The organism is Streptomyces sp. BK340 (assembly GCF_007827595.1).
GTDB lineage: Bacteria > Actinomycetota > Actinomycetes > Streptomycetales > Streptomycetaceae > Streptomyces.
Genome location: NZ_VISR01000037.1, coordinates 1 through 93,857, shown reverse-complemented (window position 1 = coordinate 93,857; position 93,857 = coordinate 1). Strand labels below are relative to the sequence as shown.

The following is a 93,857-nucleotide window of genomic DNA, read 5'->3' as shown; positions in this document are numbered from 1 at the left end:
GTACGCCCGAACGCATCCGCCTTCTCCGAACCACCCTTGCCGTCCAGCGAGACACTCTGGATGTTGCCGTTCAGATGCTGGTAGAACCACCAGCCCGCGCCGGCTGTCACCACGACGAGGACGGACAGGCATATCGCGAGGATCTTCAGCACGCGTTTGCCGCGCCCCGCCGGGCGGGCCCGGCGCGCCGAACGCCTGCTGCCGTGCGACCGTGAGCCGCCCTGCGCGCGGGATGCGGCCCGGGCCGCGGCCCGGCCTCCCGGGCGCGGTCCGTCGGGCTCGCCCGTGCGCTGTCCGGGCACCCGGGCGCTGCGGCTGCGCGTGGCCTGGCCACCCCGGCCGTCCCACGGCTCGCTCATCTACCCACTCCCACGACGGTCGGGCCCATCACCTTGGTTGCGTGATTGCGCAATCTAACAAACCCATGGCCCGAGCAGCACAGATCCACACACAATTCACAGCTGAGGCACCCCGCGGTCCGGCTGGAGCCTGCGCGCGGCGCGGGAGCCGGCCGCCAGGAGACCGGCGGCGTACACGGCCAGGACGGCGACGAGCAGGACGTAGTACAGGACCGGGAGGCCGGTCAGGCCGAGCACCGGGCCGAGCGGTGACGGCGGGAGCGCCAGGCCGATGGCGGCGAGGGCGAGCGCGGCCCAGGTGACCGGGCCCGGCCTGCGGCGGCCGGCGGTGTGCCGGCCGGCCCGGAGCAGCACCATGACCAGGGCCTGGGTGAGGAGGTTCTCGGTGAACCATCCGGAGTGGAAGACCGCCTCGTCGTCCCCGGTGCCCGGCCCGTGCAGGGCCAGCGCGAGGACGGCGAAGGTGACGAGGTCGGCGACCGCGTTGAGCACTCCGAAGCCGGTGATGAAGCGCAGCAGGTCGCGCGGGCGCAGTTCCGTCGGCCGGCGCGGCACCGAGGGGTGCGGGCGGTCGTGGGCGAAGGCGAGCTGGGCGGCGTCGAAGCAGAGGTTCTGGGTGAGGACCTGCGCCGGGAGCATCGGCAGGAAGGGCAGGAGCAGGCCCGCGGAGAGCATCGCGATCACGTTGCCGAGGTTGGAGGAGAGCGTGATGCGCAGGTAGGTGGCGATGTTGCCGCCCGCGTGCCGGCCCGCCGCCACGGCCTGGTCGAGCGCGGTCAGGTCCTTCTCGGCGAGTACGACGTCGGCGACCTCGCGCGTCACGTCGGCGGCCGCGCGCGGGGCGATGCCGACGTCGGCGGTGCGCAGCGCGGGGAGGTCGTTGACGCCGTCGCCGAGGAAGCCGACGGTGTGTCCGGCGGCGCGCAGGGCCCGGATGATCCGGGCCTTGTGGTCGGGGGTGCAGCGGGCGAAGACCGTCGTACGGCGGGCGAGCGCGGAGAGTCCGGCGTCGGTGAGGGTGTCGACGCGGCCGGCGTCGGCGATCGCTTCTCCGGTGACGGGGATGCCGAGGTCGCGGCAGGCGCGGGCGGCGGTGCCGGGGTGGTCGCCGGTGAGGATCTTCACGGTGACACCGCGGTCGGTGAGGTTCTTCAGCGCGTCGGCGGCGGTGGGCGCGAGCGCGTCGCGCAGGGTGACCAGGCCGCGGAAGGTGAGGCCGCGTTCGTCGGCCGGGGTGTAGGCGCGGGTGCGCGCCGGGCGTTCGGCGGTGGCGACCGCCAGGACGCGCAGGCCGTCGTCGGCCTGCGCGGCGGCGCGGCCGGTCAGGCTCCGGCGCTCCTCGTCCGTCAGCGCGCAGCGCTCCAGGACGGCCCGGACGTCTCCTTTCACGACCAGGGTGTGCCGGCCGAGGCGGCCCGGGGTGCGGACGACGGCGGTGGCGAGCCGGCGCGCCGGGTCGAACCCGACGGCCGCCACACCGTCGTACGCCATGAGGTCGTCCGGGTCGGCGCTCTCCAGGAGCGCCTCGTCAAGGGCGTCGGGTTCCGGCAGGTCGGCGAGGTGCAGGGTCCACCAGGCGTTGACGGCGGCCCAGTGCAGCACCTCGGGATCGTCCCGGCCGTCGGGGCCGAGGGCGCGGTGCGCCACCGGCCGGTCCTGGGTGAGGGTGCCGGTCTTGTCCAGGCACAGCACGTCGACGGCGCCGAGGTCGTGCAGGGCGGGCAGCCGTCTGACGATCACCCCGTGCGTCCGGGCGAGCAGCGAGGCGCCGCGGGCCAGGCAGGTGGTGACGAGGACCGGCAGCATCTCGGGGGTGAGCCCGACGGCCACCGCGACGGCGAACGGCAGTGTCTCCAGGCCGCGTCCGCGCAGCGCCGCGTTGGCCATCAGAACCAGCGGCGGGGTCAGCAGCATGAACCGGATCAGGATCCAGGAGATGCCGTGGACGGAGCGGTCGAAGGCGCTCGCCTCCCGCCGCCCGGCCGAACGGCCCTGGGCGGCGGCGAACCGGGTCCGCGCGCCGGTCGCGGTGACGACCGCGGTGGCGCTTCCGGAGACGACGCTGCTGCCCTGGAAGCAGCACTGCCGCTGCTCGAACACCCCGCCGGCGCGGTGCGGGGCGTCCGACGCGGACTTGGCGAGGGGCGCCGACTCCCCCGTCAGCGCGGACTGGTGCACCGTCAGGCCGTGTGCCCGCAGCAGTCGTACGTCCGCCGGCACCAGGTCGCCCGGTCCCAGCCGGACCACGTCCCCCGGGACCAGCTCGTCCGGCGGGAGTTCCCGGCTCGTGGGCGGCGCGTCCTCGGCGGCGCGGCGCACCACCGTGGCGGTGGTGGCGACCAGGTCCCGCAGGGCGGCCGTGGACCGGTCGGCCCGGTGCTCCCCGGTCGCCCGCAGCACGCAGCTCACCACGACCAGGAGGAGGATCACCGAGGCGGTCCCCCAGGCGAGGACGGCCGCCGACACCAGCCCGAGACAGAGCAGGACCGCGGTGAAGGGGTCCCGCAGGCTGCGGACGAACAGCTGCGGCCAGGTGGCTTCCCGCAGCGCCGGGAGCACGTTGTCGCCGAACCGGGCCAGCCGCTCCTGCGCCTGCGCCTCCGTCAGGCCCCGGGGACTCGCGTCCAGCTTCCGCAGCACTTCGAGCACGGTCGGCGCGGAGCGCCCGGGACGGGACCGTGCGCCGGCCGCCCGGTCGCCGCCGAACGCCGTCGGGGCACCGGTGTCCGGCGCCCTCGCGTCCGGACCCGGCGGCGCGGTGCTCTCAGCCACCGGTCCCGCGCAGCCGGCAGGCCGGCGCGGAGGCCTGCTGCGACCGTGCGGTCAGCTGCCCGACCAGCACCCGCACGACGGTCACGATGTCGGGGTCGTCGATGTAGTAGACCTGCCGGCGGCCCTCACGGCGGGAGCTGACGAGCCCGGCGAGCTTCAGCTTGGCCAGGTGCTGGCTGACCGCGGGCAGCGCACCGCCCACCCGGTCGGCGAGGTGCGTCACATCGCTCTCGCCCTGCGCCAGCGCCCACATCAGGTGCAGCCGGGCCGACGAGGCGAGCAGCCCGAAGGCGGCGGCCGCCGCCGCCAGCACCTCGGCGGGCGGGTCCTCGAAGCCACCGGCGCTCTCCGTCACAGCCCTCTCCCGTCCCGTCCCGTGCACAGCCGACGCACATACGCCCGCTCATGGTACGGACGCGTCCGGGGCCGGCTTCTGACGTGCGGCCCGGTCTCCCCGTTCCCTCATCAGCAGTTCCTCCAGGCGGCCGAGCAGAAAGGGGACGACCGCCCGCTCCAGGAGCGCCAGTTCCCACGTCTCCCGCGCTCGCTTCACGTCCGGGACGTCGCCGGCCGGGGTATCGCCCGCACCCGCGGCGCGGTCACGCCTGGCCACCGCCACCCACCGCCAGGCCGCCTTCACGGCGGACAGGGCCGTCACGAGCACGGCCGACGGGGACAGGGGTCCGCCCGCACGGCGTGCCGCCGCCTCATCGCTCACACCCTCCGCCGCGGACCGGGCGCGGAGGTATTCCTGGTACTCGACGGTCACCGCCGCGGTGATGGCGGTACGCGCCCGTACCGCCCGGGTGCGCAGCTGCTCCCGGTCGGCCACTCCCTCCGCGCGGTCGAGGGCGTCCAGCACCTGTGGGGAGTTCAGAGCCTGATCGAGCAGACGCTCGAAGACGACGGCGGTCTCCGGCACCGACGGTCCAGCACGCGTCATGTGTCCCCCGGTGAAGCTGAACTACGGGCGAGGACTGGCGAGTCTAATAGTTCCCGGATTGCGCAACCATTAAAGACTCACCCCCGCGGGCGATTCCAACGATCTTGAAAGCGGTCAAGTCGCGTGGTACGGCGGCCTTCTCGGGTCTTCTTGTGTCATGTTCCGGATACGCCCGCTCGACCATTCGTTTACCTCTGCTTTGCGAATGCCTGGTGATCTGACGGGCGTTGGACAACGCATCCGCCGACGCCACAAGGAGTCATCCACATGCCACGGAAGGGGAGGCCGGCGTCCGGCCTCCCCTTCCGCTGTGTGTCAGAGGCCGGCCGACCGGTCCCGGGCCGGCCGGACCGGCGTGCGGGGCGAGCCGGCCACGGAGGCGGCCCTCGTGATCCGGGCGCGCCGCTGGGTCAGGCCTGCGGTCAGGGCGGAGAGCGCGAGTGCGGAGGCCGCCGAGACGACGCCGCCCAGGACCAGCGTGGAACGGGCACCGAAGGCGTCCGCCAGCAGGCCCACCAGCGGGGCGCCCACGGGGGTGCCGCCGAGGAGGACCAGGAAGTAGACGGACATGACGCGGCCCCGCACGTCCGGGCCCGCGTGGAGCTGGGTGAGCGCGTTGGCTGTGGTGGTCACGGTCACCGCGGCGAAACCGGTGGGGATCAGCAGGGCCATGAACGCGCCGTAGCCGGGTGTCAGGCCCAGCGTCGCTTCCAGTGCCCCGAAGACGACCGTGGTGGTGATCAGGCGTCGGATGCCGGGAGGCTTCCCGCGGCTCGCCCCGCGGACCGCGCCGGTGAGGCTGCCCAGGGCGTAGGCGGCGGACAGGCAGCCGAAGCCGGCGGCTCCCGTGTGGAAGACCGTGACGGCCACGAGCGAGATGGTGACCTGGAAGTTGAGGCCGAAGGTGCCGACGAAGGCGATGACGCTCATCGGCAGCAGCAGTTCCGGGGTGGACGTGATGCCGCGGAACGCGTCGCGCAGCCGGGTGGGGCCGGGCCGGGTACGGCCGTGACCGCCCGGCCCGTCCGTGCGGATGGTGATCAGGCCGTACAGGACGGCCAGGTACGAGGCGGCGTTCACCAGGAACACCGGGCCGGTGCCGAAGGCGGCGACGGCCAGGCCCGCCAGGGCGGGACCGAGGATGCGGGCCACGTTGAACTGGGCGGAGTTCAGGCTGACCGCCGTGACCAGGCGCTCCTTGGGGACCAGTTCGGAGATGTACGCGTTTCGGGCGGGACTGTCCACTGCGGTGGCGGTGCCCAGGGCGAAGGCCAGCGCGTAGACGGACGGCAGGTTCACCGCCCCGGTGACGGTCAGCAGCCCGAGCAGGAGCGACTGCACGCCCATGGCCGTCTGGGTGAGGAGCAGAAGCCGCCGCTTGGGGTACCGGTCGGCCAGGACGCCACCGGTCAGGCCGAACAGGGTCTGGGGAAGGAACTGCAGTGCGGTCACGATGCCGACCGCACGGCCGCTGTTGCCCGTGAGGTGCAGGACGAGCAGGTCCTGGGCGGCCCGCTGCATCCACGTGCCGATGTTGGAGGCCAGCTGTCCGAGCAGGTAGCGACGGAAGTTCCGGAGGGTGAGCACGGCCGTCATGGGCATGGGGAGGCCCGCGCTCATGACCGCTGACGGGCATGGGTGCCGGTGACCGGCACCTCCGCGTCGTCGACGTGATGGAAGGTCGGGTGGGGGTGCATGAGGAACGCGTGGTGGGAGATGTTCCAGGCGTAGGCGCCGGCCATCGCGAAGGCGACCCGGTCGCCGACGCGCAGCCGTTCGACCCTGACCCGGCGGGCCAGGACGTCCTTGGGCGTGCACAGCTGTCCGACCAGCGTCACCGGCTCGTCACGGGCCTCCGGTCGCTCCCAGTGCCGTGGCCAGGCGTCGTCGGGGATCACCTCGAAGGGCTGGTCGTGCTGTTTCGCGGCCGGGGTGCGCAGATGGTGGGTGCCTCCGCGCAGCACGGCGAACGCCTGCCCACGGCTGAACTTGACGTCCAGGACCTGGGTGACGTACCAGCCGCAGTAGGCGGTGACCGAGCGGCCGGGCTCGATCCGCAGGGTGAGACGAGGGTGGCGGGACAGGAGCCGGCGCAGTCCGGCACCGAAGGCCGGCCAGTCGAACCTCCGTGCCGGATGGTCGTAGTCGACACCCATCCCGCCTCCGACGTTGACCTCGGCCAGGTCGGTTCCGCGCCGGCGCGCCCAGCCCTCGGCCCAGGCCAGTACCTCGTCGATCAGGGCCAGTTGGGCCGTGGCCCGCAGACCGCTGGCCAGGTGGAGGTGGAGGCCGCGCAGTCGGACGCGCGGGTCGCAGTCGATGACCTCCAGACAGCGGTCCAGCTGTGCGGGATCCATGCCGAAGGGGCTGGGGTGCCCGCCCATCGCGAGTGCGGCCCGCCCGACGTCGACGGGCAGGTTGACGCGCAGCAGGGCGTCCACGGTCCGCTCGCCCAGCAGGGTGGTGACGAGGCGCAGTTCGTGTTCGCTCTCGATGTGCAGGCGCTCCACTGCGCAGTCCAGTGCCCGGGCCAGCTCCGCCTGTGTCTTGCCGGGGCCTCCGAAGGCGATCGGCGCGTCGGGGACGAGCCCGCGGACGTGGCTCAGTTCACCGCCGGAGGCCACCTCGAACCCGTCGACGTACCCGGCCAGTGTCCGCAGGATCAGGGGATCGGAGTTGGCCTTGGCCGCGTACAGCAGCTCGACGCGCTCCGGCAGTACGGCCCGGATCGCGTGGACGTGCCGGCGCAGGTCGGCCAGGTCGTGGACGTACGCGGGCAGGTCGTCGTCACGGATCCGGGCGACCCGGTCGAGCACTGCGGACCTCACCGGACCACCTCCCGGGGGAAGTCCGCGCCGAGCGGGCTGGTCACAGGGACGTAGGTGGCGTGCCGGTCTGCCTTGCGGGCCCAGCGCAGCAGGAGGTTGGCCTTCGCGGGCAGCGGTACTCCGGACAGCAGGGCGCGCAGACGCGGCGGTTCGGCGGCCGTGCGGGCGTAGGCGTCGAGGTGGTCGGTGACCAGGCCCCAGAGGGCCGGTTCCAGCCGCGGGTCGAGGTCGGCCAGGGCGCCGAGCAGTTCGGCGGCGTGGTTGACCAGGAGGCAGTACGCGACCCGGTTCCACCCGTGTTCGGCGTCGTAGGTGAGGGGGCCCCGGACGTCTTCGGGCAGGTCGCGGAGGGTGCTCTGGTGATGCCCCGGCAGCAGCTTGGTGCCTTCCAGGTCGCGGAAGAGCATCTGTGCCGGGGTGCCGTCCGCGTGCACACCGACGACGACGTTCTGCAGATGGGGCTCCAGTACGACGCCGTGCTCGAAGTAGGCGGCCAGCACCGGTGGCAGCAGCAGCCGCAGGTACGCGTCCCACCAGGCCAGGACGTCCCCGTCGCCGCGGGCGAGGAGGTGGGAGACATGGGCTGTGCTCGTGGGGTACTCGTCCGCCACCGCGGCGGCGAGCAGGGGTGTCACCCCGGGACGCAGGTGGTGGCGCAGCCCGGAGCGGACGACGACGCCGAGACCCTCCAGGAGGGCGGTGTCGCCCCGCGCGTCGAGTGTGCGGTAGCCGGGCTCGGCCAGCAGCGCGCATCCCGGGAAGCGGGCGGTCAGCCCGGCGAAGAGGGGCTGGAGCAGCCGGTTGAGGGCGACGCCGCCGGTCAGTTCGTAACCGGCGTGTCTGCGGACGCAGTTGGTGAGGCGGACGTTCAGGCTGAACTTCAGGAAGGTGTCGGTGTCGGGGTGGTAGAGCGTGCGCACCGACGCGGTCGGCACCAGCTCCGGTCCGCTCACCCCGGTGTCGACGACATCGCCGCGGGCCACAGCCTCGCGCAGCCGGTCGTGTCCTTCCAGCAGCCGGTACTGCCAGGGGTGCACCGGCAGCACCGCGAAGCCCGGCTCGGGCGCCGGACACAGCGCGTCCATGTCGTGCAGCTCGCCCTCCTCACGCACGAGGCGGTGCCGGACGGCCAGGTGGCGCAGCCGGAAGCGCGCGCCGGTCTCGGGGCCGTACGCCAGCCAGTCCACCGGGTCGCCGGTGCGGGCCTTCGGAGTGGGGTGGAAGCGATGGCCGAACACCAGGGACTGCTCGGACGCAACGTACGGGTCCGCGTGCGGTGCGACGTCGGCCCGCTCCTCCAGCGCGGTGCGGATCGTCTCGCGGCTGTCGGCCACCTGGGCCAGGAACTCCTCGTTGACGACACCCGTACGCAGCTCCAGTTCGTCCCGGATGTGACCGGCCAGCTCCCGCCAGCCGACGGTCACCCAGGCGTCCCCGTCGAGCCGCTGCACCGTGCCCTGGAAGCGATGGGCTCCGATCAGGGAGACGCGGCGCAGCCGGGCGCGCAGCAGGAGGCCCCGACGGGGCAGCCGCAGCAGGAGGTGGCCGTCGTCGACGGTCACCTGATGCTCGGGGGCGGACACCTCGCGGATCAGGCAGTTGAGCAGCGTGTGGGCGGTGACGGCATCGGCCGTCCGCATCGGTTCGGCGGCCGGTTCCGTGACGACGGTGGCGGCGGTCCTGTGGTCGGGGGCAGTGCCGGTGGTCATACGGTCGCTCCAGGGGGACGGCGGTCGGTGGCGGATCTCATCGGCACAGCGCCAGGGGGTTGGGCACGGACGTCCACTGCGCCCTGCCCGGGTCCTCGGCCAGACGCATGGCGACGGTCGCCTTCAGCGGCATCGTGTCGCCGAAGAACGCCGCCGCGTCCTCGTGGTCCGGCAGGCCGGCGTACACCCGGCGGCCGACCTCGGCCACCGCGCCCCACGACGCCCGGGGGTCGGCCGCCCGGGTCCGCGTGAGAACGTCGACCAGCTCGCTGAAGACCCCGCTGATCAGAGCGCCGAACAGCTTGGTGCGCAGCGCGTCCGCGTCGTCGCCCGCACGGGTGCCGAGCAGCGGCGGCAGCGCGAAGCCGCACCGGGCCAGGCGGCGGGGGCTGACTCGCACGCCGTCCAGATCCCGGTAGAGCACCCGCACCGGCCGCCCTTCGCGCAGCACGACCAGGGTGTTCTGGCCGTGCGCTTCCAGGGCCACCCCCATGGACAGCAGGGTGAGCGCGGGCGGCAGGACGAGCTCGGCGAGGTCCGTCAGCCAGCGCACCGGGTCTCCCGACAGCACGGTGGCTCCTGTCGCGTGGACGGCGGTGAGCGGAACCGCGATCTCCCCGGCGTCGAGGTGGCACTCGGTCGACTCCCGGATCATCGCCGCGAGGCTCGCCGAGGGCTGTCCGTCCACGCACACCGCGCCGCCGCCCAGTTCACGCAGGACACGAAGGCTGCTGCCGTACCCCGCCTTGTCGATGACGGCCGAGACCAGGTCGGACAGCGGGGGCCCGTCGGCGACCTCGGGCGGGGAGATGGTGCGCCGGTAATTCGTGACCTGCACGTCGAGCGCCGTCTTGATGTGGCAGCCCGGCAGGACGCCCAGCGGTGCCAGGGTGCGCAACGACAGCAACGGTCGGGCCGGGATCGTCTCCTCCATGACGACCAGGTCGGAGCGGTGCGACAGCACGTGCTCCCGCTGCCAGGGATGCAGCGGGAGCAGGATCGTGTCGCCGTCGCGCAGGTGCCGTGGCCAGACACCGGCCCCCTGCCAGCGATCGGCCGGGACACGGAGCAGCGCCAGCTGGACGATGGGGTGGTGCTCGGGAGCGTAGGCGAGCACCTCGGCGATCGACATGCCGGTACGCGTCCGGCAGCAGGGATGCTGGGGATGCCCGTCGACCACCGCCTGCTCGGCGTCCGCCGAGTCGTTCAGGGGGGCGGCCCGGACCGTGTTCGCGGCCCTGGCCAGAGCAAGGTTGACCACGCTGTTGTCGAGTTCGGTCGCGAGGCGCACCGCCGCGGGGGTACGCAGGCCGAGCTGGGCGAGGAGCTGGGCCGGCCCGGTGACCGGCCCCTGCGGCCCGGACACGGTGAAGTCGTCGGGCACCTCGGCGAACGGGCGGGCACAGGACTCGGCGGCCGAGAGTGAGCCGCCTCCTCGCAGTCCGACCACCAGGGTGCCGGATTCACGGCGGTGTCCGGTCACACCGGGCACGGGTTCTCGTGCGAGGGCTCCCCACAGCCGGGCGAGCACGGTGGCGCGTGCTCCCGGGAGGGCGGTCGTGAAGGGCTCCACCAGATCCGGTCGTGTGCGGCTCAGTTCGTCCATGGGCATGGGCTGTTCCCGGGTGCGTGGGGGGACGGTGTCAGCCCGGAAAACGCTACGGGAGCACGATCAAGCGGATTTCCAGAGCAGAGACAGGGGGCGTCTCGAATTTCGTCGGACAATCGCGTCACTCCGGATTTCCCGAGCCGATTCCACTGCGGTCGCCCCGACCGTTCGGACTGACCCTGGATCAGTTTTCGACTGTGTTCCGGGGTTGCGTCGGCCCCGGAGAACCGGTGAATTCACCCTGTGTTCGAGGTCTTAACCATTTCCTGACTCTTTGCTGGACAAGTGCTGGATGCCGTCATCACGCCGCGTCCGGCAATTACGTCGTACGAGTGGCGAAAGGATCACCGGCTCGGGGGAGGTTCCGGCGTTTGCGCCGCGCACTCCGACCGGAGTCTGTGAGCCTTTCGGCATGCGTGTCTTGCTGATCGAGGACGACGACCGGGTGGCCGGGCCGCTGGTGGAGGGACTGCGCCGTTTCGGGTTCACCGTGGAACACGCCAGAAAGGGTGCCGACGGCCTCGCGGCGCCGGAGGCGGCGATGGTGCTGCTGGACCTGGGGCTGCCCGACATGGACGGCATCGACGTCTGCCGTGCGCTCCGGTCCCGCTCGTCGGTGCCGATCATCATGATCACGGCCAGGGACGACGAGGTGGACCGGGTGCTCGGTCTGGAGCTGGGCGCGGACGACTACGTCTCCAAGCCGTTCGGGGTGCGGGAGCTCGTCGCCCGGATCCGCGCCGTCACCCGCCGCACCCGCCCCGCGGTGCTGGACACGCGCCGTGCGGAGCCGGACCTTTCCCACGCCCCGCGGCAGCCCGGGACGCCCGAGGTCCAGCGGATCGGCCCGCTGACCATCGACCGCCGCACCCGGCAGGTACATCTGCACGGCTCGCTGATCGCCCTCGCGCCCAAAGAGTTCGACCTGCTCGTCTGCCTCGCCGAAGACCCCGGAGCCGTCTGCTCCCGCAGACAGATCCTGGACACGGCATGGGAACCGCACTACTTCGGCCCCACCAAGACCCTGGACGTCCACATCGCCGCTCTGCGCCGCAAGCTCGGTGACTCCTCCTGGATCGAGAACATCCGCGGAATCGGCTTCCGTCTGGTCCCGCCGGCGCACGCCGACGCCGCGTCCGCCGCGAGGCCGGTGCACGGCGGAGGGCCCACGTGACGCGTCGCCTCCTGTTCAGCCATCTGAGCCTCATACTTCTCGTCCTGCTCGCGCTCGAAGTGCCGTTCGGCGTCTTCTACGCCCGCAGCGAGCTGTCCCGCTTCTCCCACGCGGCCCAGCAGGGGGCGATGACGCTGGCCGAGGTCTGCGAGGACAAGATGGAGCACGGACTGACGGCCGACCTGCCCGAACTGGCTCGCGCGTACGGGCGGCGCACCGGCAGCCGCGTGCTCGTCGCCGGCCGGAAGGGCGTTGTCCTCACCGACACCGCCGCCCTCGCTCCGGTCGGCACGGACCTGTCCGCCGAGCCGGACATCGCCGCCGCACTGCGCGACCGGCCCGCCGTCGGCATCCGGAGCGACCCGTCCGCCGGTGGCGAAGTCCTCTTCGTCGCCGTACCGGGTGGCTCCGGCGCCACGGTCCCCTGTGTGGTGCGGACCGTGTATGTCCTGGCACCGCTCAGGGCGAGGGTCCATGCCACCTGGCTGGCTCTCGCCGTCGTCGGTCTGGGCGTGCTGGCCGCCGTCGCCCTGATCGGCTTCGTGCTCGCCCGCTCCATCACCCGCCCCGTCCGGGCCCTGGAACGCGCCACCGCACAACTCGCCGAAGGCCGGATCACCGATCCGCCGGCCACCGATCACGGGCCGCCGGAACTGCGCCGGCTGGCCGCGTCGTTCACGAGGACCGCGACCCGGCTTCAGCATCTGCTCCAAGCACAGGAGGCGTTCGCCTCCGAGGTGTCGCACCAGCTGAAGACCCCCCTGACCTCACTACGCCTGCGCCTGGAGAATTTCGAGCCGCACCTCGCCCCCTGCGCCCAGGACAGCCTCGACAAAGCGCTGGGTGAGATGGAACGGCTCAGTCGGATGGTGCAGGGGCTGCTCGCGCTCGCCAGGCTGGAGAACTCCGCCATCAGGCCGGAGGCGGTCGATCTCGACGCCGTCGTCGCCGACCGGGCGGCCATCTGGGCAGCCTTCGCCGACGAACAGCACGTCGACATCGTCGTCCCCGGAGCCACGGGCGTTCGCGTGTGGGCGGTCCCGGGAGCACTGGAGCAGATCATCGACAACCTGCTCTCCAACGCACTGCGCGTGTCCCCACCGGGAACCGCGATCACGCTGGCCGCTGTGACCGCCCCGAGGGAAGGCGGCCGTACGCCGCCCGTGGCCGAACTGCATGTGCGCGACCAGGGGCCCGGCATGACCGAGACCGAACGGCAAAGAGCCTTCGACCGGTTCTGGCGGGCCGCTGACGCCGACCACGACGGCACGGGCCTCGGCCTGCCGCTGGTCCAGCGACTCACCCGTGCCGGCGGTGGTGAGGTCACCCTCGAGGCGGCCTCCGGTGGTGGGCTCGACGCCGTCGTCCGCCTCCTGTGCGCCGGAAGCCACCATCTCCGCGGACGCCCGGGTACCCCGGCCGACGGGCACTTCACCGGCCGGCCCGTGGGTCCGTGGTCGACGGCCCGTGCGGGGCGGGGCGGTTGAGCGCGGTGTGACGGGGCCGGACGGGCGGTTCTGTGCGCACGTGCCACGTGCGGGTTCTGTTGTTCGATGGTGCGAAAGGCTGATTCGTCATAACCCGGACGGGTAAACCACCGTTTCTTCGTTTGCGGGCGAGTGCCCGCGACCTTGTATGGAAGGCAGGGAACCTTAATGAAGCGGGTTACCCGAAACAGCGTGATCGCCGTCGTGGCCGCCACGGGCGCGATGGCCGTGGCGACTTCGGCGCACGCCGACTCGGTGGCGAACGGCTCCACGTCCGGTTCGCCCGGTGTGGTCTCCGGCAACACCATCCAGCTCCCCGTGCACATCCCGGTGAACGCCTGCGGGAACACCGTGAACGTGGTGGGGCTCCTGAACCCGGCCGCGGGCAACGCCTGCGCCAACACCGGCGGCGCGGGCGGCGCGGGCGGCAACTCCGCCCAGGCGGCGGCCGAGGGCAAGACCGCGGACTCCCCCGGCGTCATCAGCGGCAACACCATCCAGCTCCCCGTGCACGTCCCGGTGAACGCCTGCGGGAACACCGTGAACGTCGTGGGGCTGCTGAACCCGGCCGCGGGCAACTCCTGCGCCAACGCCGGCGGCGCGGGCGGCAACTCCGCCCAGACGACGGCCCGGGGCACGGCCACGGACTCCCCGGGCGTCATCAGCGGCAACAACGTCCAGCTGCCCGTGCACCTGCCGGTGAACGTCAGCGGCAACACGGTGAACGCGCCCGGGGTTCTCAACCCGGTGCTCGGCAACACGTCCGTGAACGGCGGCTCCAGCGTCACCACCACGCCGCCGGTCAAGACCCCGCCGGTCCAGACCCCGCCGGTCCAGACCCCGCCGGTCCAGACCCCTCCGGTCCAGACCCCTCCGGTTCAGACCCCTCCGGTCCAGACTCCGCCGGTTCAGACTCCGCCGGTTCAGACTCCGCCGGTCCAGACCCCTCCGGTCCAGACCCCTCCGGTCCAGACCCCTCCGGTCCAGACCCCTCCGGTCCAGACCCCGCCGGTCCAGACCCCTCCGGTGAAGAAGCCGCCCGTCCCCGTTAACCACCCGCAGCCGGGTCACACCATCACCGTGCACCCCGGCACGACCCCGCTCGCGCACACCGGTGCGGACGGCATGCTGCCCGTCGCCGGCGCGAGCGTGGCCCTGCTCCTCGGCGGAACCGTTCTCCGCCGGCGATTCCGCGCCACGTCAGCACGCTGACCCGACCCACGGCGTCCGCGCCCCGGCAATGACGCTCGCCTGCGCATTGCCGGGCAAGCAGAAGCCGGAAATCTTGATCCACTCGAGACTGCCGGTTCCGGGCAATGTAGATCCTGGCCGGATACCGTCATCCTCCAGCCGGCGCCGGGAACGGTGCCGTCGCCCAGGGGATCAGGAGTCGTAGTGGCAGTGAAGATACGCAGACCGGGAGCCGCCGCCGTCGCACTCGCGGCAGCAGCGGCGACCGCGGTCGTATGGGGCCCCGCCCTGCCCGCCGCCGCATCCGGGTACACGGCGTCGGCCGGTCCGTGGAGCACCGCGGCCGGCGTGACCGGCTCGGACGGCCGGCAGAGTCTGATCGACGTCCAGGTGGCCGGTGACGGCACCGCGTTCGCGCTGTGGCGCGACCAGCAGGCCGGGGCCGCCGACTGGGAGATCCGGGCCGCCGTCCGGCCCGCCGGCAGCGGCACGTGGGGGACGCCCAGGACGCTGCTCACGAACCAGGGCGCGAACGCCCGGGCCGTGCTGGCGGTGACCGCCGACGGCGGTGCCGTGGTGACCTGGCTGACCGGCAACGGCGCCGACGGATCGCTGGCCGCCCGTTTCACCACCTGGGACGCGGCGGCGGGCGCCTGGTCGGACCCGGGCACGCTCGCGACCCACGACGGCCTGGACATGTCCACTCCGCGTCTCGCCGCCGCGGCCGACGGCACCGTCACCGCCGTGTGGGACCAGGGTGACGGCTCCCTGCACTACCAGGTGATGACCGCCACCCTCGCCCCCGGCGCGTCCGCCTGGTCCGCGGCCGAGCAGCTGGGCTCCTTCTCCAGCGGCTCGTTCTGGAGCCTCGACCTCGCGGTGGCCCCCGACGGAGCGGCCACCACGGTGTGGGAGACCCGCGACAAGCTCGACGACGACAAGCACGTCGTCTCCACCGTCACCCGCTCCTCCGCCGGCGGCGACTGGAGCAGCCCCGCGGTCCTGCCCGGCACCACCGCCGCCTCCGGCGACGCGCAGGTGTCGATGGACGCGCACGGCCGCACCACCGTGCTGTGGCACGACGCCGGTGCCGCCACGAACAAGACCGACCTGAAGTCCGCGACCCGGACCTCGCCCACGGGGGACTGGGGTTCCGCGCAGACCGCGGTCGCCTCGATCGACGACGGCGACGACAGCGGCCCGCTGGCCGCCCCCGACGGGGACGTCACCTACGTGTGGGAGGGCTGGAGCAGCAGCGCCGGCACCCCGGTCGTGCAGACCGCCACCCGCAGCGCCGCCACCGGCACCTGGTCCGCGCCGAAGACGCTGTCCACCGGGTACGTCGACTGGCAGGTGTCCGCCGCCATCGGCGCCGACGGCACCGTCCAGGTGGTGTGGCCGCAGACGCCCTCCATCGACAACGGCGACGACCACTACCTGGAGTGGGCGGTCCGGGCCGACGGCACGTGGAGCAAGGCGACCGCCCTCAACAGCACGCCCGTCGCCGACGTCCCCGACACGGACGCGCTCTCCGGTGAGATCGCCGCCGGACCCGACGGCCGGGCCACGCTGGTGTGGCGCAAGGCGGTGGACATCTCCCCCGGCAGCTACACCTCGCAGCTCTGGGCCCAGTCCCAGACGCTGCTGACCAAGCCGGAGATCACCTCCAAGGCCGTCGTCGGCGGGACCGCCCGCACCGGCTCCAAGCTCACCTGCAACGCCGCCTGGACCGGCTACAACGCCACGGCCGCCTGGTCCTGGCTGCGCGACGGCAAGGCGGTCCCGGGCGCCACCGCCAAGACCCGCACCCTGACCTCCGACGACTACACCCACAAGGTGTCCTGCAAGGTCACGGTCAGCAACGGCGCCGGGGCGACCGGTTCCACCTCGCCGGCCGTCGCGGTCGCCGTCGGCCCCGCCCTGAAGGCCACCAAGGCCCCGGCGGTCAGCGGCACCGCGAAGGTCGGCGCCAAGCTGACCGCCGCCCACGGGACCTGGTCGCCGGCCGCCACTTCCTACAGCTACTCCTGGAAGCGCAACGGCCACACCATCACCGGCGCCACCAGGTCCACCTATGTGCTGGTGCGGGCCGACCGGGGTCAGAAGATCACGGTCAAGGTCACCGCCCACCGCTACGGCTGGACCAACGGATCGGCCACGACCGGGTCCGTGACCGTGCGCTGAGCCGGCCGAACCGTCGTCAGGCCCCGGCCGGCTCCAGCGCGCGGATGATGCGCGTCAGGTCGTCCGGGGCCGCGGCCAGCCGGATCGGGGTTCCGGCGTCGTCGAGTTCGGCGATGTGCCAGCTCCTGGGGACGGTGTCGCCGTCGCTGTCCCGGGCCCGTCGTACGTTCCTGACGGTCAGCCGCTCGACCGGGATGCGCTTCGCCGCGTAGCGGCCCGGGCCGGGGGTCACCGCGGGTGCGCCGTCCCCGAGGGCGATGTGGGTGCCGAAGCCGTGCGGGTTGAAGTCCGTGGGCTCCAGGAACCAGGCGGACACGAACACCTCGTCCTGACCCGGCTGCCGGGCCGCTCCGTCGGCCTCACCCTCCGCCGGCCGGCCGGCCGCCGCAACGCCCTCGGGCGTACGGATGCGGGTCGCGCGCCAGGCCGCGGCGAGCAGGGCCAGGCTGAGCAGCCAGCCCGCGGCCGCCCAGACGATCCGCGTGGGCGAGGCGAGCAGGTCGGTGGGGTGCAGGAAGCACAGGGGCAGCAGCCACAGGGCGGTGCCCGCGAGGGCGCCCGCGAACGGCAGGGCCGAGGGGAGCACTTCGCCGTCGGGCAGCCGGCGTCCCCGCAGACGCACCAGCACCATCGCCGCCGGGTAGCCCGCGGCCAGGGCCAGCAGCGCCGTCACGACGGCCAGGGAGCGGGCGGTGATGATGTGCTCGTGCCAGCTGTTCCCCGCGCCGGCCACCTCCATCACCTGCCCGCGCCAGACGGTCAGTCGCACGTGGTCGCCGGCCTCGAAGTCCTGGGCCGCATCGGCCGAGACCTGAAGCCGGTGCAGCGGCCGGCTGTCCTTGAAGTACAGCCAGCTGGGCTGCTTGGGCATGTTGACGTCGGTGCGCGCGATGACCGCCGGGACGCTGGTCAGGCAGTTGTCCCGCCCGGCGGCGGGCGTCCCGGCCGCGCAGGGCGTGGCACGGTGCCAGGCCTGCTCGTCCGAGGCGGCGTTCGGGATGAACCACGCGGCCACGCCGGCTGCCACGAGCAGCAGCGCACAGAGGGCCAGCGACCCCACCGTGCCCCTGCCCGCGGTGCGGCGCGGATGCGGTTGAACATTGGTCATGCGCACAGCTTCCGCTCCGGTACGCCACCGGTTCTTGTGCGTATCCCGGCAGTGTCCGGGCGCCCGACCTTGCCGGTTTCCACCGTCCCCGACCTGCGGAGCAGGTGTTCAGGTGATCGCCGTCTCCCGTGGTCCCCGCGCCTGCCGTGCCCGGACCGCCCCGGACCTCGGCAGGCCGAGGACCATCGTGAGCCCGCCGCCGGGCGTGTCCTCGGCGTTCAGCGTGCCGCCGATCGCCTCCGCGAAGCCGCGGGCGACCGCGAGGCCGAGGCCCACTCCGGCGCCGCGGGGTGAGTCGCCGTAGCGCTGGAAGGGTTCGAAGATACGGGACTTGGCCTCGTCGGGCACGCCCGGGCCGCGGTCGACGACGCGGACCTCCACCCGGTCGGCGAGGGCGCTGGCCGCGACCAGGACCGGCTCGCCCGGCGGGCTGTACTTGACCGCGTTCTCCACGACGTTGGCGACCGACCGCTCCAGCAGGCCCCGGTCCACGTCGACCATGGGCAGGCTCTCCGGGATGTCCAGCTCGACGCTGTCCTCGGGTACGCCGCCCAGCGCCATCGGGATCACCTCGTCGAGGTCGGTCTCGCGCAGGAGCGGGGTGACGGTGCCGGTCTGGAGACGGGACATGTCGAGGAGGTTGCCGACCAGGTGGTCCAGGCGGTCGGCGCCCTCCTCGATGGCCGCGAGGAGTTCGGCCTGGTCGGCCTCGGACCATTCGACGTCCTCCGTGCGCAGGGATGTGACCGCCGCCTTGATGCCGGCGAGCGGGGTGCGCAGGTCGTGGCTGACGGCGGCCAGCAGGGCGGTGCGGATGCGGTTGCCCTCGGCCAGTTCCTTGGCCCGGTCGGCCTCCTCCTGGAGGCGCCGGCGGTCCAGCACCACGACGGCCTGCGCGGCGAAGGCGGCCAGCACCCGGCGGTCCTCGGCGGGCAGGACGCGGCCGGTCAGGGCGAGGGACATGTGGTCGCCGGCCGGGACCTCGACGTCCGCGCCCTCGGGCGCGGCGCAGGGGCGCGGGCCCACGCTGCCCGCGCAGGTCCAGGGCGCCACGTCGCTCTCGCGTTCCAGCAGGGCGGCCGACTCCATGCCGAAGGTCTCGCGGACCCGCTCCAGCAGCTCCTCCAGGCCCGTCTCACCGCGCAGCACACTGCCCGCGAGGAAGGAGAGGATCTCCGACTCCGCGCGCAGCCGCGCCGCCTGGTGGGTGCGCCGGGCCGCCAGCCCCACCACCGAGGCGACCGACACGGCCACCCCGACGAAGATGGCGATGGCGACGATGTTCTCCGGGTCGGCGATCGTCAGGGTGTGGACGGGCGGGGTGAAGTACCAGTTCAGCAGGAGGGATCCGACCAGCGCCGAGGCCAGGGCCGGGAAGAGGCCGCCCAGCAGGGCCGCCGCCACCGTCGCCGTCAGGAACAGCAGCATGTCGTTGGCGAGCCCGACGTCCGGGAACACACCGCTCAGCAGCCAGGTCAGCAGGGCGGGCCCGGCGATGCCGACCAGCCAGCCCGAGATGATCCTGGCCCGGCCGAGCCGCGCGCCCCGGGCGACGGGCAGTCCGCGGCCCTTGCCCGCCTCGTCGTGCGTGATGAGGTGGACGTCGAGGTCGGGGCCGGACTCCACGGCCACCGTGGCGCCGACGCCGGGCCCGAAGACGTACTGCCAGGCCTTGCGGCGGGAGACGCCGAGCACGATCTGGGTGGCGTTGACACCGCGCGCGAAGTCCAGCAGCGCGGCCGGTATGTCGTCGCCCACCACGTGGTGGAAGGTGCCGCCCAGATCCTCCACCAGGGTGCGCTGGACGGCCAGCTCCTTCGGGGAGGCCGAGGTCAGGCCGTCGCTGTGGGCTATGTAGACGACCATCACCTCGCCGCCTGCGCCCTTCTCCGCCAGCCTGGCCGCGCGCCGGATCAGGGTGCGCCCCTCGGGGCCGCCGGTGAGGCCGACCACGATCCGCTCGCGCGAGCCCCAGATGGCCGAGACCCGGTGCTCGGTGCGGTACTCCTGGAGATAGGCGTCGACCCGGTCGGCGACCCACAGCAGCGCCAGCTCGCGCAGGGCGGTGAGATTGCCGGGCCGGAAGTAGTTCGACAGGGCCGCGTCGACCTTGTCCGGCTTGTAGATGTTCCCGTGCGCCATACGGCGGCGCAGCGCCTGCGGCGACATGTCGACCAGCTCGATCTGGCCGGCCCGCCGTACGACCTCGTCGGGCACCGTCTCCCGCTGCCGCACCCCCGTGATCGACTCCACCACGTCGCCGAGCGACTCCAGGTGCTGGATGTTCACGGTCGAGACCACGTCGATCCCCGCCGCGAGCAGCTCCTCGACGTCCTGCCAGCGCTTGGCGTTGCGGGAGCCGGGAACGTTGGTGTGCGCCAGCTCGTCCACGAGGGCGACCTGGGGACGGCGGGCGAGGACCGCGTCGACGTCCATCTCGGTGAAGGCGCTGTCCCGGTACTCGATCTCCTTGCGCGGTATCTGCTCCAGGCCGTGCAGCATCACCTCGGTGCGCGGCCGGTGGTGGTGCTCGACGTAGGCGACCACGCAGTCGGTGCCCCGCTCCACCCGGCGGTGCGCCTCGGACAGCATGGCGTAGGTCTTGCCGACGCCCGGTGCCGCGCCGAGGTAGATACGGAGTCTGCCGCGTGCCATGGTCACCCTTCGAAGCGGTAGCCCATACCGGGCTCGGTGATGAGATAGCGGGGACTCGAGGGGTCGGACTCGAGTTTGCGTCGCAACTGGGCCATGTAGACCCGCAGATAGTTGGTCTTGTTGCTCTGGGAGACGCCCCAGACCTCGTGCAGCAGCTGCTTCTGGGTGATCAGGCGGCCGGGGTGGGTGACCAGGATCTCCAGCAGGTGCCATTCGGTCGGGGTGAGACGTACGTCGCGGCCGTCCCGTACGACCTTCTTCGCGAGCAGGTCGACGGTGAACCCGTCCGTCCGCACCAGCGTGGTCTCCGGGACCGTCGGCAGGTCCTCGGCGCGGCGGACGGCGGCCCGCAGCCGGGCCAGGAGTTCGTCCATGCTGAACGGCTTGGTGATGTAGTCGTCGGCGCCGGCGTCGAGGGCGGAGACCTTCTCGTCGGAGGACTGCCGGGCCGACAGGACCAGGATCGGCACCCGGGTCCAGCCGCGTACCGCCTTGATGACGTCGACACCGTCCATGTCGGGCAGGCCGAGGTCGAGCAGCACCACGTCCGGCTGGCGGGCCGCCGCCAGCCGCAGCGCGGTGGCACCGTCGGGGGCCGCGTCGACGCCGTACTTGCGGGCCTGCAGATTGATCACGAGGGCCCGTACGAGCTGCGGGTCGTCCTCCACCACGAGCACCCGGGTCATGGGTGTACGCCTCTCCTGTCATGGCTGCGGGAGCCGGCGGTGCCGGGATGTCTCCCGGGCCGCCGGCTCCCGTGCGGGTCGCGTAAGGCCGTCACTGCTTGGCCGCGAGATCCTTGAGCGCGCTGTTCAGTTCGAGGACGTTCACCCGGGGCTCGCCGATGAAGCCCAGGGTGCGGCCCTCGGTGTGGTCCTTGACCAGCTTCTCCACCTGCGCGACCGGGAGATTGTTCTTCGCGGCGACGCGGTGCACCTGGAGTTCGGCGTACTCCGGGGAGATGGCCGGGTCGAGGCCGGAGCCGGAGGAGGTCACCGCGTCGGCGGGGACGTCCGAGGGCCTGACCGTGTAGCCGGGCACCGAGTTGTCCTTGACGACCGCTGCCCTGGCGTCCTCGACCTGCTTGACCAGGACCTTGCTGTCGGCAGCCAGGTTGGTGGCACCCGAAAGGACCAGCTTGTAGCGGGTGTTGACGCTGTTGGTGCCGAGCCCGTTGGCCGGGCGGCCCTGGAACCACTTGAGGTCGGGCTCCGGGGTCTCCTGACCCTTCTTCAGCGGCAGGTTGTACGACTGCCCGATCAGGGACGAGCCGACGACCTTGCCGTCCGCCTTGATCTCGGAGCCGTTCGCCTTGTCGCCGAACAGCCCCTGGGCGATGCCGGTGACGACCAGCGGATAGATGACGCCCGTCACCAGGGTCAGCACGAGGAGGGCCCGCAGGCCCGCCCCGAGCAACCGGACGGTGTTCGTTACGGAGTTGTTCATGGCGATCAGCCGATTCCGGGGATGAGGGAGATGAGCAGGTCGATGATCTTGATGCCGATGAAGGGGGCGACCAGACCGCCGAGGCCGTAGATCCCGAGGTTGCGGCGGAGCATCTTGTCCGCGCTCATCGGCCGGTACCGCACGCCCTTCAGGGACAGCGGCACCAGCGCGATGATGATCAGCGCGTTGAAGACGACCGCGGACAGGATCGCGGAGTTCGGCGAGGACAGGCCCATGATGTTCAGCTTGTCCAGGCCCGGGTAGACCACGGCGAACATGGCCGGGATGATCGCGAAGTACTTCGCGACGTCGTTGGCGATGGAGAACGTGGTCAGCGCACCGCGGGTGATCAGCAGCTGCTTGCCGATCTCGACGATCTCGATGAGCTTGGTCGGGTTGGAGTCGAGGTCGACCATGTTGCCGGCCTCCTTGGCGGCCGACGTACCGGTGTTCATCGCCACACCGACGTCCGCCTGGGCCAGCGCGGGCGCGTCATTGGTGCCGTCACCGGTCATCGCGACCAGCTTGCCGCCGGCCTGCTCCCGCTTGATGAGGGCCATCTTGTCCTCGGGAGTGGCCTCCGCGAGGAAGTCGTCGACGCCCGCCTCCTCGGCGATCGCCTTGGCGGTCAGCGGGTTGTCGCCCGTGATCATGACCGTCTTGATGCCCATGCGGCGCAGTTCCTCGAACCGCTCCCGCATGCCCTCCTTGACGACGTCCTTGAGGTGGATGACGCCCAGGACGCGGGCGCCCTGCTCGTCCTCGACCGCGACCAGCAGCGGGGTGCCGCCGGCCTCGGAGATCCGGTTCGCGACGGCGTCGGCGTCCTTGGCGACCGTGCCGCCCCGCTCCTGGACCCAGGCGATGACCGAGGCGGTGGCGCCCTTGCGGACCCTGCGGCCGTCGACGTCCACACCCGACATGCGGGTCTGGGCGGTGAAGGCGATCCACTCGGCGTGCGCCAGCTCGCCCTGGTGCCGCTCACGCAGCCCGTACTTCTCCTTCGCCAGGACGACGATGGAGCGGCCCTCGGGCGTCTCGTCGGCCAGTGAGGACAGCTGGGCCGCGTCCGCGACCTCGGCCTCCGTGGTGCCCTTCACCGGCACGAACTCGGAGGCCTGGCGGTTGCCGAGGGTGATGGTGCCGGTCTTGTCGAGCAGCAGCGTGGAGACGTCACCGGCGGCCTCGACCGCACGGCCCGACATCGCCAGCACGTTGCGCTGCACCAGCCGGTCCATGCCCGCGATGCCGATCGCGGAGAGCAGGGCGCCGATGGTGGTCGGGATCAGGCAGACCAGCAGGGCGACCAGCACGACCATCGTCAGGTGTGTGCCCGCGTAGTCGGCGAACGGCGGCAGGGTGGCCACCGCGAGCAGGAAGACGATCGTCAGCGAGGCGAGCAGGATGTTCAGCGCGATCTCGTTGGGCGTCTTCTGCCGCGCGGCGCCCTCGACCAGGTTGATCATCCGGTCGATGAAGGTCTCACCGGGCTTCGTCGTGATCTTGATGACGATCCGGTCGGACAGCACCTTCGTACCACCCGTGACCGCACTGCGGTCGCCGCCGGACTCACGGATGACCGGAGCGGACTCACCGGTGATCGCGGACTCGTCGACGGACGCGACGCCCTCGATGACGTCACCGTCACCGGGGATGATGTCGCCGGCCTCGCAGACCACCAGGTCACCGATCTTCAACTCGGTACCGGGCACCCGCTCTTCGGAGTCGCCCACCAGCCGGCGCGCCACCGTGTCGGTCTTGGCCTTGCGCAGGGTGTCGGCCTGCGCCTTGCCGCGGCCCTCGGCGACGGCCTCGGCGAGGTTGGCGAAGATCACGGTCAGCCACAGCCAGGCGCTGATCGTCCAGCCGAACCAGTCGCCCGGGTCCTTGAAGGAGAACACCGTGGTCAGTACCGAGCCGATCCACACCACGAACATCACGGGGGACTTGACCATCACCCGCGGGTCCAGCTTGCGGAACGCCTCCGGCAGCGACTTGATCAGTTGCTTGGGGTCGAACAGGCCCGCGCCGACACGGCTTTCGGTGGGCTTGTGCCCGGTCGGGGCGTCCTGATGGGGCGCGAGAGTGGGAGTGGACATCGAGTCCTCGTGCTTCTGTACGTCGGTGCTCATCACGCCAGTCCTTCCGCGAGCGGACCCAGGGCGAGGGCCGGGAAGTACGTGAGACCGGTGATGATCAGGATCGCGCCCACCAGCAGGCCGGTGAACAGCGGCTTCTCGGTGCGCAGGGTGCCCGCGGTCACCGGGACGGGCTTCTGCTCGGCGAGCGAGCCGGCCAGCGCCAGAACGAAGATCATGGGCAGGAAGCGGCCGAACAGCATCGCGAGGCCGGTCATGGTGTTGAACCAGTCGGTGTTCGCGTTCAGGCCGGCGAAGGCCGAACCGTTGTTGTTCGCCGCCGAGGTGAAGGCGTACAGGACCTCGGAGAAGCCGTGCGCGCCCGAGTTGAGCATCGAGTGCGGCGGGGTCGGCAACGCCATCGAGGCCGCGCTGAAGACGAGTACCAGGGCGGGGGTGACGAGGATGTAGGCAGCCGCCAGCTTCATCTCGCGGGCGCCGATCTTCTTGCCCAGGTACTCGGGCGTACGGCCGACCATCAGACCGGCGATGAACACCGCGATGACCGCCATGATCAGCATGCCGTAGAGGCCGGAGCCGGTACCACCGGGCGCGATCTCGCCCAGCATCATGCCCAGCATCGCGACACCGCCGCCGAGCCCGGTGAAGGAGGAGTGGAAGGAGTCCACCGCACCGGTCGAGGTGAGGGTCGTGGATGTCGCGAAGATCGACGAGGAGCCGACGCCGAAGCGGACCTCCTTGCCCTCCATCGCGGCGCCCGCGGCCTGCAGCGCCGGGCCGTGGTGGGCGAACTCCGTCGCCATCATCAGGGCGACGAAACCGACCCAGATGACACCCATGGTCGCGAGGATCGCGTAGCCCTGCTTCACCGAGCCGACCATCACGCCGAAGGTACGGGTCAGCGAGAACGGGATCACCAGGATCAGGAAGATCTCGAACAGGTTCGTGAACGGGGTGGGGTTCTCGAAGGGGTGGGCGGAGTTGGCGTTGAAGTAGCCGCCGCCGTTGGTGCCCAGCTCCTTGATGGCCTCCTGGGAGGCGACCGCGCCGCCGTTCCACTGCTGCGAGCCGCCCATGAACTGGCCGACCTCGTGGATGCCGGAGAAGTTCTGGATCGCACCGCACGCCACGAGGATGATCGCGGCGATCGCGGCACCGGGCAGCAGGATGCGCAGGGTGCCGCGCACCAGGTCGGACCAGAAGTTGCCCAGCTCACCGGTGCGCGAGCGGGCGAAGCCGCGCACCAGCGCCACGGCGACGGCGATACCGACGGCCGCCGAGACGAAGTTCTGCACGGCCAGACCGGCGGTCTGCACGACGTGACCCATGGTCTGCTCGCCGTAGTACGACTGCCAGTTCGTGTTGGTCACGAACGAGACGGCCGTGTTGAACGACTGCGCCGGGTTGACCGACGAGAAGTGCATCGAGCCGGGCAGGACGCCCTGGAGCCGCTGCAGCAGGTAGAGGAACAGGACGCTCACGGCCGAGAAGGCCAGCACACCGCGCAGGTACGCGGGCCAGGTCATCTCGGCGTCGGGGTTGGCACCGATGGCCTTGTAGATCCACTTCTCGACACGCAGGTGCTTGGTCGAGGAGTAGACCCGGGCCATGTAGTTACCGACCGGGATGTAGGCGAGCGCCAGGGCGCCTATGAGGGCGAGCAACTGGAGCACGCCGGCGAGGACGGGACCCATGTCGTGTCTCAGAACCTCTCCGGGAAGATCAGGGCGAGGACGAGATAGCCCAGCAGGGCGACGGCCACGACCAGGCCGACGATGTTCTCGGCGGTCACAGCTTGGTCACCCCCTTGGCGACAAGAGCCACCAGCGCGAAACCCGCGATCACGGTGACGACGAAGGCCAGATCGGCCATCGCGAACTCCTGGAGTGAGGTTCGGTTGAAACGGACGATTCGAGGAAAGCGCCTCTGTGGCCGAATCCGGCCACCCGTTGACGGCCCTCTTACGGCGTCCCTCACGGCTTTGACGGGTCTCTTACGGACCCTGATCCGTACCGGTCGGTAAGCGGCCGTGACAGTCGGTGACCTGGCTCACATCAGCCGGAAGCGCAGCCGGCAGATCACCGCGTCCGTCTCGCGCCGTACGGCGTGCGCGACGACGGCGCCCCGCTGGTTCTGCAGCAGCCGCTGCCAGAGCCGCTCCGGCTCCGCCTCCGGGATCAGCACGGTGACCCGCGTGGCCGGCTCGGCGGCGGCCACCTCGCGGACGTACGCGGCGATGGGGCGGCCCAGGCTGCGCCGCTCGCAACGCAGCCGCACCAGCTCCACCCCCGGGTCCCATTCCGCCCAGGCACGCTCCAGGGCGTGCAGCTGGGTGCGGTCCTCGGGGTCCGGGTAGCAGACGGTCACCGCCCGGACCTCGTCACCCAGCGAGGCGGCCGCCGTCAGCGCCTCGGAGGTCAGCCGGGACAGGGACGAGACGGGGACGATCACGAGCGAGCGGTCGCGGTGCGGGGCCTCGGGTATGCGGCCGAGGCCGAGTCGCTCGCCGATCCGGCCGTAGGCGCGGTGCACGGCGCCGAAGGCGGCGACCAGCAGCGGCAGGGCCACCACGATGAGCCAGGCGCCCTCCGTGAACTTGCCCGCGGTGACGACGACGGTCGCGACGCCGGTGAGCAGCGCGCCGAAGCCGTTCAGCAGGGCCTTGCCCTGCCAGCCCCTGCCGCGCTCCAGGCGCCAGTGCCGGACCATGCCGACCTGGGCGACGGTGAAGCCGACGAACACCCCGATGGCGAACAGGGGCACGAGGGTGTTGGTGTCGCCGCCGGAGAAGACCAGCAGGGCCGCGGAGACCAGGGCGAGGGCGAGCACGCCGTGCCGGTGGACCTGGCGGTCGGCCTTCAGGGCGAAGACGTGCGGCAGGTAGTTGTCGCGGGCGAGCAGCTTCAGCAGGACCGGCAGACCGCCGAAGGAGGTGTTCGCCGACAGCGCCAGCAGGATCATCGTCGCGAACTGGATGACGTAGAAGGCCCAGTTGTGGCCGAGTGAGGCGTCCGCGAGCTGGGCGAGGACGGTGACACCCTCGACCGGCTGGAGGTGGAAGCGGGAGATCAGCGCGGACAGACCGATCAGCATCAGGCCGAGCACGGCGCCGAGCGCGACCTCGGCCCGCTGGGCCCGCCGGGCCCGCGGGACGCGGAAGGAGGGGACGGCGTTGGCGATGGCCTCGACACCGGTCAGGGCGCTGCACCCGGAGGCGAACGCCTTCAGCAGGAGCAGGGTGCCCACGGTGGTGGCGTTGTCCGCGACGACCGAGGCGTGCCCGGCCGCGGTGACCGTGCTCACGGGGTGGGAGCGGAACAGGCCGGCCACGATGAGGACGAAGATCGAGCCGACGAAGACGACGGTCGGCACGATGAACGCCTTCGCCGACTCCACGATGCCCCGCAGGTTGACGCCCGTGATCAGCACCAGCACCGCCAGGCACAGCCACAGCCGGTCGTCGTACAGTCCCGGGAAGGCGGAGGTCAGGGCGGCCACGCCCGCGGTGACCGCGACGGCGACGTTGAGGACGTAGTCCAGGATCAGCGAGGCCGCCGCCACCAGGCTGGTCCGCGCACCGAGGTGCGTCCTGGCCACCGCGTAGGAGCCGCCGCCGTCCGGGAAGGCCGCGACGACCTGCCGGTACGACGCCACCAGCACCGCGAGCAGTCCGGCGATGGCCAGGGTGACCGGCAGGGTGAAGCCGAGGCCGTGGGCGCCCGCGGCGGCCAGGACCAGGACGATCGCCTCCGGTCCGTAGGCCACCGACGCCATGGCGTCCAGCGACAGCGCGGCGAGGCCGGTGACGGCGGTGAGGCGGTGCCGTTCCCCGGTATCAGGCGGTTCTTCGTCGGCGGGCGCCGCGCCCGGCTGGAGGGTCGGGACGGACATGGGTGCGTGCTCCTTCTTCGTTCCACCGCGCACGAGACCTGAACAGTGCGCGAGTGCACCCAGGTTGTGTCCGCTTGCAGCCGGGCCCGACCGGTCCTTGCGGCTTCTTCGCGCCCAACCGACCGACTTTGACGGAATCCTGACGGGTCATCTCGGAATTCATCCGATACCCATCAGGGTCGCATCAAAGTGGCTCTATCCGGCCGCTCGGTTCCTTACCGTCACCGCCATGGAACAGGCAGCACACGACCACCGACGGCGCAAGGACGTGCGGGATTCGGTCCGCCCCGCCGGGGTCCTGCTCGCCCTGCTCGTACTCGTCGACTGGGGCTCGGGCCGGCTGGCGCCCTGGCGTTGCGCGCTGTGGTTCGCCCTCGCCCTGTTGCTGTTCCTGGTGCTGTACCCCGCCCGGGTCTCGGCCGGCGAGGACTGGCTCGCCTCGCGGCGGCTGCTGCGCGAACGCCGGGTCCGCACGGACCTGCTGGTGTCCGTCCGCTTCCTGGACGGCGTCGCCCAGCGGCTCGTGCTGAAGGACGCACTCGGCGGCCGGGTGGAGATCGATCCCGAAGTCCTCCTGCGCGAACCGGAGTTGTGGCGCCGCCTGGACGAGGGCGCGCGCAGGGCGGCCGACGACGGCCTGCTGCTGTGCGGGGCGACCGCCCTGCGGCGCCTGGCCCGGCGCGTCGACTCCGAGACGGCCCAGGCCGTGTTCAAGGCCTCCGGGCTCGACTGATTCGGGTGACCGGGTGGGCGAGGGCGGCCGTGCGGTGGATCCGGTCGAGGTGGGCCGCGTCGGTCACGGCGACGAGGACCAGCGCGGAGTTCGTCCGCGGCAGATCCGTGCGCAGCGGCATGCGGTGCGGCCGGAATGTGCTGGTCTCGGTGCTCATCAGGCACCTCCTGCGCTCTGCGCGCCCTGAGGGTGCGCGCGCTGTTCGGCGAAGGGCAGCGACACGACCATGGTCAGGCCGCCGCCCGGGGTGTCCTCGGGGGTGAGGGTGCCGCTCATGGCCTCGGTCAGGCCGCGGGCGAGGGCGAGGCCGAGGCCGAGGCCGGTGGTGTTGTCGGTGTCGCCGAGCCGCTGGAACGGCTCGAAGAGGCGCCCCCGGCCGGCCTGCGGAAGCCCGGGCCCCCGGTCCACGACCCGCAGCTCCACCCGGCCCGCCAGTGCGCTGGCGGTGACCAGCACCTTTTGGCCGGGCGGGGTGTGCCGGGCGGCGTTGCCGGCGAGGTTGGCGATCACCCGCTCCAGCAGCGGCGGGTCGGCCAGCACCGCCGGGATCGCCTCGGTGTCCGCCACCTCGACACCGGGGACGTCCGCCAGTGCCGTGGGCAGCACCTCCTCCAGGGAGGTCGCGCGCAGGTTCAGCGTGAGCGCGCCCGCCTCCAGGCGGCTGAGGTCGAGGAGGTTCTCCACCAGGCGGTTGAGCTTGGCCATGGACTCGTCGGCGGTGGCGAGGAGTTCCTCGCGGTCGGCGGCGGAGAAGTCGACCTCGCTGCCGCGCAGGGAGGTGACCGCGGCCCAGCCCGCGGCCAGCGGGGTGCGCAGGTCGTGGCCGACGGCCCGCAGCAGCGCCGTACGCATCCGGTCGGCGGCCTTGACGGGCTCGACCTCGGCCGCCGCCTCGGCCAGCCGGGCCCGCTCCACCGCGGAGCCGACATGCGCGGCGAACGCGGCCAGCACCCGCCGCTCGGAGGACGACAGGGTGCGGCCGCGCAGCACCAGGTGCGCCCCGGGACCGGCCGGTACGGCGGTCACGTCCGAGGCTTCGGGCGGCTCGTCCACCAGCTCCGCCGACTGCATCCCGAAGGTCTCCCTGGTGCGCTTTAGGTCCTGCCGTCAAATTCCCGTCGTCGCCCGAAGGGCGGCCTCGCGGCGTCTGGTGCGTGCTCTCGGCGTGCCGGGCGGAAGTCCTCGTACTGGACGTACTTGGGCTTTCGCCCGGTGCGGCGAGAGTGCGTGCCAGGCGTCGTGGGGCAGACGGGAATTTGACGACAGGGCCTAGCAGCGCCGGGATGGTCGCGCCGCCGCGCACGATGGTGCCGGCCAGGGACGACATGGTCTCGGCCTCGGCGGTGGCCCGCGCCGAGCACCGGGACAGCCTGAGGGAACGGTCGACGACCGCGGCCACCAGGTCTTGCCGACTCCCGGGGCAGCTCCGAGGTAGACCTTCAGTCGTCCGGGCCGTACGTCACTCATCGCCGCCGACGCGCTCCGCTCACTGGCTCAACTCCCTCGGGAGGGCGGGTCACTGCTCTCAAGGAAGCGCTTCAGGGCGCCGGCGGGTGCCCGTGTTAGCGATTCCTTGGCACCGGTCCCGGGGACCTTGACACTGTTTTGACGTGCCGTGGCCGGATAGGGTGAAAGCGGTGTGCCGGGAAGTCTGGTCGGCTGGGAGCCAGGGTGGCTCCTGTGTAGCCCCAGGGGGACGGCATGCGCAGCGTCGGTACGGTTCTCGCACTGGTCGTACTGGCCACCGTCGTGGCGACCTTCGCGCGCCGGTGGCGCATCCCGGCGCCCTCCCTGCTCGTCGTCGCCGGCCTCGCCGTGGCCCTGCTGCCGGGCACCCCGCAGATCGAGATCAGCCCCGAGGTCATCGGGCTCGTCGTGCTGCCGCCGCTGCTGTACGTGAGCGCCGAGGAGATGCCCTGGCGGGAGCTGCGCGCGGTGTGGAAGCCGGTCGGGATCCTCGCCATCGGCCTGGTCCTCGCCTCGGCCGCGGCCGTGGGCGCGGTGGCCGCCACGGTGACGCCGCTGTCCTGGCAGATGGCGCTGGTGCTGGGCGCGGTGCTGGCCAGCACCGACCCGGTGGCGGTGACCGCGCTCGGCCGCAGGCTCGCCCTGCCGCCGAGGGTGCAGGTCCTCGTCCAGGCGGAGAGCCTGTTCAACGACGCGACCTCCCTGGTGCTGGTCCGGGTGGCCGCGGGCATCGCGGTCGCGTCGGCGGCGGCGAACTGGGGCTCGGCGGGCGGCGAGTTCCTGCTGCTGGCCGGCGGCGGCACGGTGATCGGCGCCGCGGTGGCCGGGGTGGTGGCCCTGATCCGGCGGCGCACCGAGGAGCCGGTCCTGGAGACGGTGATCGCCCTGGTCACCCCCTACGCCGCGTATCTCCTGGCGGAGGCCGCGCACACCTCCGGGGTGACCTCGTGCGTGGTGGCCGGGGTGGTCCTGGGCGGCCGCGGCGACCGCCTCACCAACGCGCGCATAAGGCTCCAGCTGCACGCCGTGTACGGCACGGTCGTTTTCCTGCTGGAGAGCGTGGTCTTCTCGCTGATAGGGCTGGCGCTGCCCGCGCAGGTGCGGGCGCTGGCCGACGGCGACCGGGCCTGGCCGCTGTACGCCCTCGCCGTCGCGGCCACGCTCATCGCCGTACGCCTGCTGTGGCTCGCACCGCTGTCGGCCGTCGTCCAGCGCAAGGGCGGGGTCGGCCGCCTGAACTGGCGGGTGCCGATGGTCCTGACCTGGGCCGGCACCCGGGGTGTGATGCCGCTGGCCGCCGCCCTGTCCATCCCGGAGTCCGCGAAGGACGGCTCCGCGCTGGCGGACCGTCCCCTGGTCCTCGTCCTCACCACCTCGGTCGTGGTGGTCACCCTCGTCGTCCAGGGCTTCACCCTGGCCCCGGTCGTCCGGCGCTCCGGGATCGCCCTGGAGCCCGCGCACACCGAACGCGAGGAGGTCGAGGCCCGCTCCCGCCTCGCCCACGCCGGACTCGCCCGGCTGGAGGAACTGGCCGAGCTGGAGGCCGTACCGGACGTCGTCCTCGACCGGCTGCGCCGCGGCCTCAACGCCCGCCTGGAGGACGCCCGCGACCGCCTCGCCGAGGGCGACGGCACGGGGACGGCCACCGAATCCGCCGACCTCGTCTACCGCCAGCTGCGCCGTGACCTGATCACCGTGGAGACGGAGGAACTCCGGCGCCTCTACGACGGCCACCGCATCAGCGACACCACACGCCGCCGGCTCCAGCGCTCGCTGGACCTGGAGGAGGCGCGGCTGTCGGACGCGTGACGCTCCGCCGGGGGGCCGGTTCCATGGCTGCGGGCGGGTGGGGGCTGGTCGCGCCCCGCGGCGGCGCCGCCCATCGAAACAGCCCCGCGCCCCTCAGCAGCCTGCCGTGCCGCGCGCTCAACGGCTCCGTACGTCAGCGGAACTCCGCCGGCCGTGGCCGCAGCCCCGGCGCCGTCCGCCTCACATCCGCAGCCGGTACGGCAGCATGCACACCGCCACGTCGGTGCGGGCCCGCAGCACGGTCGCCAGCAGCAGGCCCCGCTGGTTCTGCAGGATCTCGTAGCGGCGGTGCCGGGGTTCGACCTCGGGGATCAGCACCGCGATCTGCCGGCCGTCCCGGGCCGCGTCCCGCACGTACTCGACCATCGGCTGGACCAGGGAGCGGTGCGGGCTGTCGATGATGTCGAGGCGTACCCCGGGGTTCCAGCGCGCCCACGCCTCCTGCAGGGCGCGGGTCTTGTCCGGGTCGTTGTGGACGGCGACGGCGACCACCTCGTCGCCCAGCGCGAGGGCGGCGCCGATGGCGTGCCGGGCGAGCTTGCTGACGTCGCCGAGCGGGACGATCACCAGGCTGCCGGGGCGCGGCGCGGGCGGGTCGGGGATGCGGCCGAGGCCCAGTTCCTCGCCGACTTCCGTGTAGTAGCGCTGGATACGGGAGAACAGCAGCATCAGCAGCGGCACGGCGATCACGACCACCCAGGCGCCCTCCAGGAACTTGGTGAACAGGAGGATCAGCCCGGCCAGGGTGGTGAGCACCGCCCCGGTGCCGTTGATGATCGCGCGGTGCTTCCAGCCCGGGGGTCGCTCGGTGGCCCAGTGCCGGACGAGACCGAGCTGGCTGAGGGTGAAGCCGATGAACACCCCGATCGCGAACAGCGGGATCAGCCGGTGGGTGTCGGCGTCGGACGCGACGAGCAGCAGCGCGGCCAGCAGGCCCAGCGCCACCACGCCGTAGCGGTAGACGGGCCGTTCGGCGCGCAGCCCGAACAGGTGGGGCAGCCGGTGGTCGCGGGCCAGCAGGCTCATCAGCACCGGCAGCCCGCCGAAGCTGGTGTTCGCCGCGAGCAGCAGGACCAGGGTGACGATCAGGTTGGTGGCGTAGTACGCCCAGCCGTCGCCGTAGGCGCCCGCGGTGAGCTGGGCCAGGACGGTGACGCCTCCGCGCGGGGCGACGTGGTCGCGGCGGATCAGCACGGCGAGACCGATCAGCATCAGGCCCAGCAGCCCGCCCAGCATGAACTCGGTGCGCTGGGCCCGCCTGACCCGCGGGGTGCGGAAGGTCGGCACGGCGTTGGCGATGGCCTCCACGCCCGTGAGCGCCGAGCAGCCGGACGAGAACGCCTTGAGGAGCAGCAGGAGCCCCAGGGTCTCGTGTGCCCGGACGGGCTGCGCGGTGCCCACCAACGCCGCCGGATGGGAGCGGAGGAGGCCGCCCACGACGACACCGAGGACGGCGACGACGAACAGCACGGTCGGCAGCATCAGCACCCGGGCACTGTCGGTCACACCGCGCAGGTTCACGGCCGTCAGCACCGCGAGGCCCACCAGGCACACCAGCAGCTTGTCCCGGGCCAGGCCGGGGAACGCGGAAGCCAGGGCGTCCGCGCCCGCGGTGAGGCTGACGCAGACCGTGAGGACGTAGTCGACGACCAGACTGGCCGCGGCGAGCAGGCTGGGCATCGCGCCCAGGTCCTTCTTGGCCACCGCGTAGGCGCCTCCGCCGTCCGGGTGCACGGCGATGACCTGGGCGTACGACACGACGAGCGCCGCGAGCAGGAAGGTGATCGCCAGCGTGACCGGCAGGGTGGCGGCCAGCGCGGCGGTCCCGGCGCCGACCAGGACCAGCACGATCGCCTCGGGGCCGTACGCGACCGAGCTGAGCGCGTCCAGCGACAGCGCGGCCAGCCCTTCCAGACTGGTGAGGTGGTGCTTCTCCCCCTCGCCCGGGCGCAGCGGGACCCGCGGTTCCAGCTCACGACGTGCCAGGCCATACGCCATCGGGACCTCACCACGGACGGCAGGACGGTCCGGACCAGTCTCCGCGCCCGGCGGTCCTACGGCTCCCCGGGATCGGCCGTCCGCGTGCGTCTCCCGTTTCACGAGGGACACGAGTCACCCCATGAATCCCCTGTGAATGTGTGCAGGAGTGCCACAAGGGCAGCACACCCTCTTCCGAAACTCTCGTTAGCGTTGCCGCTCGCTCCCACGTGCGAACGCGTCGAATCGGAAAGACCTCACATGGACTACTGCTCCTCGTGCCGTCGGCATCTGAACGGCGCCCTGGTGTGTCCCGGCTGCGGCGCCTACGCCCCGGACATAGCCCCGCACACGCCGATGGCCGTCCCCGCGGCGCGGGCGGCCGCCCCCTCCACCGCCTGGTACGACGACGATCTCCCTGCCGGGCCCACGCCGTCCGCGGCGGACGAGGCCGCGTCCGGCGACGTGGCGGACGCGCCCGCCGCCGCGCAGGGGCGGGCCGCCCGGCGCCGCCAGCTGACCCGGTGGAAGAAGAACAAGCGCCGGGCCGCGGTCGCGTCGGCCGTCGCCCTGGTCGGCGGCGGGCTCACCCTGGCCTCGATGGACCGCCAGTCCCCCGACCAGGCCCAGGCGGCCTCGGCCCCGGACAACCGGCCCATGGGCGCCACCGGCGGGGAGACCGGCACCGGCACTCCTCCGGTGTCGGCGCCGCCCGTCCACCACCGGTCCCCGCGCACCGCGGCCCCGGCCCGCGCCCAGCAGCCCGCGGGCGCCGCCCCGCACCGGCAGACCGTCGCCGCCGTACCGCGCACCCCGGCGGACACCCACCCGGACGCCGCGGCCGCTCCGGTGCCGGCCCGGACCCCGGCCGCACACCGGCAGACCACCGTCCCTGCCGCCGGCAGCGGCGACTCCGGCACGGGCACGGTCGCCCCGCAGCAGCCGGCCACCTCCGCTCCCGCGCCCTCGGCCGGCAACGGCACGGACTCGGGAACGTCACCCGCGAGCCCCTCGCCGGCCGCGACCTCCCCGGCCCAGCTCTGCCTGCTCGTGGTGTGCCTGGGCTGACCGCCCGGCCCGTCAGTTGTTCCAGGTCTCGTCGTACGGATCCTGCGGTGTCGGCACCGGCTTCGCCGAAGTGACCAACAGGTACGGGATCGGGCCGTTGTTGACGGGGTCGTGGGTCAGCCTGGCGGTGTAGGTGCCGTTGACCTCCAGCCAGGCGTCCGGTTGCAGGACCGGGGGCAGCTTGCCGGTGAGGGCGATCTTCACCGGCTGGGCGTCCGCCGCACAGCAGTTGAGGGCCATCCGGACGAGGTAGGGCGCGCCGGAGTGGTCCAGGGCCAGGAAACCGGTGACCCGGACCGGGCGGCCGTTCAGGGAGCGCCCGTGGTCGTAGGCCGCGCGGGACGCGTAGTCGACCACGCTGAGCGGGACCGGGTCACCGGCGGGCAACTTGCCGTAACCGTACGGCTGTTGCAGTGCGGTGCCGGTGCGCAGGGCGCTGTAGGAGCCCAGGGCCGGCGGCGCGACGAGGATGAGGGCGAGCAGGGGGAGCACGAGGAGCCAGGAGATGCGGGGCTCCGGGTGCGCGTGGTCGGTGTGGTCGGCGTGGTCGGTGGCCTTCGCCGTCTTGTTCCGCCTCCGCTCGTACCACGCCGTCGCCAGCGCCGCCGCGATCAGGACCGCGCCCGAGGCCAGCAGCATCGGCTGCAGGCCCGCCTTGACGTAGCGCAGGTAGAGATCGGTGGCGCCCGCGTGCAGGAGGGCGGCGCCCAGCAGGAACAACACTGCCGCTTGGGCCTGGCGGTTCACAGCAGCACCGTCCCGGTCACCACGGCGCCCGCGACCGCCAGCGCGAACGTGGCGGGGGCGAAGCGCAGCGCGAAGGCGCGGCCGAAGGTGCCCGCCTGCATCGCGAAGAGCTTGAGGTCGATCATCGGGCCCACCACCAGGAACACCAGCTTGGCCGTCATGGAGAACTGGGTGAGGGAGGCGGCGACGAACGCGTCCGCCTCCGAGCAGATGGACAGGAGTACGGCCAGTACGGCGAGGGCGAGAACGGAGACCAGGGGGTTGTCGGCCGCCGTGCGCAGCCAGGTCGCCGGGGTCGCCGCCTTCAGCGTGGCCGCGGCCATCGCGCCCAGGACCAGGAAGCCGCCCGCGTGCACGATGTCGTGCCGGACCGAGTTCCAGAAGGTCTCGCCCTTGGTCGCGCCCTCGTGCGCGCCGTGGGCCGGCGGGCGCAGCCAGTCCGTCCGGCCCAGGCGCTGCCACAGCCAGCCCATCGCGCAGGCCACCAGGAGGCTGGCGAGGAACCGGGCCAGGACCATCTCCGGGCTGCGCGGGAAGGCGACGGCCGTGGCGGTCAGGACGATCGGGTTGATCGCGGGGGCCGAGAGGAGGAAGGCCAGCGCGGCCGCGGGGGTCACGCCCCGGCGGACCAGCGCACCCGCCACCGGGACCGAGGCGCACTCGCAGCCAGGCAGCACCGCGCCCGCCAGCCCGGCGACCGGCACGGCCAGCGCGGGCCGGCTCGGCAGGGCGCGGGCGAAGAAGGACGGGGGTACGAAGACCGCGATCGCCGCCGAGAGCAGGACTCCGAGGACGAGGAAGGGCAGCGCCTGGACCGTCACGGCCACGAACACCGTCATCCAGCTCTGCATCAGCGGGGTGCCGAGCACACCGCGGATCGAGGACTGGGCGAGCACCGCCAGCAGCAGGGTCATGGTGAGGATCAGCGGAGAGCTGAGACGCCGGCCCTCCTGGCTCCGGCCCTCCCGGTCCGGCCGTTCGCCCTGCCGATCGCCGGACGGGCGCGCCGGGTCGCGTTCGGTGGCGCCGGGCGGGGCGTCTTCGGTGATGGCCACGGGCGAGTACCTCCGGCTGTGCGCTGCCTCTCCCTCCCCATCAATACGCGATGGCGAGTACGGGTGTTCACCTCGTTGCTGGAACCACCTGTCTCCTTGGGGCAGTCTTTTCCCTCGTGGCGAGCGTTCCGTATCAAGGTGGGTCCGGCGCCCCGGCGGCGCACATGGTGGTCTGCGGTGACGACGGGCTCGCGCACCGGCTGGCGGCCGAGTTGCGCGGGGTCCACGGCGAGCAGGTCACCCTCGTGGTGCCGCCGAACGAGCGCATGGCACGGCCCCCGGTGGTGGGGCGGGCCCGGGCCGCCTCGGCAGCGCTGCTCGACCGCGTGGTCAGCGCCGCCGTCGGACTGGGCGGTGGCAACGGCGGCAACGGGACGACGGGAAGCGGTGGCAACGGCGGCAACGCCCACCGGGCAGACGGCGAGCGGGTGTTGGAGGCCTTCGAGCTGACCGAGGCCGTGCTTGCCGAGGCCGGTGTGGAGCGGGCCGCCGCGCTGGCGCTCGTCCATGACGACGACGAGACCAACATCCGGGCCGCGCTGACCGCCCGTCGGCTCAACCCGCGCCTGCGGCTCGTGCTGCGGCTGTACAACCGCCGGCTGGGCCAGCACATCGAGGAACTCCTGGACCAGGCGGCCGCGTTGGCGTCCGGCACGGCGGCGGCCGACGGCGCGGAGGCGTCCACGACCGTGCTGTCCGACGCCGACACCGCCGCACCCGCGCTGGCCGCGGCCGCCGTCGCCGGCACGACCAAGGTCGTACAGACCGAGAGTCTGCTGCTGCGGGCCGTGGAGCGGGTGCCGTCCGGGGACGGGCGGACCGCCGCTGGGGGGCTGTGCACCCTGGCCCTGCTCTCGGCGCCCGGCACGGATCCCGCCGGGGCGGACGGCCCCGACGGCGGCAGGGAGCAGGAGCCCGTGCTGCTGCCGGACGACGAGGAGGTGCGGCAGGCCGGCGGGCGGCCCGCCGTGGTGCTGGAGCAGGTGTCCTCCTTCGGCGGCCCCGAGGCCGCCGCGGCGAGGCGCGGAATGGGGGTCGTACCGCCGCTCGCCTCCCTCTTCTCACGGCGGCTGCGGTGGTCGCTGGCCGGGCTAGTGGGGTGTGTGGTCGCGCTCGCGGTCGCGCTGTGGGTGGTCACCGGGATCCATCCGCTGCGGGCCTTCTACCTGACGCTGCTGGACCTGTTCGCGATCGACGATCCGGCGCTCGGCGCGCCCCTCGGGCGGCAGATCCTCCAACTCCTGTCCGGGCTGGTCGGGTTGCTGCTGCTGCCCGTGCTGCTGGCGGCGGTGCTCGAGGCGCTGGGCACCTTCCGGACCGCGTCCGCGCTGCGCAAGCCGCCGCGCGGGCTCGGCGGGCACGTGGTGCTGCTGGGCCTCGGGAAGATCGGTACACGGGTGCTGACCCGGCTGCGGGAGCTGCACATTCCCGTGGTGTGCGTGGAGTCCGACCCGGAGGCGCGGGGGCTCGCGACCGCGCGGCGGCTGCGGGTGCCGGTGGTGCTGGGGGATGTCACCCAGGAGGGGGTGCTGGAGGCCGCGAAGATCCACCGGGCGCATGCGCTGCTCTCGGTGACCAGCGCGGACACGACGAATCTGGAGGCCGTGCTGTACGCGCGGTCCGTACGGCCGGATCTGCGGGTGGTGCTGCGGCTGTACGACGACGACTTCGCGACCGCGGTGTACCGGACGCTGCGGGCCGCTCATCCGCAGGCGTCCACGCGCAGCCGGAGCGTGTCGCATCTGGCCGCCCCCGCGTTCGCCGGGGCGATGCTCGGCCGGCAGGTGCTGGGGTCGATTCCGGTGGAGCGGCGGGTGCTGCTGATCGCCGCGGTCGAGGTGGCCGGGCACCCGGAGCTGGAGGGGCGGAGCATGGCGGAGGCGTTCCGGGCGGGGGCGTTCCGGGCGCTGGCGTTGGAGGGCCGCGCCGACGTTCCCGGCGACTACGTGCTGCGCAAGGGGGACCGGGTGGTGGTCGCCGCCACCCGGCGGGGCCTGGCCGAGCTGGGCTGAGCAGAGGTCCCGCGGGTCGCCGCGGGTGCTCTCGAAGCGGCCGGACGGGTGGATTCGGGGCCTGGTCGGACCAGTCCGCTTGGCGCGTCACCTTGACTGCGCCGTTGGCTGGTAGCGCCGCTTCGAGGGCCCCGTGACCGTCGTCCTCGCCGTCCTCGGGCGGACTCGTCCGCACGCGAACCGGAAGCGCGGCGCGCAGACATCGCGAGCGGCCCACCCGAACCGAGGAGAGGTCCTCCATGACGAGGAAGAGCATGTACCGTCCGACGACCCTGGGTGCCGCGGCGGCTCTCGGCCTGAGCCTTGCCGTGCTGCCGCTCGCCCCTGCGCACGCGGTGACCTTCGTGCCCTGCGGGAACGTCACCGCTCTCCGGAACGCGATCACCCAGTCCAACACGACCAACGAGAACATCACGCTGGCGCCGTTCTGTACGTACACCGTCGCCACCAGCGTGGGGGCGAGCAACGGCCTGCCCGCCGTCACCGGCTCCTTCACCGTCAGCGGGTACAGCACGACCATCGCCCGCTCCACCGCGGCGGGCACGCCCGACTTCCGGCTCTTCACGGTCGAGTCCGGCGGCGACCTGACCCTGAACGGCGTCCACGTTCGCTTCGGGAACGTGCCCGGCGACGAGGGCGGCGGCGTGCTGGTCACGGGTGCCGGCAGCACCCTCGCGGTGAACAGCGGCAGTGTCCGGGACAGCAACGCCGGATCCGGCGGTGGCATCCACCTCCGGAGCGGTGCCTCCGCCACCCTGAGCAACGCCGTGGTCAGCGGGAACCGGGCGAGCGGCAGCGGCGGCGGCATCAGCCACGCCGGCGCCTCGCTGAGCGTCAACTACTCCCGGATCACGGGCAACACGGCCGGCGCCGACGGCGGCGGCCTCGTCACCACGGCGCCGGCCGTCGCGACGCTGGCGGCCAGCCAGGTGACCGGCAACACCGCCGCATCCGGCGGCGGCATCTTCGAAGGCTCCGGCAGCCAGGTCACCGTCCTCGCCACCGGCGTCACCGGCAACACACCCGACAACTGCAGCCCGACGGGAGCCGTACCCGGCTGCACGGGCTGACCGAGCGCACCGGCCGGCCGCACCGGCCGGCGGGCGTCCCGCACTCGCGCGACGCCCGCCGGCTCGGCTCACTCGCCTGCCAGGTGCCTGCCCGCGAACTCCATCTCCAGTCTCAGCTGCTTGATCCGCTCGTCCACCACCAGTGAGCCGTGGCCGGCGTCGTAGCGGTACACCTCGTGGACCGCGCCGCGGGCCTCCAGGCGCTTGACGTAGTTGTCGATCTGGCGGATCGGGCAGCGGGGGTCGTTGACACCCGCGGAGATGTAGACCGGCGCCTTGACCTGGTCGACGTAGGTGAGCGGGGAGGACGCCTCGAAGCGCTCCGGGACCTCCTCCGGGGTGCCGCCCAGCAGCGTGCGGTCCATGGCCTTCAGGGACTCCATCTCGTCGTGGTACGCGGTGACGTAGTCCGCGACCGGCACGACCGCGATGCCCACCGCCCACGCCTCCGGCTGGGTGCCGACGCCGAGGAGGGTGAGGTAGCCGCCCCAGGAGCCGCCGGTGAGGACCATCCGCCGGGGGTCGGCGAGGCCGGAGCCGACCGCCCACTCGCGGACGGCGGCCACGTCCTCCAGCTCGATCAGGCCGACCCGGTGCTTCAGGGCGTCCGTCCAGGCGCGGCCGTAACCGGTGGAGCCTCGGTAGTTGACGCGGATCACCGCGTAGCCCCGGTCCACCCAGGCGGCCGGGCCGGCGGCGAAGGAGTCGCTGTCGTGCCAGGTCGGGCCGCCGTGCAGGTCGACGACCGTGGGGAGGGGGCCGGTGGCACCGGCGGGCTTCTGGATCAGGGCGTGGATGCGGCCGCCGGGGCCCTCCACCCACACGTCCTCGACGGGCACGGACGGCGGGCACTTCATGCCCGGCGGGTCCAGGACGACCTCGCCCGTGGTGGAGCGGACCGCGGGCGGCCGGGCGGCCGACGACCACAGGTACTCCACGCTGCCGTCGGGGCGGGCGGTCGCCCCGGAGACCGTGCCGGGCGGGGTGGGGATGCGGGTCAGCTCGCGCGCCGCCAGGTCGTAGCGGAACAGCTCGCTGCGGGCTTCGAAGCTGTGGGCGATGAGCAGGGCGCTGCCGTCCGGGTACCACTCGGCGGCGACGTCGCCGGGCAGGTCGAGGGCGAGGTCGCTCTCCTCGCCCGTCGCCACGTCCCACACCAGCGGTTCCCAGCGGCCCCGGCGCTGGTGCCCGATGAGGAGACGGGTGTCGCCGTCCACGGGTGCGAAGCCGAGGATCTCCAGGCCCAGCTCCTCGGTGCCGCCCTTGGTGTCGTCCAGCTCGGCGGCCGTCGTGCCGTCCGGGCGCAGCACGCGCAGGGCCGCGTGCATGGCGTCGCCGTGCTCGGTGTGCTCGATCGCGATCAGGGAGCCGTCGTAGGAGAGGTCTCCGACGCCCGCCGACTCACGGTGCCGGTAGATCTCGACCGGGTCCTCGCCCTCGCGCGCGAGATGGACGGTCGTGCCGTCCTCGTCCGTCGAGCGGCCCACCACCGCCGTGCGGCCGTCACGGGCGAGGCCCAGGCCGGCCGGGTAGGACGGCTCCAGACCGGGCACGGCGGCCTCGTCCGCCCCGCCCGCGAAGGGCTGGCGGCGCCAGACGCCGAACTCGTCGCCGTCCTTGTCGTCGAACCACCAGATCCACGCGCCGTCCGGGGAGAGCACTCCGTCCGTCGTGCCGTTCGGCCGGTCCGTCGCCCGGCGCTGCTCGCCCGTCGCCCGGTCCCAGGCGTACAGCTCGTACGTGCCCGTCGCGTTCGACACGAACAGGGAGCGGTCCGGCGCGTCCTCCGCCCAGTCGGGCAGCGAGACCCGCGGCGCCCGGAAGCGCTTCTCCCAGTCCGGCATGTCCGGTGTGTCCGGCGTCCTGCTGTCACTCATGGCCCCAGTCATGCGCCCATATTGCCTGGCCCCACCCACAAACCGCTGGCGCGTGCACCCAGCCTGTGGACAACTTCCCGACCGCCCCCACCGGCTCCGCACCCCACGCCCACGGACTGCGCACACACGGCCGAGCCGAACCCCCCGCCCGAACCCCCGGAACCGGCGCCGTACCGTGGAGGGCGTGTACCGGTTTCTGCTGACACCCCGCTGGTGGGGCATCAACGTCTTCGTGCTGCTCGCCATCCCGTTCTGCGTGTTCATGGGGTCGTGGCAGCTGAGCCGGTTCGAGGGGCGGGTGCAGGACCATCGCGCCGCGACCGAGCAGGCCGCCTCCGGCGGACACGAGGCGGCGCGCCCGCTGGCCGAGCTGCTGCCCGTCGACCAGAGCACCTCGGGACGCCGGGCCACCGCGAGCGGCCGGTACGGCAAGCAGCTGCTGGTACCGGGCCGGGAGCTGGACGGCAAGCAGGGCTTCTACGTGCTGACGCTGCTGCGCACCGACTCCGGCCGGACGCTGCCCGTGGTGCGGGGCTGGCTGCCCGGCAAGGCGGATCCGGCGAAGGCCCCGGCCGCGCCGGCCGGCGACGTCACCGTCACCGGCGCGCTGCAGGCCTCCGAGACCCCGGGGGACAACGGGGTCAGTGCCCAGGGCGGGCTGCCCGCCGGGCAGACGGCGGCCATCAGCGCGGCCTCACTGGTGAACCTGGTGCCGGACAAGCTCTACGACGCCTGGGTCACCCTCGACAAGGCCGACCCGGGGATGAAGGCCGTGCCCGCGACCGCGCCGGCCGGCACCGGTCTCGACCTGAAGGCGTTCCAGAACCTCGGCTACACCGGCGAGTGGTTCGTCTTCGCGGGCTTCGTGGTCTTCATGTGGTTCCGGCTGCTGCGCCGCGAGGTGGAGTTCCAGCGGGACGCGGCGCTCGGCCTGGTGCCGGAGGAGCCGGAGGAGTCCGAGGACACCTCCGCCCCGGCCGCCACCGTCTGACCGCGGCCCGCGGTCACGGATCCGGACCACGGCTCCTGGCTACGAGCCCGCGAGCACCTCGGTGTAGTACACCGTCCCGGCGCACGCGTTCGGCACGGTCGCCGCGACGGTGGGCGAGCCCCCCTGCGCGGTGTGGGTGACGAGGACGCTGCCGTCGGCCGTGGTGCCGTCCTCGGTGACGAGCTGGGTGGTGGTGCCGGAGGACGTGGTGCCGGTGTCCGTGCTGCCGGTGGCGCCGGCGTCCTGGCTGGGCGTCGGGTCGGGCGAGGGACCGCCGGTGTCCGAGCCGCCGGTGGTGGTGGAGCCTCCGGTGGTGGGGCAGGTCTCGGAGGGCACGAAGGCGAACTTCTCCTCGTAGGCCGCACCAGGCTGCAGGACCAGCGCCGCGACCTCCAGGGAGGGGTCGGGCAGGGCGGCCGCCGCGTCCCCGGCCACGTGCCGGGCGCTGAGGATCTTGGCGGGATCGGCGGCCCCCTGCGCCGAGACGCCGATCGAGCCCGGGCCGCCGACGGTGCAGCCGGCGGTGGAGATGTTGGTGACCCGGAAGGTGCCGTAGACGACGCCCGCGGAGTCGGGGGCGTCCACGGTCTGGGTGGCGGAGCCGAGCTGGGCCGCCGTGCACACCGGGGTGCCCGTGGCGAGGGTGGCGGACGGGTTGGCGCCGGTGGTCGACCCGGTGCCGTTGCCGCCGGTCCTGCCCGGTTCACCGCCCTTGCTGCTGTCCTTGCCGTGCCCGGGGGGTCTGCCGTGGGAGCCGTCGGCGCTGCTGGAGCCGCCGTCCGGGTCCTTGCCCTGGGTGGCGCCGCCCTGGGCCTGGGAGGTCTGCCCGGCCATGGCGGTGTTGGGGTCGGTGCCGGCGGAGTTCGAGACGTGGATCAGCGCGGGGATCGCCGTGCCCACGAACAGTGCGGCGGCCGCCATGCCGACGGCGGCCTGGCGCTTGCGGGCGCGCCGGGCGGGCACCGCCTTGCGCAGGTGGTCCAGCGTGCCGGTGCGCGGCTCCAGGTCGTCGACCGCGGAGTGCAGCAGCCGGCGCAGGTCCAGCTCGTCCGGGCCGGGCCCGTCCGGGCCCGGGCCGAGCCCCTCGGGGCCCTTTTCGTCGGGGCCGTGGTTCACAGTTCCGTTCCCAGCGTGCGATTGCGTGTGCTCTTGCTCGTGGTGCTTCGTGGGTTCGTGCCCGCAGGGCTCATGGCGTCCCTCGGGGCGGCCTTCACGGGAAGGACCTTCATGGGAATCGCCCCCTTCGGCGTGCTCGCTCATGCCGGTGTCTCCATGGCCACCCGCAGCGCGGCGATGCCCCGCGAGCCGTACGCCTTCACCGAGCCCAGCGAGATGCCGAGCGTCTCGGCGACCTGGGCCTCCGTCATGTCCGCGAAGTAGCGCAGGACGAGGACCTCGCGCTGGCGGCGCTGCAGGCCCTTCATCGCCTTGATGAGGTCGCGCCGCTCCAGCGAGTCGTAGGCACCCTCCTCCGCGCTCGCCATGTCCGGCATCGGCTTGGAGAGGAGCTTCAGGCCGAGGATGCGCCGGCGCAGGGCGGAGCGGGACAGGTTGACGACCGTCTGCCGCAGGTAGGCCAGGGTCTTCTCGGGGTCGCGGACGCGCTTGCGGGCCGAGTGGACACGGATGAAGGCCTCCTGCACGACGTCCTCGCAGGAGGCGGTGTCGTCGAGGAGGAGCGCGGCGAGGCCCAGCAGGGAGCGGTAGTGCGCCCGGTAGGTCTCGGTGAGGTGGTCGACGGTCGTGCCGGCGACCGCGGCGTCCGCGGTCGCGGTGCCGGCCGCCGTGTCGTCGGAGCCGTCACGCTGACTGGGTATGCGGGCGGGCCGCGCTGCGGGCATGGGCGCGATCACCGGCATGCCGCCGGGAATGCGCGGCCGGAGCGCCGCGCGGGGCGGCCGGAGCGCAGCGGTGCCGCGGGCCGCACTGAGTTCGAGTACCTCTGCCACGCCTGTTGGACACGTCTCCCCCCGCCAGGGTTGTACGTGCCGGGCGTCACATGTCCGACAACCGACGGTGTCCCAAGTGCCGTCATGCGCCCCGCTCTTCCCCTATATCCCATTTGAACGGGCGTCCCCACGCCCCGATCACGGCGTCCCCACGCCAGGATCCTCACGTCCCACGCCCCGCAAAGGTGACCGCAAAGACGCTCCCCGCCCTTCGCGTGGTTGCGAGGAGCGGGGAGGAAAATCCTCTGTTGCCGGGGAGCGCGGTTCAAGCGTTCTGGACCATGCTTCCCGCCACATTCTTACGTGGATACTACAAACGTCTTATCCGCGAGCGGGTGCCTCTCCCCTGAATTCCGCGGCGACCAGCTCGGCGATCTGCGCGGTGTTGAGCGCGGCGCCCTTGCGCAGGTTGTCACCGCAGACGAAGAGTTCGAGCGCGGTCGGGTCGTCGAGGGCCCGGCGGACCCGCCCGACCCAGGTCGGGTCGGTGCCCACCACGTCGGCGGGGGTGGGGAACTCACCGGCGGCGGGGTCGTCGTAGAGCACGACGCCGGGCGCGGTGGCGAGGATCTCGCGGGCGCCGTCGACGGTCACCTCGCCCTGGAAGCGGGCGTGGACGGTGAGCGAGTGCGTGGTGACCACCGGCACCCGGACACAGGTCACGGCGACCGGCAGCTGCGGCAGTCCGAGGATCTTGCGGGACTCGTCCCGCACCTTCATCTCCTCCGACGACCAGCCGTCCTCCCTCAGCGACCCGGCCCACGGGACGACGTTCAGCGCGACCGGCTCCGGGAAGGGCCCGGTGTCCTCCCCGACGGCCCGCCGTACGTCACCGGGCTTGGTCCCCAGCTCGGTCCCGGCGACCAGGGACAGCTGGGCCCGCAGCGCCTCCACCCCGGCCCGGCCCGCCCCGCTCACCGCCTGGTACGACGACACCACCAGCTCGCGCAGCCCGAACTCGGCGTGCAGCGCGCCCAGGGCGACGATCATCGACAGGGTCGTGCAGTTGGGGTTGGCGACGATCCCGCGCGGCCGGCTGCGCACCGCGTGCGGATTGACCTCGGGGACGACGAGGGGCACGTCCGGGTCCATCCGGAAGGCGCCGGAGTTGTCGACGACGACCGCACCGCGCGCGGCGGCGATCGGCGCCCACTCGGCGGAGATCTCGTCGGGCACGTCGAACATGGCGATGTCGACCCCGTCGAAGGCGTCCTCCGTCAGGGCCGCCACCTCGACCTCCTCCCCGCGCACGGCCAGCTTGCGGCCGGCCGAGCGCGGGGAGGCGATCAGACGGATCTCGCCCCAGACGTCCGCGCGCTGGGACAGGATCTGGAGCATGACCGCGCCGACGGCTCCGGTCGCACCCACGACCGCGAGCGTCGGCTTTCCGGTCGGCGCCATTACCGGCCCGTGCCTCCGTAGACGACGGCCTCGTCGGTGTCGGAGTCGAGACCGAAGGCGGTGTGCACGGCGCGCACGGCCTCCGGCACGTCGTCGGCACGGGTGACGACCGAGATACGGATCTCCGAGGTCGAGATCAGCTCGATGTTCACGCCGGCGTTGCTCAGCGCCTCGAAGAAGGAGGCCGTGACGCCCGGGTTGGTCTTCATGCCGGCGCCGACGAGGGAGATCTTGCCGATCTGGTCGTCGTAGCGCAGCGAGTCGAAGCCGATGCCCGCGCGGTTGCGCTCGAGCGCGTCGATGGCCTTGCGGCCCTCGGTCTTCGGCAGCGTGAAGGAGATGTCGGTCAGCCCGGTGGAGGCCGCCGACACGTTCTGCACGACCATGTCGATGTTGATCTCGGCATCGGCGATGGTCCGGAAGATCGCGGCAGCCTCACCCGGCTTGTCCGGCACACCGACGACCGTGATCTTGGCCTCGGAGGTGTCGTGCGCGACACCGGAGATGATGGCCTGCTCCACCTTCTTGTCCCCAATCGGCTCACTGCTGACCCACGTGCCCTGCAACCCGCTGAAGGAGGAGCGGACGTGGATCGGGATGTTGTAACGGCGGGCGTACTCCACACAGCGGTGGAGCAGCACCTTGGAGCCGGAGGCCGCGAGCTCCAGCATGTCCTCGAAGGAGATCCAGTCGATCTTCTTCGCCTTCTTCACCACACGCGGGTCGGCGGTGAACACGCCGTCGACGTCGGTGTAGATCTCGCAGACCTCGGCGTCGAGCGCGGCGGCCAGCGCCACGGCCGTGGTGTCGGACCCACCACGGCCCAGCGTGGTGATGTCCTTCTTGTCCTGGCTGACGCCCTGGAACCCGGCGACGATCGCGATGTTGCCCTTGTCCAGGGAGTCCCTGATACGGCCGGGCGTGACGTCGATGATCCGGGCTTTGTTGTGGACCGAGTCGGTGATGACGCCTGCCTGGCTGCCGGTGAACGACTGGGCCTCGTGGCCCAGGTTTTTGATCGCCATGGCCAGCAGGGCCATGGAGATACGCTCTCCGGCGGTCAGCAGCATGTCGAATTCGCGTCCGGCAGGCATCGGAGAAACCTGCTCGGCGAGATCGATCAGCTCGTCCGTCGTGTCGCCCATCGCGGAAACGACGACAACCACCTGGTTGCCGTTCTTCTTCGCTTCCACGATCCGCTTGGCGACGCGCTTGATGCCTTCGGCATCGGCTACGGAGGAGCCTCCGTACTTCTGCACGACAAGGCCCACGTGCGCTCCTCGCTCGGTTCGTTTGTGTCGGCTCAGTCTAACGAGCGCCCGAAATCCACCGTCCTGGTCCCGCATGGTGAGACGTCTGACGGTGGGAGATCGACGCGCTCGCGACCGGAACCTGCCCAGCGCACGACACGCCACGCGGAACGTGCCCCGGCTCACAGTGGGCCTGTGATTCAAGTTTCAAGCACCAGGGGGCCGCCGTCCGTCCCCGCCGACGCCTTGATCACGCCCGGACGGCGGCAGGAGACTGCCCAACCGTGACAAGCGACCTGCTGCCCGGCGCGATCGTGCTGCTCGGCTCGGCCGTGCAGTGGATCACCGGGATGGGGTTCGCGCTGGTCGCCGTCCCCGGGCTGGTGCTGCTGCTCGGGTCGGGCGACGGGGTCACGCTCGCCAACTGCGCCGCCGGCGCCGTCGGCGTGGTGGGCCTCGCCGGAGGATGACGGCGGGTGCGGCCGCGGGCGATGGTGCCGTTGTGCGTAGCAGCGGCGTGCACGGTGCCGGCCGGAGTCTGGATGACCCGCCAACTTCCCGATCCGGTCCTGCTGTTGGTCATGGGCGGCCTGGTCACGTGTGCCGTCCTGCTGGTCCTGCGGGGCACGCGGGGTGCAGTCGCGGCCCGCGCGGTGGCGGCTTCATGAACTCGGCGGCCGGCGGCGGGCCGCCCGTCTCCCTCTACGCGGTCAACGCGGGCTGGACCGTACGGGAGTTCGTGCCCAACGCGCAGTTCCACGGCGTCCTGGTCAACGCCTTCTCCGTGGCCGCCAACGGGACGCCCCGGCTGGGGACGGCCCAGTGGTGGGGCGCCGCCGTGGCCGCGATGACCACGGGGGCGCTGCTCGGCCGGGCGCTCGCCGGACGGGTCCCCGAACCGCGGGCGCGGCTGTTGGTGCTGCTGCTCGCGCTCGCGGGCGGGGCGACGACCCTGGCGAAGGGACTGTGGGGGCCGTGAGCGGGTCCGGGCGCGCTACTTGGCCGGGCGCATCCCCAGGGGACCGCCGATCTCCTCCGCCATGACCCTGCCCGCCTCGAACTCCAGGGTCTCGTCGCCCATGGCCTGGTCGGTGTCGAGGCCGTCGAGCTCTTCCAGGGGCTGGTTCAGGCGGACGTGCGCCACCAGGGACTGGAGGGCGCGGAGCGCTGCGGAGGCGGTGCCGCCCCAGTTCGAGAAGTAGGAGAACTGCCACCACCACAGGGCCTCCGTGGTTCGGCCCGAGCGGTAGTGGGCCATGCCGTGGCGGAGGTCGGTGACGACGTCGGCGAGGTCGTCGGAGATACGGGCCGGGACGGGAGCCGTCCGGGGCTCGTAGGGGTCGAAGACCTCGGAGTAGACGTCGATGGGGTCGAGGAGCCGGGCCAGGTTCTCGCGCAGTACGTCCACGTCCTGCTCGGGGCCGAGGTCGGGCTCGTAGCGCTCGTCGGGGACGATGTCCTCGTGCGCGCCGAGGCGGCCGCCGGCCAGGAGGAGCTGGGAGACCTCCAGAAGCAGGAAGGGGACGGCCGAGTCGGGTTCGTCGCCCTTCGCCACCTCTGTGACGGCCACCAGGAAGCTCTCGATCTGGTCCGCGATCTGGACCGCGAAGTCGTCCGGGTTCTGGCCGGTCGCGTGCAGCGTGGCGTCAGACATCTAGGAGTCGTCTCCCCTCGAAGGCGCGGCCGAGGGTGACCTCGTCCGCGTATTCCAGGTCGCCACCCACCGGGAGGCCGCTGGCCAGGCGGGTGACCTTGAGGCCCATGGGCTTGATCATGCGGGCGAGATACGTGGCCGTGGCCTCGCCTTCCAGATTCGGGTCCGTGGCCAGGATCAGCTCCGTGACCGTCCCGTCGGCCAACCGTGCGAGAAGTTCTCGTATACGCAGGTCGTCGGGGCCTACGCCCTCGATCGGGCTGATCGCGCCGCCGAGCACGTGGTAGCGGCCGCGGAACTCGCGGGTGCGCTCGATGGCGACGACGTCCTTGGGCTCCTCCACGACACAGATGACCGAGGGGTCGCGGCGAGGATCGCGGCAGATGTTGCACAGCTCCTCCTGTGCCACGTTGCCGCAGGTCGCGCAGAAGCGGACCTTCGCCTTCACCTCGAGGAGGGCCTGGGCGAGCCGACGGACGTCCGTCGGCTCCGCCTGCAGGATGTGGAAGGCGATCCGCTGCGCGCTCTTGGGACCGACGCCGGGCAGCCGACCCAGCTCGTCGATGAGGTCCTGAACCACGCCTTCGTACAACGGACTGCCCTTCCTGGAGTCTTTCAGTGCGTACGGTAGTTGGCCGCGCCCCGTCTTAGAAGGGCAGACCGGGGATGCCGCTGCCGCCGCCGAGGCCCTGCGCCAGGGGGCCCAGCTTCTGCTGCTGGAGCGTCTGCGCGTTCTCGTTGGCCGCCTGGACGGCCGCCACGATCAGGTCGGCGAGGGTCTCGGTGTCCTCCGGGTCCACCGCCTTCGGGTCGATCTTCAGGCCGCGCAGCTCGCCGGAACCGGTGACGGTGGCCCGTACCAGCCCGCCGCCCGCCTGCCCGTCGACCTCCGTGTTCGCCAGTTCCTCCTGCGCCCGCTGCAGGTCCTGCTGCATCTTCTGGGCCTGCTGGAGCAACTGCTGCATGTTCGGCTGGCCACCACCGGGGATCACGATCAGCTCCTGGTTCCTCGTTCGTCGCCTGCGGCGTCGTTTCTCCGTTGTGCACGAGCCTACGTGGTCTGCGCGGCCATCGCCCCGCCACTCTTTCGAGTGAGAGCAGTGGCAGTCGTATACCTGATCAAGGCCCTCTTCCGGGCGGAAAAGAGGGGAAAGCTCCGTCCCCGCCACCCGTTGGGCGGTAGGAAGGATGACGCGCGTCGGCTTGCAATGTCACGCAATGTGACGGGCCCTGTTCCAGTGTCGTGTTCAGTAGGGAGTGCCGGGTGGCTCAGCCGGAGATGCAGCCCGAGGGTCCGCCTCAGGACGGGTGGGGCGAGGGTGCGGCCGGGCCGCGGCCGGGCGATCTGACCGGGCGGTCGTTCCCGCTCGGGGACTGGGGGGAGCCCGCCGAGCGGCTCGACGAGCTGTACCGGTGGGTGGAGCGGGGAGCACTGCAGACGGCGTCCTGGTATCTCGCGGACCGGGTGTGGAAGCGGCGCGGGGCACGGGCGCTGCGGGCCGGGGCGGCGGCGGGGGCGGTGTGCGGGGCCGCGCTGCCGCTGCTGGACCTGACCGGGGTGGTCGGCGGGGTGGCGCCCTGGGGGTATCTGGCGCTGATGCTCGCGGTGGCGTGTGTCGCGGTAGACCGGTTCTTCGGGGTCACGTCGGGCTGGATAAGGGACGTGGCGACCGCGCAGGCTGTGCAGCGGCGGTTGCAGGTGTTGCAGTTCGACTGGGCGTCGGAGAGCGTGCGGGAGGTCCTGGGGCCGGCGGAGGGGACGGCCGGTGAGGCCGCCGAGCGGTGCCTGGCGGTTCTGCGCCGGTTCTCCGAGGACGTGATGGAGCTGGTGCGCACGGAGACGGCCGACTGGATGGTGGAGTTCCGCACGGGTTCGGCCCCGCTGGGCATCCAGGCGGCGGTGGCATCCGGGGCGCGGGTGGATCCGGGCAGCCCCGTGGGACGGTTTCCGCTGCCGCCGGCGAACGGGACGCGCCCGAACATGCCGAGGCAGCGTCCGCCGGAGCCCCGATAGGCACCCGCCCCTTCGGCCGGCCAGGCGCAGCTTCATGCCCTCCGGGGTCCAGCACCTGATCCCCGCCGACGATCCGGATCTCCCGGCCGACGTCCCCGCCGGACAGCAGCACGAGCAGCTCGAAGCGGTCGCCCCGGTTCAGCGGGACGCGCACGCGGTAGCCGACACTTCCCCACTGCCTTGAAGGCAAGGGGACGAACCGGACGCGTGGGCCGGAGTTCGCCCAACGTTCAACAGCCGCCGCAGGCAGGCGGGTTCACCTCACTGCTTGGTGTACGTCAGGCTCTCCCCGCCGCTCCTCTTCACCCGCTTCAGCCGCCCGTCCGGCAGCAGCGTGATCTCGGTGGCCTCGCCCGGCGAGCAGGAGGACAGCGGCTCACCGGAACTGACGCTCGACGGTCCGATCTCCAACGGCCCGTTGCCGCCCGGCTGTTCGCTGAGCTCCGCCTCGAACACGCAGTGGTACGTGCCGCCGCCCGCGGTGGGTCCGTCCGCGACGAGCGTGAGGACGGTGTCCCCCACCTTCCCCTGCTGGATGGTCAGTTGACGGGAGTTGGTGCCATTGGCGTTGTCGATCGTGGTCTGCCAGGTGCCGAGGTACCCGGCCGGGATCGCCCCGTCCGCCGGCGCGGAGGAGGACGGCGCCGAGGTCGTGGGGGTGGGCGCGGGCGAGGTGCCGCCCGGCGCGGTGGTGGTGACGGTGGGCCCCGGACTGACCGTCCCCCCGGCCTTGCCGTCGTCCCCGCCATGGTTCATCAGCGCGTACACCGACCCGCCCGCGCCCAGCGCCACGACCAGCGCGATCACGACGAGCAACGCGGTGGACCGCCCGTTCCGCCGCTCGGGCTCCTGCGGAACCCAGACCGGCGGCGGCCCGTACGGCGGGGTGGAACCGAGGCCGCCACCGCCGTAGGGGTTGTACGGCTGCTGCGGGTAGCCGTAGGCCGGGGCCTGGGACTGAGGATGCTGCTGGGGCTGCTGCGGATACCCGTACTGCCCCGGCGGGGCGTACGGCCCGGCCGCCGCACCGTAGCCGGGAGCGGCGGGAGGCGGTGCGGGCGGCGGGGTCTGCCCGGAAACCAGGGTCGGAAGATGATTGAGGGCCGCGCCGCTCCCCTTGGCCGGGGGCGCCGCGGAAACGTCATCAGCGGCGGAAGAGTGCTCGGGCGACCCGCCACCTCCCTGCTGCTGCACCCAGGCAGGAGCAGGCACCCCCGGCGCACCCGCACCCGCCGGCGGCGCTTCCGCCCCACCGGGGCCACCCGCACCCGACGACGGTTGCTGCACGGGTGGTGCGGGTGGGAACCCAGACCCGGCCGCAGGCCGGTTGGCCCCCGACGCACCCGCACCCGCACCCGGCATCGAATCGGACGCCGGATCCTCCGCGTCCAGCAGCTGCACCGCATGCCGCCCCAGCTGCGCCACCAACGCCCCCGGCAGCCAGGGATCCCGGGACCGCCCCCCGGACACCGTGTCCTCCGCCCCCGTCCGCTCCAGAATGCGATCCAGCGAAGGCCGGGCAGCGGGATCCTTCTTCAGACAGTCCCGCACCAGATCCGCGATCCCCTCCGGGACCCCCTCAAGATCCGGCTCCTCCTGGGCGATCCGGAACATCAGGGCGTGCACCCCGCTGTTGGCACCCCCGAAGGGCAGCACACCGGTGGCGGCGTAGGCGAGCACGGACCCCAGGCAGAAGACGTCGCACGCGGGCGTGATCCGGTCCCCCCGCACCTGCTCGGGCGCCATGAACCCGGGCGACCCGACCAGCGCCCCGGTACGGGTCAGCCCGTCCCCCGCCATGGTCTCCATCGCCCGCGCGATCCCGAAGTCGATCACCCGCGGCCCGTCGATGGTGACGAGCACGTTGGACGGCTTCAGATCCCGGTGCACGATCCCGGCCGCGTGGATGTCCTTGAGTGCGTGCGCGAGCCCCGCCGCGAGGATCCGTACCGACCGCTCGGGCAGCGCCCCGTGATCGCGTGAGACGACCTGCTGCAGGCTGGGCCCGGCGACGTACCCGGTGGCCACCCAGGGCACCGCGGCCTCGGTGTCCGCGTCCAGCACGGGCGCGGTCCAGTGCCCGCCGACCCGCCGCGCGGCCGTCACTTCCTGCCGGAACCGCGCCCGGAACTCCTCCTGCTCGGCCAGCTCCTCGCGCACCAGCTTCACGGCGACCGTACGGCCCCGGTCGGACCGGGCCAGGTACACATGCCCCATTCCGCCCGCGCCGAGCCGCGCGAGCAGCCGGTACGCCCCGATCCCCTGCGGATCCCCCGGTCCCAGCTTGTCCATCCCCGCGCCGCCTTCCCCCCATAGGTCTGCAACGGACCGAGAATAGTGCGGCCGCGCGGGGGGCCGCGCGGACCTGGGTCTACGGTTCCGTAACGGCGGTGCCGTCGCACGTCGACAACCTGTCGCGGAAAAGCCCCGCCCACGGAACAGGACGCCGATGTCGCGTCCGCATCCCGGACATTTACGCTCGCCCGCATGACCCCTCAGCTCAGCCCCGAAGCCGGCGCCGCGGTGAAGGCCGCGGACCGTGCGCATGTCTTCCACTCCTGGTCCGCCCAGGACCTCATCGACCCGCTCGCCGTCGCCGGCGCCGAGGGGTCCTACTTCTGGGACTACGACGGCAGGCGCTACCTGGACTTCACCAGCGGACTCGTCTTCACCAACATCGGCTACCAGCACCCCAAGGTCGTCGCCGCGATCCAGGAGCAGGCGGCGAAGATGACGACGTTCGCGCCCGCGTTCGCCGTCGAGGCGCGCTCGGAGGCGGCCCGGCTGATCGCCGAGCGGACCCCCGGCGACCTGGACAAGATCTTCTTCACCAACGGCGGCGCGGACGCCATCGAGCACGCCATTCGCATGTCCCGGCTGCACACGGGCCGCGCGAAGGTGCTCTCGGCGTACCGCTCGTACCACGGCGGCACCCAGCAGGCGATCAACGTCACCGGTGACCCGCGCCGCTGGGCCTCCGACAGCGCCAGTGCCGGTGTGGTGCACTTCTGGGCGCCCTTCCTCTACCGCTCCCGCTTCTACTCGGAGACCGAGGAGCAGGAGACCGCGCGGGCGCTGGAGCACCTGGAGACGACGATCGCCTTCGAGGGGCCGGGGACGGTCGCGGCGATCGTCCTGGAGACCGTGCCCGGCACCGCCGGGATCATGGTCCCGCCGCCCGGCTACCTGGCCGGGGTCCGGGAGATCTGTGACAAGTACGGGATCGTGTTCATCCTGGACGAGGTCATGGCCGGGTTCGGGCGGACCGGTGAGTGGTTCGCCGCGGACCTGTTCGGTGTCGTGCCGGACCTGATGACCTTCGCCAAGGGTGTGAACTCGGGTTACGTGCCCCTCGGCGGTGTGGCCATCTCCGAGAAGATCGCCGAGACCTTCGGCAAGCGGCCCTACCCGGGCGGTCTCACCTACTCCGGGCACCCGCTGGCCTGCGCCGCCGCCGTCGCCACGATCAACGTGATGGCGGAGGAGGGCGTCGTCGAGAACGCCGGGCGGCTCGGCGCGAGCGTCGTCGGACCCGCCCTGGCCGAGCTGGCCCAGCGGCACCCGAGCGTCGGCGAGGTCCGTGGCGTCGGCATGTTCTGGGCGCTGGACCTGGTGAAGAACCGGGAGACCCGGGAGCCGCTGGTGCCCTACAACGCGGCCGGCGAGGCGAACGCCCCCATGGCCGCGTTCGGTGCCGCCGCCAAGCAGCACGGACTGTGGCCCTTCATCAACATGAACCGGACGCACATCGTCCCGCCCTGCAACGTCTCCGAGGCCGAGCTGAAGGAGGGCCTGGCGGCTCTGGACGCGGCGCTGAGCGTCGCCGACGAGTACACGGCGTAACCGGACGGCAGCTGCCGCCGGGCCGATCCGAACGCGTAAGGTGACGTGCTCGTAAGAGATGACGAGCACCTACGAGTACGTCACCCATACGCGTGAGGAGAGGCCCGGACGATGCCCGGCAACGGCGCCGTGACGCGCAGCACCCTGCGCCAGCAGATCGCGGACGCGCTGCGTGACGAGGTGCTGGCGGGGCGGCTGCAGCCGGGCCGGGCGTTCACGGTCAAGGAGATCGCCGACCAGTACGGCGTCTCGGCGACCCCGGTCCGCGAGGCACTGGTCGACCTGTCCGCGCAGGGCATCCTGGAGGCCGACCAGCACCGCGGCTTCCGCGTCCCCGAGTACTCGCCCGCCGACTACCGGGGCATGATCGAGGCCCGCAGCCTGGTCACCGACGGCATGTTCCAGGCCCTCACCACCCACCCGGCCTTCACCGCCCCGGAGGACCCGCGGACGGCGGCGGCCCTGGCGGCGGTGCGCCGGCGCGGCGAGGAGGCCCAGCGGGCGGCGGCGGCCGGTGACCTCAGCGTGCTGATCGGCTACGACCTGCGTTTCTGGCGCGAGCTGAGCGGCCTGTTCGGCAACCCCTACCTGGCCGACTTCCTGCACCGCCTGCGGGTCCAGTCCTGGGTCTGCGCGGTCCAGCACCTGCGCCGCCTCCCCGACGTGCGCCACCACCTGTGGGCCGGCCACACCGAGCTGGTCGACGCCCTGGCCCGCCGCGACGCCGAGGCGGCCCGCGCCATCGTGGCCGCGGCCAACGCCCACTCCCTCGCGCTCGTCGAGCGCCTGGCCGAGCAGCCCTGATCAGCTGCGTCACGCGCCGTGCGAACACCCCGGACAGAGAGTGGAAGTCACACCGGGGGGCCTCGACATGCCCCGTAGCGATTACGCTTCCTGAACGCCCTGCCCGCGGAGTGCGGCCTCTGATCGACCCACACTAGGAGCTGTCCTTTGGCCTGTGACCTGTGGCTGGTCCCGCTCGTCGACGTGTTGTGCCACACCCCGGACAACCCGTTCGCCGAGGAACTCGCGCACTACAACGACGCGCTGGCCGCGGCCGGTCTCCCGCCGGTGCCGGTGTACCAGTACATGCCGGGCCTGTCCGGCGAGGTGGCCCCGGTGGCCGGCTTCGACTACGACGCGCTGCACTTCCTGCGCCGGGCCTACCTGCTCCAGGTGTGCGGGCTGCCCGTGACCCCGGTGGACGAACTGGGCGGTGACTACGAGCAGTTGCTGGAGATGTTCGAGTCGACGGCCCAGCAGTCCCACCTGGTGTGGCACTACGACCACGCGGGCGCCTACGTCCCGGTCGACTTCCCGCACCCGCTGTCCAGCGACGAACTCCTCGCCGGCGGCGGCCCCCTGGGCTCCTCCCAGTCCCTGCTGAGGGAACTGGAACTGGTGGCCCCGTCGATCGGCATCGACCCGGCCAACCCGCCGGCTGCCCCGGCACCGCCGGCCGCCCCCACCGAACTGGAGGAGCCCGCGGTACCGGCGCCCTACGACCCCAGCCCCTTCGCGCGCGAGCGGCATGTGTGGCTCGGCCTGCACGCGGCGGCGACGCGGTCCCTGGCACAGGGGTCCATGATCGTGTTCAGCTGACGCGGCCGACGACGCCGACGTCGTCGACCGAGTCCTGGAGAGCCGTGCGCAGCAACAGGGTGTGCACGAGCCGGCCGGGCGCGGTGGGCGGATAGCGCCAGGCCAGCGGCCAGGTCATGCCCTCCAGCGCGGGCACCGGGATGTAGCAGACCCGGTACGGGCCACTCGTCAGCCGGGTCACCTCCTCCGGCCAGCTGTGGTGGGCGGTGCTGCCGGCGGCGACGAGGAAGTAGACGCAGCGCCGCCCGCTTCCGGACTCCACCACGGGCCCCGGATCACCCCCGGTCATCCGCGCGAGCCGGTCGGCGACCGCCCGCCCGTGGTCCCCGTCGAGCCGTACGGCGTCGAATTGGACCCCCGCCTTGCGGAGTTGAATGCCGGTGGCGGGAATCCATTCCAGGGCGGGGTGACTTTGCGTATTCATGCGACCAGTGTCAGTGGCGGCCGCTACCTTCATCCATGACTCTCCGTCGACCATTCGGAACGGTCGGGAGTCGACGCGGAGTATCGATGACCGGTTGAGTTCGGTTGAGTCCGGGGGTGACCGCACATGGCGCGGGCTGAGAACAAGGTGGAGGCAGGCGGCACGGCACATCTCGTGGCCGCCCTCGCGAAAGCACTGCGCGAGCAGCAGAAGCTGACACAGGACGAGTTGGGCAAGCGGATCGGCTACACCGGCTCCGCAATCAGCGCGATGGAGACTTGTGCGCAGCCCGCGAGCGACAAGATGCTGGTGGCACTGGAGGAGCAGATCGGGGGCGGACTCGGGGTCTTCGAGAAGGCGCGGAAGTTCATGCTGCTCGACAAGTACCCGCCGCAGTTCAAGAACTTCGCGCTGATGGAGGCGGAGGCGGTGACGCTGTCGTCGTATCAGACGTACCAGGTCGCAGGTCTCTTCCAGACTCCGGAGTACGCGAGGGCTCTGATCGGCGGTGGGTTTCCCAAGCTCGCCGACTCGAAGGTGGACGAGCTGGTGGAGGCGCGGGTCGCCCGACGGGCCCTGTTCTACAGGGACCCTCCGGCCATGATCGAGCTGATTCTCGACGAGTCCGCACTACGGCGACCGTTCGGCAGCCAGGAGGTCCTACACGGACAATTGCAGTCGCTGGCAGAGGACGCAGAGAGGGACAATGTCAGCATCCAAGTCGTCCCGATGGACCGAGGGTTGCGGGGAGGTCACGCGGGAGCCCACGGCGACATGGTGCTGGTGGAGACCAAGGAACACCATCGCGTGGTCTACCTGGAAGTCGAGGAAGAAAGCCTCCTGGTCAGCGACCCCACAAAGGTCGCGCTCCTCAACCACCGGTATGCAAAGATCCGCACACAGGCTCTGAGCCCGGACGACTCGCTAAGCCTCATCCGGAAGTTGGCAGGAGAAGAGCGGACATGACGAGCACCTTGCAGTGGTTCAAGTCGAGCTACAGCAATGCCAGCGGCGGCGACTGCGTCGAAGTAGCCACCTGCCCCCACACCATCCACATCCGCGACTCCAAGAACCCCACCGGCCCCAGGCTGTCGGTCTCCCCCACAGCCTGGGCCGGCTTCCTAAGTCACTCGCAGGGGTCAGCCGCAGGCTCCGCCGACTCAGGCGTACCCGGCGTCGTCTGACTGAGCTTGGCGGCGAGCGCGTCCGCCTTCTGGCCCGCCAGCTCGTCGCGGAGCCCGAAGTTGGGGTCGGCCGACGGGAGGGCGGACTCCTCGGCAGAGGCCCCGCTCTGGGTCTCGCCCTCGAACTCGCCCTGCCCCAGCACCTCGTGGTCGTAAGGGATCGTGGAGGACTCGCCCCCCAGGCCCCGCCACTCGCCGGGGATCGGTTCGTCCCCGGCCGGGCAGCGCGGTGCCTGCCACTGCAGGGCCATGACGTAGGTGTGGCCGGGCTCGATGCGGGGCTCGTGCGCCCCGGACATCTCCACGCGCCCGCCGTCCTCGGCCTGGTGCCAGCCGAAGGCGTCCCACTGGAACGTCGAGGGTGCCGCGTGGGCGGGCTTGTCCTTGGACCAGAGCACCTTGTCGACGCGCAGGGTGACCTTGCGCATGATCGGGCCCGATTCGCCCTCGGGGTTGTCGGGGTCACCGGTGTCCGGCTCGACGGCCCGGTCGTCGACGGCGGTGACGACGACGGCGTGGTCCGCGTAGGTCACCCAGTCCCGGGCGGTCCTGGAGGGGTAGCGGTCGTTGCCCTCGGCGAGGATGACCCCCTGGTCCTCGGCCCGGTCGTGGCCGGCGGACCCGCCGTGGGTCGCGGCGACCACGGACAGCGCGGTCACGGCGAGTGCGGCGGTGGTACCGACGGCGATGCCTGTCCTTCTGTTCATCCTGGCCCCCGTCAGTACGTGTTGTTGATGTTGCGCACCTGGTTGCTGCCGAGCCCTTCCGAGCCGACGGACTTCTTCATGCAGCCCAGGCGGGAGTCCTGCATGCCCACGACGGGAGAGGCGTCCTCACCGTGGACGAAGCCGACGGCATGCCCGGTCTCGTGGCAGACCAGACCGGAGGACCAGTGGCCCGGCTCGATCTTCACGTACTGCTGGTCGCACTTGTAGACACCCGGGGCGGGGTTCTCGCAGTAGGTGAAGCCGTTGTCGCTGCCGGAGACCGTTCCCTCGCTGTAGTAGATGTCCGTCTCGGCGTCACCGGACCAGGACGGCGTGGAGTCGTAGCTGACCGAGAGGTCGGTGGGCGCGTACTCGTTGTTCAGCACGGACCTGACGGCGGCCTTGTCGTCGGACTCCAGCGCGTTGCTGCCGCCGGAGTCCATGTAGTACGTGAGGGTGGCGTTGTCGGTCTGGCAGAGGATGCCCTTGCGGCACGGGACGTCGTAGTGGCTGGTCGGGATCATGTTGTCGACGGACCGCGCCGCTTCGGCGTCGGCGTCGTCGGCGGGGCTGGAGGGAGCCGTGGCGAACAGGGCTCCTACGGCGAAGGCGATCACGCCGGCCGCCCGGCCGGCATGGCGCATCGTGGCACGCGTCAATGTTTCCCCCGTTGGAAGTTGCCAGGTGCATGCCCATTAGGCAGCGCCGGCCCGGCTTCCGCAAGCAACATTCACATGCGGAACATCAGGAACTCGAACTCGCCCACGGGTACGGGCACTTGGTGGTCTCGGAGGCGGGCAGAGCCTTCTTGATGCGGGCTCGCTCCAGCCGCAGCTGATCGCCCCGGAAGACACCCGGTTCCAGGCTGTCGCGCTCGGGAACGGCGATGAGCAGATGCTGCCCGGGCTTCACCTGCCGCGGCGTGTCCGTCGCGCCCGGGTCGACGACATCGAGGGTGATCCGCCGCTCCCCCCGGACCGGTTTGAGCCATTCCGTGGCCTCCACCGTCACCGAGATGCGGCCCTTGTGACGGGCGGACGGGCTCACCGAGGCCACGTCGCCGACGACCATCGTCGTCGAGCAGGCGACCCACTCGGCGGCGGTCTGGCCGCGGTCCCCCTCGGCGGGCCCTTCGCCGCCGCAGGCGGAGAGGGCGAGGGTTCCGACGGCCAGACCGATGACGACGGTTCGGATCCGGATCACTGGACAGGTCTCCTTCGTGGTGTGCGCTGAACGCCTTCAGCACGGAACACCACTACGACGCCGCCCAGGGATCGGACGTTCATCTCAGAACACCGGGGTTCCGGCCTGCGTCAGCTTCCAGTTGGTGACCGCGAAGTCCGCCGGGTCGAGCGCCTTCTTCGCCGTCACGTAGTCGATCATCAGCTGACGGATCTCGTTGGTGGAGCTGTAGGCGATCGGCGCCGTGGCGATGTGCGGGTAGCCGGAACCGCCGTTCGCCCGGTAGTTGTTGACCGCGACGACGAAGACCTGGTCGTCGGCGACCGGGGCCCCGTTGTAGGTGAGGTTCTTGATCCGGGAGCCCTCGGCCTGCGCGATGTCGATCTCGTAGTCGACGCCCGCCGCCGTGTCGTACATGTAGTCCCAGAACTTGTTGGCGTTGGTGAGGGTCGCGGTGTCGACCTTCGTGCCGGCCGGGACCTGGTAGTAGTACTTCGCCCCGAACTCCAGGTAGTCCCTGAGCTGGGCACCCGTCAGCTTCTTGCCGTACAGGGTGTTGTCGTAGATGTAGAGCCCGGCGATGTCCTTGATCGTGACGCTGCCCTGCGGGATGTCGGCCGTGCGGCTGAAGGGCGCGGCGACCGAGATCAGCGGGAGCGCCGCGTCCGACGCCGAGAGCCCGGCCTTCACCGTCTCCATCTGGACCTTGTGGATGAAGTCCATGATCGGCACGTCCTTCCAGCAGGACTCGGCCGCGGAGAGGTCCTGCGTGCAGGTGCCGACCGTCGTGTTCACGTACTTCACGACCAGCTCGTGGTCGGCCTCCAGGAGCTTCTTGATCTCCGGGTCCTCGTCCACGTCCTTCGGGTTGAGGGTCTGCGCCGTCTTGCCCGTCACCTTCCACTGGCCGTGGTGGAGTTCGAGTTCGAAGTCGAAGACGCTCAGGCGGTAGCCCCAGCAGTACGGCTCGGAGAGGAGGACCTCCTCGCCGGTCTCCGCGTTCTTCACCGTGTACGAGGGCACCTCGACGTGCGTGTGGCCCACCAGGATCGCGTCGATGCCCGGCACCTGCTCGGCCACCAGGTTCGAGGCGTTCTCGACGTACGGGAGCGAGTCGCCCCAGGACGAGGAGCCGTCCAGGCCCGAGTGGTCCGTCAGGAACACCACGTCACAGCCGAGCGCACGCATCCGCGGCACGTACTTCTTCGCCTGCTCGACCAGGCCCGGGAACACCATCCTGCCGCTGACGTTGTCCTTGTCCCACAGCGCGATACCGGGGTTGGTGAGGCCCAGGATGCCGACCTTGATGTCGGGGGCGCCCGGCACACAGATCCGCTTCACGGTGTACGGCTGGAAGGCGGGGCGCAGCGTCTTCGCGTCCAGCGCGTTGGCGCCGAGCAGCGGGAAGTGACACTGGCTCTCGAACTTGCGCAGCGTGTCGATGCCGTAGTTGAACTCGTGGTTGCCGAGGGCGGCGGCGTCGTAGCGCATGTGGTTCATGGCGACGGCCATCGGGTGCTTGGGGCCGCGCTTGCCGTCGGTGCCGGTGATCGGGTCGACACGGGCGAAGTAGTAGGCCAGGGAGGTGCCCTGGATGATGTCGCCGGCGTCGACCAGGAGGGTGCGGTGCTCGCCCTTCGCCTCCCGCTGCTGCTTGATGAGGGTGGCCACCCGGGCGACACCCACGGAGTTGCCCGCCTTGTCGGTGTAGGCGGCGTCCTTGTAGTAGTCCCAGTCGAAGACGTGGCTGTGCAGGTCGGTGGTGCCCAGGATGGAGAACGACCAGGTGCGGGGCGTCTTTTCGGGCTGCAGCCCGGCCGCCTGGGCGGGCGCCGCGGCGACGGTCCCCGTGGCGGCGACCGCCGCACCGGTGACGGCCGACTTCTTCACGAAATCCCGGCGGTTCATGGGGCTGAGGGGCATGAGGAGGCTCCTGGAGGAGGGCTGGAGTGGAGGAGGTACGGGTACGCGCGCCGCGCGGGGGCTACCCGCGTAGATGCTTTCGGCACCCTCACGTCCGGAGAACCAGAAACAGGTCATGTCCCGGTCATTTTCTGGAGTGGTTGACCAATGAACGGTCTACTTCTGTCGATGACGCGGCAAAGTTCGTGCGGAGAAACCGCTCCCCCTGCTCGACGCCGCGATCACCCGGGTCCCGGCGGGCGTGAAGATCCTGGAGTACAAGGCCGTCAGCGGCAACGGCACCGAGGGGCACGCGATGGGCGTCTCCCTCACCGGTGCCGACGCCGGCGAGATCGAGCGGGCCCGCGACCACGCGGGCCGCCCGGTCCGGGTGCGGCCGCACCGCGTGACGGACGTCTACTACCTTGCCCGTATCAAGGTGACCGACACCGTCCACGGCGACCTGGACGGCTGCCGCTACCGGTACCGCCAGGGCACCACCGAGTACCACCAGGACCTGCCCTGCGTCACCCGTATCCGGCTGGGCACACCGCTCAGGCTGCGGGACTGACAGCAGGCCGGACCTGGACGCGGCGGCCCGGAGCCAGGGGCTCGCCGTGGCCGGGTCAATTTCTGGGATGATCGCGAACCATGCAGTCTCTGGCTCCCGACGACCCGGCCCGTATCGGCCCCTACCGTCTGCTGTCCCGGCTCGGGGCGGGCGGCATGGGCCGGGTCTATCTCGCGCGGGAGGCGGACGCCGGTCCCGGCGCGACGACGGTCGCGGTGAAGCTGATCCGCACCGACCCCGACGCCGAACAGAGTGAGTTCCGGCGGCGGTTCACCCGGGAGGTGGCCGCGGCGCGGCGGGTGAGCGGGGCTTGGACAGCGCGGGTGCTGGACGCCGACACGGATGCCGAACAGCCCTGGGTGGCAACGGAGTACGTGCCCGGACCCACCCTGCGGGCCGTCGTGCGCGGCGACTTCGGCGCCCTGCCCTCGGCCTCCGCGCACGTCCTGGCGCACCGGCTCGCGCAGGCCCTGGACGCCATCCACGGCGCCGGTCTCGTCCACCGCGACCTGAAGCCGTCCAACATCCTGCTCACCGTCGACGGACCCCGGGTCATCGACTTCGGGGTCTCCCAAGTCCTGGACGCCACCGTCGACTCCTCCCTCACCGGCACCGGAACCCTCGTCGGCACACCGGAGTTCATGTCCCCGGAGCAGGTCAGGGGCGAACGGGTCACCCCGGCCGGTGACGTGTTCTCCCTCGGCAGCGTCCTGGCCTACGCGGCCACGGGCCGTTCCCCCTTCCAGGGAGCGGGTGAGGGCGGGCTGCACGCGCAGCTGTTCCGGATCGCTTACGAGGAACCGGACCTGACCGGCGTACCCGAGGTGATCGCGGATCTCGTCCGGCGCTGCCTGGCGAAGCACCCGGACGACCGGCCGACGGTCCCGGAACTGATCGACCTGACCCTCCGGGCCCCCGCGGGCGCCTGGCTGCCCGCGTCCCTGCTGGCCCGCCTCGACCGGGTGGCGGCGCAGCCGCTGCCGGAGACACCGCATCGCGGGGAGCCGACCCCGGAGCCTCCTCGTTTCCCGGAGTTCCCGGAGCTGCCGGAGTTCCCGGATCTCCCGGAGCTGCCGGACCTCCCGGAAGAACCTGCGGCGGCGGAGCGGCGTGATCCGCTGGACGTCCCGGAGGCGGGCATCGCGCCGCCGCACGTAATACGCACTCCTCCAGCGCCCCGGGTCCCCCGCTTCGGCGGGCGGGCGGCGGGCGTGCTGCTGCCGGTCCTCGCCGTGCTGTCGGTGGTGGCCGGCGGGTACGTCGTCCTGCCCACCCTGGTCGCGACCCCCTGGTCGGCGCTCGGGGACCACCCGCGTGAACGCGCGCCGGGGTACTACGCCTTCGGCGGCACCTGGAGAGTCACCAGGGACGAGGACGGACCCCTGCTCAGCATGCGACTGGACCTCGTCCAGGGCGCTCGGACGGGCAGGCCGGGCGCCACCGTCGTCTCGGCCACGCGCGACACGATCTGCACCGGCGAGGCGATGGTGCGGTCCAGGTCGGAGAACACGCTGGTGCTCGGCGACTTCCGGATGCACGGGATCGGAACGGGCTCGTCCGGCAAGGAGATCTGCGGGGTGCCGCACACCATGAGACTCAGGGCGGAGGAGGGCCAGGGCCTCTCCTGGGTCTACTCGCGCGGCATGTCCTACGGCCTCGAACCGGCCTCCGAGGACACCTACGTCTCCCTCGCCTCCCGCGGAGACTGGTACTCCGCCGACGGCGGCCTGCGCATCACCGTCGGTACCCGGCGACTGGGGCAGCACCTCATCCACGGCTCCGACGACCATGGCGGACGGCACTGCGAGTGGGAGGCGGCCCTGCTGGACGCCCGCGAGAACACGTTCGCCACCACGGTTGCCCACGTGATCGCGGAACGCTCGGACCCGCTGTGCCGGCCGGCGTCCGTCGCGTACGACTACACCCTCCACGGCTCCGGCACCGCGGCGACCCTCACCCGCCACTCCCGTGCCGAAACGGCCACCCTCCGTCTCGAACGCCACCCTTGATCACGGTCAGGGCCGGCCGATGAGCCGGATCTCCGGTGGCCACAGGACCCTGCTCGCCACCAGCAGCGAGGGTCCGAGGTGGATCGGGCACACCGGGAGCGCCGGCAGGTCGTAGCGGGCGACCTCGAAGACGGCGGGGTCGGAGCAGTCCGTACCGGCAGCCCGGTCGCCTTCACCGCCGTACGGCCCCCGGCACCGTGCGTTCCGGTGGGTGCTCATACTCCGATTGCACCGCGCGGAACGCGGGACCGCCCGCCGATCACGCCCGGGGGCGGATCGGCGGGCGGTCCTGTGCAGGTCCGTGCCCGCGGTCTACAGGAACGAGTTGATCTCGATCGTCTCGTCCCGGCCCGGGCCCACGCCGATCGCGGAGATCGGGGCGCCGGACATCTCCTCCAGCGCCTTCACGTAGTTCTGGGCGTTCTTCGGGAGGTCGGAGAAGGACTTCGCCTTGGTGATGTCCTCGGACCAGCCCGGCAGGGTCTCGTAGACCGGCTTCGCGTGGTGGAAGTCGGTCTGCGAGTACGGGAGCTCCTCGACGCGCTTGCCGTCGATCTCGTACGCCACGCAGACCGGGATCTCCTCCCAGCCGGTCAGGACGTCCAGCTTGGTGAGGAAGAAGTCGGTCAGGCCGTTCACACGGGTCGCGTAGCGGGCGATGACCGCGTCGAACCAGCCGCAGCGGCGGTCACGGCCGGTCGTCACACCCCGCTCGCCGCCGATGCGGCGCAGCGCCTCGCCGTCCGCGTCGAACAGCTCGGTCGGGAAGGGACCGGCGCCGACGCGGGTCGTGTACGCCTTGAGGATGCCGATCACGCGGCTGATCTTCGTCGGGCCCACGCCGGCGCCGGTGCAGGCGCCGCCCGCGGTCGGGTTCGAGGAGGTGACGAAGGGGTACGTGCCGTGGTCGATGTCGAGCAGGGTGCCCTGACCGCCCTCGAACAGGACGACCTTGTCGTCCTCCAGCGCCTGGTTGAGGACCAGCACGGTGTCGGTGACGTACGGCTTGATCTGCTCGGCGTAGCCCAGCAGCTCCTCGACGACCTGGTCGGCGGAGATGACGCGCCGGTTGTACAGCTTGGTGAGCAGCTGGTTCTTGACGTCGAGGGCCGCCTCGACCTTCTGCTGCAGGATCGACTCGTCGTACAGGTCCTGGACCCGGATGCCGACGCGGTTGATCTTGTCGGCGTAGGTCGGTCCGATGCCGCGGCCGGTCGTACCGATCTTGCGCTTGCCGAGGAAGCGTTCCGTCACCTTGTCGACGGTCACGTTGTACGGCGTGATGATGTGCGCGTTACCGCTGATCAGGAGCTTGGACGTGTCGACGCCACGCTCGTTCAGACCGCTCAGCTCGGAGAGCAGGACCGACGGGTCGACGACGACACCGTTACCGATGACCGGCGTACAACCGGGAGAGAGGATTCCGGAAGGGAGGAGGTGGAGTGCATACTTCTGGTCGCCGACGACCACCGTGTGGCCGGCGTTGTTACCGCCCTGGTAACGCACCACATAGTCCACCGAGCCACCGAGCAGGTCGGTGGCCTTCCCCTTGCCTTCGTCACCCCACTGAGCACCGAGCAGCACAAGTGCGGGCACGCGCGTACACCCCTTCCGGGCGGGGCATGTCCAAGGTCGGGGGCAGGGGCGTAAGGTTCACCGCCGCGTACCACCGCGACCGCCTTTGGTCGCACAACCGTCGGACCGGATGCCCCGGAATAGACGAAGCCCCTGGCGCAATAGCGCAAGGGGCTCTTGCACAAAGATGCTACCCGAGGAAGCGAGGCAGGACCGAGGTGGCGACTTTCGCGACGTCCGATCAGCTGCTGGTGATCATCGATCCGGCGGCACGACAGACGGACGGGGAGTCCGTCCGGATCGCGAAAGACGTGCTCAGCGCGGGTGCGACCACCAAGGTGTGTCTGCCGGACGGCCCCGAGGAATTTGCCCGGGCGCTCGGCCGCCGAGGGTCCCGGCGCCCGGTCGTGGTCGGCGACGACCGGGCGCTGGTCCGCGCGGTGACCCTGCTGCACCGCCACCGCGAGCTGGCCGGATGCGCACTGTCGGTGGTCCCGGTCGGCGGGACGGCCCTGGCGGAGTCCCTCGGCGTGCCCGCGGGTGCGGTGGCCGCCGCGCGGGCCGTGCTGGACGGCGCGGAGCGGCGCCTGGACCTGCTCGTGGACGACAGTGACGGCGTGGTCCTGGGCGCTCTGAGCATCCCGTCGGCACCGGTGCGGGCGGCCTCCGCCGAGCCGGTGGGCGTCCCCTCCGGGCACCCCTGGCTGCGCACGACGTACCGCTCCCTGGTGCGCACCCTGGCCCCGCGTCCGCCCCGCCTGGCAGCCGTGCCGGCCCCGGGCCCCGCCCGGCTGCGGGTGGAGCTGGACGGCGAGACGCTCGTGGACCTGGACCAGCCCGTGGAGGCGGTGTCCGTGACGCCGGGTTCCCGCGGGATGGCCGAGGTGGAGGTGCGGCCGCTGTCGGTGGGCGCCGAGGCGACCCCGCTGCAGGCCCGTGGCCGCGCGGTGACGGTGATCGGGTCGGACTTCCGCTACCGGGCCGACGCGCAGGTCTCCGGGCCCGTACGACGCCGGACGTGGACCGTGCGCGAGGCGGCCTGGGCGCTGACGCTGCCTTCCCCCCACTGACCCTCCGGCGGGCCCCGCACACCGACTCTAAAGGTCTGGTGACAAATATTTAACCGTCCCGACCCCTTGAGGGACCGGTTCTCCCTCCACCATCCTGCCCTATCAAGGCGTGGTGCGTCCGCGCGTGGCGATCAGGAGAGGGGCCACCCGATGGCAGTGGACGAGGGCATCGCCCCGGCGGCGAAGACGGATGACGACGGGGTGGTTCATCGGCTGAAACCCAACGCTGTCGGCCTGCTCGGCGTGGTGTTCATGGCCGTCGCAACGGCCGCTCCGATCACCGCGATGACCGGCAACGTGCCCTTCATGGTGTCCGCCGGCAACGGCATCGGGGCACCCGCGAGCTATCTCGTCGCAATGGTCGTCCTGGCAATCTTTTCCGTGGGTTTCACGTCCATGGCGAAGCACATCACGTCCACGGGCGCCTTCTACGGCTTCATCTCCTACGGCCTCGGCCGTACCGTCGGCCTCGCCTCGGGACTGCTCGCGACCTTCGCGTACGTCGTCTTCGAGCCCGCGCTGATCGGGATCTTCTCCACCTTCGCCACCACCACCCTCAAGGACCAGTCGGGGCTCGACGTCCCGTGGTGGGCCTTCGCGGCCCTGATGCTGGCGATCAACGCCACCGGCACCTGGTTCGGGGTGAGCGTCGCCGAGAAGCTGCTGGTGGTGCTGCTGGCGACCGAGGTGACCGTGCTGGCCGCGATGGCCGTCTCGGTCGCCCTCCACGGCGGCGGACCGCACGGGTTCACCTTCGCGCCGGTCAACCCCGTCAACGCCTTCAAGGGCACGTCCGCCGGGCTCGGGCTCTTCTTCGCCTTCTGGTCCTGGGTGGGCTTCGAGTCGACGGCGATGTACGGCGAGGAGTCCCGCGACCCGAAGAAGATCATCCCCAAGGCGACGATGATCAGCGTCCTGGGCGTCGGCGTCTTCTACGTCTTCGTCTCCTGGATGGCCATCTCGGGCACCGGCACGGGAAGCGCCGTTCAGGTGGCGACCAAGGACCCGATGGGCCTCTTCTTCAACCCCACCGAGCGCTATGTCGGCCACTGGGCGGTCGACGTCATGCAGTGGCTGATGATCACCGGCTCGCTGGCCTGCGGCATGGCCTTCCACAACTGCGCCGCCCGCTACATGTACGCGCTGGGCCGTGAGGGAGTCCTGCCGTCCCTGAAGAACACCGTGGGCCGCACCCACGCCCGGCACGGCTCCCCGCACATCGCGGGCCTGGTGCAGACGGCGGTGAGCGCACTGCTGGTGGGCGCGTTCTGGGCCGCGGGCAAGGACCCGTACAGCGGCACGTACGTCCTGCTCGCCATCCTCGGCACCATGGCGATCCTGGTCGTCCAGGCCGTGTGCTCGTTCGCGGTGCTGGTCTACTTCCGCGGTCACCACCCGGAGAGCCGGCACTGGTTCCGGACCACCGCCGCCCCGCTGATCGGCGGGATCGCGATGCTCGCGGTGGTCGTGCTGCTGGTGTCCAACATGGGCGCGGCGGCCGGCCCGGAGTCCGGCTCACTGGTCCTGAAGGCGACGCCGTGGCTGGTCGCGCTGATCGCGGCCGCCGGGATCGGCTGCGCGCAGTACCTCAAGCGGCGATCGCCGGAGCGGTACGCGCTGCTGGGGCGGACGGTGCTGGAGGAGACGAAGGAACGCTGACCGGCGGACGCCGGCGGGCGGGTCAGCTTCCGAACCGCTCCTCGCGGTACGCCCGCCAGCGTTCCATCATCTCGGCGACGTCGCGCTCGATGAACTCGAAGAAGGCGAGCGTCTCGGTCAGCCTGCGCCCTGCCGGTGTGCCGGGGCCCAGGCCGGCCACGCCGTCCCTGAGGGCGTCCTCCCAGCGCTTGATGATCGCCTCGCGGCTGGTGAGGGCCTCGTACCACTGGTCGCTGTGCACCCGGTACCGCTCCCGGCGGGAGCCCGGCTCCCGCTCGCGGGACACCATGTGGACCTGGGCGAGGTAGCGCACGGCACCGGAGACGGCCGCGGGGCTGATCCTCAGCTGTTCGCCCAGCTCGGCCGAGGTCAGGGTGCCGGTGTCGGAGGCGAGCAGCGCGGCGAAGACCCGGGAGGGCATGCGCGGCATCCCCGCCTCGACCAGCTGCGCCGCGAAGTGCTCCACGAACCTCGAGACCGACTCCGGGTCCCGCTCAGTACTCGGCTCCGTCATGCCCCTCACCCTATCCGGGGTTCATGCACTTCCTTAACTTCACAAATTTCTGAAGTAAGCGTACGTTCGGAGCCATGACCAAGGCAATCACGGTCTCCGGACTCCACAAGTCCTTCGGCCGTACCCATGCGCTGGACGGCCTCGACCTCGACGTCGAGACGGGCGAGGTCCACGGCTTCCTCGGCCCCAACGGCTCCGGCAAGTCGACCACCATCCGGGTCCTGCTCGGCCTGCTGCGCGCGGACTCGGGCGCGGCGCAGGTGCTGGGCCGCGACCCGTGGAAGGACGCGGTGGAGGCGCACCGCCGGATCGCCTACGTCCCCGGCGACGTGACCCTGTGGCGCAACCTCTCCGGCGGCGAGGTCATCGACCTGTACGGGAGGCTGCGCGGAGGGCTGGACGCGCGGCGCCGCGCGGACCTGACCGACCGCTTCGAGCTGGACCCCACCAAGAAGGGGCGCACCTACTCCAAGGGCAACCGGCAGAAGGTCGCCCTGGTCGCCGCCTTCGCCTCGGACGTGGACCTGCTGATCCTGGACGAGCCGACCTCGGGTCTGGACCCCCTGATGGAGGAGGTCTTCCAGCGCTGCGTGCAGGAGGAGCGGGAGCGCGGCCGGACGGTCCTGCTGTCCTCCCACATCCTCAGCGAGGTCGAGGAACTCTGCGACCGCGTCAGCATCATCCGCAAGGGCCGGACCGTGGAGACCGGCTCCCTGGCCGACCTGCGCCACCTGACGAGGACGAGCGTGAGCGCCGAACTGGCGGGTCCGCCCAACGGGTTGGCGCACCTGCCCGGCGTCCACGACCTGGACGTCCAGGGCCACCGGGTGCGCCTCCAGGTGGACACCGGCCGGCTGGACGCGGTCCTGCGCCAGTTGAGCGAGTCGGGCGTGCGGTCCCTGACCTCGACCCCGCCGACGCTGGAGGAGCTGTTCCTGCGCCACTACCAGGACCTCGACGAGGCGGCCGCGCGATGACGTCCTTCACGGGCACGGGAGTGCTGCTGCGTTTCTCGCTGCGCCGCGACCGGCTGCTGATCCCGGTGTGGATCGCGGTGAACGCGCTGATGGTCCTCTCCATGCCGAACACCCTGAAGACCCTGTACGGCACCGCGGCCGAACGCGCCGATCTGGTCGGCCAGTTGCAGACCAACGCGTCCTTCCGCGCGCTGATCGGCCCGGTCTTCGGCACCTCGCTCGGCGCGCTGACGGCCTGGCGCGTGGGCGTGTACGCCGCCGCGCTCGCGGCCGCGATGAGCCTGCTGATCGTCGTACGGCACACCCGGGACGAGGAGGAGAGCGGCCGCCAGGAGCTGGTGGCGTCCGGGATGGTGGGCCGCCGGGCCTCCCTCACGGCGGCCCTGCTGGCTGCGGCGACCGCCAACGCCCTCCTGGCCCTGCTGATCACGGCGGGCCTGTCCGCACAGGGAGCCGCGGGCGCGCTGTCCTTCGGCCTCTGCCTCGCCGGGGTCGGCATGGTCTTCGCCACGGCGGCCGCGATCGTCGCCCAGCTGACGGAGAGCGCGCGCCTGGCCCGCGGCCTGACGGCGGCCGTCCTCGGCGCGGCCTTCGTGCTCCGTGCGGCCGGCGACTCCACGGCGAACGACGGCTCCTCCCTCCTGACCTGGCTGTCCCCCCTGGGGTGGCTGGAGAACCAGCGTTCCTTCGCCGCCGAACGCTGGTGGGTGCTGCTGCTGTTCGCGGCGGCGGTGGCGGTGCAGGCCCTGATCGCCTACGAGCTGGCGGGCCGCCGCGACATCGGCATGAGCTTCCTGCCCACCATCCCCCAGGCTCTCGGCTTCGCTCGAGCAGGGGGGACCCCCGTCGGACCCCCCACCGGCCGCCTCGGCACGGCAGCCGCGCTGGCCTGGCGCCTGCAACGCGGCAGCGTCCTCGGCTGGTCCCTCGGCTTCTTCCTCGCCGGGGTCGTCTACGGCGGTCTCACGGACGGCGCCGCCGACCTGGTCCGCGACAACGACCAGGCCCGGCAGATCTTCGAGCGGATGGGCGGCCACAGCGGTCTCACGGACGCGTTCCTGGCCGCGATGACCGGCATGCTCGGTCTGATCGCGGCGCTCTACGTCGTCGGATCGGTCCTGCGCCTGCACGGCGAGGAGATCTCCGGTCGCGCCGAACCGGTCCTGGCCTGTGCGGTCGGCCGCGTCCGCTGGGCCGCGAGCCACCTCACGATCGCCTTCGCCGGCTCGGCCCTGATCATGCTCCTGGCAGGCCTGGGCTTCGCGGTCGGCTACGGCAAGGAGACCGGCCCGGTCCTGGGCGCCTGCCTGGTCCAGCTCCCGGCGGTCTGGCTGATCGGCGCGCTGACCCTCCTGCTCCACGGCGTGGCCCCCCGCCTGGCCCCGGCCGCCTGGGGCATCGCCGTGGCGACCCTCCTGATCGGCTGGGTGGGCCCGGCCCTGAACGCCCCCCGGATCGTCCTGGACCTGTCCCCGTTCGGCCACCTGCCCAAGCTGCCGGGCGGGGGGATGGAGTGGGGTCCGGTACTGGTCCTGACGGGGCTGGCGGTGGCGCTCGTGGGAGCGGGGCTGGCGGGGCTGCGCAGGCGTGACCTGACCTCGTGAACCCCGCCGGGCCCGCGGTCAGGCGATCAGTACGTCCAGTCCCTCCAGCCCCCGGATCACGAAGTTCGGCTTGCGCTCCGGGTCCGCCGCCAGGGTCAGGGTGGGGGCCCGCTCCAGCAATGCGGTCATGGAGGCCGCCAGTTCGATGCGGGCCAGCGGAGCGCCGATGCAGTAGTGGATGCCTGCGCTGAAGGAGATGTGGGGGTTGTCCTCGCGGGTGAGGTCGAGGCGCCCGGGGTTCCGGAAGACCTCGGGGTCATGGTTGGCGGAGCCGAAGAGCATGGCGATCTCGGCGCCCCTCGGGATCGTCGTGCCGTCGATCTCGATGTCGTCCAGGACCCAGCGCTCGAAGAGCTGGAGCGGGGTGTCGTAGCGCATCAGCTCCTCGATCGCCGAGGGGACCAGGGAGTGGTCGGCCCGGAGGGCGGCCAGCTGGTCCGGGTTGCGGAACAGGGCGTACCAGCCGTTGACCGTGGCGTTGACGGTCGCCTCGTGCCCCGCGTTGAGGAGGAGGACGGCCGTCGAGATCATCTCCTGCTCGGTCAGGCGGTCGCCCTCGTCGTGCGCGGCGATGAGCCCGGAAATCAGGTCGTCGCCCGGCTCCTTGCGGCGCTCGGCGATCAGCGCACGGAGGTAGTCCGAGAACTCGGCCGACGCCCGGACGGCGCGCGCCGCCGTCTGCTGCGACGGATTCAGCTCGTACATCCCGCAGATGTCCGCCGACCAGGGGCGCAGCGGGGCCCGGTCGGACTCCGGGATGCCCAGCATCTCGGCGATGACGGCCACGGGGAGCGGCTCGGCGACGTCCGCGAGCAGATCCCCGCCGCCCGCCCCGACCAGCCGGTCCACCAGCTCCCCGGCGAGGTTCGCCACGTACGGCTTCAGCCGCTCGACGGTACGCGGGGTGAACGCCTTCGACACCAGCCGCCGGATGCGGGTGTGGTCCGGCGGTTCGAGGTCGAGCATGCCGTGGTCGTTGAGCGTGTGGAACGGCTCGTGCTCCGGCGCAGGCGCCGTACGCCCGAAGTCCTCGTGCGTGAACCTGTGCTGGTACGTCCGGCCGAGGCGCCGGTCCCGCAGCAGCGCCGCGACGTCGGCGTGGTGCGGGACCAGCCACTGGTCGGTCGGCTCGTACCGCATCACCCGGCCGCGTGCGCGCAGCTCGGCGTAGGCCGGGTACGGGTCGGCGAGGAACGCGGGGTCCCAGGGGTCGAACACGAGGTCGGTAGGGCCTGCCATGCGGGGACGCTAGCGCGCCGGACCGGCGTCTGACCAGGGCCGGATCCGTGCTCGCCGCTCAGATCCGGTTGGCGACCAGGACATAGTCGTAGTGGATCGGGTCGCCCTCTTCGTCCACCGGGTGTCCGTAGCTGCTCTCGTTCGACAAGATCACCTCGAGCTCCGGCAGGGCGTCGAAGGCCAGGTCGTTCTCCTCGAAGGTGTGGCCCCGTTCCGCGAGCTGTTCGAGGAGGACCTCGCTCGGGGTGCGGAAGACGTCGAGCCCGTCGAGCAGCACCCGCACGTCGGCGTCCTCGACCTGGAACCGGAACAGCTCCACATCGCTCAGTGCGCCCTTGGTGAACCCGAGCACGACGCTCAGCCGGGACGCGTCGTGCGTGAGCGTGATCTGTCCCGGGTCCGCGTCACTGGCGACGGTCCGGAAGAGCCCCCGCTCCTGGACGGTTCCCCGTGCTTCCTCGACCGACATGCCGAGCCGGAACGGCCCCACGCCGACGCACGGCCGGATCTCGATGTCCATGTGTACTCCCTGCTCGTCGGTGTTCGCTGCAGCCGTCCCCTCGTCGGCCCGTCAGCCCGGTGCGACCAGCCGCGCCTCGTACGCGAACACCGCCGCCTGGGTGCGGTCGCGCAGGCCCAGTTTCACCAGGATGCGGCTCACATGGGTCTTGATCGTCGACTCCGCCACCACCAGCCGCCCGGCGATCTCCGCGTTGGACAGGCCCTGTGCGATCAGGACCAGCACCTCCGTCTCCCGCTCCGTCAGCTCCCCGTAGGCGGCCTGTGCCGACGGCATCATGCGCGGTGTCTCCGACAGCCGGGAGAACTCGGTTATCAGCCGCCTGGTCACCGAGGGGGCGAGCAGTGCCTCGCCGGAGGCCACCACCCTGACTCCGTCGGCGAGCTGGCGGGCCGAGGCGTCCTTCAGGAGGAAGCCGGAGGCTCCCGCACGCAGCGCCTGGTACACGTACTCGTCCAGGTCGAACGTGGTCAGCACCAGCACCTTCGCCGTGTCGTCCGCCGCGACGATCTCCCGCGTCGCCTCGATGCCGTTCAGCTCGGGCATGCGGATGTCCATCAGCACCACGTCCGGCGCGAGTTCACGCACCCGCTCGACCGCCTGGCGGCCGTTGACGGCCTCGCCGACGACCTCGATGTCCGGCATCGCGTTCAGCAGGACCGAGAAGCCCTCGCGCACCATCATCTGGTCGTCCGCGATCAGTACGCGGATCGTCATGCCTCACCCTCGCTCGCGGTGTCCGCCGCCGGCACCGGCAGGAACACGGTCACCTCATATCCTCCGGCGGGCGTCGGGCCCGTCGTCATCTCGCCGTTCAGCATCGAGACGCGCTCCCGCATCCCCGTGATGCCGTGCCCGGCGCCCGGCGAGGGCTTGCGCTCGGCCGAAGCCGGCGGCGGGCCGTTGACTATGCGCAGGCCCAGGCCACCGAGCACGTACCCGATCTCGACCCGTGCCCCGGCCCCCGGTGCGTGCCGCAGCGTGTTGCTCAGCGCCTCCTGCACGATCCGGTACGCCGACAGTTCGACGCCCTGCGGCATCTCACGCACCGCGCCGGTCACCACCTTCTCCGCCTCCAGCCCGGTCTCCCGCACATTGGCGAGCAGCCCGTCCAGGTCGGCGAGGGTGGGCTGCGGGGCGTCCGGCGCCTCGTAGTCCTCCGCGCGGACCACGCCCAGGACCCGGCGCAGCTCGGTCAGTGCCGCCACCGCGTTCTCCCGGATGGTGGCGAACGCCTTCTCCAGCTCCGGCGGCGGGTTCTCCACCCGGTAGGGCGCCGCCTCCGCCTGGATGGCGACCACCGACATGTGGTGGGCGACCACGTCGTGCAGCTCGCGGGCGATGGTCGTGCGCTCCTCCAGCAGCGTGCGCCGTGAACGCTCCACGGCGGTCACCGACTGCTGGGCGGTCACCTCCTGCTGGGCCTGCCTGCGTATCTGCCGGACGGTGACGACCAGCAGGATCAGCGCGGACAGGATCAGCATCGGGCCGATGTTCGTGTCGTAGTGGCTCCAGCCGAAGAGGCTCTCGGCGACGAAGCCGTAGGCCCCGGTCAGCACCCACATCCACGCCGCCGTGCGCGGGCGGGTGCGCAGCGCGACGACCGTGAGCACCACCAGATGGGACAGGAAGCTGCCCGGCAGCCACGGCCAGTCGCTCCAGCCGCTGCCCATCAGGACGGCGGTGACCGTGGTCGCGGCGAGCGAGAACCAGAACGCTCCCACCGGGCGCGCCAGGGTCAGCAGGACCGGCCCCAGGGCCAGCAGCCCGCACAGCAGCGGCAGCAGTCCGGAGTCGTCCGTGCTCGCCACGGCGAGGAACCCCGCCAGCGCGCCGAGGACGGCCACGACCGTGTGCGGTGTCCAGGCCGCGTACTCCCTCGTCCGGCCGCCGCGGCGGGCGGGCCGGCCGTCAGAGCCCCTGCGGGGCAGCGGGCGGTAGGCGAAGGCGTCGTGGAACAAGTCCTGCCGGAGCCCGCGCAGGGCGTCCGCGGCGAGCCGGAACTCCGGGCTGCGCGGCCTCGCGGCTCCGCCCGGCGGTGTCGGCTGGGTGTGCGTCGTCTCGGTCACGTGGCAAACGGTAGGGCCCGGGCGGGGTGGCGGTCGTCCCCTCGGAGAGGGGTCCTCGGGGATCCTTCTCAGGTACTACAGGCAGGGGGCGGGCCGGTACTCCGGTGCCGGGCCGACGGGATCAGCGGCCGCCGGGGCGGACCAGACCGGACTCGTAGGCGAAGATCGCCGCCTGGGTGCGGTCGCGCAGGCCCACTTTCACCAGGATGCGGCCCACGTGGGTCTTCACGGTCTGCTCGGCGACGACCAGGTGCTCGGCGATCTCGGCGTTCGACAGGCCCTGCGCGATCAGCGCGAGCACCTCCGTCTCGCGCTCCGTCAGCTCGCCCACCCGCTGTTTGAGCGGGGCCCGGGGCGAGCCGTCCAGGCGGGCGAACTCGGCGATCAGGCGGCGGGTGATGCCCGGGGCGAGCAGCGCGTCCCCGGCCGCCACCACGCGCACCGCCTCGGCGAGCTGGTCGGCGGAGGCGTCCTTGAGCAGGAACCCGGAGGCCCCGGCGCGCAGCGCGTCGTACACGTACTCGTCCAGGTCGAAGGTGGTGAGGACCAGGACCTTGACGCCCGGCTGGTCGGCGGTGATGCGGTCGGTCGCCTCGATGCCGCCCAGTTCGGGCATCCGGATATCCATCAGGACCACGTCGGGGGCCAGTTCGGCGGCCTTGGCGATCGCGTCGCGTCCGTGCACCGCCTGTCCGACCACCTCGATGTCGGGCTTGGTGTTGAGCAGCACGGTGAAGCCCTGGCGGACCATCTGCTGGTCGTCGGCGATGAGTACGCGGATGGTGCCGGCGCCGCTCGTCATGGGGTCGGTTCTCCTGTCGGGGGCTGAGGGGGGTGCGGGTCGTCGTCGGACAGGGGCGGGAAGTGGATCTCGGGGCGGGGAAAGTCCGGGCGCAGCGGCCGGGGCGGACGGCGGGTGCCCGTCTTGGGGAGGAACGCCGTCACCATGAAGCCGCCGTGCAGGTTCGGGGCCGCGGTGAGGTGCCCGCCGAGCATCGCCGCGCGCTCCCGCATGCCCAGCAGTCCGTGGCCGGAGCCCGGGGAGGGCTGGACCGGGCGGCTGGGGCGGGAGTTGGTCACGCACAGGAAGATGCCGTCCGACTGATGGTCGACCTCCACCCGGACCCGCGAACCCGGGGCGTGCCGCAGGGCGTTGCTGAGCGCCTCCTGGACGATCCGGTACGCCGAGAGTTCCACACCCTGTGGATAGGCGCGGGACGTGCCGCGACGGTCGATGACGACGTCCAGACCGGCCGCCCTGGTGTTCTCGATCAGGGCGCCCAGACGGGCCAGGTTCGGCTGCGGGGCGTCGGGGGCCGGGCCGCTGCCGGGGGCCGTCAGCCGGTACGGGTCCCCGGCCGCCTCGGAGTCGTCGGGGGACTCCGAGCGCAGGACGCCCAGGACACGGCGCAGCTCGGTGAGGGCTTCCAGGGCGTTGTTGCGGATCCCGGCGAGGTTCTCCTTCAGCTCCTCCGAAGGGTTCTCCACCAGGTGGGGGGCCACCTGGGCCTGGATGGAGATCACCGACATGTGGTGGGCGACCACGTCGTGCAGCTCGCGGGCGATACGGCTGCGCTCCTCCAGGAGGGTGCGGCGGGCGCGTTCCTCCGCGGTGATCGTCGTCTGCTGGACCAGTTCGGTACGGGCCTCGCTCCGGCTGCGCAGGGCCGCGCCGATGACGGCGGCGACGGCGAACAGCCCGATGGCGACGCGCCCCGTCGCGGTGTAGGCGTTCGCTCCCAGGCCGCCCTCGACGAGGGATGTCACCAGGGCGGTCGCGCCGAGCGCGGCGACCGTGCCGCGGAGCCGGACCCTTAGGGCGAGAAGCAGGAGCACGGCCATGTGGGCCAGCAGAACGGGCGTGGACCAGGGCCAGTCGGGGCTGAAGAGCCGGAGCGGCGTCGCCAGGTTCTGACGGGCGAGCAGCGCGGTGAAGACGGCGCCGGACAGGGACAGGGCCCAGGCGGGGACGGGGCGCCGGAGGGCCAGGACGACAGCGGCGGCCTGGAGGAAAGTGCTCAGGAGCGCCACAGCGGGGGTGAAACCGTAGCTCTGGTGCAGCTCCGCGGCGCCGGCCAGGAGGATGCCGAAGGCCAGCCAGCCGACGAGGAGGTAGGTGACCAGGCGGAGCCAGCGGTACTTGGAGAACGGGGGTGAGTTGGGGGAGGGGGTCTCTCCCAGCCAGGTGCGCAGGCGGGACTTGCCCGGCGCGTCATCGGGTGCGGGTGCGCCGGGGGGCACCCGGCCTCCGGCCGGGTCCGGGGTCCCACCCGCACCACCCGTGCTGCTTTCGTCGTCAGGGGCGGGTGGCCCCTGTGGGGCGAAAACGCCGTCGGCGGGCGCGGGTCGGCCCTCGGGGGCCTCTGGGGTCACTTGGTCAACTTTAGGCATTGCGGGGGGTCTTCGCTCGGGGGGTGTGGCGGTGGACGAGGCGGGAGGGGCGGCTTCGGGGGCGGCGGGGGCCCTGTTCGTGGTGGCGGAAGGTCAGCCAGAAGAGGGCCAGGGTCAGGGCGAAGAGAGGGAGGCAGGCGAGGCGGGACGCCACCCAGGCCAGGGAGTCGGGGCGGGTGTGGAGACCGGGGAGGCGGCCGGCCAGGAGGGCGGTGGCCGTGGTGACCATCAGGGCGGTCTGGTGCCAGAGGAAGATCGTCATCGCCGAGAGGTTGGTCAGGGTGACCGCCGCCCAGGCGAGGGGGCGGGTCATCGCCCGGTGCAGGCGGTCCCGGAGGAGCAGCGCCAGGCCGCACTGGGCGAGGCCGAAGGTGACGGCCGCCAGGGTCGGGGGGTTGAGGTTGGAGATCTGGGCACCGGGGACTCCGACCATCGAGGCGGGGTAGCCCGCCCACAGGATCAGGGCCGCCGTCGCCGCCGTACCGGACATGAGCAGGACCCAGGCTGCCCGGCGGCTCTCCAGTTCGCCTCGGGTCCAGGCCGCGCCCAGGGTGTACGGCACCAGCCAGCCGGCGGCCAGGTTCACCCAGCCGAGCCAGGACGGGCCGGTGTGCAGGCCGAAGCGCAGGACGTCCACGTGCAGGACGACGGCCAGCGGCCAGAGGGGGTTGAGGCGGGTGAGGAGGGGGGTCGCGGCCGTCAGGGCCGCGAAGACCAGGAGGAACCAGAGGGGGGACAGGGCGAGTTTGAGGAGCGTGTGCACGGTGGCGAGCGGGGCGCCGGTGAGGAGGAGGGCGAGTGCGGCCACCGTCCACAGCGCGAGCAGGGCCGCCACCGGGCGGAGGAGACGGGTGAGGCGGGCACGGAGCCAGTCGCGGTACGTCGTGCCGCGGGCCTTTGCCGAGGCCAGGCCGCGGGTCGCCACGTGGCCGCCCACCAGGAAGAACACCGCCAGCGTCTGGAAGACCCAGGAGACCGGGGCCAGCCAGGGCATGTGCTGCAGCGGGCTCGCCGTGTGCAGGCCGCCGTCCTGCGCGACGAGTGCCGTGACGAGCCAGTGGCCGAGGACGACGCCGAGTATCGCGAAGGCGCGCAGGGCGTCCACCGCCCGGTCCCGGGAGGCGGGTGTGGCGGCGTCCACGCGGTGGGCGCCCTGACGGATCGCGTGCAGTGCGCGGCGGGGAGCGTGCGCGGTCGGCTCAGCCACGGGTCACCTCCGAGGTCTCGCCGAGAGTGATGCGGGCCAGGTTGGCGAGGGAGACCGAGCCCGGGGTGAAGTAGCCGCTGTGGTCGGCGTCGGCCGCGTCGAAGACCCGGGCGCCGAAGGCGCGGGAGACGGGGTCGGTGCCGAAGCCGAGGGTGGCGAGGAGGAGGCCGGCGCGGACGTGGGGTACGTGCGCGACCCAGTCCCTGCTGCCGCGGGCCGCCCAGACCCGGGCGGGGGTGCGCAGGCCGGCGACGGTGTCCGCGGCCGTGCCGGGGCTGCCGAGCAGGACCATGTCGTCCACGGGCAGGGCGGAGGCGGAGCGGGCGCAGACGACGGAGCCGTAGGAGTGGCAGAGGAGCGAGACCCGGGTGCCGGTGGCGGGGGTCAGGGCACGCAACTCCCTGATGAACGCACGGAGTCGGGGGGCCGCTTCGTCGGCCCGGGCGGTGGTCGTGACCGTGGTGCTGATCGTGGCGGGGCTCTCGTAGCCGAGCCAGGCGACGACTGCTGTGCGCGGGTCGGTGCGGTGCGCTTCGCGGTAGAGGGCCGCCGCCGTTCTGTGGAAACGGGCGTAGGTGTCGAGGGTGGTGTCGGAGCCGGGGACCAGGACGGCGACGCGGTCTGCGCGGGTCGGGTCGCCGAGGACTTCCACGGCCTGGCCCGAGCCCCTGCCGTCGAAGGTGAGGAGGTTGCGGGTGGCGAGGGTCCGGTCGGCCGCGGCTCGGTGGACGTCGCCGTGGGCGGCGGCCATGTCGGCTGCGTGCACGGCGTTCTCGCGGTTCGCCTCGTAGGCCGACCGGAGGGTGGCCGCGGTGGGGGCGGGGAGCGTGGGAGGGGCGGGAGCCGGGATCCCGGGGTGGGCGGCCGCGGTGAGGGCGGCGACCGCGGCGGCCGTGAGGAGGGCCTGGCGCCAGAGGCGGTGCCTTTTCGGGTGCGGGTGCGTGGGTGGGGACCCGGCCTTCGGCCGGATCCGGGTTCCCGCCCGCACCACCCGTACCGCTTTCGCCGTCGGGTGCGGGTGGCCCCCGTGGGGCGGAATCGCCGTCGGCGGCTGCGCGTTGTCGGTCCGGAGCGGCAGCGGCGGGTTGTGCCCCATGATTCGTTCCTCCCGGAGTGCCCGGCCATCGGGCTCGTCCGAGAGGCAAGTTAGGAATCGGGGGGTGTCGTCGGCGTCCCGCCAGGGAGCTGTTCTGCCGGGTAGCTCTCAGGTACTACGGGTATGACGGGGGCGGACGGCGGGGCTCACCAAGCCAGTTGGGCGATCTCCTCCGCCACCACCGCGCACGCGTCCGCCGCCGGGTCGATCAGCGGGAAGTGGCCGACGTCCTCCAGCAGCGTCAGGCCCACCACCTCGCCCGCCTTCGCCGCCGCGTCCGCGTAGGCCTCGGCGACCGCCTGCGGTACGACGAGGTCGGCGCGGCCCTGGACCAGGGTCGTCGCGATGCCCGTCGGGAGCAGGAGCGCCGGGTCGGCGTACGGCCGGCGCTCGGCGAAGTCGTTCTGGCCGCCCAGGAGTTGCAGGGCGGCGTTGCCGCAGACGTCCAGCTTCTCCGACACCGCGAAGTCCGCGATGGGGGCGAGAGCGACCACGCCCCGCAGCGGGGCCGGCCGGTCCGTGCGCCAGGGGGCGTCGGCGGGCAGGACGTGCCGGGCCGCTGCCCACAGCGCGAGGTGGCCGCCCGCCGAGTGGCCGGTGAGGACCATGCGGCGGGGGTCGGCCTGCGGGAGCGCCCCGTGGACCAGGGAGGGGAGGACGTCCATGGCGGCGGCCACGTCGTCGAAGGTGTCGGGCCAGCGGCCCGCCAGGGGCGCGGGCGGGGCTCCGGCGCCCGGTCCGGCCCCGGTGTTCTGTGCGGGGATCTGCGGGTCGCCGCCGCGCCGGTACTCCACGTTGGCCACGGCGAAACCCTTACGGGCCAGGTAGTCCACGAGGGGGGTGATGTGGCGCCGGTCGTAGGGGGCGCGCCAGGCCCCGCCGTGCAGGACGACGACCAGCGGAGCGAGGGCCGTGTCGGTCCGCGGGGCGTAGAAGTCGATCACCTGGTCGGGGTGGTCGCCGTACACGGCGGTGACGTCGGGGTCGACCGCGGGGTGCGAGAAGGCCGACTCCTCTTCGGCGGCGGCGCGGGCTGCGGCGGCGTCGTCCGGCATGCTCCAACCTCTCAGCGACGATGCGGGTGCCTCCCCGGCCTTCGGCGCTGGGGGAGGGTTCGGCGGACCAGGCGGCGATTCTTCGTCGGCTGTTGGCGGGGACGGTATCAGGCCGGTGACGTGCGCGGACATGGGGTTGTCACACACGGTGAGGGCGGGGCGCAACCGCACCCCGCCCCAACTGCCGCGACTCGCCTAGCCGAGCACCTCCGCCAGCACCCGAGCGGCCCGCTCCGTCTCGGCGAAGCTCACGTACAGCGGGCTGAAGCCGAAGCGGAGGACATCGGGATTGCGGAAGTCGCCGACCACGCCCCGGTCGATGAGCTGCTTCATCACGTCACCCGCGTCGGGGCAGCGCAGGGCGATCTGGCTGCCGCGCTCCTCGTGGAGCTCCGGGGTCACGGAGGTGACCCGGCCCGGCTCGGTGTACGCCGCGACGCACTCCAGGAAGAAGTCCGTCAGGGCCAGGGACTTGGCGCGGACCGCGGCGACGGAGACCTCGTCCCAGATCTCCAGGGCCGCCTCCAGGGCCAGCATGGACAGGATGTCCGGCGTGCCGACGCGGCCGCGCAGGGCGCCCGGTGCCGGGTCGTAGGACTGGCTCATGCCGAACGGCTCGGCGTGCGAGTTCCAGCCGGGCAGCGGCGAGTCGAAGCGGTCCTGCAGGTCGCGGCGGACGTAGAGGAACGCCGGTGCACCGGGGCCGCCGTTCAGGTACTTGTAGGTGCAGCCGACCGCGAGGTCGACCCCGTGCTCGTCCAGGCCCACCGGCAGCGCGCCCACGCTGTGGCACAGGTCCCAGACCGCGAGCGCGCCGGACGCGTGGATCGCGGCGGTCAGCGACGGCAGGTCGTGCAGCCGGCCGCTGCGGTAGTCGACGTGGTTCAGCAGCACGGCCGCCGTACGCTCGCCCAGCGCCGCGGGCACCTCGGCGGGGGTCACCGGGCGCAGGGTGCGGCCGGTCAGGCGGGCCGCCGACTCGGCGATGTAGCCGTCCGTGGGGAACGTCGTCGCGTCGACCAGGATCTCGTCGCGGGTCGGGTCCACCATGCGGACCGCTGCCACAAGTGCCTTGAAGACGTTGACACTTGTGGAGTCGCCGACCACGATCTGGCCCGGCGCCGCGCCGACCAGCGGGGCGATGCGGTCACCGATCCGCTCGGGGGCCGTCCACCAGCCGCTCTCGTCCCAGGAGCGGATGCGCAGCTCGCCCCACTGCCGGCGGACGACGTCCTCGATCCGGCCCGGCACGTTCGCCTGCAGGGCACCGAGGGAGTTTCCGTCCAGGTAGATGCCCGCGGCGTCAGCCGCATGATCGGATGCATTGTCCAGGACGAAACGGGAGCGCAGCGGGGCCAGTTCGTCGGCCGCGTCCAGCTTCTTCGCGCGCAGGCTCAGCTCAGACATGGGACCTCGCCGTCCACAGCTCCGGGAACACGTTCTTGCCGGCGCGCTTCTCCAGCCAGGCCACGCCGGCGGAGCCGCCCGTGCCGGCCTTCGCGCCCATCGCGCGGCGGGTGGCGACCAGATGGTCGTTGCGCCAGCGCCAGACCAGCTCGGCGACGTCGGACAGCGCCTCTCCGAGGCGGGCGAGTTCGGCGTTCTGGTCGCCCGAGTAGATCTCCGTCCAGGCCGCCTCGACGGCGTCGGAGGTCTCGTAGCGCAGGGCGACGTCCCGGCGCAGGACGGCCTCGGGGATCGCGTGGCCGCGCCGCGCGAGCAGCCGTACGACCTCGTCGTACAGGCTCGGCTCGTGCAGCGCCTTCTCCAGTTCCGCGTGGACGCGCGGGGCGCCACGGTGCGGGACGAGCATGGACGCGGACTTCTCGCCGAGCAGGAACTCCATGCGGCGGTACATCGCCGACTGGAAACCGGAGCCCTCGCCGAGGGCGGAACGGTACGAGTTGAACTGGGCCGGGGTCAGCTGGCCGAGCGGCCGCCAGGAGGCGTTCAGTGCCTCGAGCTCCCGCACGGAGCGCTTCAGCGCGGCGACGGCCGTCGGGACGTCGTCCGAGCGCAGGGCCTTCGCGGCGGTCTCCCACTCGTGCACGATCACCGTGAACCACAGCTCCATGACCTGGGTGGTGACCAGGAAGACCATCTCTCCGGGGTCGTCGGAGAGGGTGTGCTGGAGATGGGTGAGCACGTCCGCCCTGACGTAGTCCTCGTACGGCGTCGTGCCGGCGAAGTCGAGATGCGGGGTCTCGGGCTCAGCGGCCTCACGAGGGGGGCGAGCCGGTTGGGACATCGCTGTCTCCTGTTGTTGCTCCGGGTAGCGGTCCGCCCCTGCCGATGCCGGCACGGGGGCCCCGGTCCCCAAGCGGAATCCTCCGCAATCCCAACGGATACGGCAAGGCCCGTCTGCTGCCAGACGGGCCACACCGGGCACTCCCGCAGCGGTCAGCCCAGGGTCTGGGCGGCCGTCGGGGAGGAGTCCTTCAGGAACTGCGAGCAGCGCTCGTACTCCGCCTGCTCGCCGATGGACTGGGCGGCGCGGGCGAGGGCGTGCAGGGCGCGCAGGAAGCCGCGGTTCGGCTCGTGCTCCCACGGGACCGGGCCGTGGCCCTTCCAGCCGCCCCGGCGCAGGGCGTCCAGGCCGCGGTGGTAGCCCGTACGGGCGTAGGCGTACGACTCCACGACCGCGCCCCGCTCGAACGCATCGTCGGCCAGCTGGGCCCAGGCGAGGGAGGAGGTGGGGTACTTGGCGGCGACGTCCGCCGGCGCGGTGCCCTGAGCGAGGAGTTCGCGGGGCTCCGGGTCGTCGGGGAGGTGAGTGGGGGGCGGGCCGCCGAGGAGGTTCTCGTGAATCGTCATGTGTTCAGTCTGGCGCACCGTGACCGGGACGGCTCAGCCGACCGTGCCGCAGCCCCCTAGGGGGCTTCGTGGTCCGGCTCCAGTGGCGGGGACATGACGGAGCCGTGCCGGGTGCATTCGGGGTGGAGGCAGTTCGGAGGGGGCCGGCGGATCAGGGTGAAGGCCAGGACCGCGCCCAGGACCAGCACACCCGCGCAGATCGGCATCGCCCGGTCGAACGCCGCGTCGAACGCGGCGGCGGACCGGTACGCCTCCGGACCCATGCCCGCCAGGAGCGGGAGCCCGGCGACGGCCATCAGGCCCGCCGCCCGCGCCGCCGCGTTGTTGATGCCGCTGGCCAGGCCCGCCCGGGCGGTGTCGACGGAGGCGAGGACCGTGGCGGTCAGCGGGGCGACCAGCACGACCATGCCCGTGCCCATCACGAGGAGCGGCGGGAGGACGTCCACGAGGTAGTTCGCGTCCGGTCCCACCCGGAGCATCAGCAGCATCGCCGCAGCGCACAGCAGGGGACCGACGGTGAGCGGCAGGCGCGGGCCCGTGCGGTCGGCCAGCGCGCCGGAGCGGGCCGAGAACAGCAGCATCATGGCCGTCGTGGGCAGCAGGGCCGTACCGGCCTGCAGGGCGGAGTAACCGGCCACCACCTGCAGCTGGAGCGCGGTGAGGAAGAAGAACCCGCCGAAGGCCGCGTACACGCACAGCGTGACCAGGTTGACCGCCGTGAACTGGCGCGAGGCGAAGATGTCCGGCGGCAGCATGGGGTCGGGGCGGTGCTTCTCGACGTAGCCGAAGGCGACGGCCGTGGCCACGCCCGCGACCGCGCTCAGCACCACGCCCGGCGAGCCTCCGGGGGCCTCGATGAGCGCGTACGTGAGCAGGGCCAGCGCCAGGGCGCCCAGGGCCGCGCCGAGGACGTCGAAGCGGCCGTGGGTGCGTGCGTCGGTCGACTCGGGGACGTGGCGCAGGGCGACGGGGACGCACAGGAGGGCCAGCGGCACGTTGAGGAGGAACACCCAGCGCCAGCCGGGGCCGTCCACCAGCCAGCCGCCCAGGAACGGTCCGACGGCCGCGCCGATGCCGCCGAAGCCGGACCACAGGCCGACCGCCCGGCTCCGGTCGTCCGGGTGGAAGGAGGCCTGGATGAGGGCGAGCGAGCCGGGGGTGAGGAGCGCGCCGCCGACGCCCTGCAGGGCCCGGGCGGCGATGAGGACCCCAGACGTGGGGGCCAGGCCGCACAGCAGGGACGCCGACGCGAACCAGACGACCCCCAGCACGAAGATCTTCCGGCGGCCGTAGCGGTCCCCGAGCGAGCCGCCCAGCAGGATCAGGCCGGCCAGCGTGACCATGTACGCGTTCACCGTCCACTGCAGGGCGGCGAGGCTCGCGCCGAGGTCGCGGCCGATGGTCGGGAGCGCCACGTTGACGACGGTGGAGTCCAGCATGGCCATGCTGGAGCCGAGGACCGTGGTGAACAGGATCCACTTGCCCTGCAGCGAGGCGATCCGGACGTCGGGCATGCCCCCAGATATACAGCGGACCCGGTGCCGGGGCACCGGGTCCGCCGCAGACGTCCTCGGACGCGCTTACTTGATCTTGTTACCCGCCGAGCGCAGGTGCTGCGTGGCCTCGAGGACACGGGCCGCCATCGACGCCTCGGCCAGCTTGCCCCAGGTGCGCGGGTCGTAGGCCTTCTTGTTGCCGACCTCGCCGTCGACCTTCAGGACGCCGTCGTAGTTCTGGAACATGTGAGCGGCGACCGGACGGGTGAAGGCGTACTGGGTGTCCGTGTCCAGGTTCATCTTCACGACGCCGTTCTCCAGCGCGGTCTGGATCTCCTGCTCGGTGGAGCCGGAGCCGCCGTGGAAGACGAAGTCGAACGGGGACGCCTTGCCGAACTTGGCGGCGACGCCCTCGTTCAGCTCCTTCAGCAGCTCGGGACGGAGCACGACGTTGCCCGGCTTGTACACGCCGTGCACGTTGCCGAAGGAGGCGGCCAGCAGGTAGCGGCCCTTCTCGCCCAGGCCCAGGGCCTCGGCGGTGCGGATCGCGTCCTCGACCGTGGTGTACAGGGAGTCGTTGATCTCGTGGGAGACGCCGTCCTCCTCGCCACCGGTCGGGGTGATCTCGACCTCGAGAATGATGTTGGCGCGGCGGGCCTGCTCCAGCAGCTCCTGCGCGATGGCCAGGTTGTCGGCCAGGGTCTCGGCGGAGCCGTCCCACATGTGGGACTGGAACAGCGGGTTGCGGCCGGCCTTGACGCGCTCCTCGGAGACCGCGAGCAGCGGACGTACGTACCCGTCGAGCTTGTCCTTCGGGCAGTGGTCGGTGTGCAGCGCGATGTTGACCGGGTACTTCTCGGCGACGATGTGCGCGAACTCGGCGAGCGCGACCGCGCCGCTCACCATGTCCTTGCTGTACTGGCCGCCCAGGAACTCGGCACCGCCCGTCGAGATCTGGACGATGCCGTCGCTCTCCGCCTCCGCGAAGCCGCGCAGCGCCGCGTGCAGGGTCTGGGTCGAGGTGACGTTGATGGCCGGGTAGGCGAACTTGCCTGCCTTCGCCCGGTCGAGCATCTCGTTGTAGACCTCGGGGGTTGCGATGGGCATCTGTCCGCTCCTTGGGTGTGCGGGTTGGCGATCTGCGTACTACGGCCCTGACCTAGACCTTGGGGGCGACGTCATCGTCGTCCCCATCTTTCCAGACATGACGTGATGGTCGGCGCCCCGGTCAAGTCCAGGTCAAACCGGCGCGTCAGTCCAGACCCAGTTCATCCTTCGAGAAGGCGAAGACGTACGGCACGCCGGCCTGCTCGGCGATCGCCTCGGCCGCGCCGGTCGCCCGGTCCACGATCGTGGCGACGGCGACGACCTCCGCGCCGGCCTCGCGCAGCGCCTCCACGGCGGTCAGCACGGAGCCGCCGGTGGTGGAGGTGTCCTCGACGGCGAGGACGCGGCGGCCCTTGACCTCGGCGCCCTCGATACGGCGCTGCAGGCCGTGTGCCTTGCCGGCCTTGCGGACCACGAAGGCGTCCAGGACCTTCCCGCGCGCGGCGGAGGCGTGCAGCATCGCGGTGGCCACCGGGTCGGCGCCCAGGGTCAGGCCGCCGACGGCCTCGAAGTCCAGCTCGGCGGTCAGGTCGAGCATGACCTGACCGACCAGCGGCGCGGCCTCGCCGTCAAGCGTGATCCGGCGAAGGTCGATGTAGTAGTCGGCTTCCTTGCCCGACGACAGGGTCACCTTGCCGTGCACCACGGCCTTGTCCTTGATCTGCTGCAGCAGCGCGCCGCGTACGTCCGTCATGCCGAACAGCCTAGGGCCTGCGCCAGCTCCAGGTGGTCGTCGCCTCCAGCGGTTCCAGCGGCGTGACCAGGCGGGGCAGTGTGTTCAGGCCGTTGGGCGGACCGGTCTGCGGCTCCACGCAGACGGCCTCCGCCTGCTCGTCGTAGACGACGACCCACTCCTCGCGGCTGGTCACCTTCAGCTCCAGCTGTCCGGGCCAGGTGAGGGTGACGTCGACGCCGCCGGGCATGCCGAAACAGTCGTCCCAGGGGCCGGGCTTCGGATCGATGCGGTTGCCGGTCGGCAGATGGTCGGCGCCGCGCTCCTCCTGCCAGGCGGGGGTGAAGTCCAGCGTGACGTCCTCACCGCCCAGGTTCCGGTGGAACCAGGGGTGCCAGCCGATCTGCGCCGGGAAGGAGTCGTCGTACGCCTCCACGGACATCGTCAGCGTCAGGCTGCCCTCGGTCAGCGTGACGACATGGGTGACACGGCCGCGGTGCGGCCAGGGGTCGGCCAGGTCGTGCGTGATGACGGCCTCGTGCGCGTCGACGCGGGCCGTGCGCCAGGCGCCGTCGCGGGCAGTGCCGTGGATGGCGTGCGGCGGCGAGTTCAGGGGCATCTGGCGGACGGTGGCGCCGTCCAGGAAGCGGCCCTCGCGGATCCGGCCGCACCAGGGCACCATCGGGAAGCAGCCGAAGCGCTCGCCCTGGCGCAGCAGCTCCGTGCCGCCGATCCGGAGCCCACCGATACGGCCGCCGTTGCCGGGCCGCACGACCACTTCCGCGTCGCCCGCGGTCAGCGTGATGTCTTCGTTACTCACGGGACGACCCTACTGGGGCGATCAAGAGGGCGTGCGCCGTCCGCGCGGTGCCAGGGTGGGGGGGCATGAAGTACATGGTGCTGATGTACGCCGATCCGGCGGCGACCGAGGCCATGACCGCCGGGCAGCGCGCCGAGGTGTTCCGCAGGCACGAAGCGCTCCACGAGGACCTGGCGGAGACCGGCGAGATGCTGAACGGCGCCGGTCTGGGCTACCCGAGGGACACGGCCGCCCTCCGCTGGGCCGGGCAGGGTTCGGTCACCGCGTACGGGCCGCTCACGGACGCCGCCGAGCAGCTCACCGCCTACTACGTCATCGAGTGCGCGAGCCCGGAGCGGGCGCGCGAGATCGCCGAGCGCGTCCTCGACTTCCACGTCGTGGCGGTCGAGGTGCGGCCGGTGCACGACTGGTTCGGCATGGGCGAGGCACCGGATCGCCAGGGCCTGCCGGACGGGCCCGGGCCCGCGGCCGTCAGCGGCGCTTGCGCAGGGCGCGGCCCACGACGATCGCCGAGGCCAGGGCCAGGGCCGCCGCGGGGGCCGCCCAGCGCAGGGCCGGGTTCCCGCCGACGGTCTGGGGGGCCGGTACGGGGGCGTAGCGGCCGCGCGGCGGGGCGTGGTCGACCTCCTCCGCACTGCGGCCGATCATCGTGCGGCGCGCGTGCGCGGCCTCGGCGGGGGGCTCGCCCAGGTCCTCGAACTCTTCGCCGAAGCGCTCTTCGGAGGCCGGGGCCTCGAATGCGGCCGCGCCGGTGTCCTCGCCGTCCTCGGTGTCCAGCGAGGGCGGGGGAACCTCGGTGTCGAAGACCGAGGTGTGTTCCGGCTCGGGCTCCGGCTCCGGTTCCCTCTCCTCCGGGGCCTCCGCCAGGCTCTCCACGAAACGGTTCAGCAGCCGGGTCACCGCCGAGGCGACCGCGTCCGCCGGCAGCTCCGCGATACGGCCGTCCGCGTTCGCCGTGCCCTCGACCGTGACGGTGGTGCCGTCCTCGGTGCCGGTGAGGCGCAGGGTGAGGGCGAGTTTGACGGCGCCGGTGCCGCGGGCCTCGGTGGCGTCGCCCTCGACGGCGTACGTGCCGTTCTCCCGGGGCGTGACACGCAGCGCTCCCCGGTAGGTGACGGAGTGCCCGCCCACGCGCAACTTCAGGCGTCCTGCGACGGGTTCGGCGCCGGCGTCCTGCTGGAGTCCGGGGACCGCCCGCGCCACCCGTGCGGGGTCGGCAAGGGCTTCTCCGAGCCGCTCGGCCGGAACCGGGACGAAGACCTGGTGCTCCATGTCGGACGAGCCTACCCAGGAGTGAGCGGAACGTACCCTCCCGCGAACAGGTGCCTCGTCAATAACGCGGATGCACCAGCGTCGACGCCGGCAGCCCCTCGATCCGTGTGCGGGCCGCCGCCCGCGCGTCGGCCGTCAGCTCGGCCCGGGACAGCGTCCGCGGGTTCGGACCCCCCGGGCCCAGGGTCAGCCGAGGAGCCGGGCCCCACGGCGCCGCCAGCAGGAACCCCCAGTCGTGCGGTGCCCGCGACGCGCCCGCCGAGCGGTCCGGACCCGCCGGGAAGCCGGAGTCCTGGCCCAGGGCCCGGTAGGGGGAAATGCCGAAGCCGGCTGCGCGCAGGGTCGAGGCCACCGTCCAGAAGACCCGGGGGCGGGCCGCGACGGGGCCGGCGTGCACCACCAGGCGGCCGCCGGGAGCCAGGACGCGGCGGGCCAGGCCGTAGAACTCCTGGGAGTACAGCTTGGTGCTGGCGGTGATGCCGGGGTCGGGCAGGTCCGCGATCACGACGTCGTACGACGGCCGCCGCGCCCCGCGCAGCCAGTCGAGCGCGTCCGCGGTCGTGACATGGACGCGGGGGTCGTCGAACGCGTGGCCGTTGAGGGCGGACAGGCCGGGGTCGCTGCGGGCCAGACCGATCAGGCCTGAGTCGAGTTCGACGACGTCGGCGCGGCGCACGCCGCCGTACCGCAGGACCTCGCGGGCGGCCAGGCCGTCGCCGCCGCCGAGGATCAGCACGCGCGCGTGCGGGCCGCTCATCACCGGGTGGACCAGTGCCTCGTGGTAGCGGCGTTCGTCGCGGCCGCCGACCCGCAGCCGGCCGTCCAGGAAGAGGTCGAGGGGGCGCCCGTGGGTGCCGCCGGCGAGGACGACCTCCTGGACGTTCGTCTGCAGGGCGACCCGGACGTCCTTGCCGTACACCGCGTGCCGGGCGGCGCGCTCGAACTCGTCGGCGAGGGCGGCGGCGGACGCGAGCACGGCGAGCACGGCGAGGCCGACGAGCAGCAGGGTCCAGCGGGCGCGGCGGGTCAGGTCGCGGCGGAACAGGCCGAGGACCAGGGCGCCGCCCGCGACGACGTTGACGGTGCCGGTGAGCAGGGCGCCGGTCAACTGGCCGAGGAACGGCAGGAGAAGGAAGGGGAAGGCGAGGCCGCCGACCAGCGCGCCGACGTAGTCCGCCGCGAACAGGTCGGCCACCGCGCCGCCCGCGTCCTGGCGGCGGATGCGCTGGATCAGCTCCATCAGCAGGGGGACTTCGGCGCCCACGAGCAGACCGATGGCGAGCGAGAAGGCGACCAGGAGACAGCGCGGGCCGTCGGCCCACACGCCGCCCCAGCCGCCGGTCCAGGCGAAGACGGCGTACAGCGCCATCGCGCTGCAGCCGCCGACCAGGGCGAGGGCGGTCTCGATCGCGCCGAAGCCGGCGGCCGCGTGCCAGCGCAGCCGCTTGGCGGCGAGGGAGCCGATGCCCATCGCGAAGACCATCACGGACAGCACGACGGACGCCTGGGTGACCGTGTCGCCGATCAAGTACGAGGCGAAGGCGACGAGTTCGAGTTCGTACACCAGTCCGCAGGCCGCGCAGACGAAGACGCACACGAGGACCAGGAACCGCCCGGTGCCGGGCCGGACGGGCAGCCGTGCGGGGCCGGGCTGCCAGGGCGAGGTGCCCGGGCGCGCGGGGGCGTGCGGTTCGATCACGTTGCGACGTTACGTCACACGCTCGGTACGCTTCGTCACCCACACGTGTGGAACTCGGGGCAGTTGACGCAATGCCGGTTTATGTCGGCCGAGAGCATGTCCGACAATATCTAGCTCGACTGGGCCGCCGGCTCCCGTGACCCGACCCGGGTCCGGGTCGCCACCAGCTGCCCGTCCTGCGGGTATGCGTGCCAGGTGCGCCAGTGCACCTGGCCGCCGTGGCGCTGGGCCAGCATCGCGGTGAAGGCGTGCGGGCTGCCGGGGAAGACACCGGCGAGACCGTGCGGGTGCTCGGAGACGAGGGCCAGCAACTCCTGGGCGCGGCCCGCGAACGAGCCCGGGGTGAGTACCTCGACGCGCGCCGCGAACTCGTACTCCCAGTCGCCGACCCGCTTGGCGACGCCCAGCGGCAGCGGGGTGCTGGACCCGGGGATGCACGCGACCGTCTCCGAGCAACTGCCCCGCTCCTCCTCCAGAAGCACCTGGTGGGATGCGCCGAGCAGTCTCAACTGCATTTTCACCCCGGTCAGTTCCAGATCGAGGGTGGCCAGGGCGGGCAGCGGCTCGCGCCCCAGGGCCCAGGCCAGATCGGCAGCGCGGGTATCGGTGTAGGAGGTGTTGAGGGTCGTGAGCATGGATCGGCTCCGCTAGCGCGCAAAGAAGAGGGGGGAGATCGGCCATGTCAGCCCGGTCAGCCCGGCCGGCCCGGCCGGGGAGGGGAGTCCGCAGGACGTCCGCGAGGCTGCGCTGGTGTTTTAGAGGGAATCATGAAGAGTGGCTCCGCCACAGCGTTTTTACCCAACTTCGTGGGGTTTCCATCCCTCAGAGGGCTCCACTGTTCAACTGTTCAACCACGGCGTGCGCCGGTCGCTTGGGAAGAACGGTCGGGCGCCCGCGGAATGCCTTCGTCCGGCGGGCGCCCAGGGGCGGGAAGCTCGGCTGCCCCGTGTCAGCCGCCTCCCCCGCATCCGCCCCCGCCGCAGGAGGAACCCCCACCGCAGGAGGAGCCCCCGCCGCAGGACGAGTGACCCCCGCACGACGAGTGACCGCCCCCGCAGGAGTGGTGGCCGCCGTGGTGGCCGCCCGAGTGATGGCCGCCGGACGACGAACCGCCGCCCCCGTCACCGGCCCACCAGCTGGCGCCCGCGCCGGACGACGAGCCGTACGCCCGGTTCCGCCCCCGTCCCTTGCGGAGCGACAGCCCTGCGTGCCGCTTCCGGCGCATCCTGCTCGCCAGGGTCAGCACAACCACGCCCACCGCCAGCATGGTGAATTCGATCGCGGTGTCACTCATGGCGTCGCCCTCCTTCCGTCCCCCGAAGCGGCCCCCGTGGACGCCTCGTCCTTCCCGCCTGTGGTGCGGTGACCGGGGGATGCCCGACCCTCCTGTGCCTCAAAGCAGAGTTGAGGAACTTCAGAGGGTTCTCGCACGGAAACGGCCCCTGACCTGCACAGAAGGGCAGTTCAGGGGCCGTCCGGTTGTCAGTGGGCCGTCTGTGGGCCGTGATCTCCCTGAGAGAGGCTCTGAAACACGGAATCAATGGCGCGCCGGGCGCGCTCGCGGCTGTCGGGCATCAGGTGGGCGTACACCCGGAGCGTCAGCGCCGGATCAGCATGCCCCATGTACTCGCTGACGGCCTTGATGTTCTCGCCCGCGTCCAGCAACGCGGATGCGTAGAAGTGTCGGAGGGCGTGCATGCCGTGCTCGCGCGCCGACTCGTACTTGCCGTCGTCGTCTGCTTCCGGGATGAGGCCGGCGGCGGCGAGAGCGGGCTTCCACTCCTTGCCGTTGAAGTTGCTCCGCCACACCATTCCCCCTTGCTCAGCCGTGAAGACCAACCGGGCGGACACCCTCGGCCCTTCGGGCACGTCCCACGGCAACGTGATCTCTGCGGGCTTGAAGGCGTCCATGTGCGCGCGAAGGGCTTCCGCGACGGAGCTGGGCAGCGGTACGGTCCGCTTCTTGCCGCCCTTGGGGAGGGCGAAGACCGGGTGACCCTCCACGTGCTTGATCTGCCGCACCACGTGGAGCGTGCGCCCGTCCACGTCGATGGCATCCTCGGCCAGGCCGAAGACCTCCCCCTGACGGAGTCCGCATCCGGCTCCGACATCGGCCATCGCTCGGTACCGCTCCGGGAGAGCTGCCCGTACGGCAAACACCTGAGCAGGTACCCATGGGACTACCGCGTGCGCGTCGGGCTTGGGCCTTCGAACGGTCCGTGCGCTGCATGGGTTGCGCGACAACAGCGAGTCGTCCACCGCAGCAGACAGGACCGACTGAACGTCCGCGAAGATGTTCCGGGTGTAGGAAGCGCTCACGCCGGACTTCGCTTCCAGCGCGGCCAGGAGCTCCCGGATGTGCTCAGGCCGGAAGGTCCCGATCGGCCGTGACCCAAGCACCGGGTAGACGTGCAGCCGCAGGCGCCGGCCGAGTTCCCTCCGGGTCATCGGGCTGGACGTCTTGCTGTCCAACCACTTCTCGGCGTACTGCCGGAAAGTGATCCGCACGGACTTCGGGTCGGTGTACTGACCGCGCGTCATGTCCGTCTCGATGGCGCTGAGCCACTTCTCGGCGAGGCGCTTCTTGCCGTCGGGGAAGCTCTTGGACTTCTCGGTGCCGTCGGGGCCGACGTACCGCGCGCGGTAGCGAAGGCCGGTGCCGTAACGGTCTGTCCTGACACGGACGGTCTTGCCGTCGGCGCCCCTCTGAGCCCTGTACCAGCGGTCTTGGATGTGGCCAGCCATTAGGCAGCCTCCCCGAGCTGGGTGTCGACCCAGGCCCGCACGTCGCGGGGGTCGAAGCGCAGGTGCCGGCCGACCCGAAAGCCGCGGGGACCGGTGTGCTTGCGGCGCCACTGGTACACCGTCTCGACGCTGGGCAGTTCGAACATCTCGACCAGGTCCTCAGGGGTCAGGAACCGGTTCGGCAGCTCTGAGGCCATGGTCAGCAGTTCCTTACGTTCTAGGTGGGTTGGTTTCGGTCACTCGTAGGATCGAAAGACCCGGGGATGCTGGGTGTGGCTTTCAGCGCTCAGCCCACTGGTGGC

At 72.1% G+C, this 93,857-nt stretch carries 81 protein-coding genes and 4 pseudogenes; 25 read left to right on the top strand and 60 right to left on the bottom strand.

Annotation, left to right across the window (positions count from 1 at the left end; translation table 11 throughout):
• From FB157_RS49050 to FB157_RS42020, 8 genes and pseudogenes are all read right to left on the bottom strand, one after another.
• Positions 1-359 (bottom strand): annotated as a pseudogene (locus FB157_RS49050) (LytR family transcriptional regulator); the annotation flags it as partial.
• A 96-nt stretch (positions 360-455) separates the two neighbouring features.
• Positions 456-3,131, bottom strand: a complete 2,676-nt coding sequence (mgtA, locus tag FB157_RS42050) for a magnesium-translocating P-type ATPase (protein ID WP_145886346.1) — start codon at positions 3,129-3,131, stop codon at positions 456-458.
• Positions 3,124-3,486: a metalloregulator ArsR/SmtB family transcription factor gene (locus FB157_RS42045; protein WP_145886344.1), complete on the bottom strand. Its 363-nt coding sequence runs from the start codon at positions 3,484-3,486 to the stop codon at positions 3,124-3,126. Before FB157_RS42045 ends, mgtA begins: the two co-directional genes overlap by 8 nt.
• A 48-nt stretch (positions 3,487-3,534) precedes the next feature.
• On the bottom strand, positions 3,535-4,074 hold the full coding sequence (locus FB157_RS42040; RefSeq protein ID WP_145886342.1) for a hypothetical protein: 540 nt from the start codon (positions 4,072-4,074) through the stop codon (positions 3,535-3,537).
• 315 nt (positions 4,075-4,389) lie between these two features.
• Positions 4,390-5,694: an MFS transporter gene (locus FB157_RS42035; RefSeq protein ID WP_261386893.1), complete on the bottom strand. Its 1,305-nt coding sequence runs from the start codon at positions 5,692-5,694 to the stop codon at positions 4,390-4,392.
• Positions 5,691-6,902: a type III PLP-dependent enzyme gene (locus FB157_RS42030; RefSeq protein WP_145886340.1), complete on the bottom strand. Its 1,212-nt coding sequence runs from the start codon at positions 6,900-6,902 to the stop codon at positions 5,691-5,693. Before FB157_RS42030 ends, FB157_RS42035 begins: the two co-directional genes overlap by 4 nt.
• Positions 6,899-8,611: an IucA/IucC family siderophore biosynthesis protein gene (locus FB157_RS42025; RefSeq protein WP_145886339.1), complete on the bottom strand. Its 1,713-nt coding sequence runs from the start codon at positions 8,609-8,611 to the stop codon at positions 6,899-6,901. Before FB157_RS42025 ends, FB157_RS42030 begins: the two co-directional genes overlap by 4 nt.
• A gap of 37 nt (positions 8,612-8,648) precedes the next feature.
• Positions 8,649-10,223 (bottom strand): IucA/IucC family siderophore biosynthesis protein, encoded by a 1,575-nt coding sequence (locus FB157_RS42020; protein WP_145886336.1) that lies wholly within the window; start codon positions 10,221-10,223, stop codon positions 8,649-8,651.
• A 409-nt stretch (positions 10,224-10,632) separates the two neighbouring features.
• Between FB157_RS42020 and FB157_RS42015 the strand changes: the two genes are divergently transcribed.
• From FB157_RS42015 to FB157_RS42000, 4 genes are all read left to right on the top strand, one after another.
• Complete coding sequence (locus FB157_RS42015; RefSeq protein ID WP_145886334.1) at positions 10,633-11,394, top strand: response regulator transcription factor; 762 nt, start codon at positions 10,633-10,635, stop codon at positions 11,392-11,394.
• A complete protein-coding gene (locus tag FB157_RS42010; RefSeq protein WP_145886332.1) occupies positions 11,391-12,881 on the top strand; it encodes a HAMP domain-containing sensor histidine kinase in 1,491 nt (496 codons plus the stop codon). The genes FB157_RS42015 and FB157_RS42010 overlap by 4 nt, the downstream gene beginning before the upstream one ends.
• Positions 12,882-13,049: 168 nt before the next feature.
• Positions 13,050-14,093, top strand: a complete 1,044-nt coding sequence (locus tag FB157_RS49535; protein ID WP_315903871.1) for a chaplin — start codon at positions 13,050-13,052, stop codon at positions 14,091-14,093.
• 183 nt (positions 14,094-14,276) lie between these two features.
• Complete coding sequence (locus FB157_RS42000; protein WP_145886330.1) at positions 14,277-16,256, top strand: hypothetical protein; 1,980 nt, start codon at positions 14,277-14,279, stop codon at positions 16,254-16,256.
• 16 nt (positions 16,257-16,272) lie between these two features.
• On the opposite strand, the gene FB157_RS41995 is transcribed toward FB157_RS42000, so the two are convergent.
• The 8 genes from FB157_RS41995 to FB157_RS41955 all read right to left on the bottom strand — a co-directional run bounded on the left by FB157_RS41995 (position 16,273) and on the right by FB157_RS41955 (position 27,455).
• Entirely contained in the window at positions 16,273-17,364 is a 1,092-nt protein-coding gene (locus FB157_RS41995; RefSeq protein WP_186581926.1) for a PH domain-containing protein, read from the bottom strand.
• Between the two features lie 108 nt (positions 17,365-17,472).
• Positions 17,473-20,019 (bottom strand): sensor histidine kinase KdpD, encoded by a 2,547-nt coding sequence (locus FB157_RS41990; RefSeq protein ID WP_145886328.1) that lies wholly within the window; start codon positions 20,017-20,019, stop codon positions 17,473-17,475.
• 2 nt (positions 20,020-20,021) lie between these two features.
• The gene (locus FB157_RS41985; protein WP_145886326.1) at positions 20,022-20,705 is read right to left on the bottom strand and encodes a response regulator; all 684 of its coding nucleotides are present in this window, start codon (positions 20,703-20,705) and stop codon (positions 20,022-20,024) included.
• Between the two features lie 91 nt (positions 20,706-20,796).
• Complete coding sequence (locus FB157_RS41980; RefSeq protein WP_145886324.1) at positions 20,797-21,465, bottom strand: potassium-transporting ATPase subunit C; 669 nt, start codon at positions 21,463-21,465, stop codon at positions 20,797-20,799.
• A gap of 5 nt (positions 21,466-21,470) precedes the next feature.
• Complete coding sequence (gene kdpB / locus FB157_RS41975; protein WP_145886322.1) at positions 21,471-23,597, bottom strand: potassium-transporting ATPase subunit KdpB; 2,127 nt, start codon at positions 23,595-23,597, stop codon at positions 21,471-21,473.
• On the bottom strand, positions 23,597-25,258 hold the full coding sequence (gene kdpA, locus FB157_RS41970) for a potassium-transporting ATPase subunit KdpA (RefSeq protein WP_145886320.1): 1,662 nt from the start codon (positions 25,256-25,258) through the stop codon (positions 23,597-23,599). The genes kdpB and kdpA overlap by 1 nt, the downstream gene beginning before the upstream one ends.
• Before the next feature lie 8 nt (positions 25,259-25,266).
• Positions 25,267-25,356: a K(+)-transporting ATPase subunit F gene (gene kdpF, locus FB157_RS41965; RefSeq protein WP_016434100.1), complete on the bottom strand. Its 90-nt coding sequence runs from the start codon at positions 25,354-25,356 to the stop codon at positions 25,267-25,269.
• A gap of 257 nt (positions 25,357-25,613) precedes the next feature.
• Positions 25,614-27,455 (bottom strand): APC family permease, encoded by a 1,842-nt coding sequence (locus FB157_RS41955; protein ID WP_145886316.1) that lies wholly within the window; start codon positions 27,453-27,455, stop codon positions 25,614-25,616.
• Between the two features lie 229 nt (positions 27,456-27,684).
• On the opposite strand from FB157_RS41955, the gene FB157_RS41950 reads away from it, so the two are divergent.
• A complete protein-coding gene (locus tag FB157_RS41950; protein WP_145886315.1) occupies positions 27,685-28,188 on the top strand; it encodes a hypothetical protein in 504 nt (167 codons plus the stop codon).
• Here FB157_RS41950 and FB157_RS41945 read toward each other — a convergent pair.
• Complete coding sequence (locus FB157_RS41945; protein WP_145886313.1) at positions 28,166-28,345, bottom strand: hypothetical protein; 180 nt, start codon at positions 28,343-28,345, stop codon at positions 28,166-28,168. The genes FB157_RS41950 and FB157_RS41945 overlap by 23 nt on opposite strands.
• A pseudogene (locus tag FB157_RS41940) lies at positions 28,345-29,587 on the bottom strand (sensor histidine kinase); the annotation flags it as partial. The gene FB157_RS41945 and the pseudogene FB157_RS41940, both read right to left, overlap by 1 nt.
• A gap of 302 nt (positions 29,588-29,889) precedes the next feature.
• Between FB157_RS41940 and FB157_RS41935 the strand changes: the two are divergent.
• Entirely contained in the window at positions 29,890-31,464 is a 1,575-nt protein-coding gene (locus FB157_RS41935; protein WP_145886311.1) for a Na+/H+ antiporter, read from the top strand.
• Between the two features lie 180 nt (positions 31,465-31,644).
• Here FB157_RS41935 and FB157_RS41925 read toward each other — a convergent pair whose 3' ends face one another.
• Positions 31,645-33,462, bottom strand: coding sequence for an APC family permease (locus FB157_RS41925; protein WP_145886308.1), 1,818 nt, complete (start codon positions 33,460-33,462; stop codon positions 31,645-31,647).
• 240 nt (positions 33,463-33,702) lie between these two features.
• Here FB157_RS41925 and FB157_RS41920 point away from each other — a divergent pair, with 240 nt between their 5' ends.
• A complete protein-coding gene (locus tag FB157_RS41920; RefSeq protein WP_145886306.1) occupies positions 33,703-34,509 on the top strand; it encodes a hypothetical protein in 807 nt (268 codons plus the stop codon).
• A 12-nt stretch (positions 34,510-34,521) separates the two neighbouring features.
• Here the strand turns inward: FB157_RS41920 and FB157_RS41915 are convergent, their stop codons facing one another.
• A complete protein-coding gene (locus FB157_RS41915; protein ID WP_145886304.1) occupies positions 34,522-35,256 on the bottom strand; it encodes a TIGR03943 family putative permease subunit in 735 nt (244 codons plus the stop codon).
• Positions 35,253-36,311 (bottom strand): permease, encoded by a 1,059-nt coding sequence (locus FB157_RS41910; protein WP_261386892.1) that lies wholly within the window; start codon positions 36,309-36,311, stop codon positions 35,253-35,255. Before FB157_RS41910 ends, FB157_RS41915 begins: the two co-directional genes overlap by 4 nt.
• A 164-nt stretch (positions 36,312-36,475) precedes the next feature.
• On the opposite strand from FB157_RS41910, the gene FB157_RS41905 reads away from it, so the two are divergent.
• Positions 36,476-38,323, top strand: a complete 1,848-nt coding sequence (locus FB157_RS41905) for an NAD-binding protein (RefSeq protein ID WP_145886352.1) — start codon at positions 36,476-36,478, stop codon at positions 38,321-38,323.
• 239 nt (positions 38,324-38,562) lie between these two features.
• Complete coding sequence (locus FB157_RS41900) at positions 38,563-39,393, top strand: hypothetical protein (RefSeq protein WP_145886302.1); 831 nt, start codon at positions 38,563-38,565, stop codon at positions 39,391-39,393.
• A 68-nt stretch (positions 39,394-39,461) separates the two neighbouring features.
• Here FB157_RS41900 and FB157_RS41895 read toward each other — a convergent pair whose 3' ends face one another.
• On the bottom strand, positions 39,462-41,270 hold the full coding sequence (locus FB157_RS41895; protein ID WP_145886300.1) for a prolyl oligopeptidase family serine peptidase: 1,809 nt from the start codon (positions 41,268-41,270) through the stop codon (positions 39,462-39,464).
• Positions 41,271-41,454: 184 nt separating this feature from the next.
• Here FB157_RS41895 and FB157_RS41890 point away from each other — a divergent pair, with 184 nt between their 5' ends.
• Positions 41,455-42,261, top strand: a complete 807-nt coding sequence (locus FB157_RS41890; protein WP_315903870.1) for an SURF1 family protein — start codon at positions 41,455-41,457, stop codon at positions 42,259-42,261.
• Between the two features lie 39 nt (positions 42,262-42,300).
• On the opposite strand, the gene FB157_RS41885 is transcribed toward FB157_RS41890, so the two are convergent.
• From FB157_RS41885 to FB157_RS41870, 4 genes are all read right to left on the bottom strand, one after another.
• Positions 42,301-43,377 (bottom strand): hypothetical protein, encoded by a 1,077-nt coding sequence (locus tag FB157_RS41885; protein ID WP_145886296.1) that lies wholly within the window; start codon positions 43,375-43,377, stop codon positions 42,301-42,303.
• 140 nt (positions 43,378-43,517) lie between these two features.
• A complete protein-coding gene (locus FB157_RS41880; RefSeq protein ID WP_145886294.1) occupies positions 43,518-44,210 on the bottom strand; it encodes a SigE family RNA polymerase sigma factor in 693 nt (230 codons plus the stop codon).
• A 321-nt stretch (positions 44,211-44,531) separates the two neighbouring features.
• On the bottom strand, positions 44,532-45,611 hold the full coding sequence (locus FB157_RS41875) for an aspartate-semialdehyde dehydrogenase (protein ID WP_145886292.1): 1,080 nt from the start codon (positions 45,609-45,611) through the stop codon (positions 44,532-44,534).
• Positions 45,611-46,882, bottom strand: a complete 1,272-nt coding sequence (locus FB157_RS41870) for an aspartate kinase (RefSeq protein WP_145886290.1) — start codon at positions 46,880-46,882, stop codon at positions 45,611-45,613. The genes FB157_RS41875 and FB157_RS41870 overlap by 1 nt, the downstream gene beginning before the upstream one ends.
• Before the next feature lie 329 nt (positions 46,883-47,211).
• Between FB157_RS41870 and FB157_RS41860 the strand changes: the two are divergent.
• A pseudogene (locus FB157_RS41860) lies at positions 47,212-47,840 on the top strand (TSUP family transporter).
• Positions 47,841-47,855: 15 nt separating this feature from the next.
• On the opposite strand, the gene FB157_RS41855 reads toward FB157_RS41860, so the two are convergent.
• The 3 genes from FB157_RS41855 to FB157_RS41845 are packed head-to-tail and all read right to left on the bottom strand — an operon-like array spanning position 47,856 to position 49,507.
• Positions 47,856-48,515: a DUF5063 domain-containing protein gene (locus tag FB157_RS41855; RefSeq protein WP_145886286.1), complete on the bottom strand. Its 660-nt coding sequence runs from the start codon at positions 48,513-48,515 to the stop codon at positions 47,856-47,858.
• Positions 48,508-49,107 (bottom strand): recombination mediator RecR, encoded by a 600-nt coding sequence (gene recR, locus FB157_RS41850; RefSeq protein WP_053664569.1) that lies wholly within the window; start codon positions 49,105-49,107, stop codon positions 48,508-48,510. The genes FB157_RS41855 and recR overlap by 8 nt, the downstream gene beginning before the upstream one ends.
• Before the next feature lie 55 nt (positions 49,108-49,162).
• A complete protein-coding gene (locus FB157_RS41845; RefSeq protein ID WP_145886284.1) occupies positions 49,163-49,507 on the bottom strand; it encodes a YbaB/EbfC family nucleoid-associated protein in 345 nt (114 codons plus the stop codon).
• Between the two features lie 272 nt (positions 49,508-49,779).
• On the opposite strand from FB157_RS41845, the gene FB157_RS41840 reads away from it, so the two are divergent.
• Entirely contained in the window at positions 49,780-50,529 is a 750-nt protein-coding gene (locus FB157_RS41840) for an SLATT domain-containing protein (protein WP_145886282.1), read from the top strand.
• 34 nt (positions 50,530-50,563) lie between these two features.
• Entirely contained in the window at positions 50,564-50,713 is a 150-nt protein-coding gene (locus tag FB157_RS47780) for a hypothetical protein (RefSeq protein WP_186581925.1), read from the top strand.
• Between the two features lie 77 nt (positions 50,714-50,790).
• Here FB157_RS47780 and FB157_RS41835 read toward each other — a convergent pair whose 3' ends face one another.
• A complete protein-coding gene (locus FB157_RS41835) occupies positions 50,791-52,821 on the bottom strand; it encodes a serine/threonine-protein kinase (RefSeq protein WP_145886280.1) in 2,031 nt (676 codons plus the stop codon).
• Positions 52,822-53,016: 195 nt separating this feature from the next.
• On the opposite strand from FB157_RS41835, the gene FB157_RS41830 reads away from it, so the two are divergent.
• The 3 genes from FB157_RS41830 to FB157_RS41820 all read left to right on the top strand — a co-directional run bounded on the left by FB157_RS41830 (position 53,017) and on the right by FB157_RS41820 (position 55,974).
• The gene (locus FB157_RS41830) at positions 53,017-54,372 is read left to right on the top strand and encodes an aspartate aminotransferase family protein (protein ID WP_145886278.1); all 1,356 of its coding nucleotides are present in this window, start codon (positions 53,017-53,019) and stop codon (positions 54,370-54,372) included.
• Between the two features lie 111 nt (positions 54,373-54,483).
• Positions 54,484-55,176: a GntR family transcriptional regulator gene (locus FB157_RS41825; protein ID WP_145886276.1), complete on the top strand. Its 693-nt coding sequence runs from the start codon at positions 54,484-54,486 to the stop codon at positions 55,174-55,176.
• Positions 55,177-55,323: 147 nt separating this feature from the next.
• Positions 55,324-55,974, top strand: a complete 651-nt coding sequence (locus FB157_RS41820; protein ID WP_145886274.1) for a hypothetical protein — start codon at positions 55,324-55,326, stop codon at positions 55,972-55,974.
• Here the strand turns inward: FB157_RS41820 and FB157_RS41815 are convergent.
• Entirely contained in the window at positions 55,967-56,398 is a 432-nt protein-coding gene (locus tag FB157_RS41815) for a hypothetical protein (protein WP_145886272.1), read from the bottom strand. The genes FB157_RS41820 and FB157_RS41815 overlap by 8 nt on opposite strands.
• Positions 56,399-56,524: 126 nt before the next feature.
• On the opposite strand from FB157_RS41815, the gene FB157_RS41810 reads away from it, so the two are divergent.
• Entirely contained in the window at positions 56,525-57,364 is an 840-nt protein-coding gene (locus FB157_RS41810) for a helix-turn-helix transcriptional regulator (RefSeq protein WP_145886270.1), read from the top strand.
• Positions 57,361-57,582, top strand: a complete 222-nt coding sequence (locus FB157_RS41805; protein WP_145886268.1) for a DUF397 domain-containing protein — start codon at positions 57,361-57,363, stop codon at positions 57,580-57,582. The genes FB157_RS41810 and FB157_RS41805 overlap by 4 nt, the downstream gene beginning before the upstream one ends.
• Here FB157_RS41805 and FB157_RS41800 read toward each other — a convergent pair.
• The 4 genes from FB157_RS41800 to FB157_RS41785 all read right to left on the bottom strand — a co-directional run bounded on the left by FB157_RS41800 (position 57,525) and on the right by FB157_RS41785 (position 61,394).
• The gene (locus FB157_RS41800) at positions 57,525-58,289 is read right to left on the bottom strand and encodes a hypothetical protein (RefSeq protein WP_145886266.1); all 765 of its coding nucleotides are present in this window, start codon (positions 58,287-58,289) and stop codon (positions 57,525-57,527) included. The genes FB157_RS41805 and FB157_RS41800 overlap by 58 nt on opposite strands.
• Positions 58,290-58,300: 11 nt before the next feature.
• Positions 58,301-58,948 (bottom strand): hypothetical protein, encoded by a 648-nt coding sequence (locus FB157_RS41795; protein ID WP_145886264.1) that lies wholly within the window; start codon positions 58,946-58,948, stop codon positions 58,301-58,303.
• An 85-nt stretch (positions 58,949-59,033) separates the two neighbouring features.
• On the bottom strand, positions 59,034-59,492 hold the full coding sequence (locus tag FB157_RS41790; protein ID WP_145886262.1) for a hypothetical protein: 459 nt from the start codon (positions 59,490-59,492) through the stop codon (positions 59,034-59,036).
• An 84-nt stretch (positions 59,493-59,576) separates the two neighbouring features.
• Entirely contained in the window at positions 59,577-61,394 is a 1,818-nt protein-coding gene (locus FB157_RS41785) for a bifunctional UDP-sugar hydrolase/5'-nucleotidase (protein WP_145886260.1), read from the bottom strand.
• 241 nt (positions 61,395-61,635) lie between these two features.
• Here FB157_RS41785 and FB157_RS41780 point away from each other — a divergent pair, with 241 nt between their 5' ends.
• Both FB157_RS41780 and FB157_RS49030 read left to right on the top strand, forming a co-directional pair.
• Positions 61,636-61,944, top strand: coding sequence for a hypothetical protein (locus tag FB157_RS41780; RefSeq protein WP_145886258.1), 309 nt, complete (start codon positions 61,636-61,638; stop codon positions 61,942-61,944).
• An 80-nt stretch (positions 61,945-62,024) separates the two neighbouring features.
• Positions 62,025-63,953, top strand: coding sequence for a serine/threonine-protein kinase (locus tag FB157_RS49030; RefSeq protein WP_261386886.1), 1,929 nt, complete (start codon positions 62,025-62,027; stop codon positions 63,951-63,953).
• A gap of 6 nt (positions 63,954-63,959) precedes the next feature.
• Here the strand turns inward: FB157_RS49030 and FB157_RS41770 are convergent, their stop codons facing one another.
• Both FB157_RS41770 and FB157_RS41765 read right to left on the bottom strand, forming a co-directional pair.
• The gene (locus FB157_RS41770) at positions 63,960-64,172 is read right to left on the bottom strand and encodes a hypothetical protein (protein ID WP_145886256.1); all 213 of its coding nucleotides are present in this window, start codon (positions 64,170-64,172) and stop codon (positions 63,960-63,962) included.
• A 93-nt stretch (positions 64,173-64,265) separates the two neighbouring features.
• On the bottom strand, positions 64,266-65,549 hold the full coding sequence (locus tag FB157_RS41765) for an adenylosuccinate synthase (RefSeq protein ID WP_145886254.1): 1,284 nt from the start codon (positions 65,547-65,549) through the stop codon (positions 64,266-64,268).
• Positions 65,550-65,746: 197 nt separating this feature from the next.
• On the opposite strand from FB157_RS41765, the gene FB157_RS41760 reads away from it, so the two are divergent.
• Both FB157_RS41760 and FB157_RS41755 read left to right on the top strand, forming a co-directional pair.
• Positions 65,747-66,598 (top strand): diacylglycerol kinase, encoded by an 852-nt coding sequence (locus tag FB157_RS41760; RefSeq protein ID WP_145886252.1) that lies wholly within the window; start codon positions 65,747-65,749, stop codon positions 66,596-66,598.
• Between the two features lie 150 nt (positions 66,599-66,748).
• The gene (locus FB157_RS41755; RefSeq protein WP_145886249.1) at positions 66,749-68,257 is read left to right on the top strand and encodes an APC family permease; all 1,509 of its coding nucleotides are present in this window, start codon (positions 66,749-66,751) and stop codon (positions 68,255-68,257) included.
• A 22-nt stretch (positions 68,258-68,279) separates the two neighbouring features.
• On the opposite strand, the gene FB157_RS41750 is transcribed toward FB157_RS41755, so the two are convergent.
• A complete protein-coding gene (locus FB157_RS41750) occupies positions 68,280-68,771 on the bottom strand; it encodes a GbsR/MarR family transcriptional regulator (protein WP_145886247.1) in 492 nt (163 codons plus the stop codon).
• 74 nt (positions 68,772-68,845) lie between these two features.
• Between FB157_RS41750 and FB157_RS41745 the strand changes: the two genes are divergently transcribed.
• Together FB157_RS41745 and FB157_RS41740 are read left to right on the top strand one after the other, a co-directional pair.
• Positions 68,846-69,748: an ABC transporter ATP-binding protein gene (locus FB157_RS41745; protein WP_145886245.1), complete on the top strand. Its 903-nt coding sequence runs from the start codon at positions 68,846-68,848 to the stop codon at positions 69,746-69,748.
• Positions 69,745-71,352 (top strand): ABC transporter permease, encoded by a 1,608-nt coding sequence (locus FB157_RS41740; RefSeq protein ID WP_145886243.1) that lies wholly within the window; start codon positions 69,745-69,747, stop codon positions 71,350-71,352. Before FB157_RS41745 ends, FB157_RS41740 begins: the two co-directional genes overlap by 4 nt.
• An 18-nt stretch (positions 71,353-71,370) precedes the next feature.
• On the opposite strand, the gene FB157_RS41735 is transcribed toward FB157_RS41740, so the two are convergent.
• The 16 genes from FB157_RS41735 to FB157_RS41660 form a co-directional block, all read right to left on the bottom strand.
• On the bottom strand, positions 71,371-72,591 hold the full coding sequence (locus FB157_RS41735) for a cytochrome P450 (protein WP_145886241.1): 1,221 nt from the start codon (positions 72,589-72,591) through the stop codon (positions 71,371-71,373).
• A gap of 58 nt (positions 72,592-72,649) precedes the next feature.
• Positions 72,650-73,111 (bottom strand): hypothetical protein, encoded by a 462-nt coding sequence (locus FB157_RS41730; protein WP_145886239.1) that lies wholly within the window; start codon positions 73,109-73,111, stop codon positions 72,650-72,652.
• Positions 73,112-73,162: 51 nt separating this feature from the next.
• Complete coding sequence (locus tag FB157_RS41725; RefSeq protein WP_145886237.1) at positions 73,163-73,828, bottom strand: response regulator transcription factor; 666 nt, start codon at positions 73,826-73,828, stop codon at positions 73,163-73,165.
• The gene (locus FB157_RS41720; RefSeq protein WP_145886235.1) at positions 73,825-75,180 is read right to left on the bottom strand and encodes a sensor histidine kinase; all 1,356 of its coding nucleotides are present in this window, start codon (positions 75,178-75,180) and stop codon (positions 73,825-73,827) included. Before FB157_RS41720 ends, FB157_RS41725 begins: the two co-directional genes overlap by 4 nt.
• A 121-nt stretch (positions 75,181-75,301) precedes the next feature.
• The gene (locus tag FB157_RS41715; RefSeq protein WP_145886233.1) at positions 75,302-75,982 is read right to left on the bottom strand and encodes a response regulator transcription factor; all 681 of its coding nucleotides are present in this window, start codon (positions 75,980-75,982) and stop codon (positions 75,302-75,304) included.
• Positions 75,979-77,373 carry a sensor histidine kinase gene (locus FB157_RS41710; protein WP_261386894.1) on the bottom strand — a complete coding sequence of 465 codons (1,395 nt, stop codon included), beginning with the start codon at positions 77,371-77,373 and terminating at the stop codon, positions 75,979-75,981. The genes FB157_RS41715 and FB157_RS41710 overlap by 4 nt, the downstream gene beginning before the upstream one ends.
• Positions 77,374-77,563: 190 nt before the next feature.
• On the bottom strand, positions 77,564-78,778 hold the full coding sequence (locus FB157_RS41705; RefSeq protein WP_261386884.1) for an acyltransferase: 1,215 nt from the start codon (positions 78,776-78,778) through the stop codon (positions 77,564-77,566).
• Positions 78,771-79,874, bottom strand: a complete 1,104-nt coding sequence (locus FB157_RS41700; protein WP_145886229.1) for an alpha/beta hydrolase — start codon at positions 79,872-79,874, stop codon at positions 78,771-78,773. The genes FB157_RS41705 and FB157_RS41700 overlap by 8 nt, the downstream gene beginning before the upstream one ends.
• 146 nt (positions 79,875-80,020) lie before the next feature.
• Positions 80,021-80,929, bottom strand: a complete 909-nt coding sequence (locus FB157_RS41695; protein WP_145886227.1) for an alpha/beta hydrolase — start codon at positions 80,927-80,929, stop codon at positions 80,021-80,023.
• 195 nt (positions 80,930-81,124) lie between these two features.
• Entirely contained in the window at positions 81,125-82,336 is a 1,212-nt protein-coding gene (gene kynU / locus FB157_RS41690; protein ID WP_145886225.1) for a kynureninase, read from the bottom strand.
• Complete coding sequence (locus FB157_RS41685) at positions 82,329-83,177, bottom strand: tryptophan 2,3-dioxygenase family protein (RefSeq protein ID WP_145886223.1); 849 nt, start codon at positions 83,175-83,177, stop codon at positions 82,329-82,331. Before FB157_RS41685 ends, kynU begins: the two co-directional genes overlap by 8 nt.
• Positions 83,178-83,329: 152 nt before the next feature.
• The gene (locus FB157_RS41680; protein WP_145886221.1) at positions 83,330-83,743 is read right to left on the bottom strand and encodes a DUF3151 domain-containing protein; all 414 of its coding nucleotides are present in this window, start codon (positions 83,741-83,743) and stop codon (positions 83,330-83,332) included.
• A gap of 56 nt (positions 83,744-83,799) precedes the next feature.
• Positions 83,800-85,257 carry an MFS transporter gene (locus FB157_RS41675; protein WP_145886219.1) on the bottom strand — a complete coding sequence of 486 codons (1,458 nt, stop codon included), beginning with the start codon at positions 85,255-85,257 and terminating at the stop codon, positions 83,800-83,802.
• 66 nt (positions 85,258-85,323) lie between these two features.
• On the bottom strand, positions 85,324-86,346 hold the full coding sequence (fbaA, locus tag FB157_RS41670; protein WP_145886217.1) for a class II fructose-bisphosphate aldolase: 1,023 nt from the start codon (positions 86,344-86,346) through the stop codon (positions 85,324-85,326).
• Positions 86,347-86,491: 145 nt separating this feature from the next.
• Positions 86,492-87,040: an orotate phosphoribosyltransferase gene (gene pyrE, locus FB157_RS41665; RefSeq protein ID WP_145886215.1), complete on the bottom strand. Its 549-nt coding sequence runs from the start codon at positions 87,038-87,040 to the stop codon at positions 86,492-86,494.
• Positions 87,041-87,050: 10 nt separating this feature from the next.
• Positions 87,051-87,839, bottom strand: coding sequence for an aldose 1-epimerase (locus FB157_RS41660; RefSeq protein WP_145886213.1), 789 nt, complete (start codon positions 87,837-87,839; stop codon positions 87,051-87,053).
• Positions 87,840-87,904: 65 nt separating this feature from the next.
• On the opposite strand from FB157_RS41660, the pseudogene FB157_RS49770 reads away from it, so the two are divergent.
• Positions 87,905-88,237, top strand: a pseudogene (locus tag FB157_RS49770) (YciI family protein); the annotation flags it as partial.
• 73 nt (positions 88,238-88,310) lie between these two features.
• Here the strand turns inward: FB157_RS49770 and FB157_RS41650 are convergent.
• From FB157_RS41650 to FB157_RS41625, 6 genes are all read right to left on the bottom strand, one after another.
• A complete protein-coding gene (locus FB157_RS41650) occupies positions 88,311-89,111 on the bottom strand; it encodes an SRPBCC family protein (RefSeq protein ID WP_145886211.1) in 801 nt (266 codons plus the stop codon).
• Between the two features lie 58 nt (positions 89,112-89,169).
• Complete coding sequence (locus tag FB157_RS41645) at positions 89,170-90,810, bottom strand: polyamine aminopropyltransferase (protein ID WP_145886209.1); 1,641 nt, start codon at positions 90,808-90,810, stop codon at positions 89,170-89,172.
• A 110-nt stretch (positions 90,811-90,920) separates the two neighbouring features.
• Complete coding sequence (locus tag FB157_RS41640) at positions 90,921-91,445, bottom strand: DUF2617 family protein (RefSeq protein ID WP_145886207.1); 525 nt, start codon at positions 91,443-91,445, stop codon at positions 90,921-90,923.
• Positions 91,446-91,759: 314 nt separating this feature from the next.
• Positions 91,760-92,104, bottom strand: coding sequence for a hypothetical protein (locus tag FB157_RS41635; RefSeq protein ID WP_186581924.1), 345 nt, complete (start codon positions 92,102-92,104; stop codon positions 91,760-91,762).
• Between the two features lie 188 nt (positions 92,105-92,292).
• On the bottom strand, positions 92,293-93,555 hold the full coding sequence (locus FB157_RS41630) for a site-specific integrase (protein ID WP_145886205.1): 1,263 nt from the start codon (positions 93,553-93,555) through the stop codon (positions 92,293-92,295).
• Positions 93,555-93,752, bottom strand: coding sequence for an AlpA family transcriptional regulator (locus FB157_RS41625; protein WP_145886203.1), 198 nt, complete (start codon positions 93,750-93,752; stop codon positions 93,555-93,557). The genes FB157_RS41630 and FB157_RS41625 overlap by 1 nt, the downstream gene beginning before the upstream one ends.
• Positions 93,753-93,857 lie beyond the last annotated feature (105 nt).

Coding starts and splice junctions, on each gene's coding strand:
- FB157_RS42040 (WP_145886342.1), bottom strand. CDS start 4,074: ATGACGCGTGCTGGACCGTCGGTGCCGGAGACCGCCGTCGTCTTCGAG.
- FB157_RS42035 (WP_261386893.1), bottom strand. CDS start 5,694: ATGAGCGCGGGCCTCCCCATGCCCATGACGGCCGTGCTCACCCTCCGG.
- FB157_RS42025 (WP_145886339.1), bottom strand. CDS start 8,611: ATGACCACCGGCACTGCCCCCGACCACAGGACCGCCGCCACCGTCGTC.
- FB157_RS42020 (WP_145886336.1), bottom strand. CDS start 10,223: ATGCCCATGGACGAACTGAGCCGCACACGACCGGATCTGGTGGAGCCC.
- FB157_RS42015 (WP_145886334.1), top strand. CDS start 10,633: ATGCGTGTCTTGCTGATCGAGGACGACGACCGGGTGGCCGGGCCGCTG.
- FB157_RS49535 (WP_315903871.1), top strand. CDS start 13,050: ATGAAGCGGGTTACCCGAAACAGCGTGATCGCCGTCGTGGCCGCCACG.
- FB157_RS41995 (WP_186581926.1), bottom strand. CDS start 17,364: ATGACCAATGTTCAACCGCATCCGCGCCGCACCGCGGGCAGGGGCACG.
- FB157_RS41990 (WP_145886328.1), bottom strand. CDS start 20,019: ATGGCACGCGGCAGACTCCGTATCTACCTCGGCGCGGCACCGGGCGTC.
- FB157_RS41985 (WP_145886326.1), bottom strand. CDS start 20,705: ATGACCCGGGTGCTCGTGGTGGAGGACGACCCGCAGCTCGTACGGGCC.
- FB157_RS41980 (WP_145886324.1), bottom strand. CDS start 21,465: ATGAACAACTCCGTAACGAACACCGTCCGGTTGCTCGGGGCGGGCCTG.
- kdpB (WP_145886322.1), bottom strand. CDS start 23,597: ATGAGCACCGACGTACAGAAGCACGAGGACTCGATGTCCACTCCCACT.
- kdpA (WP_145886320.1), bottom strand. CDS start 25,258: ATGGGTCCCGTCCTCGCCGGCGTGCTCCAGTTGCTCGCCCTCATAGGC.
- FB157_RS41955 (WP_145886316.1), bottom strand. CDS start 27,455: ATGTCCGTCCCGACCCTCCAGCCGGGCGCGGCGCCCGCCGACGAAGAA.
- FB157_RS41950 (WP_145886315.1), top strand. CDS start 27,685: ATGGAACAGGCAGCACACGACCACCGACGGCGCAAGGACGTGCGGGAT.
- FB157_RS41945 (WP_145886313.1), bottom strand. CDS start 28,345: ATGAGCACCGAGACCAGCACATTCCGGCCGCACCGCATGCCGCTGCGC.
- FB157_RS41935 (WP_145886311.1), top strand. CDS start 29,890: ATGCGCAGCGTCGGTACGGTTCTCGCACTGGTCGTACTGGCCACCGTC.
- FB157_RS41925 (WP_145886308.1), bottom strand. CDS start 33,462: ATGGCGTATGGCCTGGCACGTCGTGAGCTGGAACCGCGGGTCCCGCTG.
- FB157_RS41920 (WP_145886306.1), top strand. CDS start 33,703: ATGGACTACTGCTCCTCGTGCCGTCGGCATCTGAACGGCGCCCTGGTG.
- FB157_RS41905 (WP_145886352.1), top strand. CDS start 36,476: ATGGTGGTCTGCGGTGACGACGGGCTCGCGCACCGGCTGGCGGCCGAG.
- FB157_RS41900 (WP_145886302.1), top strand. CDS start 38,563: ATGACGAGGAAGAGCATGTACCGTCCGACGACCCTGGGTGCCGCGGCG.
- FB157_RS41895 (WP_145886300.1), bottom strand. CDS start 41,270: ATGAGTGACAGCAGGACGCCGGACACACCGGACATGCCGGACTGGGAG.
- FB157_RS41875 (WP_145886292.1), bottom strand. CDS start 45,611: ATGGCGCCGACCGGAAAGCCGACGCTCGCGGTCGTGGGTGCGACCGGA.
- FB157_RS41855 (WP_145886286.1), bottom strand. CDS start 48,515: ATGTCTGACGCCACGCTGCACGCGACCGGCCAGAACCCGGACGACTTC.
- FB157_RS47780 (WP_186581925.1), top strand. CDS start 50,564: ATGCCCTCCGGGGTCCAGCACCTGATCCCCGCCGACGATCCGGATCTC.
- FB157_RS41835 (WP_145886280.1), bottom strand. CDS start 52,821: ATGGACAAGCTGGGACCGGGGGATCCGCAGGGGATCGGGGCGTACCGG.
- FB157_RS41830 (WP_145886278.1), top strand. CDS start 53,017: ATGACCCCTCAGCTCAGCCCCGAAGCCGGCGCCGCGGTGAAGGCCGCG.
- FB157_RS41825 (WP_145886276.1), top strand. CDS start 54,484: ATGCCCGGCAACGGCGCCGTGACGCGCAGCACCCTGCGCCAGCAGATC.
- FB157_RS41815 (WP_145886272.1), bottom strand. CDS start 56,398: ATGAATACGCAAAGTCACCCCGCCCTGGAATGGATTCCCGCCACCGGC.
- FB157_RS41810 (WP_145886270.1), top strand. CDS start 56,525: ATGGCGCGGGCTGAGAACAAGGTGGAGGCAGGCGGCACGGCACATCTC.
- FB157_RS41805 (WP_145886268.1), top strand. CDS start 57,361: ATGACGAGCACCTTGCAGTGGTTCAAGTCGAGCTACAGCAATGCCAGC.
- FB157_RS41800 (WP_145886266.1), bottom strand. CDS start 58,289: ATGAACAGAAGGACAGGCATCGCCGTCGGTACCACCGCCGCACTCGCC.
- FB157_RS41785 (WP_145886260.1), bottom strand. CDS start 61,394: ATGCCCCTCAGCCCCATGAACCGCCGGGATTTCGTGAAGAAGTCGGCC.
- FB157_RS49030 (WP_261386886.1), top strand. CDS start 62,025: ATGCAGTCTCTGGCTCCCGACGACCCGGCCCGTATCGGCCCCTACCGT.
- FB157_RS41770 (WP_145886256.1), bottom strand. CDS start 64,172: ATGAGCACCCACCGGAACGCACGGTGCCGGGGGCCGTACGGCGGTGAA.
- FB157_RS41755 (WP_145886249.1), top strand. CDS start 66,749: ATGGCAGTGGACGAGGGCATCGCCCCGGCGGCGAAGACGGATGACGAC.
- FB157_RS41750 (WP_145886247.1), bottom strand. CDS start 68,771: ATGACGGAGCCGAGTACTGAGCGGGACCCGGAGTCGGTCTCGAGGTTC.
- FB157_RS41745 (WP_145886245.1), top strand. CDS start 68,846: ATGACCAAGGCAATCACGGTCTCCGGACTCCACAAGTCCTTCGGCCGT.
- FB157_RS41740 (WP_145886243.1), top strand. CDS start 69,745: ATGACGTCCTTCACGGGCACGGGAGTGCTGCTGCGTTTCTCGCTGCGC.
- FB157_RS41735 (WP_145886241.1), bottom strand. CDS start 72,591: ATGGCAGGCCCTACCGACCTCGTGTTCGACCCCTGGGACCCCGCGTTC.
- FB157_RS41730 (WP_145886239.1), bottom strand. CDS start 73,111: ATGGACATCGAGATCCGGCCGTGCGTCGGCGTGGGGCCGTTCCGGCTC.
- FB157_RS41725 (WP_145886237.1), bottom strand. CDS start 73,828: ATGACGATCCGCGTACTGATCGCGGACGACCAGATGATGGTGCGCGAG.
- FB157_RS41715 (WP_145886233.1), bottom strand. CDS start 75,982: ATGACGAGCGGCGCCGGCACCATCCGCGTACTCATCGCCGACGACCAG.
- FB157_RS41700 (WP_145886229.1), bottom strand. CDS start 79,874: ATGGGGCACAACCCGCCGCTGCCGCTCCGGACCGACAACGCGCAGCCG.
- FB157_RS41695 (WP_145886227.1), bottom strand. CDS start 80,929: ATGCCGGACGACGCCGCCGCAGCCCGCGCCGCCGCCGAAGAGGAGTCG.
- kynU (WP_145886225.1), bottom strand. CDS start 82,336: ATGTCTGAGCTGAGCCTGCGCGCGAAGAAGCTGGACGCGGCCGACGAA.
- FB157_RS41685 (WP_145886223.1), bottom strand. CDS start 83,177: ATGTCCCAACCGGCTCGCCCCCCTCGTGAGGCCGCTGAGCCCGAGACC.
- FB157_RS41680 (WP_145886221.1), bottom strand. CDS start 83,743: ATGACGATTCACGAGAACCTCCTCGGCGGCCCGCCCCCCACTCACCTC.
- FB157_RS41675 (WP_145886219.1), bottom strand. CDS start 85,257: ATGCCCGACGTCCGGATCGCCTCGCTGCAGGGCAAGTGGATCCTGTTC.
- fbaA (WP_145886217.1), bottom strand. CDS start 86,346: ATGCCCATCGCAACCCCCGAGGTCTACAACGAGATGCTCGACCGGGCG.
- pyrE (WP_145886215.1), bottom strand. CDS start 87,040: ATGACGGACGTACGCGGCGCGCTGCTGCAGCAGATCAAGGACAAGGCC.
- FB157_RS41650 (WP_145886211.1), bottom strand. CDS start 89,111: ATGGAGCACCAGGTCTTCGTCCCGGTTCCGGCCGAGCGGCTCGGAGAA.
- FB157_RS41640 (WP_145886207.1), bottom strand. CDS start 91,445: ATGCTCACGACCCTCAACACCTCCTACACCGATACCCGCGCTGCCGAT.
- FB157_RS41635 (WP_186581924.1), bottom strand. CDS start 92,104: ATGAGTGACACCGCGATCGAATTCACCATGCTGGCGGTGGGCGTGGTT.
- FB157_RS41630 (WP_145886205.1), bottom strand. CDS start 93,555: ATGGCTGGCCACATCCAAGACCGCTGGTACAGGGCTCAGAGGGGCGCC.
- FB157_RS41625 (WP_145886203.1), bottom strand. CDS start 93,752: ATGGCCTCAGAGCTGCCGAACCGGTTCCTGACCCCTGAGGACCTGGTC.